Source organism: Streptomyces sp. NBC_00019, assembly GCF_045041015.1.
Classification (GTDB): Bacteria; Actinomycetota; Actinomycetes; order Streptomycetales; family Streptomycetaceae; genus Streptomyces.
In genome coordinates this window covers 7,210,217-7,325,559 of sequence record NZ_CP108302.1, presented here as the reverse complement: position 1 = coordinate 7,325,559, position 115,343 = coordinate 7,210,217, and the positions used below count along the sequence as shown (strand labels likewise).

At 70.6% G+C, this 115,343-nt stretch carries 99 protein-coding genes, 2 pseudogenes and 1 riboswitch (1 of these 102 cut by a window edge); of the genes and pseudogenes, 37 read left to right on the top strand and 64 right to left on the bottom strand.

Going from position 1 to position 115,343, the window contains the following annotated elements; all coding sequences use genetic code 11:
- Positions 1–248 precede the first annotated feature (248 nt).
- A complete protein-coding gene (locus OHU89_RS34675; protein ID WP_405648889.1) occupies positions 249–1,292 on the bottom strand; it encodes a 3-isopropylmalate dehydrogenase in 1,044 nt (347 codons plus the stop codon).
- Positions 1,293–1,436: 144 nt separating this feature from the next.
- On the opposite strand from OHU89_RS34675, the gene OHU89_RS34670 reads away from it, so the two are divergent.
- On the top strand, positions 1,437–2,999 hold the full coding sequence (locus OHU89_RS34670; RefSeq protein WP_405648886.1) for a purple acid phosphatase family protein: 1,563 nt from the start codon (positions 1,437–1,439) through the stop codon (positions 2,997–2,999).
- A gap of 52 nt (positions 3,000–3,051) precedes the next feature.
- Here OHU89_RS34670 and OHU89_RS34665 read toward each other — a convergent pair whose 3' ends face one another.
- Both OHU89_RS34665 and OHU89_RS34660 read right to left on the bottom strand, forming a co-directional pair.
- Positions 3,052–3,183 carry a hypothetical protein gene (locus tag OHU89_RS34665; RefSeq protein ID WP_405648884.1) on the bottom strand — a complete coding sequence of 44 codons (132 nt, stop codon included), beginning with the start codon at positions 3,181–3,183 and terminating at the stop codon, positions 3,052–3,054.
- A 220-nt stretch (positions 3,184–3,403) separates the two neighbouring features.
- The gene (locus tag OHU89_RS34660; protein ID WP_405648882.1) at positions 3,404–4,300 is read right to left on the bottom strand and encodes a LysR family transcriptional regulator; all 897 of its coding nucleotides are present in this window, start codon (positions 4,298–4,300) and stop codon (positions 3,404–3,406) included.
- A 104-nt stretch (positions 4,301–4,404) separates the two neighbouring features.
- Between OHU89_RS34660 and OHU89_RS34655 the strand changes: the two genes are divergently transcribed.
- Together OHU89_RS34655 and OHU89_RS34650 are read left to right on the top strand one after the other, a co-directional pair.
- Entirely contained in the window at positions 4,405–5,439 is a 1,035-nt protein-coding gene (locus tag OHU89_RS34655) for an NADP-dependent oxidoreductase (protein WP_405648878.1), read from the top strand.
- A gap of 75 nt (positions 5,440–5,514) precedes the next feature.
- Positions 5,515–6,381 (top strand): alpha/beta fold hydrolase, encoded by an 867-nt coding sequence (locus OHU89_RS34650; RefSeq protein ID WP_405648877.1) that lies wholly within the window; start codon positions 5,515–5,517, stop codon positions 6,379–6,381.
- Here the strand turns inward: OHU89_RS34650 and OHU89_RS34645 are convergent.
- From OHU89_RS34645 to OHU89_RS34635, 3 genes are all read right to left on the bottom strand, one after another.
- On the bottom strand, positions 6,365–7,201 hold the full coding sequence (locus tag OHU89_RS34645; protein WP_405648875.1) for an alpha/beta fold hydrolase: 837 nt from the start codon (positions 7,199–7,201) through the stop codon (positions 6,365–6,367). The genes OHU89_RS34650 and OHU89_RS34645 overlap by 17 nt on opposite strands.
- A gap of 84 nt (positions 7,202–7,285) precedes the next feature.
- A complete protein-coding gene (gene pruA / locus OHU89_RS34640) occupies positions 7,286–8,917 on the bottom strand; it encodes an L-glutamate gamma-semialdehyde dehydrogenase (RefSeq protein WP_405648873.1) in 1,632 nt (543 codons plus the stop codon).
- 51 nt (positions 8,918–8,968) lie between these two features.
- Positions 8,969–9,895, bottom strand: coding sequence for a proline dehydrogenase family protein (locus OHU89_RS34635; protein WP_405648871.1), 927 nt, complete (start codon positions 9,893–9,895; stop codon positions 8,969–8,971).
- 127 nt (positions 9,896–10,022) lie between these two features.
- On the opposite strand from OHU89_RS34635, the gene OHU89_RS34630 reads away from it, so the two are divergent.
- Positions 10,023–11,219 carry a PucR family transcriptional regulator gene (locus OHU89_RS34630; protein ID WP_405648869.1) on the top strand — a complete coding sequence of 399 codons (1,197 nt, stop codon included), beginning with the start codon at positions 10,023–10,025 and terminating at the stop codon, positions 11,217–11,219.
- Between the two features lie 78 nt (positions 11,220–11,297).
- On the top strand, positions 11,298–11,939 hold the full coding sequence (locus OHU89_RS34625; RefSeq protein WP_405648867.1) for a LysE family translocator: 642 nt from the start codon (positions 11,298–11,300) through the stop codon (positions 11,937–11,939).
- A 463-nt stretch (positions 11,940–12,402) separates the two neighbouring features.
- On the opposite strand, the gene OHU89_RS34620 is transcribed toward OHU89_RS34625, so the two are convergent.
- Positions 12,403–13,812, bottom strand: coding sequence for a PLP-dependent aminotransferase family protein (locus tag OHU89_RS34620; protein ID WP_405648865.1), 1,410 nt, complete (start codon positions 13,810–13,812; stop codon positions 12,403–12,405).
- A gap of 47 nt (positions 13,813–13,859) precedes the next feature.
- Between OHU89_RS34620 and OHU89_RS34615 the strand changes: the two genes are divergently transcribed.
- From OHU89_RS34615 to OHU89_RS34595, 5 genes are all read left to right on the top strand, one after another.
- The gene (locus tag OHU89_RS34615; RefSeq protein WP_405648863.1) at positions 13,860–15,038 is read left to right on the top strand and encodes an MFS transporter; all 1,179 of its coding nucleotides are present in this window, start codon (positions 13,860–13,862) and stop codon (positions 15,036–15,038) included.
- A gap of 66 nt (positions 15,039–15,104) precedes the next feature.
- The gene (locus OHU89_RS34610; RefSeq protein ID WP_405648860.1) at positions 15,105–16,598 is read left to right on the top strand and encodes an ABC transporter substrate-binding protein; all 1,494 of its coding nucleotides are present in this window, start codon (positions 15,105–15,107) and stop codon (positions 16,596–16,598) included.
- Positions 16,595–18,334, top strand: a complete 1,740-nt coding sequence (locus OHU89_RS34605) for an ABC transporter permease subunit (RefSeq protein WP_405648858.1) — start codon at positions 16,595–16,597, stop codon at positions 18,332–18,334. Before OHU89_RS34610 ends, OHU89_RS34605 begins: the two co-directional genes overlap by 4 nt.
- A complete protein-coding gene (locus tag OHU89_RS34600; protein ID WP_405648856.1) occupies positions 18,324–19,244 on the top strand; it encodes an ABC transporter ATP-binding protein in 921 nt (306 codons plus the stop codon). Before OHU89_RS34605 ends, OHU89_RS34600 begins: the two co-directional genes overlap by 11 nt.
- The gene (locus OHU89_RS34595; protein ID WP_405648853.1) at positions 19,241–19,921 is read left to right on the top strand and encodes an ATP-binding cassette domain-containing protein; all 681 of its coding nucleotides are present in this window, start codon (positions 19,241–19,243) and stop codon (positions 19,919–19,921) included. The genes OHU89_RS34600 and OHU89_RS34595 overlap by 4 nt, the downstream gene beginning before the upstream one ends.
- Here OHU89_RS34595 and OHU89_RS34590 read toward each other — a convergent pair.
- On the bottom strand, positions 19,908–20,489 hold the full coding sequence (locus tag OHU89_RS34590) for a TetR/AcrR family transcriptional regulator (RefSeq protein ID WP_405648851.1): 582 nt from the start codon (positions 20,487–20,489) through the stop codon (positions 19,908–19,910). The genes OHU89_RS34595 and OHU89_RS34590 overlap by 14 nt on opposite strands.
- A 77-nt stretch (positions 20,490–20,566) precedes the next feature.
- Here OHU89_RS34590 and OHU89_RS34585 point away from each other — a divergent pair, with 77 nt between their 5' ends.
- Positions 20,567–22,096 carry an MFS transporter gene (locus OHU89_RS34585; protein ID WP_405648849.1) on the top strand — a complete coding sequence of 510 codons (1,530 nt, stop codon included), beginning with the start codon at positions 20,567–20,569 and terminating at the stop codon, positions 22,094–22,096.
- Positions 22,097–22,155: 59 nt separating this feature from the next.
- On the opposite strand, the gene serA is transcribed toward OHU89_RS34585, so the two are convergent.
- From serA to OHU89_RS34555, 6 genes are all read right to left on the bottom strand, one after another.
- Entirely contained in the window at positions 22,156–23,745 is a 1,590-nt protein-coding gene (serA, locus tag OHU89_RS34580; protein ID WP_405648847.1) for a phosphoglycerate dehydrogenase, read from the bottom strand.
- Positions 23,746–23,980: 235 nt separating this feature from the next.
- Positions 23,981–24,979, bottom strand: a complete 999-nt coding sequence (gene ilvC / locus OHU89_RS34575; RefSeq protein WP_405648845.1) for a ketol-acid reductoisomerase — start codon at positions 24,977–24,979, stop codon at positions 23,981–23,983.
- Positions 24,980–25,096: 117 nt separating this feature from the next.
- Positions 25,097–25,621 (bottom strand): acetolactate synthase small subunit, encoded by a 525-nt coding sequence (gene ilvN, locus OHU89_RS34570; protein ID WP_266887700.1) that lies wholly within the window; start codon positions 25,619–25,621, stop codon positions 25,097–25,099.
- 21 nt (positions 25,622–25,642) lie between these two features.
- Complete coding sequence (locus OHU89_RS34565; RefSeq protein ID WP_405648842.1) at positions 25,643–27,493, bottom strand: acetolactate synthase large subunit; 1,851 nt, start codon at positions 27,491–27,493, stop codon at positions 25,643–25,645.
- Positions 27,494–27,728: 235 nt separating this feature from the next.
- Complete coding sequence (locus tag OHU89_RS34560; RefSeq protein ID WP_405648840.1) at positions 27,729–30,722, bottom strand: putative bifunctional diguanylate cyclase/phosphodiesterase; 2,994 nt, start codon at positions 30,720–30,722, stop codon at positions 27,729–27,731.
- Positions 30,723–31,115: 393 nt separating this feature from the next.
- Positions 31,116–32,102 carry a 2-hydroxyacid dehydrogenase gene (locus tag OHU89_RS34555; protein WP_405648837.1) on the bottom strand — a complete coding sequence of 329 codons (987 nt, stop codon included), beginning with the start codon at positions 32,100–32,102 and terminating at the stop codon, positions 31,116–31,118.
- A 77-nt stretch (positions 32,103–32,179) separates the two neighbouring features.
- Between OHU89_RS34555 and OHU89_RS34550 the strand changes: the two genes are divergently transcribed.
- A complete protein-coding gene (locus OHU89_RS34550) occupies positions 32,180–33,178 on the top strand; it encodes an aldo/keto reductase (protein WP_405648835.1) in 999 nt (332 codons plus the stop codon).
- A gap of 113 nt (positions 33,179–33,291) precedes the next feature.
- Positions 33,292–34,458 (top strand): PQQ-dependent sugar dehydrogenase, encoded by a 1,167-nt coding sequence (locus tag OHU89_RS34545; protein ID WP_405648833.1) that lies wholly within the window; start codon positions 33,292–33,294, stop codon positions 34,456–34,458.
- Between the two features lie 8 nt (positions 34,459–34,466).
- On the opposite strand, the gene OHU89_RS34540 is transcribed toward OHU89_RS34545, so the two are convergent.
- From OHU89_RS34540 to OHU89_RS34510, 7 genes are all read right to left on the bottom strand, one after another.
- The gene (locus tag OHU89_RS34540; protein WP_405648831.1) at positions 34,467–34,655 is read right to left on the bottom strand and encodes a DUF6191 domain-containing protein; all 189 of its coding nucleotides are present in this window, start codon (positions 34,653–34,655) and stop codon (positions 34,467–34,469) included.
- Positions 34,656–34,744: 89 nt separating this feature from the next.
- The gene (locus tag OHU89_RS34535; RefSeq protein ID WP_405654782.1) at positions 34,745–37,783 is read right to left on the bottom strand and encodes an AAA family ATPase; all 3,039 of its coding nucleotides are present in this window, start codon (positions 37,781–37,783) and stop codon (positions 34,745–34,747) included.
- 140 nt (positions 37,784–37,923) lie between these two features.
- On the bottom strand, positions 37,924–38,109 hold the full coding sequence (locus OHU89_RS34530; protein WP_046261676.1) for a hypothetical protein: 186 nt from the start codon (positions 38,107–38,109) through the stop codon (positions 37,924–37,926).
- 196 nt (positions 38,110–38,305) lie between these two features.
- Positions 38,306–38,899 carry a hypothetical protein gene (locus tag OHU89_RS34525; protein ID WP_405648829.1) on the bottom strand — a complete coding sequence of 198 codons (594 nt, stop codon included), beginning with the start codon at positions 38,897–38,899 and terminating at the stop codon, positions 38,306–38,308.
- Positions 38,900–38,934: 35 nt separating this feature from the next.
- Positions 38,935–39,507: a GNAT family N-acetyltransferase gene (locus OHU89_RS34520; protein ID WP_405648827.1), complete on the bottom strand. Its 573-nt coding sequence runs from the start codon at positions 39,505–39,507 to the stop codon at positions 38,935–38,937.
- A complete protein-coding gene (locus OHU89_RS34515; protein ID WP_405648824.1) occupies positions 39,485–41,713 on the bottom strand; it encodes an MMPL family transporter in 2,229 nt (742 codons plus the stop codon). Before OHU89_RS34515 ends, OHU89_RS34520 begins: the two co-directional genes overlap by 23 nt.
- Positions 41,714–41,904: 191 nt before the next feature.
- On the bottom strand, positions 41,905–42,201 hold the full coding sequence (locus OHU89_RS34510; RefSeq protein WP_266887722.1) for a hypothetical protein: 297 nt from the start codon (positions 42,199–42,201) through the stop codon (positions 41,905–41,907).
- Between the two features lie 186 nt (positions 42,202–42,387).
- Here OHU89_RS34510 and OHU89_RS34505 point away from each other — a divergent pair, with 186 nt between their 5' ends.
- Positions 42,388–43,197, top strand: a complete 810-nt coding sequence (locus OHU89_RS34505; protein ID WP_405648821.1) for a methyltransferase domain-containing protein — start codon at positions 42,388–42,390, stop codon at positions 43,195–43,197.
- A gap of 48 nt (positions 43,198–43,245) precedes the next feature.
- Here OHU89_RS34505 and gatB read toward each other — a convergent pair whose 3' ends face one another.
- The 10 genes from gatB to OHU89_RS34455 form a co-directional block, all read right to left on the bottom strand.
- Entirely contained in the window at positions 43,246–44,760 is a 1,515-nt protein-coding gene (gene gatB, locus OHU89_RS34500; RefSeq protein ID WP_405648819.1) for an Asp-tRNA(Asn)/Glu-tRNA(Gln) amidotransferase subunit GatB, read from the bottom strand.
- Between the two features lie 15 nt (positions 44,761–44,775).
- Entirely contained in the window at positions 44,776–45,015 is a 240-nt protein-coding gene (locus OHU89_RS34495; protein ID WP_059198130.1) for a hypothetical protein, read from the bottom strand.
- Positions 45,012–46,514 carry an Asp-tRNA(Asn)/Glu-tRNA(Gln) amidotransferase subunit GatA gene (gatA, locus tag OHU89_RS34490; protein WP_405648817.1) on the bottom strand — a complete coding sequence of 501 codons (1,503 nt, stop codon included), beginning with the start codon at positions 46,512–46,514 and terminating at the stop codon, positions 45,012–45,014. The genes OHU89_RS34495 and gatA overlap by 4 nt, the downstream gene beginning before the upstream one ends.
- 5 nt (positions 46,515–46,519) lie before the next feature.
- A complete protein-coding gene (gene gatC / locus OHU89_RS34485; RefSeq protein WP_007384860.1) occupies positions 46,520–46,816 on the bottom strand; it encodes an Asp-tRNA(Asn)/Glu-tRNA(Gln) amidotransferase subunit GatC in 297 nt (98 codons plus the stop codon).
- Positions 46,817–47,084: 268 nt separating this feature from the next.
- Positions 47,085–49,325, bottom strand: a complete 2,241-nt coding sequence (locus OHU89_RS34480; RefSeq protein WP_405648815.1) for a putative bifunctional diguanylate cyclase/phosphodiesterase — start codon at positions 49,323–49,325, stop codon at positions 47,085–47,087.
- Positions 49,326–49,617: 292 nt separating this feature from the next.
- The gene (gene ligA, locus OHU89_RS34475; RefSeq protein WP_405648813.1) at positions 49,618–51,810 is read right to left on the bottom strand and encodes an NAD-dependent DNA ligase LigA; all 2,193 of its coding nucleotides are present in this window, start codon (positions 51,808–51,810) and stop codon (positions 49,618–49,620) included.
- Between the two features lie 15 nt (positions 51,811–51,825).
- Entirely contained in the window at positions 51,826–52,824 is a 999-nt protein-coding gene (locus tag OHU89_RS34470; protein ID WP_405648811.1) for a methionine synthase, read from the bottom strand.
- Positions 52,821–53,510, bottom strand: a complete 690-nt coding sequence (locus OHU89_RS34465) for an SDR family oxidoreductase (protein WP_405648809.1) — start codon at positions 53,508–53,510, stop codon at positions 52,821–52,823. Before OHU89_RS34465 ends, OHU89_RS34470 begins: the two co-directional genes overlap by 4 nt.
- Before the next feature lie 26 nt (positions 53,511–53,536).
- Positions 53,537–54,076, bottom strand: coding sequence for a TIGR00730 family Rossman fold protein (locus tag OHU89_RS34460; protein WP_405648807.1), 540 nt, complete (start codon positions 54,074–54,076; stop codon positions 53,537–53,539).
- On the bottom strand, positions 54,073–54,876 hold the full coding sequence (locus tag OHU89_RS34455; protein ID WP_405648805.1) for a class I SAM-dependent methyltransferase: 804 nt from the start codon (positions 54,874–54,876) through the stop codon (positions 54,073–54,075). The genes OHU89_RS34460 and OHU89_RS34455 overlap by 4 nt, the downstream gene beginning before the upstream one ends.
- A gap of 76 nt (positions 54,877–54,952) precedes the next feature.
- Here OHU89_RS34455 and OHU89_RS34450 point away from each other — a divergent pair, with 76 nt between their 5' ends.
- Positions 54,953–55,279, top strand: a complete 327-nt coding sequence (locus tag OHU89_RS34450; RefSeq protein ID WP_405648804.1) for a DUF427 domain-containing protein — start codon at positions 54,953–54,955, stop codon at positions 55,277–55,279.
- A gap of 29 nt (positions 55,280–55,308) precedes the next feature.
- Entirely contained in the window at positions 55,309–56,091 is a 783-nt protein-coding gene (locus tag OHU89_RS34445; RefSeq protein ID WP_405648802.1) for an alpha/beta fold hydrolase, read from the top strand.
- Here the strand turns inward: OHU89_RS34445 and mnmA are convergent.
- Positions 56,081–57,208 (bottom strand): tRNA 2-thiouridine(34) synthase MnmA, encoded by a 1,128-nt coding sequence (mnmA, locus tag OHU89_RS34440; RefSeq protein WP_405648800.1) that lies wholly within the window; start codon positions 57,206–57,208, stop codon positions 56,081–56,083. The two genes, OHU89_RS34445 and mnmA, sit on opposite strands and share 11 nt — an antisense overlap.
- A 60-nt stretch (positions 57,209–57,268) precedes the next feature.
- On the opposite strand from mnmA, the gene OHU89_RS34435 reads away from it, so the two are divergent.
- Positions 57,269–57,931 (top strand): N-acetylmuramoyl-L-alanine amidase, encoded by a 663-nt coding sequence (locus OHU89_RS34435; protein WP_266887752.1) that lies wholly within the window; start codon positions 57,269–57,271, stop codon positions 57,929–57,931.
- Positions 57,932–57,989: 58 nt separating this feature from the next.
- Here the strand turns inward: OHU89_RS34435 and OHU89_RS34430 are convergent, their stop codons facing one another.
- The 3 genes from OHU89_RS34430 to OHU89_RS34420 are packed head-to-tail and all read right to left on the bottom strand — an operon-like array spanning position 57,990 to position 59,691.
- On the bottom strand, positions 57,990–59,159 hold the full coding sequence (locus tag OHU89_RS34430; RefSeq protein ID WP_405648798.1) for a cysteine desulfurase family protein: 1,170 nt from the start codon (positions 59,157–59,159) through the stop codon (positions 57,990–57,992).
- Between the two features lie 52 nt (positions 59,160–59,211).
- A complete protein-coding gene (locus tag OHU89_RS34425) occupies positions 59,212–59,490 on the bottom strand; it encodes a DUF4190 domain-containing protein (RefSeq protein ID WP_266887759.1) in 279 nt (92 codons plus the stop codon).
- 36 nt (positions 59,491–59,526) lie between these two features.
- The gene (locus tag OHU89_RS34420; RefSeq protein ID WP_405648795.1) at positions 59,527–59,691 is read right to left on the bottom strand and encodes a hypothetical protein; all 165 of its coding nucleotides are present in this window, start codon (positions 59,689–59,691) and stop codon (positions 59,527–59,529) included.
- Positions 59,692–59,834: 143 nt separating this feature from the next.
- On the opposite strand from OHU89_RS34420, the gene OHU89_RS34415 reads away from it, so the two are divergent.
- Positions 59,835–60,461: a TetR family transcriptional regulator gene (locus OHU89_RS34415; RefSeq protein WP_405648793.1), complete on the top strand. Its 627-nt coding sequence runs from the start codon at positions 59,835–59,837 to the stop codon at positions 60,459–60,461.
- A 76-nt stretch (positions 60,462–60,537) separates the two neighbouring features.
- On the opposite strand, the gene OHU89_RS34410 is transcribed toward OHU89_RS34415, so the two are convergent.
- The 3 genes from OHU89_RS34410 to OHU89_RS34400 form a co-directional block, all read right to left on the bottom strand.
- Positions 60,538–60,936 carry a hypothetical protein gene (locus OHU89_RS34410; RefSeq protein WP_405648792.1) on the bottom strand — a complete coding sequence of 133 codons (399 nt, stop codon included), beginning with the start codon at positions 60,934–60,936 and terminating at the stop codon, positions 60,538–60,540.
- 114 nt (positions 60,937–61,050) lie between these two features.
- Positions 61,051–62,067 carry a helix-turn-helix transcriptional regulator gene (locus tag OHU89_RS34405; RefSeq protein ID WP_405648790.1) on the bottom strand — a complete coding sequence of 339 codons (1,017 nt, stop codon included), beginning with the start codon at positions 62,065–62,067 and terminating at the stop codon, positions 61,051–61,053.
- 57 nt (positions 62,068–62,124) lie between these two features.
- A complete protein-coding gene (locus tag OHU89_RS34400; RefSeq protein WP_266887765.1) occupies positions 62,125–62,979 on the bottom strand; it encodes a thioesterase family protein in 855 nt (284 codons plus the stop codon).
- A 136-nt stretch (positions 62,980–63,115) separates the two neighbouring features.
- Between OHU89_RS34400 and OHU89_RS34395 the strand changes: the two genes are divergently transcribed.
- A complete protein-coding gene (locus OHU89_RS34395; protein WP_405648787.1) occupies positions 63,116–64,336 on the top strand; it encodes an alpha/beta hydrolase in 1,221 nt (406 codons plus the stop codon).
- Here the strand turns inward: OHU89_RS34395 and OHU89_RS34390 are convergent.
- The 9 genes from OHU89_RS34390 to OHU89_RS34350 form a co-directional block, all read right to left on the bottom strand.
- Positions 64,245–64,901 carry a trimeric intracellular cation channel family protein gene (locus tag OHU89_RS34390; RefSeq protein ID WP_405648785.1) on the bottom strand — a complete coding sequence of 219 codons (657 nt, stop codon included), beginning with the start codon at positions 64,899–64,901 and terminating at the stop codon, positions 64,245–64,247. The two genes, OHU89_RS34395 and OHU89_RS34390, sit on opposite strands and share 92 nt — an antisense overlap.
- A gap of 66 nt (positions 64,902–64,967) precedes the next feature.
- A complete protein-coding gene (locus tag OHU89_RS34385) occupies positions 64,968–66,200 on the bottom strand; it encodes an ABC transporter ATP-binding protein (protein WP_405648783.1) in 1,233 nt (410 codons plus the stop codon).
- A gap of 11 nt (positions 66,201–66,211) precedes the next feature.
- Complete coding sequence (locus OHU89_RS34380; protein WP_266821713.1) at positions 66,212–67,309, bottom strand: ABC transporter ATP-binding protein; 1,098 nt, start codon at positions 67,307–67,309, stop codon at positions 66,212–66,214.
- On the bottom strand, positions 67,306–68,304 hold the full coding sequence (locus OHU89_RS34375; RefSeq protein WP_266887773.1) for an ABC transporter permease: 999 nt from the start codon (positions 68,302–68,304) through the stop codon (positions 67,306–67,308). Before OHU89_RS34375 ends, OHU89_RS34380 begins: the two co-directional genes overlap by 4 nt.
- A gap of 110 nt (positions 68,305–68,414) precedes the next feature.
- Positions 68,415–70,211, bottom strand: coding sequence for an ABC transporter substrate-binding protein (locus OHU89_RS34370; RefSeq protein ID WP_405648778.1), 1,797 nt, complete (start codon positions 70,209–70,211; stop codon positions 68,415–68,417).
- Positions 70,212–70,280: 69 nt separating this feature from the next.
- A complete protein-coding gene (locus OHU89_RS34365) occupies positions 70,281–71,291 on the bottom strand; it encodes an ABC transporter permease (protein WP_266887777.1) in 1,011 nt (336 codons plus the stop codon).
- A gap of 313 nt (positions 71,292–71,604) precedes the next feature.
- A complete protein-coding gene (locus OHU89_RS34360) occupies positions 71,605–72,405 on the bottom strand; it encodes an enhanced serine sensitivity protein SseB C-terminal domain-containing protein (RefSeq protein WP_405648775.1) in 801 nt (266 codons plus the stop codon).
- A gap of 134 nt (positions 72,406–72,539) precedes the next feature.
- Positions 72,540–73,310, bottom strand: coding sequence for an enhanced serine sensitivity protein SseB (locus OHU89_RS34355; RefSeq protein ID WP_405648772.1), 771 nt, complete (start codon positions 73,308–73,310; stop codon positions 72,540–72,542).
- 80 nt (positions 73,311–73,390) lie between these two features.
- Positions 73,391–74,053, bottom strand: coding sequence for an AAA family ATPase (locus OHU89_RS34350; RefSeq protein WP_405648769.1), 663 nt, complete (start codon positions 74,051–74,053; stop codon positions 73,391–73,393).
- Positions 74,054–74,274: 221 nt separating this feature from the next.
- Positions 74,275–74,384, top strand: a riboswitch (glycine riboswitch).
- Between the two features lie 144 nt (positions 74,385–74,528).
- On the opposite strand from OHU89_RS34350, the gene gcvT reads away from it, so the two are divergent.
- From gcvT to OHU89_RS34320, 6 genes are all read left to right on the top strand, one after another.
- Positions 74,529–75,644, top strand: a complete 1,116-nt coding sequence (gene gcvT / locus OHU89_RS34345) for a glycine cleavage system aminomethyltransferase GcvT (protein ID WP_405648767.1) — start codon at positions 74,529–74,531, stop codon at positions 75,642–75,644.
- 118 nt (positions 75,645–75,762) lie between these two features.
- Positions 75,763–76,140, top strand: a complete 378-nt coding sequence (gene gcvH / locus OHU89_RS34340) for a glycine cleavage system protein GcvH (RefSeq protein ID WP_266887787.1) — start codon at positions 75,763–75,765, stop codon at positions 76,138–76,140.
- 16 nt (positions 76,141–76,156) lie between these two features.
- Positions 76,157–77,443 carry a serine hydroxymethyltransferase gene (gene glyA, locus OHU89_RS34335; protein WP_405648763.1) on the top strand — a complete coding sequence of 429 codons (1,287 nt, stop codon included), beginning with the start codon at positions 76,157–76,159 and terminating at the stop codon, positions 77,441–77,443.
- A gap of 56 nt (positions 77,444–77,499) precedes the next feature.
- On the top strand, positions 77,500–78,867 hold the full coding sequence (locus tag OHU89_RS34330) for an L-serine ammonia-lyase (RefSeq protein ID WP_266887791.1): 1,368 nt from the start codon (positions 77,500–77,502) through the stop codon (positions 78,865–78,867).
- 69 nt (positions 78,868–78,936) lie between these two features.
- Entirely contained in the window at positions 78,937–79,494 is a 558-nt protein-coding gene (locus OHU89_RS34325) for a glycoside hydrolase family 25 protein (RefSeq protein WP_405648761.1), read from the top strand.
- 20 nt (positions 79,495–79,514) lie between these two features.
- Positions 79,515–80,057, top strand: a complete 543-nt coding sequence (locus OHU89_RS34320; protein ID WP_405648759.1) for an MOSC domain-containing protein — start codon at positions 79,515–79,517, stop codon at positions 80,055–80,057.
- 80 nt (positions 80,058–80,137) lie between these two features.
- On the opposite strand, the gene OHU89_RS34315 is transcribed toward OHU89_RS34320, so the two are convergent.
- Complete coding sequence (locus tag OHU89_RS34315) at positions 80,138–80,821, bottom strand: NADPH-dependent F420 reductase (RefSeq protein ID WP_405654780.1); 684 nt, start codon at positions 80,819–80,821, stop codon at positions 80,138–80,140.
- A gap of 59 nt (positions 80,822–80,880) precedes the next feature.
- Complete coding sequence (locus OHU89_RS34310; protein ID WP_405648758.1) at positions 80,881–81,879, bottom strand: zinc-dependent alcohol dehydrogenase family protein; 999 nt, start codon at positions 81,877–81,879, stop codon at positions 80,881–80,883.
- 102 nt (positions 81,880–81,981) lie between these two features.
- Between OHU89_RS34310 and OHU89_RS34305 the strand changes: the two genes are divergently transcribed.
- A complete protein-coding gene (locus OHU89_RS34305; RefSeq protein ID WP_405648755.1) occupies positions 81,982–82,908 on the top strand; it encodes an AraC family transcriptional regulator in 927 nt (308 codons plus the stop codon).
- Here OHU89_RS34305 and OHU89_RS34300 read toward each other — a convergent pair.
- Positions 82,856–83,593: a FadR/GntR family transcriptional regulator gene (locus OHU89_RS34300; protein ID WP_405648753.1), complete on the bottom strand. Its 738-nt coding sequence runs from the start codon at positions 83,591–83,593 to the stop codon at positions 82,856–82,858. The two genes, OHU89_RS34305 and OHU89_RS34300, sit on opposite strands and share 53 nt — an antisense overlap.
- A gap of 210 nt (positions 83,594–83,803) precedes the next feature.
- Here OHU89_RS34300 and OHU89_RS34295 point away from each other — a divergent pair, with 210 nt between their 5' ends.
- Positions 83,804–85,453, top strand: coding sequence for a 2-isopropylmalate synthase (locus OHU89_RS34295; RefSeq protein ID WP_405648751.1), 1,650 nt, complete (start codon positions 83,804–83,806; stop codon positions 85,451–85,453).
- A gap of 156 nt (positions 85,454–85,609) precedes the next feature.
- Here the strand turns inward: OHU89_RS34295 and OHU89_RS34290 are convergent, their stop codons facing one another.
- Together OHU89_RS34290 and OHU89_RS34285 are read right to left on the bottom strand one after the other, a co-directional pair.
- On the bottom strand, positions 85,610–85,822 hold the full coding sequence (locus tag OHU89_RS34290) for an EF-hand domain-containing protein (protein ID WP_046262585.1): 213 nt from the start codon (positions 85,820–85,822) through the stop codon (positions 85,610–85,612).
- A 51-nt stretch (positions 85,823–85,873) separates the two neighbouring features.
- The gene (locus tag OHU89_RS34285) at positions 85,874–86,791 is read right to left on the bottom strand and encodes a MerR family transcriptional regulator (RefSeq protein WP_405648749.1); all 918 of its coding nucleotides are present in this window, start codon (positions 86,789–86,791) and stop codon (positions 85,874–85,876) included.
- Between the two features lie 50 nt (positions 86,792–86,841).
- Here OHU89_RS34285 and OHU89_RS34280 point away from each other — a divergent pair, with 50 nt between their 5' ends.
- The gene (locus OHU89_RS34280; RefSeq protein ID WP_405648747.1) at positions 86,842–87,510 is read left to right on the top strand and encodes a GNAT family N-acetyltransferase; all 669 of its coding nucleotides are present in this window, start codon (positions 86,842–86,844) and stop codon (positions 87,508–87,510) included.
- On the opposite strand, the gene OHU89_RS34275 is transcribed toward OHU89_RS34280, so the two are convergent.
- From OHU89_RS34275 to OHU89_RS34245, 7 genes are all read right to left on the bottom strand, one after another.
- Positions 87,464–88,057 carry an ADP-ribosyltransferase gene (locus OHU89_RS34275; RefSeq protein WP_405648744.1) on the bottom strand — a complete coding sequence of 198 codons (594 nt, stop codon included), beginning with the start codon at positions 88,055–88,057 and terminating at the stop codon, positions 87,464–87,466. The two genes, OHU89_RS34280 and OHU89_RS34275, sit on opposite strands and share 47 nt — an antisense overlap.
- Before the next feature lie 76 nt (positions 88,058–88,133).
- Entirely contained in the window at positions 88,134–89,324 is a 1,191-nt protein-coding gene (locus OHU89_RS34270) for a YncE family protein (RefSeq protein WP_405648741.1), read from the bottom strand.
- The gene (locus OHU89_RS34265) at positions 89,324–90,079 is read right to left on the bottom strand and encodes a polysaccharide deacetylase family protein (RefSeq protein WP_405648738.1); all 756 of its coding nucleotides are present in this window, start codon (positions 90,077–90,079) and stop codon (positions 89,324–89,326) included. The genes OHU89_RS34270 and OHU89_RS34265 overlap by 1 nt, the downstream gene beginning before the upstream one ends.
- 92 nt (positions 90,080–90,171) lie before the next feature.
- A complete protein-coding gene (locus tag OHU89_RS34260; protein ID WP_323185127.1) occupies positions 90,172–90,675 on the bottom strand; it encodes an ATP-binding protein in 504 nt (167 codons plus the stop codon).
- 287 nt (positions 90,676–90,962) lie between these two features.
- The gene (locus tag OHU89_RS34255) at positions 90,963–91,730 is read right to left on the bottom strand and encodes an enoyl-CoA hydratase/isomerase family protein (RefSeq protein ID WP_405648735.1); all 768 of its coding nucleotides are present in this window, start codon (positions 91,728–91,730) and stop codon (positions 90,963–90,965) included.
- A gap of 77 nt (positions 91,731–91,807) precedes the next feature.
- Entirely contained in the window at positions 91,808–93,052 is a 1,245-nt protein-coding gene (locus tag OHU89_RS34250) for an Ig-like domain-containing protein (protein WP_405648732.1), read from the bottom strand.
- A 167-nt stretch (positions 93,053–93,219) separates the two neighbouring features.
- Positions 93,220–94,440, bottom strand: coding sequence for an Ig-like domain-containing protein (locus tag OHU89_RS34245; RefSeq protein WP_405648730.1), 1,221 nt, complete (start codon positions 94,438–94,440; stop codon positions 93,220–93,222).
- Between the two features lie 274 nt (positions 94,441–94,714).
- Between OHU89_RS34245 and glgX the strand changes: the two genes are divergently transcribed.
- Together glgX and OHU89_RS34235 are read left to right on the top strand one after the other, a co-directional pair.
- Positions 94,715–96,958 carry a glycogen debranching protein GlgX gene (gene glgX / locus OHU89_RS34240; RefSeq protein WP_405648727.1) on the top strand — a complete coding sequence of 748 codons (2,244 nt, stop codon included), beginning with the start codon at positions 94,715–94,717 and terminating at the stop codon, positions 96,956–96,958.
- Positions 96,959–97,036: 78 nt separating this feature from the next.
- A pseudogene (locus tag OHU89_RS34235) lies at positions 97,037–97,825 on the top strand (sulfatase-like hydrolase/transferase); the annotation flags it as partial.
- On the opposite strand, the pseudogene OHU89_RS34230 reads toward OHU89_RS34235, so the two are convergent.
- The 4 genes and pseudogenes from OHU89_RS34230 to OHU89_RS34215 all read right to left on the bottom strand — a co-directional run.
- Positions 97,826–98,392, bottom strand: a pseudogene (locus tag OHU89_RS34230) (response regulator); the annotation flags it as partial. It lies immediately after the preceding pseudogene.
- Complete coding sequence (locus tag OHU89_RS34225) at positions 98,382–99,635, bottom strand: sensor histidine kinase (protein WP_405648725.1); 1,254 nt, start codon at positions 99,633–99,635, stop codon at positions 98,382–98,384. The pseudogene OHU89_RS34230 and the gene OHU89_RS34225, both read right to left, overlap by 11 nt.
- A gap of 25 nt (positions 99,636–99,660) precedes the next feature.
- Positions 99,661–100,395, bottom strand: coding sequence for an ABC transporter permease (locus tag OHU89_RS34220; RefSeq protein ID WP_405648722.1), 735 nt, complete (start codon positions 100,393–100,395; stop codon positions 99,661–99,663).
- Positions 100,392–101,303, bottom strand: a complete 912-nt coding sequence (locus OHU89_RS34215) for an ABC transporter ATP-binding protein (RefSeq protein ID WP_405648719.1) — start codon at positions 101,301–101,303, stop codon at positions 100,392–100,394. The genes OHU89_RS34220 and OHU89_RS34215 overlap by 4 nt, the downstream gene beginning before the upstream one ends.
- Before the next feature lie 196 nt (positions 101,304–101,499).
- Here OHU89_RS34215 and OHU89_RS34210 point away from each other — a divergent pair, with 196 nt between their 5' ends.
- From OHU89_RS34210 to OHU89_RS34180, 7 genes are all read left to right on the top strand, one after another.
- Positions 101,500–103,332 carry an ABC transporter ATP-binding protein gene (locus OHU89_RS34210; protein ID WP_405648716.1) on the top strand — a complete coding sequence of 611 codons (1,833 nt, stop codon included), beginning with the start codon at positions 101,500–101,502 and terminating at the stop codon, positions 103,330–103,332.
- On the top strand, positions 103,329–105,191 hold the full coding sequence (locus tag OHU89_RS34205) for an ABC transporter ATP-binding protein (protein ID WP_405648715.1): 1,863 nt from the start codon (positions 103,329–103,331) through the stop codon (positions 105,189–105,191). The genes OHU89_RS34210 and OHU89_RS34205 overlap by 4 nt, the downstream gene beginning before the upstream one ends.
- 19 nt (positions 105,192–105,210) lie before the next feature.
- Positions 105,211–106,995: an ABC transporter ATP-binding protein gene (locus OHU89_RS34200; RefSeq protein ID WP_405648712.1), complete on the top strand. Its 1,785-nt coding sequence runs from the start codon at positions 105,211–105,213 to the stop codon at positions 106,993–106,995.
- A complete protein-coding gene (locus OHU89_RS34195) occupies positions 106,992–108,743 on the top strand; it encodes an ABC transporter ATP-binding protein (RefSeq protein WP_405648709.1) in 1,752 nt (583 codons plus the stop codon). Before OHU89_RS34200 ends, OHU89_RS34195 begins: the two co-directional genes overlap by 4 nt.
- 304 nt (positions 108,744–109,047) lie before the next feature.
- A complete protein-coding gene (locus tag OHU89_RS34190) occupies positions 109,048–111,057 on the top strand; it encodes a M4 family metallopeptidase (protein WP_405648706.1) in 2,010 nt (669 codons plus the stop codon).
- A gap of 297 nt (positions 111,058–111,354) precedes the next feature.
- Complete coding sequence (locus OHU89_RS34185) at positions 111,355–113,022, top strand: M4 family metallopeptidase (RefSeq protein WP_405648704.1); 1,668 nt, start codon at positions 111,355–111,357, stop codon at positions 113,020–113,022.
- Positions 113,023–113,092: 70 nt separating this feature from the next.
- A complete protein-coding gene (locus OHU89_RS34180; RefSeq protein ID WP_405648701.1) occupies positions 113,093–113,599 on the top strand; it encodes a DUF1990 domain-containing protein in 507 nt (168 codons plus the stop codon).
- Between the two features lie 45 nt (positions 113,600–113,644).
- Here OHU89_RS34180 and OHU89_RS34175 read toward each other — a convergent pair whose 3' ends face one another.
- On the bottom strand, positions 113,645–115,343 hold the 3' portion of the coding sequence (locus tag OHU89_RS34175; RefSeq protein WP_405648698.1) for a glycosyltransferase family 1 protein. Its footprint extends 920 nt past the window's final position; the window shows 1,699 of its 2,619 coding nt (coding positions 921–2,619); its start codon lies beyond the right edge, outside the window; it ends in the stop codon at positions 113,645–113,647.

Sequence of the window (115,343 nt, the reverse complement as noted above, 5' to 3'; positions counted from 1 at the left end):
CGCGCTCACGCCCTTTACTGTCAGTTGCCAGTGCTAGGACGTCCGAGCATTCCCTCATTCCGCGGCTCCGCGTTCGATTATCGCGCTACGGAGGCCGTGGACGAAAACAGCGTGAATGCGACCCAGGGGATGATGGTGGCACCCGGCGGGGACATAAGGAAAGCCGCCGGGTACGGATGCGACCCGGCGGCTTCGTGTGGTTCTGGGAGCTGGGGGTCCCCCCACGCCCTTCAGGCAGTGGGGGAGGGTCAGCCGGCTACTCGTACGGCGAGCGCGTCGCCGATCTCGGACGTGCTGCGCGCGGGCTTGCCGGTGCGCTCGGCGAGGTCGACCGAGACCGCCTCGTCGATCCGGGCGGCCTCGCCCTCGTAGCCGAGGTGACGCAGGAGCAGCGCGACGGACAGGACCGTGGCGGTGGGGTCGGCCTTGCCCTGGCCTGCGATGTCGGGGGCCGAGCCATGGACGGGCTCGAACATCGACGGGAACTCGCCGCTGGGGTTGATGTTGCCGCTCGCCGCGACGCCGATGCCGCCGGAGACGGCCGCGGCGAGGTCGGTGATGATGTCGCCGAAGAGGTTGTCGGTGACGATCACGTCGAACCGGGCCGGGTCGGTGACCAGGTAGATCGTGGCCGCGTCGACGTGGATGTAGTCGGTGGTGACCTCGGGGAACTCCTCGGCCACCTTGTTGAAGACGTTCGTCCACAGGTGGCCCGCGAAGGAGAGCACGTTGTTCTTGTGGACCAGCGTGAGCTTCTTGCGGGGGCGGGCCTGGGCGCGGGCGAAGGCGTCGCGGACGACACGCTCGACACCGAAGGCCGTGTTCACGGAGACCTCGGTGGCGACCTCGTGCGGGGTGCCCTTGCGGATGGTGCCGCCGTTGCCGGTGTACGGGCCCTCGGTGCCCTCGCGGACCACGACGAAGTCGATGGCCGGCTCGCCCTTCAGCGGTGTCTCCACACCCGGCAGCAGCTTCGACGGCCGCAGGTTGACGTGGTGGTCGAAGAGGAAGCGGAGCTTGAGCAGGAAGCCGCGCTCCAGGACGCCGGAGGGGACGCTGGGGTCGCCGATGGCACCGAGGAGGATCGCGTCGTGCTGCTTCAGCGCGTCCACGTCGGCGTCGGTGAGGGTCTCACCGGTGGCGTGGTAGCGCTTGGCGCCGAAGTCGTACTCCTTGGTCTCCAGCTTCACATCCTGCGGAAGGACGGCGGAGAGGACCTTCAGGCCTTCGGCCACGACCTCCTGGCCGATGCCGTCACCCGGAATCACTGCGAGATTGATGCTGCGAGACATGCACAGCACCCTACTCCCGCGTCCCATGGGATGACACGACATGTCCGCCATACGGACAGCCACGTACACCTGGGCGTCAGCCCTTCGACTGGCGTTCACCCGTACGTATGGCGGGTGTTGGGATCCGCTGGGAACTTCAGCAGCATGGACCTTCCCGACGTCGGCATCCCGCCGCAGCTCGCGCGCCGGATGAGCATGGCCGAGCAGTACGAGTATCTGCGCACGAAGCTGACCCGGCGCCGCACCCTGGTGACGGCCGGCGCGATGGCGGGCGGCCTGCTGACCGGCGGCTGCGCGGGAGACACGCCCTCACCCTCCTCCCGCAGGACCGCTTCCCCGTCCCCCACCTCCAAGGTGCACGGCTCGGTCGTCGCCCCCTTCGGCCGCCACCTCGCCTTCGGCGCCGACCCGAGGACGCAGATGCGGATCTCCTGGCAGGTCCCGCTCCCGGTGAAGAAGCCGTACGTCCGGATCGGCACCCGCCCCGACGATCTGAGCCGCCGGATCGAGGCCGAGGTCCGCGATCTGCACACCCCGGGCGTCGCGGGCGTCCGCGCGGCCCTCGACCAGTACTACCTGCACGCCGCCCTGGACGGCCTGCGCCCCGGCACCACGTACTACTACGGCGTCGGCCACGACGGACTGGACCCGGCCGCCGCCGCACACCGCTCCACCATCGCGTCCTTCCGCACGGCTCCGGCGAGCCCGGAGAAGTTCGTCTTCACGGCCTTCGGCGACCAGGGCGTCAGCAAGGCCGCGGCCGCGGGCGGCCACGTCCTGCTGCGCCAGAACCCTGCGTTCCATCTCCACGCGGGCGACATCTGCTACGCGAACGTCAACGGCCGGGGCGAGAAGTCGGACGGCTACGACCCCTCGTACTGGGACCTGTTCCTCAAACAGAACGAGGAGGTCACGCGGTCGGTGCCGTGGATGGTGACGACCGGCAACCACGACATGGAGGCCTGGTACTCCCCCGACGGCTACGGCGGCCAGCTCGCTCGCTGGTCCCTGCCGGACAGCGGCTTCGATCCGCGCGCGGCGCCGGGCGTGTACGCGTTCACGTACGGCAACGTCGGCTTCGTGGCGCTGGACGCCAACGACGTGTCGTACGAGATCCCCGCCAACCTCGGCTACACGGGCGGCAAGCAGACGGCGTGGCTGGACGAGAAGCTGGGCGCGCTGCGGGGAACGGTGGACTTCGTCGTCGTCTTCTTCCACCACTGCGCCTACTCGACCTCCTCGCACGCCTCCGACGGCGGGGTGCGCGAGGAGTGGCTGCCGCTGTTCGCGAAGCACCAGGTGGACCTGGTGATCAACGGGCACAACCACGTCTACGAGCGCACCGACGCCATCAAGGGCGACGCGGTCGGCAGGCGGGTGCCGATCGGCGCGTCGACCGACCCGACGCGGGACGGGACCGTGTACGTCACCGCGGGCGGTGGCGGCAAGGACCTGTACGGCTTCCCGGCGGGCGTGAAGGAGAGCTACGAGGGGCACGTGAGCGACCGCGAGTCCGTGGACACCTTCCGGTGGACGAAGTCACGGGCCGCGGACAAGGAGACCGTGGAGTGGTCGCGGGTGCGCTACCGGGGCTTCTCCTTCCTCCAGGTGGAGGCGGAGAGCGGTACGGCGCCGAGGCTCAAGGTGTCGGCGCTGGCGCAGAACGGCGACCGGATCGACCATTTCGAGGTGCGGCGCGGGACGTGAGCCCGCGCCGCACCCCGGCGGGTGCGGCTCCCGGTACTGGGGGTGTGCGGCCTCAGTGGCCGGTCGAGCCGCCGTTGTCACGGCGGTCGAGGGCGCGCTGGAGGGCGGCCGCGGCGTTCTTGCGGTCGGACTCGGTCGTGCGGACGGTGTGACGGACTCGACGGCGGGCGGTCGTCTCGGCCATGAGAAATCGACTCCTTCGAATTCATGGAGTGCAGAAGGGGGTTGCGAGACGCCGGAAGGGGCGGGGAGCGGTGCCGCAGGGGTTGCCTGCATGGGGCCCGGCTCACGACCGCCATTCGCTTGATCGAGCGAGACGTTCGGCTTCTACAAAGCTAAGGGAGGACGCTCGGTCTGTCTCCACAATTACTCGGACTTCCTACTATCTGAGACAGTGCAGTGGGTCACACGGTGCTGACCTGCGGTTTCGCATGGCTGCGCAGCTCGCGGACCAGGGCTCGCACGACGGTGGTGGTGGCGAGTTCGGGTGTGGTGACGTACCCGATCCGACGGGTGGGGCGGTCCGGTCCGAGATCGGTGATCTCCAGGCCGAGCGGTGCCTTGGCGAGGGAGAGCGCGGGCATGATCGCCATGCCGAGACCGCTGCCCACCATCGAGAGCACCGCCCCGTCGTCCTCGGCGCGGACAGTCGCGGTGGGGATCCAGTCCTGGGCCGCCCACCAGGTGCGGGTGTAGGAGGAGCAGTTCTCCCGCCAGTCGACGAGCGGCAGGGTGCGCGGGGCGGGGTGGCCGGCCGGATGGACGAGCGCGTACGGCTCCTCCAGCAGCACGTCCCCGACCAGGTGCGGCGGGATCGGGGAACTGGTGCCGAAGGTGGCGATGCCGAGGTCGGCCCGTCCCTCGGCGACCTCCCCTGCCGTGCCGGGACCGACCTCCCGTACGACGGTGACGGTCGGCTCGATCGCGGGGTGCCGTGCGGTGAGGCGTTCGAGGACGGGGGGCAGGAGGTGGAGGGCGGCGCTGCGGAAGGCGGCGATACGCAGGGGGCCGGCGACGTCCTGGGGCACCGCGGCCCGCGTCTCCCGTACGAGCAGGTCCAGCATCCGCAGGACACGGCGGCCGTGGGCGACGGCCCGCGCACCGGCTGCCGTGGGCCGGGCCCCGTACCGTCCGCGCTCGAACAGCACGACGCCCAGCTTGCGTTCGATGCCGCGTACGGCGTGCGAGACGGCGGACTGACCGGTCCCGAGCCGGACGGCGGCGGCCGAGAAGCCGCCCTCCTCGGCGACCGCGACGAGGGTACGGAGTTCCTGCGGCGCGAGATCGACGGTACTGCTCATTGCGGGTCCCCCACCTGCTGCTATGAGCGAAAGCTCATGGATGTGTCCGTTCCATGAGAGCAACCCTCTGCTGCGGTTCGGCATTCCTCCGTACGGTCCCGTCCATGACCGACACAGCGATCACCGTGCACCAGACCGCCCGCCCGAAGGGCTTCCCCACCCCCGACGACTTCGCCTTCGTGGAGTCCTCCCTGCCCTCCCCCGCCCCCGGCACGGCGCTGGTGGAGAACCTCTACTGGTCGGTCGACCCCTACCACCGCGAAATGATGGACGGCGACTTCGAGTTGAACGCGCCACTGGAGGGCCGCGCCCTGGGCCGGGTCGTGGCCTCGCGGGACCCGGGGCTGCCCGAGGGCGAGATCGTCTTCCACCGGCAGGGCTGGCGCACCCACGCCCTGGTGACCCCGCGGGAGGTCAGACGCCTGCCGCGGTACGAAGGGGTCCCGCTCTCCGCGTACTTGAGCGTGCTGGGCGGCACGGGCCTGACGGCGTACGTCGGTCTCACGCGGATCGCGCGGCTCCGCGAGGGCGACGACGTGTTCGTCTCCGCGGCGGCGGGCGGGGTCGGCACGGCGACGGGCCGCTTCGCGCGGCTGCTGGGCGCGGGCCGGCTGGTGGGCAGCGCGGGCTCGCCGGAGAAGGTCCGCCACCTGACCGAACAGGTCGGCTACGACACGGCGTTCGACTACCACCAGGGCCCGGTCTCGGACCTCCTGGCGAAATCCGCCCCCACCGGCATCGACGTCTTCGTCGACAACGTCGGCGGCGACCACCTGGGCGCGGCGATCGGCGCCCTGCGCGACCACGGCCGCGTGGTCCGCATCGGCACAGTGAGCCAGTACAACACCCCGGACGCGCCCCCGGTCGTCTTCAACCACGCCGACGTGGTGGAGAAGAGCCTGCGCGTCGAGGGCTTCCTGGTCAGCAACTACCGCGACCTCCAGGACGAGCTCTACGACTTCGCCGTACCGCACCTGCTCAGCGGTGCGCTCGCGCTGGACGAGACGGTGGTGGAGGGCTTCGAACGGATCGTGGAGGCGTTCTTGTTGATGCTGGGGGGCGGGAACGTGGGGAAGATCCTGGTGCGTTCCGCATCTCTCAGACCGTCCGGCGCTTGTCAGCGCTCAGCTAACTCCTAAAACATACTTGACCGGTTACAGCGACTCATGGTGAACTTACCTAACCATCAAATAGATATTTAGAGGTTAGAAGCCATGGCGACCGCCCACCGCATCACCACCGTCCGCGGCCTCGACATCCACTACCGCGAGGCCGGTCCCGCCGACGCCCCGGTTCTCCTGCTCCTGCACGGCTTCCCGAGCAGCTCGCACATGTTCCGCGACCTCATCCCGCTCCTCGCCGACCGCTACCGCCTCATCGCCCCGGACCACATCGGCTTCGGCCGCTCGTCGGCTCCGGAGGCCTCCGAGTTCACGTACACGTTCGCCGAACTCGCCGAGATCACCGCCGAGTTCACCGAGCGGCTGGGGCTGAAGGAGTACGCCCTGTACATCCAGGACTACGGCGCCCCGATCGGTCTGCGGCTCGCTCTCGCGCACCCCGAGCGCGTGACGGCGATCGTCACGCAGAACGGCAACGCCTACGAGGAGGGGCTGGGGAAGGAGGCCTGGACTCCCGTGCTCGCGCTCATCGCCGAGAGGACGCCGGAGACCGAGGCACCGGTGCGGGAGATCTCCTCGCCGGACGGCATCAAGTGGCAGTACCTGCACGGGGTTCCGGAGGACCTGCGGCACCTCGTCAGCCCGGACGCGTACGAGCACGACGCAGCCCTCATCGCCCGCCCCGGCCAGTCGGAGATCCAGCTCGACCTGATCTCCGACTACGGCTCCAACTTCGCCCTCTACCCCGCCTTCCACGACTACTTCCGCACCAGCCAGGTCCCCCTGCTGGCCGTCTGGGGCGCCCACGACGAGATCTTCGTCCCGGCCGGCGCCCTCGCCTACCAGCGCGACCTCCCGAAGGCCGAGATCCACCTCCTGCCCACGGGCCACTTCGCCCTGGAGACGCACGCACCCCAGATCGGCGCGCTGATACGGGACTTCCTCAGCCGGACCCTCTGAGCGCCGCCCCCACCGCCTCCCGGAAGCCGTCCGGATCCTCCACCCACGGCGAGTGCCCGGCGCCGGGGAGCACCACCCGCCGCACCCGGGGCAGCGCCCGCTCCAGCGAGTCGACCGCCCAGCGCGGCCGGACGTCCCGCTCACCGTCGACGATCAGCACGGGCACCTCCAGCCCCTGGCAGGCGGCGTACAGTTCCGGGCCGCCCCAGGTCTGTTTCGTCTCCGTGCCCAGCGCCGCGTTGCACTCGAAGTTGATCTCGAACCAGGGGTCCGCCATCCGACCGGCATGCTCCAGCGCCCGCTCCCGGTCCTCGAAGTCGACCGACCACTGCAGCACCGCCCGCTCACGGTCGCCGTCCGTCAACTCCTGCCACCGGGCGAACCGTTCGGGCACCTCACCCAGCCTCGCGCGGAAGTTCTCCTGGAAGGGCCCGCGCCAGGTGGACACCGGGTCGATGCCCGTGCCGCCCACGTACACGAGGCCCCCGACGCGCTCGGGGTGGGCCAGCGCATAGCTCAGCGCCAGCTGGGCGCCCCAGGAGTGGCCGAGCAGCACGGGCCGATCGAGCGCGAAGTGCTGTCGTACGGCGTCCAGATCCGCCACGAACCGGTCGGTCGTCCACGGCCCCGCGCCCCGCTCGGAACGCCCGCACCCGCGCTGGTCCCAGCGGACCACGGTCGCCCGGTCCTCCAGCATGGCGGCCACGTCCTCGAACATGTCCCACAGTCCGGGGCCGCCGTGACACAGCACCAGGGCCTCGGCGCCCTGCCCCTGCCGCGAGGCCCACAGCCGCACACCGTCGTCAGTCGTCACCGTCATGACCCCGAGTCTGCGCCACGAGTCCACCCACAGACGGCGAAGGGCCGGGCAACAGCCCGGCCCTTCAAGCTCTCTGACCTACCGTCAGCCCATGTGCGGGTACGGGTAGTCGGTCGGCGGGACCAGCGTCTCCTTGATGGCGCGGGTCAGGGTCCAGCGCATCAGGTTCTGCGGGGCGCCGGCCTTGTCGTTGGTGCCGGAGGCACGGCCGCCGCCGAAGGGCTGCTGGCCGACGACGGCGCCGGTGGACTTGTCGTTGATGTAGAAGTTGCCGGCCGCGTAGCGCAGCTTGTCCATCGTGTACGCCGCCGCCGCGCGGTCGCCCGCGATGACCGAGCCGGTCAGGGCGTAGTCGGAGACCGACTCCATCTGGGCCAGCATCTCGTCGTACCGGTCGTCCTCGTAGACGTGCACGGCGAGGAAGGGGCCGAAGTACTCGGTGGTGAAGACCTCGTTCTCGGGGTCCGAACACTCGACGACGGTCGGGCGGACGAAGTAGCCGACCGAGTCGTCGTAGGAACCGCCCGCGACGATCGTGCAGTCGGGGTCGGACTTCGCGCGGTCGATGGCGGCCTTGTTCTTGGCGAAGGCGCGCTCGTCGATGACGGCGCCGATGAAGTTGGAGAGGTCGGTGACATCACCCATGGTGAGGTAGTCGACCTCGGCCGCGAACTCCTCCTTGAAGCCGCTGTTCCAGATCGACGCCGGGATGTAGGCCCGGGAGGTCGCGCTGCACTTCTGGCCCTGGTACTCGAAGGCACCGCGGGTCAGTGCGGTCTTGAGGATCGCCTTGTCGGCGCTCGGGTGGGCGACGACGAAGTCCTTGCCGCCGGTCTCGCCGACCAGACGCGGGTAGGTGCGGTACTTCTCGATGTTGGCGCCGACCGTCTTCCACAGGTGCTGGAAGGTCTTGGTGGAACCGGTGAAGTGGATGCCGGCGAGGTCGCGGTGCTCGAGGGCGACCTTGGAGACCTCGATGCCGTCGCCGGTGACGAGGTTGATGACGCCCTTGGGCAGCCCGGCCTCCTCGAGGAGCTGCATGAGCAGCACGGCGGCGTGGGTCTGGGTCGGGGACGGCTTCCAGACGACGACGTTGCCCATGAGCGCCGGGGCCGTCGGCAGGTTGCCCGCGATCGCCGTGAAGTTGAAGGGCGTGATCGCGTAGACGAAGCCTTCGAGCGGGCGGTGGTCGAGGCGGTTCCAGACGCCCGGGGAGTTGGCCGGGGGCTGCTCGGCGAGCAGGTCGCGGGCGTACTTGACGTTGAAGCGCCAGAAGTCGACGAGCTCGCAGGGGGTGTCGATCTCGGCCTGCTGGGCGGTCTTCGACTGGCCGAGCATGGTGGAGGCGGCGAGGGTCTCGCGCCAGGGGCCGGCGAGGAGTTCGGCGGCGCGCAGGATGATCGCGGCGCGGTCGTCGAAGGCCATCGCACGCCAGGCGGGCGCGGCGGCGAGGGCCGCGTCGATCGCGTCCTGCGCGTCCTGCTGGGTGGCGTTGCGGTACGTGCCCAGAACGGCCTTGTGGTTGTGCGGCTGCACGACCTGGAAGGCGTCGCCGCCGCCGAGCCGCTTCTCGCCGCCGATGGTCATCGGCAGGTCGATCGGGTTCTCGGCCAGCTCCTTCAGCTTGACCTCGAGACGGGCGCGCTCGGGCGAGCCGGGGGCGTAGCCGTGCACCGGCTCGTTGACGGGGGTGGGGACCTGGGTCACAGCGTCCATGAGATCCGTAACTCCTTGTTCTGAGCGGGTGTTGCGAGCGGGTGTGCGGGCTCAGCCCTTGCTGATCATGCTGCGGACGAAGAAGCGCAGGTTCGCCGGCTTCTCCGCGAGGCGGCGCATGAAGTAGCCGTACCAGTCGGTGCCGTAGGCCGTGTAGACGCGCATGCGGTGGCCCTCGGCGGCGAGGCGCAGATGTTCGTCGCCGCGGATGCCGTAGAGCATCTGGAACTCGTACTCGTCGAGCTTGCGGCCGGCCTGGTGGGCCAGCTCCTGTGCGATGGAGATCAGGCGCGGGTCGTGGGACCCGATCATCGGGTACCCCTCGCCCTCCATCAGGACCTTGAGGATGCGGACGTACGCCTTGTCGATCTCGTGCTTCTGCTGGTACGCGACCTCGGCGGGCTCCTTGTAGGCGCCCTTCACGAGCCGCACCCGGCTGCCGCTCTCGGCGAGGCGGCGGGCGTCGTTCTCGGTGCGGAAGAGGTAGGCCTGGATGACACAGCCCGTCTGCGGGAAGTCCTTCCGCAGCTCCTCGTGGATGGCGAACATCGAGTCGAGGGTGGTGTGGTCCTCGGCGTCCAGCGTCACGGTCGTGCCGATGGCGCCGGCGGCCTCGACGACCGGTCGGACATTGGCGAGGGCCAGCTCGTGGCCGCCCGGCAGCGCCTGTCCGAACATCGACAGCTTCACGGACATCTCGGCGCGGGTGCCGAGGTCCAGCTCCTTGAGCCGGTCGACGAGCCGGAGGTACGCGTCCCGGGCGGCTTCGGCCTGCCCGGGGGTGGTGATGTCCTCGCCGACGACGTCCATCGTCAGCTCCAGGCCCCGGTCCGTGAGGTCCCTGATGATCGGCACGATCTCGTCGACCGTCTCGCCGGGGATGAAGCGGTCGACGACCTGCTTGGTCACCGGCGCCGCCGAGATCAGGCGTCGCATCCGGTCGCTGCGCGACGCGGCAAGAATCACGGGACCCAGCACGGGGCACCTCCACAAACCAGCAGATAGAACCACCGTGAAACCTAAGGATCCCTCCGATCGTCGGCCATCGACAGCTGTCACGCATCCGTGCCGCAGATCTCAGACAGATGTATGAAGGGCCGGGATTGTGCGGGAGAATGCCCGAGTGACAGCCGATGCCGCGTCGTCCAGCCGTGCCGGTGACTACCAGGAGCTGGTCGACGAGATCTCCGAGCTTCTCGGGGTGCCCGCGACCCTGGAGAGCCGCGACTTCGAGCTGATCGCCTTCGGGGCGTACGACAGTGAGGGCGACCTCGATCCGTCGGCGCTGGACCCGGTGCGTGCCCGCTCGATCCTGACCCGCCGCTCGACGGCCACGGTCCGGACCTGGTTCGAGGGCTTCGGCATCACGCGCGCGACCGGTCCCGTCCGGATCCCGCCGACGCCCGAGGCGGGGGTGTACCGCGGACGGATCTGTCTTCCCGTGCGCCATCGGGGTGTCGTCCTGGGATACGTCTGGCTGCTGGAGTCCGACCCGGGGCCCACCGAGGCCCAGCTGGCCGCCGCCATGGACGTGACGGCCCGGATCGGCGCGCTGCTCGCGGACGAGGCGCAGCACGGGGCGGATCTCAGCCGGGAGCTGCGGGCGGCGCTGACCGCCGAGCGGGGCTGGCAGGGGGACATGGCGGTGGCGGCGCTCCGTACGGCGCTCGGCCCACGCGGCGACGGTCCGCACGCGGTGGTGTGTGTCGCGCCGTGGCCGTCCGCCGACCCGGACGACGCGCCGTCCGCGCGTACGGTGCCGCACACGACGGCCCTGTGCACGGTTCCGTGGGGCACGACCGCGCAGAGCCTCGCGATCCTCGTCCGGCTGCGGTCGCCCGAGGTGCGGACGCCGGCGCTCGCGGCGGCGCAGAGGCTGCTGGGGGAAGGCGCCCGGGCGGCCGGCGTGGGCGAGCCCCGGACCGGTCTCGGCGACCTGGCGACGTCCTGGCAGGAGGCCTCGTCGGCGGCTCGGGCGGCCCTCGCGGAGCCGGCGCTCGGCCCGGTCGCGGAGTGGTCGCGCATCGGCCCGTACCGGCTGCTGACCTCGCTCCCCGCGGAGACGGCCCACGACCCCGCCGTACGGCCCCTGCTCTCCCCCGCCCACCGTGAACTCGCGCGCACCGCCGAGATCTACCTCGACTGCGCGGGCCAGGCGGGTCGCACGGCCGCCGAACTGGGCATCCACCGCCAGACCCTGTACTACCGCCTGTCCCGGGTGGAACAGCTGACGGGCCTGGACCTGGACGACGGCGAGGACCGGCTGCTGCTGCACATGGCACTGAAGGGCGCACGACTCTAGAGCTCTTTTGACGTCCCCCTGCCCGGATCCGGGCAGAAAGAAGGGGAAGTCGACACCTTCCGCCTCTACAGTGCTCGCATGATCGCTGCCTCCGCGCTGGGCTCCTTCGCACTGATCGTGGGCCTGTTGACCCTCACTCCGGGTATCGACACCGCCCTCGTACTCCGCACCGCCGTCACCGGGCGCCGCACGCGCGCGTGGGGCGTCGTCCTCGGCATCCAGACCGGCACCCTCGTCTGGGGCGTGCTCGGCGCGCTCGGCGTCACCGCCGTCCTGACCGCGTCCCACCTCGCCTACACGGCCCTGCGCTGGGCTGGTGCCGCGTACCTGGTCTGGATGGGCGCCCGCATGGTGTGGGCGACGCTGCGGCGGCGGGGCGGGGACGCCGGGCCCGCGGAGGAGGCGGACACCGCGGGCGGCTTCTGGAGCGGCTGGCGCAAGGGCGCCCTGACGAACCTGCTCAACCCGAAGGTGGGCGCCTTCTACATGGCGGTCCTGCCGCAGTTCGTCCCGGAGGGCGGCGCGACGGCGCACCTGGTGGTCGGCACCCTGCTGGCGGGCGTGCACATCGGGCTCGGGGTGATCTGGTCGGGTGTCCTGATCCTCTTCGCCCGCACCCTGCGCGACACGCTCCGCCGCCCGTCCGCCCGCCGCGTCCTGGACCGCGTCACCGGCACGGTCATCGCTGCCTTCGGGGCACGCCTCGCCTTCGGGGAGTGACCCCGCGCCCCTGCCGCTGATCGGGTTTACGCCCCCGCCGCCCTTACCCGTTCCCATTCCCAGGGGCTGCCGCCCCTTCGACCCCGCCCCAGGGGGGCTCCGCCCCCTGGACCCCCATCGGCCCGAAGGGCCTCGTCCTCAAACGCCGGACGGGCTGAAGGATCCGGGCCGGCATCGAGAGGCGAGGCCGCCTGCGGGTGGGTGGGGGATCGGGGCGGCCAACCCACGTCCCCGAACGCCGAACGGGCTGGAAGACACGGGCCGGCATCGAGAGCCGCGGCCACAAGAAACGCCCACCAGAGACCTTCGAGGCGGCGGCCGCGGCCGGAGCCCCGCTGCGCCGACGCGCGCAGTGTGTGGGTGTCGGGAGGGCGATTGTGGGGCGAGGCGGGGTACCGGCCCACCCGTGTCGCAGCGGACGCCGCCGCCGCGATCCGAGTCGGCATCCGCAAGGAGCGGTGACTCAGCCAGCGCCGAGAAGATCCGCCACCGCCGCCACCCCCTCCGCGATCGCACGTTCCGTCACATTGCCGAACCCCAGGACGAGTTGAGGTGGCTCGACGTCCTCCGACGTGCGGCACGCGCTCATGCCGTACAGGCCGACCCCGCGGGTGCGGGCCGCGCCGACGAGGGTGTGTTCGTCCGCCGTCGCGGGCAGATGGGCCACCGCGTGGAACCCCGCCGCCAGTCCGGACAGCCGCACCGCCGGGGCGTGCGCGGCCAGGGTGTCGACCAGGGTGGTTCGGCGGGTGGCGTACCTCGTGCGCATGCGGCGCAGATGGCGGTCGTAGCGGCCGGACTCGATCAGGCGGGCGAGGGCGAGTTGGTCGAGGGTGGGTGAGCCGCGGTCGGTGACGCGTTTGAGGTCGGTGACCAGGTCGACCAGGGCCGGCGGGCACAGCAGCCAGCCCAGCCGCAGGGCGGGGGCCAGTGACTTGCTGACCGTACCGATGGAGATCACCCTGTCGGCCGCCAACCCCTGGAGTGCACCGACCGGTTCGCGGTCGTAGCGGAACTCGGCGTCGTAGTCGTCCTCGATGACGTACCCGTCCTGGCGCACGGCCCAGTCGATCAGCGCATGGCGGCGGTCGGGCGCCAGCACGACTCCCGTCGGCCACTGGTGGGCCGGGGTGACGATCACGGCCCAGGCGCCGGTGGCCGCCAACTCCCCTACGTCCAGACCCTCTTCGTCGACCGGAACCGGTACGGCCGTCAGTCCCGCCGCCTCGGCGGCCGCCCGCGCGGTGGCCGGGCCCCCCGGGTCCTCGTACGCCACGACCCGCACACCCCTGCGGGCGAGGGCGCCCAGGGCGAGGCTCAGCCCCTGTGCGTAACCCGAGCAGACCACGGTCCGGGCGGGTTCGGCGGCGGCGCCGCGCACCCGGCGCAGATATCCGGCGACGACCTCGCGCAGGGCCGAACTCCCGCGCGGATCGCCGTAGTCGAGGTCGGCGGTGGGCATGTGCCGGGCCGCTTCCCTGGTGGCCCAGAGCCAGTCGGCGAGCGGGAAGGAGGTCAGGTCCGGCACCCCGTGGCGGAAGTCGGCGATCAGCCGGAGGTGGGGGCCGGGCGGGGGTGCCGGGGCGGGTTCCGACGACTGGGCGCAGGCCGCCACGCGGGTGGCCGAGCCGACGCGGGTCACGAGGTAGCCCTCGGCCTGGAGTTGGGCGTAGCAGTCCTGGACGAGGCCACGGGACAGACCGAGCTTGCGCGCGAGTTCCCGGGAGGACGGGAGGCGTTCACCGGCCTGGAGCCGCCCGGTGCGGATCGCGTCCCGCAGCTGCCCCTCCACCTGCGCGGACAGCCGCTGCGCACTGCCCCGGTCGACGGTCAGAAGCAGCTCTGGCGACAGACCGGCCCACTGCACTGGCATGGAATTGGAGCTTAGCGGAGGGCCGGTGCGAACCTACCGTCTTCGGTATGACGACTTCGGCCAAGCACCCTGCGCGGACGACGGGTTCGCGTCCGCCCCTGCTCACCCGGCCTCTGCTGCTGCGCTTCGTGAGCCTGATCGGGGCGACCGTCAGCTTCTTCCTGCTGCTGTCGGTCGTACCCGCCTACGCGGCCGAGTCGGGCGGCGGGGGTGCGGCGGGCCTCGCCACCGGTGCCCTCATGCTCTCCACGGTCCTCGGTGAACTGGTCACTCCCCGGCTGGTCGCACGTTTCGGCTACCGGGTGGTCCTGATCGCCGGGCTGTTCCTGCTCGGCGCCCCGGCCCTGGTGCTGACGGCCTCCCGGGACATCGTGTGGATCGTGGCCGTGTGTCTGGTGCGCGGACTGGGCTTCGCGCTCACCATCGTCGCGGGCGGCGCCCTGACCGCGACGCTGATCCCGGCCGAGCGCCGGGGCGAGGGCCTCGCCGTGGTGGGCGTGGTGTCCGGTGTGCCGTCGCTGGTCGCGCTGCCGCTCGGGCTGTGGCTGGCGGAGCACGCGGGATACGGGACCGTCGCGGCCGTCGGCGGCGGTGCCGCACTCGCCGCGATCGTCTCGGTGTTCGGCCTGCCGGACCCTGGCGCGAGCGCCGAGCGGCCGGTCGGTGTGGTCCGCGGGCTGCGCACCGGCGCCCTGCTGCGCCCCGTCCTCATCTTCGGCGCCACCGCGACGGCCGCCGGAATCCTGGTCACCTTCCTGCCGTTGGCGGCCGGTTCGATGTCCTCCGCGGTGATCGCGGCGGCCCTGTTCGCCCAGCCCGCGGCCGCGACCGTCACCCGCTGGCTGGCGGGACGGCACGGCGACCGGCACGGCAGCGCCGGGCTCGTCCTGCCCGGCCTGCTCCTGTCGGCGGCGGGCGTGCTGGTCACCGCCGCGACCGGCAGCCCGGTCGCCGTCGTCGCGGGCTCGGCGCTGTTCGGGGCCGGCTTCGGCATCGCCCAGAACGCCACCCTGACCCTCATGTACGCCCGGGTCTCCGCCTCTTCGTACGGGACGGTCAGCGCGCTGTGGAATCTCGCCTACGACGGTGGCATGGGCGTCGGCGCGGCGTGCTTCGGTGTCCTCGCCGGACTGACCGGCTATCCGTGGGCGTTCGCGGCGACGGCCGCACTGATGCTGATCGCGCTGGTCCCGGCGCTGCGCGATCTCCGTCACACCGATTACTGAAAACGATTGTCATCGTGCTAGCGTCGGCGCACTCACCCTTGACCACCCCTTTACCCGGAGGGTTCCGTGCGCCTGCCCGCCCGTCACCTGTTCTCGGCCGCCGTGGCGTCCACCCTGCTCACCGGCTGTTTCTCCGGTGCCTCCGCCGAGGGTGAGGGCGACAGTGACGGCGACGGCAAGCGCGTCCGGGTCGCGATGATGCTGCCCCCGCGCTCGGCCCTCTCCCCGCTCTCCGACGACGCGTTCAAGCTGTCCCGCTGGTCGACGGCCGAGACCCTCGTGAAGCTCGACACCGACGGGGACGCCGAGCCCTCGCTCGCCACCGAGTGGCAGCAGTCCGGCAGGACCTGGACGTTCGAGATACGCGACGGCGTCACCTTCCACGACGGCACGAAGCTCGACGCCGAGGCCGTCGTACGCTCGCTCACCACCGCCGCCACCGCCTCCCCCAAGCCCCGCATCCTCGACGGCGTCGAACTGACCGCGAAGGCGCAGGACTCGGACACCGTCACCGTCACCACCGCCGACGAGGACCCCCTGGTCCCGCAGCGGCTCAGCTCGCCCCAGCTGTCGATCCTCGCCGCGAAGGCCTACAGCGGGAAGACGGTGAACCCCGTCGGAGCCGGCACCGGCCCCTTCGAGCTCACCGAGGTCGACGGCACCTCCTCCGCCACCCTCGACCGCTACGACGCCTACTGGGGCGGCAAGGCCAAGTCCCCCGGTATCGACGTGAAGTTCGTGCCCGACGGCACCGCCCGGGCCGCCGCCCTTCGCAGCGGTGAGGCCGACATCGTCGAGGCGGTCCCCGTCTCCCAGGCCGCGCTCCTCGACGAGGACCTGATCACCGAGGTCCCGATGCCGCGCACCAACACCCTCTACCTCAACACCGAGAAGGGCGTCTTCAAGGACGCCGCCCTGCGTGCCGCCGCCCGCGAGGCGATCGACGCCGAGTCGATCGTGAAGGGCGTGTACGAGGGGCGGGCGGATGTCGCCGAGGGGCTGCTCGGTCCGGCGCTGCCGTGGGCCGCCGAACTGCGGTCGGACCTGCGGCGCACCGCCGCCGCCGAGCCGAACGGCCGGACCGTCACCATCGGCACCTTCACCGACCGCGCCGAACTCCCCGAGGTCGCCGCCACCCTGCAACAGCAGCTCCAGAAGGCCGGGTTCAAGGTCAAGCTCGACGTCCGCGAGTACGCCAACATCGAGTCCGACGCCCTCGCCGGTGAGTTCGACGCCTTCATCCTCTCCCGCGCGACCGTGCTCGACTCCGGCGACCCGGCCGCCTACCTCTACAGCGACTTCGCCTCCGACGGCTCCTTCAACCTCTCCCAGCTCGCCGACGCCCGGGTGGACGCCGCCCTGAAGAAGGCCGGCGGGACGGAGACCGGCGAGGCCCGGCGCAAGGCCGTCATCGCGGCCGAGGCCGCCGTGCTCGGCACCGACGCGGCCGTCCCGATGCTGCACGAGCGCGTGATCCAGGGCGACGCCGCCGACGTCGTGGGCGCCGCGCACGACCCGCGCGAGCGTGAGCTGGTCACGGCCGCCACGTACGTCAAGTGAGGCCGACCGCGGCCGGGGTGACCCGGGTCCTGTGTCTGCTCGGGGTCGTGACCGCCGTCGGTCTGCTCCCCTGGCTCTCCGGCAGGGACCCGGCGCTCACCGTCCTGCGCGCCCGTTCCGCCGAGCAGGAACCGACGAAGGAGGCCCTGGACTCCGTACGACAGGATCTCGGCCTCGACGCGGGTCCCCTTTCCCTGCTGGGGAGTTGGGCGTCCGATCTGCTGCGCGGGGATCTCGGGACCTCGTGGGTGTCGGGTACCGACGTGCTGCCGTCCGTCGTGTCCGGGCTCCAGGTGTCGCTGGCGCTGATGGGCGCGGCCTTCGCCGTCGCGGTGCTGCTCGCGGGTGCGCTGGTCGCGCCCGTGCTGGTACGGGGGCGCAGGTCGGCCGGGGCCTTCGCGGCGATGCTCGCCGCCGTGCCCGAATTCCTGCTGGCCACCGTCGCGTTGCTGGTCTGCGGGGTGTGGCTGGGATGGCTGCCCACCTCCGGCTGGCAGGGTCCGGCGTACATGGTCCTGCCCGCCCTCGCCCTCGGCGTCCCCGCGGGCGGGCTGCTCGGGCGGCTGGTCGCGGACGCGCTGCCCGCCGTGCTCGACGAGCGGTGGGTGGAGCTGTGGCGCGGGGCCGGGGTCGGCAGGGCCCGGGTCTCCGCCGCCGCCCTCCGGCGCGTACTGCCGCCTCTCGTCCCGCAGTTCGGGATGGCCGCCGTCGGTCTCACCGGGGGCGCGGTCGCCGTGGAGACGGTGTTCGCGGTGCCGGGGATCGGGCGTACGGCGCTGGGGGCCGCCAAGTCGCAGGACCTGCCGCTGCTCCAGGGTGCGGTGCTCGCCCTGTTGCTGCTCGGTCTGGCCGTGGGGGCGTTGTCCGCGCTCACCCGGCGCCGGCTGCTGGGTCCGGCCCTGCGGGACGCCTCGCTCACCCTGCCGCCGGCCCGGCCGGTCCGTACCCACCCGGCGATCCCCTCGGCCCTGTTCGCCGTCCTCGCCGTGACGATCGGATGGGGTCTGCTGCGCGACCCGTACGCGATCGACACCGCGAACCGGCTGGCCTCTCCCACCTGGTCGCACCCGCTCGGCACCGACGGCCTCGGCCGTGACGTCCTGGCCCGGCTCGGACACGGCGCCGCCTCCACCGTCGGCACGGCCGCCGCCGTCTGTCTGCTGAGCCTGCTGGTCGCGCTGGCGCTCGGCTTCCTGCCCGGCGTCGCGGCGGGCGCGGCGGACATCGCCAACGCCCTGCCCCCGGTGATCGTCGGCATCCTGGTCGCCGCGGCGGCCGGACCCGGCACGGGTGGTGCGGCCCTCGCGGTCGCCCTGATCTCGTGGCCGCCGCTGGCCGCGCATGCGGCGGCGCTGGTGCAGGAGGTACGGGCGTCCTCCTTCCTGATGGCCCAACGCGCCATCGGCGCACCGCCCTTGTGGATCCTGACCCGGCACGTCCTGCCCTCGGTGGCCGCGCCCGTCGCCCGGCACGCCCTGCTGCGGCTGCCCGGCATCGCGCTCGCCCTGGCCTCGCTGGGCTTCCTGGGCCTGGGCGCCCAGCCGCCCGCCCCGGAGTGGGGCCTGCTGCTCGACGAGTCCCGCGCCTATGTCGAACGCGCCCCCTGGGCCGCCCTCGCCCCGGCGGTGGCGCTGGCCCTGCTGGCGGGGCTTGCGGTGTCGGGGGCGTCGTACGCGCAGGGCCGGAACGTCACGAAAGGCCGGCAAGCCGTGAAGGAGGCCCCCGTTGGAGTCTGAGGCGCTGCTGTCGGTACGCGATCTGCGGGTCGCCTTCGACGGCGTCGAGGTCGTGCGCGGACTGTCCTTCGACATCCGTCCACGTGAAGTGCTGGCGATCGTCGGCGAGTCGGGCGCGGGCAAGTCCCTGACCGCCCGGGCGCTGCTGGGAATGCTGCCGAAGGACGCGACGGCGACCGGGACCGTCCGGCCGGACCTCTCGGGCGAGCGCGGGAGCCGCATCGCCCTGGTCCCCCAGGACGCCCTGTCCGCCCTCTCCCCCGTGCACCCGGTGGGCGACCAACTCGCGGCCGCCGTACGGTCGGTGGCCCGCGTCTCCCGCAAGGAGGCCAGGGCGCGTGCGGTCGCGGCACTCGACCGGGTGGGCATCCCGGACGCCGCGCGCCGGGCACGGTCGTATCCGCACGAGTTCTCCGGCGGTATGCGCCAGCGTGCGGTCGTCGCGATGGCCACGATCAACGAACCCGACATCCTGGTCGCCGACGAACCCACCACCGCCCTCGACGAGGAACGCCGCGAGCAGGTGCTCCGGGTCCTCGCCGAGCAGCGGGAGGCGGTCGGCGCCGCGCTCGTCCTGGTCACGCACGACCTGGACGTCGTACGGCGGCACGCGGACCGCGCGCTGGTCATGTACGCCGGTCGGCTGACCGAACTCGGCCCGGCGCAGGAGGTGCTGGCCCGTCCTCGGGCCCCGTACACAGCGGGCCTGCTGGCGTCCCTTCCGCAGAACGCCCGGGGCCGCCACCTCCCCGCCCTCCCCGGCACACCCCCGGCCCCGGGCATGCTTCCGCCGGGCTGCGCCTTCGCCCCGCGCTGTCCGCTCGCGACCGACTCCTGCCGCCGCGAGGAGCCTGAACCGCGGCCGGTGGACGGGCGGTTGGTCTCCTGCCACCACTGGGAGAGAGTGTGAGCACACCCCTTCTCGACGTCCGCGCCCTCGTCGTCCGCCACGGTGCCGTGACCGCGGTGGACCGTGTCGGCTTCTCCCTGGAGGCCGGCGAGACCCTCGCCCTCAACGGCCCCTCCGGCTGCGGAAAGTCCTCCACCGCGCTGGCGGTGCTTCAGCTGCGCCGCCCGGCCTCCGGCGAAGTGCGCTTCGAGGGCCGGGAGTTGACAACCCTGACGGAGCGCGAACTCCGCCTCCTCCGCCCGCGTATGCAGCCCGTCTTCCAGGACCCCTACGGCTCCCTCAGCCCCCGCCACCGCATCCGGGACGCGGTCGCCGAACCGCTGAAGGTCCAGGGCCGCTGGACCGCCACGGCAGGCCCTGCCCGGGTGGCCGAACTCCTCGACCGGGTCGGCCTCGACCCGTCGTACGGCGACCGGTATCCGCACGAGCTCTCCGGCGGCCAGTGCCAACGCGCCGGGATCGCCCGGGCGTTGGCCTCCGAGCCGCGCCTTCTGGTGCTGGACGAGCCGGTGTCGGCGCTGGACCCGTCGGTGCGGGCCGGGGTGCTGAACCTGCTGGCCGACCTCCAGGACGAGCTGGGGCTCGGCTATCTGTTCATCTGCCACGACCGAGCCGTCGTACGGCATTTCGCGGACCGCGTCCTGGAGATGCGGGAGGGACGGATCAGCTCTTGTTGACCCCGGCGATCACCTGGCGCAGCCCCTCGGCGAGCTGTTCCGCGCTGGGCGCGGTCTTCGGATCAAAGTGCCACTGGGCGATGAGCCCCGTCATGAGCGTCACGTAGAACATGCCGAGGGTGTCCGCGATGTCGTCCGAGACGTCCTCCTCACGCCCGCCCATGAGCATCGGCACGAACCCCCGCCCGGCCTCCCGCTGGGCCCGCGCCAAGTAGTCGCGCACCTCGGGCAGTTGGTCGCCCATGACCACGATCTCCATGCTGAGATGCCAGATCGAGCCGGGCTCCCGCATGGTGGCGATGACGTTCGACCACACCTCCTGGAAGCGTTCGAGGGAACCGGGCTCGGCGTTCATGGCCGTTCCGTCCCCCTCGAAGGCATCGCCCATCCCCTCGGCCAGCGAAACATACGCCTCCGCCAGCAGCGCGTCCTTCGAGCCGTAGTGGTAGCCGATCGAGGCGAGGTTGGTCCCCGACTCCTTGACGATGTCGCGCGCCGTGGTGCGCGCGAAGCCCTTCTCCAGCAGGCACCGTTTGGCGCCTTCGAGCAGATCCTCACGGTGTCCCATGCGCCCAACTCTATCTAGACAAGCGATTTATACAAGCGTCATAGACAATCGTTTAAGACATCCGTATAGTCGCCGCCGTGACGAACCCGACGAGCACTCCCGCCGGCACCCTCGCCGGACGCCGTGAATGGACCGCCCTCACCGTCCTGATGCTTCCGCTGCTCCTGGTGTCGATGGACGTCTCCGTCCTCTACTTCGCGATCCCGTCGATCAGCGCGGACCTGGAGCCGAGCGGCACCCAGCAGCTGTGGATCTTCGACATCTACGCGTTCGTGCTGGCCGGCCTGCTGATGACGATGGGCTCGCTCGGTGACCGCGTCGGCCACCGCAGGCTCCTGGTGATAGGCGCCGCCGCCTTCGGCGCCGCCTCGCTGGTGGCGGCGTACGCGAACAGCGCCGAGACGCTGATCGCGGCGCGCGCGGTCCTCGGCATCGGCGGCGCGACCCTGATGCCGTCGACGATGGCCCTGCTGCGCACGATGTTCACCGACCCCGGCCAGCGCGCGAAGGCGATCGGCATCTGGTCCGGCGTGATGACGGCCGGGATCGCGCTCGGCTCCGTGATGAGCGGGGTACTGGTCGAGCACTTCTGGTGGGGCTCGGTCTTCCTGGTCAACCTGCCCGCGATGGCCCTGCTCCTGCTCCTCGGCCCGATGCTGCTCCCGGAGTCGAGGAACCCCTCCCCCGGCCGCTTCGACTGGCTGAGCGTCCCGCTGTCGATGGCCGCCGTGCTCCCCGTTGTCTACGGCCTCAAGGAGATCCCCTCGGAGGGCTGGAACGTCCTCTACGTCGTCTCGATCACCGTCGGTCTGCTCTTCGCTGCCCTCTTCGTCCACCGCCAGCGCACCACGGCCTCACCGATGATCGACCCGGCCCTGTTCCGCGGCCGCGGCTTCGCACCCTCCGTCGCCCTGAACCTCGTCTCGGCGTTCGGAATCATGGGGTCGGCCTACTTCACCACGCAGTACCTGCAGTCGGTGCTCGGCAAGAGTGCCCTGGAGTCGGCCCTGTGGGCACTGCTGCCGTCGGTGCCGATCGGGGCCGCGGCGCCGATCGCGACCGCTCTGGTCCAGAAGGGCGTCAACCGCGCCCACGTCGTCACCGCGGGCTTCGCGATCTCGGCGTGCGGCTTCGCACTGCTGGCTTTCGCCGGTACGGACTCGATGTGGCTGGTGCTGACCTCCTGCGGTGTCCTCGCGGTCGGTGGCGTCACCGTGATGTCCCAGATCATGGACCTCGCGATGGGCACCGCCCCTGCGGAGCGGGCGGGCACCGCGTCCTCCCTGATGGAGACCGGCGCGGAGTTCGGCGGCGCGCTGGGCATGGCGATCCTCGGCTCCATCGGTACGGCGGTCTACCGCCACGAGATGCCTGATGCGGCGCCGGACGTGGCCCGCGAGACCCTCGGCGGGGCGCTGGCGGTCGCCGATCAGGTACCGGGACTCGCGACCGTGGCCCGGGAGGCGTTCACCAACGGGATGCAGGGAGCGGCGATCGCGGGAGCGGTGCTGCTGGCGGGCGCGGCGGTGCTGGCGGCGGTGACACTGCGCCGGGTCGAGCTGCGCGAGCCCCAGGAAGCGCCGGAGCCGGAGACTGTGCTCGCGTAATGGAAAGCGCCGGGCGGGCCGAGGATCTCCTCGGCCCGCCCGGCGTTCGTCGTGAAGCGTCAGACCAGGTTCACCGCACGGGCGGACGTCGCCCCGATCTCCGCGGCCACCTCGGTCAGCACGTTCGCCGGCACGGTGTCGTCGACGGTCAGCACGGCCAGCGCCTCGCCGCCTGCGACCGAACGGGACACCTGCATGCCGGCGATGTTGATGCCGGCCTCGCCGAAGACGCGGCCCACGGTGCCGACGACGCCCGGGCGGTCCTCGTACTTGAGGACGACCATGTGGTCGGCGAGGGCCAGGTCGACGTCGTACTCGCCGACGGCGACGATCTTCTGGAGGTGCTTGGGGCCGGCCAGCGTGCCGGAGACCGCGACCTCCTCGCCGTTGCTCAGCGTGCCGCGCACGGTGACGACGTTGCGGTGGTCGGCCGACTCCGAGCTGGTCGTCAGGCGCACCTCGACGCCGCGCTCCTGCGCGAACAGCGGGGCGTTGACGTACGACACGGTCTCGTCGACGACGTCCTCGAAGACACCCTTGAGGGCGCTGAGCTCCAGCACCTTCACGTCGTGCTGGGTGATCTCGCCGTAGACCTCGACGTCGAGGCGGACCGCGACCTCACCGGCGAGCGCGGTGAAGATCCGGCCGAGGCGCTCGGCGAGCGGCAGGCCCGGCTTGACGTCCTCGGCGATGACGCCGCCCTGGACGTTGACCGCGTCCGGGACCAGCTCACCGGCGAGCGCGAGGCGCACGGAGCGGGCGACGGCGATGCCGGCCTTCTCCTGGGCCTCGTCGGTGGAGGCACCGAGGTGCGGGGTGCAGACGACCTCGTCGAGCTCGAAGAGCGGGGAGTCCGTGCAGGGCTCCTTCGCGTACACGTCGAGGCCGGCGCCGGCGACGCGGCCCTCCTTCAGCGCCGAGAACAGCGCCGTCTCGTCGACGATCCCGCCGCGCGCGGCGTTGACGATGCGCACGCTCGGCTTGACCTTGTGCAGGGCCTCGTCGCCGATGAGACCGAGGGTCTCGGGGGTCTTCGGCAGGTGCACGGTGATGAAGTCGGACACCTCGAGCAGCTCGTCGAGGGAGAGGACCTTCACGCCCATCTGCGCGGCCCGGGCGGGCTGCACGTAGGGGTCGTAGGCCACGACCTTCATACCGAAGGCCGACATGCGCTGGGCGACGAGCGCGCCGATGCGGCCGAGGCCGACGACACCGAGGGTCTTCTCCGCCAGCTCGACACCGGTGTACTTGCTGCGCTTCCACTCGCCGTTCTTCAGGGCGGTGTTGGCCTGCGGGATGTGGCGCGCGGTGGCCAGCAGCAGACCGCAGGCCAGCTCGGCGGCGGTGACGATGTTGGAGGTGGGGGCGTTGACGACCATCACGCCGGCCTTGGTGGCGGCGGAGACGTCGACGTTGTCCAGGCCGACGCCGGCTCGTGCGACGACCTTCAGCTTCTTCGCGGCGGCGATCGCCTCGGCGTCCACCTTGGTGGCGGAGCGGATCAGGATCGCGTCCACGTCGGCGATGGCGGGCAGCAGCTCGGCCCGGTCGGCGCCGTTGCACTGCCGGATCTCGAAGTCCGGGCCGAGCGCGTCGACGGTCGCAGGCGACAGCTCTTCAGCGATGAGTACGACAGGTTTCGAGCTCACGTGAGTCCTCACAAGTCCAATGCGTGCGGACGGCCGTCCCGACGGCCGCAGGCGGTGGAGGGTGCTAGCCGCGTGGAAGACGCACGACGCTGTGGGCCTGACGCGTATGTAGTACGGCAGTGTAGTGGCGCGGCCAAGAGCGTCTTACGCCTCTACGGAAGGATCACCCGTCCGTGGCCGGACAGGTTGGACAACGGGGCCGGAGCTGTCCGCTCCGGCCCCGCCGTCCGAGGCTTTACGCCTCCTCGTCGACCCAGCTCATCAGCTTGCGCAGCTGCTTGCCGGTGGTCTCCAGGAGGTGCTCGGAGTCCTGCTTCTTGTACTCGTTGTACTTCTTCAGACCGCCGTGGTACTCGGCCATCCACTCACGCGCGAAGGTGCCGTCCTGGATCTCGGCGAGGACCTTCTTCATCTCGGCCTTGGTGGCGTCCGTGATGATGCGGGGACCGGTGACGTAGTCGCCCCACTCGGCGGTCTCCGAGACCGACCAGCGCATCTTCTCCAGGCCGCCCTCGTACATGAGGTCGACGATCAGCTTCAGCTCGTGCAGGCACTCGAAGTACGCGATCTCGGGCTGGTAGCCCGCCTCGGTCAGCGTCTCGAAACCGGCCTTCACCAGCGCGGCCGTACCACCGCAGAGAACGGCCTGCTCACCGAAGAGGTCGGTCTCGGTCTCCTCGGTGAAGGTCGTCTTGATGACGCCCGCGCGGGTGCCACCGATGCCCTTGGCGTACGACAGGGCCAGCGCGAAGGCGTTGCCCGTGGCGTCCTGCTCGACGGCCGCGATACACGGAACGCCGCGACCCTCCTCGTACTGACGACGGACGAGGTGGCCCGGGCCCTTCGGGGCGACCATGCAGACGTCGATGCCGGCCGGGGGCTTGATGAAGTCGAAGCGGATGTTCAGACCGTGGCCGAAGAACAGCGCATCGCCGTCGTTGAGGTTGTCCTTGATGGACTCCTCGTAGACCTGGGCCTGGATCGGGTCCGGCACCAGGATCATGATGACGTCGGCCTCGGCGGCGGCCTCCGACGGCGTCACCACGCGCAGGCCCTGCTCCTCGGCCTTGGCCTTGGACTTCGAGCCCTCGTGCAGACCCACCCGGACGTCGACACCCGAGTCACGCAGCGACAGCGCGTGGGCGTGGCCCTGGCTGCCGTAACCGATGACCGCGACCTTGCGGCCCTGGATGATGGACAGGTCGGCGTCGGCGTCGTAGAACAGCTCGGCCACTTTGGGTTCTCTCCTTGAGTGCAGGTGTTGCGTCCCACCGTATGACGGCGGGGTGACGTGAAGTTTCGGGGTCTCGCTATACGGGCGGCCGACGACCGCGGCCGCCCGTGTCAAGCGTCACGCAGATCGGTCGAGGGCGCGCAGTGAGCGGTCCGTGATCGAACGGGCGCCGCGGCCGATGGCGATCGTGCCGGACTGGACGAGCTCCTTGATGCCGAACGGCTCCAGCATCTTGAGCATGGCCTCCAGCTTGTCGCTGCCGCCGGTGGCCTCGATGGTGACGGCCTCCGGGGAGACGTCGACGGTCTTGGCGCGGAACAGCTGGACGATCTCGACGATCTGCGAGCGCGTCTCGTTGTCGGCACGCACCTTCACCAGAACGAGTTCACGCTGAACGGCGCTCGCCGGCTCGAGCTCGACGATCTTGAGCACCTCGACGAGCTTGTTGAGCTGCTTGGTGACCTGCTCGAGGGGCAGGGCCTCGACGCTCACCACGATCGTGATGCGGGAGATGTCGGCGTGCTCGGTGACACCGACGGCGAGCGAGTCGATGTTGAAGCCGCGGCGGGAGAAGAGCGCGGCGATGCGGGCGAGGATGCCCGGCTTGTTCTCCACCAGGACGGAGAGCGTGTGCTTGGACATGATCTTTTACGTCTCTCTCGCTCAGTCGTCTTCGTTGTCGCCGAAGTCGGGGCGGACGTCCCGGGCGGCCAGGATCTCGTCGTTGGAGGTGCCGGCGGCGACCATCGGCCACACCATCGCGTCCTCGTGGACGATGAAGTCGACGACGACCGGGCGGTCGTTGATGGAGTTCGCCTCTTCGATGACCTTGTCGAGGTCGGCCGGGGACTCGCAGCGGATCGCGTAGCAGCCCATGGCCTCCGACAGCTTCACGAAGTCGGGGACGCGGGTGCCCCTGGCCTCCGGGTTGACGTCGTCGGGGCCGGAGTGCAGCACGGTGTTGGAGTACCGCTGGTTGTAGAAGAGGGTCTGCCACTGGCGGACCATCCCGAGGGCGCCGTTGTTGATGATGGCGACCTTGATCGGGATGTTGTTCAGGGCGCAGGTGGTGAGCTCCTGATTGGTCATCTGGAAGCAGCCGTCGCCGTCGATCGCCCAGACCGCCTGGTCCGGGGCCCCGGCCTTGGCGCCCATCGCGGCCGGGACCGCGTAGCCCATCGTTCCGGCGCCGCCGGAGTTCAGCCAGGTCGCGGGCTTCTCGTACTGGATGTAGTGCGCGGCCCACATCTGGTGCTGGCCGACGCCCGCGGCGAAGATCGTGCCCTCCGGCGCGAGCTGGCCGATGCGCTCGATGACCTGCTGCGGGGACAGCGTGCCGTTGCTGGGCTGGTCGTAGCCGAGCGGATAGGTGTCGCGCCAGCGGTTGAGGTCCTTCCACCAGGCGGTGTAGTCGCCCTGGTGGCCCTCGCTGTGCTCCTTCTGCACCGCCTGGACCAGGTCGGCGATGACCTCACGGGCATCCCCGACGATCGGCACGTCCGCGGCGCGGTTCTTGCCGATCTCGGCCGGGTCGATGTCGGCGTGGACGATCTTGGCGTACGGGGCGAAGCTGTCCAGCTTGCCGGTGACGCGGTCGTCGAAGCGGGCTCCGAGGGCGACGATCAGGTCGGCCTTCTGCAGCGCGGTGACGGCGGTGACCGCACCGTGCATGCCCGGCATTCCCACGTGCAGCGGGTGGCTGTCGGGGAATGCGCCGAGCGCCATCAGTGTGGTGGTGACGGGCGCTCCGGTGAGCTCGGCGAGAACCTTGAGCTCTGCGGTGGCGTGTGCCTTGATGACACCGCCGCCGACGTAGAGGACGGGCCGCTTGGCGTTGGTGATGAGCTTCGCGGCCTCGCGGATCTGCTTGGCGTGCGGCTTGGTGACGGGCCGGTAGCCGGGCAGGTCCATGATGGGCGGCCAGGAGAACGTGGTCCGCGCCTGGAGGGCGTCCTTGGCGATGTCGACCAGGACCGGGCCGGGGCGGCCGGTGGAGGCGATGTGGAACGCCTGCGCGATCACCCGCGGGATGTCCTCGGCCTTGGTGACGAGGAAGTTGTGCTTGGTGATCGGCATCGTGATGCCGACGATGTCCGCCTCCTGGAAGGCGTCCGTGCCGATCGCCTTGGACGCGACCTGCCCGGTGATCGCCACGAGCGGCACCGAGTCCATGTGTGCGTCCGCGATCGGGGTCACCAGGTTGGTGGCACCGGGTCCGGAGGTCGCCATGCAGACGCCGACCTTGCCGGTGGCCTGCGCGTAACCGGTGGCCGCGTGGCCGGCGCCCTGCTCGTGGCGCACCAGGACGTGGCGCACCCGCCGGGAGTCCATCAGCGGGTCGTACGCGGGCAGGATCGCACCGCCGGGGATGCCGAATACCGTCTCGGCGCCGACCTCCTCGAGAGAGCGGATGAGGGACTGCGCGCCCGTGACGTGCTCGGGGGCGGACTGCTGTCCTCCGGATCGGGGCCGCGGCTGCGGATGGGCCCCGGTGGCCTGCTCGGTCATCGTCATTCTCTTCTCGATGCTGAGGGTTTTTGCGAGGTTTGTACGGTGTGACGCTTTTTACGCCTGGTGTCTGTGCAACAAAAAACCCCTCGTGCCAAGAGGCAAGCGAGGGGAGCGCGCCGGGTGTGGTCGCTGGGAGTTCCGGGTCGATCCGGACGTCACCAGCTCAGCCGACGCGCTTTCCAAGTACGAGAATTCGGGTGCGCATGGCACTGACCCTCCCCCCGGCGCACACCCAGTGTCAAGCGGGTGGGACGGGAGTCTCATTATGTGAGCGAAGGGCACTTCCGCCTCCGAGAACAGCGGGCACACCACTTGTGTACACCCCCGCACCGCCCCCCGCGAACGCGGGCTCCGCCGGTCCGTGCGGTACCGGATAATGACCGGAACCGAGCGCCCGGCGCAGCCGGTACTCGTCCAACGGACCGGAAAACGCCATTCCCTGTCCGTGTGTGCACCCCATCGCCCGCAGCGCCACGACCTGCTCGGGCAGATCCACGCCGTCGGCCACGGACTGCAGCCCGAGATCCCCGGCGATCCTGAGCAGCCCACTGGTGATCTTGTGCAGCCGCGCGGACTCCACGACCCCCTCGACCAGACTGCGGTCGAGTTTGAGCACGTCGACGGGGAGTCTGCGCAGTGCCGTGATCGCCGCGTATCCGCTCCCGAAGCCGTCCAGGGCGATCCGGACACCGAGCCTGCGCAGGGCGCCGAGACGGCGTTCCAGCTCGTCGAGGGAGACCCGGGGGTCGGTCTCGGACAGCTCGATCACCAGGGACCCGGAGGGAAGCCCGTGCCGGGTCAGCAGGGCCTCGATCGAGCCGAGCGGCAGGGAGCGGTCCAGCAGCCGGCGGGCGTTCATCCGCACGGCCACCGGCATGGTCAGCCCGGTCGCGGCACGCTCGGCGGCCTGCTCGACGGCCTCCTCCAGCATCCAGCGGCCCAGCTCGGCGGTCTTGTCGCTGTCCTCGGCGACCCTGAGGAACTCGGCCGGCGTGAAGAGCACCCCCTGCGAGGAGCGCCAGCGCGCCTGGGCGGCGACCGATGTGATCCGGCCGTCCTCCAGGCAGACCACGGGCTGGTGCAGCAGCGCGAACTCGCCGTCGTGCAGCGCGGCGCGCAGGCGCGTGGCCAGCTCCGCCTTGCGTACGACGTCCTGCTGCATCTGGGGCGCGTACAGCTCGACGCGTCCCTTTCCTGCCGACTTGGCGCGGTACATGGCCAGGTCGGCGTTGCGCAGGATCTCGCCCGCGCCGAGGCCCGGCTCCGAGAACGCGACGCCGATGGAGGCGGCGACGCGGACATCGTTGCCGTCGATGAGGTAGGGCTGGGAGAGCGTGATCCTGAGGCGGTCGGCGAGCTCCAGGATGTGCCGTTCACGGGCGCTGCGGTCACGGGTGCCGTCCCCGACGATCAGGGCCGCGAACTCGTCGCCGCCGAGCCTGGACGCGGTGTCGCCGTGCCGGACCGCGTCCTGGAGTCTGCGGGCGGCCTGGACGAGCAGCTCGTCCCCGGCCTGGTGCCCGATCGTGTCGTTGACGGCCTTGAAGCCGTCGAGGTCGATGAAGAGGACGGCGGTGCCGCGGTCGGAGGCGCGGCGGCCGGAGAGCGCGTGCTGGACGCGCTTGGTGAACAGGGCGCGGTTGGGCAGGTCGGTGAGCGGGTCGTGCTCGGCGTTGTGCTGGAGCTGCGCCTGCAGGCGCACTCTTTCGGTCACGTCCCGGCTGTTGAAGATGAGGCCGCCGTGGTGGCGGTTGACGGTGGACTCGACATTGAGCCAGCCTCCGTCGCCGGACCGGAAGCGGCACTCGATGCGCGTAGTGGGTTCATCGAGAGGGTTGGCGGCGAGGAAGCGGCGCACCTCGTGCACCACGCAGCCCAAATCCTCCGGGTGGATGAGATTGGCCAGTTCGGTGCCCACGAGGTCCTCCGCGGGGCAGCCATAGACACCGGCGGCGGCCGGGGAGACGTATCGGAGGATCCCGTTGGGTGCGGCGATCATGATGACGTCGCTGGAGCCCTGCACCAGGGAGCGGAAGTGGTTCTCCTTCTGTGCCAGTTCCTGGGTGAGGGTGATGTTGTCGAGCAGCATGATGCCCTGGCGCACCACGAGGGCGAGCACGACGGTCCCGCCGGTGAGGAGCACCACGCGGTCGACGCTGTGGCCGTTGAGGACGTTGTAGAGGATGCCCAGCGTGCAGACGGCGGCGGCGAGATACGGCGTGAGCGCGGACAGGGAGCCGACGATGGGTCCCGCGGCCGGATACCGGCTGAGATCGCCTCCCTGCGGGGGTGCGTGGTGGTGGATGCCGCCGCGCTGTCCCGGCACATGCTCGTGGACCACGCGCGTGTGCCCCGCGCCGTCCTGCCCTTCGGTGCCCGGCTGCCCCTGGCGAGGTGCGGCCCAGGGCGCGTAGGCGAGCAGGAGCGAGCCCGCGAACCAGCCCGCGTCCAGCAACTGGCCGGAGCGGTAGGCGTTCTGGACCAGCGGCGAGGTGAACAGGGCGTCGCACATGACGGTCAGGGCGAGTGCGCCGATCGCGGTGTTCACCGCCGTACGGTTCATCGCCGAGCGCCGGAAGTGCAGCGCGAGCACCATGCTGACCAGCGCGATGTCCAGCAGCGGGTAGGCGAGCGACAGCGCGGTCTGCGACACGCTCGACCCGTCGGACCGCGCCGCCTGGGCGAGGGCCAGGCTCCACGCGAGCGTGAGCAGCGAGCCGCCGATCAGCCAGGCGTCCAGACCGAGGCAGACCCAACCGGCCTTCGTCACCGGCCGTTTGGCGAGGACCAGCAGGCCCACGATGGCGGGCGGTGCGAAGCACAGGAAGAACCCGTCGGCGTAACTGGGGGTGGGCACGGGCCGTTGCAGAACGACCTCGTACCACCCCCAGACCAGGTTGCCCAGGGACGCCATGGCCGAGGAGAGGGCGAACAGTATCCAGGCGAGTCGAAAGCGGACGCGCCGGTTACGGGCGCAGAGGAAGCAGGAGACGGCGGCGATGCCCGCCGCGGCGCTCAGCCCGAAGTCGCCCATGATCAGCGCGACTTCCTGGGAGCCCCAGCCGAGCGCGGAACCGAAGGCGTATCCCGCGCACACCAGGGCCAGTACGAGTTGATGGACCAGGCTCGCCCGGCTGCCGGAGGCCGGCGGCCGGGGTGGCAGCACCCCTGGCGAAGGCTGTGCCCGCAGCGCTCCGTTGAGGGTGGTGGTGGGAGGCGGCGGCGAACTCACCGGGCCCTCCTGGTCTGCGCCGCTCCAGGGTCCCGGGAGTCCGGGGTCGCTGGATGCGCATGCCTCCTGCGGCTGTTGTGCCTGCGGTGGTGATGGCTGTGACGGCAGTTGTGGCTGCCGTGGTGACCGCGTCTGCGCGCGGCCGTGTGCCAGGGTCGCCGTCGGCGGCTTCGCCGCGTCGGATCGTTCGTCCATAGGCCGTGCATCGCCCGTCGCCCCCCTCACAGTCTGCAATGTCCATCCCCGGCGCCGAACGGTGCGCGGCGCAGCCCCTGTCGGGACGATACACCAGTCTCGTCACTCAGGGACATAGTTCCTCTACGCTCCGTGACGACCAGCGGCGATGCGAGCACGGACCGCGTCCGGGAGGTTGCGGAGGGTACCGGAAACGGATTACGCGCTTGTTGCTCCGCGGATCTCAGCGCTTGTGGGGCCCGTCGTAAGGATCACGTTGCGCAGCGGCTCCTGGTTCACGAATCGTCCCAACTGGTCCACCAACAGCCGCTTGGCACGCGGCAGGAACGCGGACGTCGGTCCGCCCACGTGGGGACTGATGAGCACGCCGGGCGCCTGCCACAACGGGTGCCCCGCGGGCAGCGGTTCGGGGTCGACGACGTCCAGGGCCGCGGTGATCCGACCGCTCTCGAGTTCGGCGAGCAGGTCCTTGGTATTGACGACGCCACCGCGCGCGACGTTCACCAGGAGGGCGCCGTCCTTCATCCGGGCCAGGAACCCGGAGTTCACCAGACCTCGGGTGGTGTCGTTCAGCGGCGTGGAGAGGATGACGACGTCCGCCTCCGGCAGCAGGGCGGGCAGTTCGGTGAGGGGGTGCACGGGTCCGCGCTCCGTGGTGCGCGCGGAGCGCGCGACGCGCGCCACCCGCGCGACCTCGAACGGTACGAGCCGGTCCTCGATGGCGGCGCCGATGGAGCCGTAGCCGACGATGAGCACCGACTTGTCGGCGAGCGCCGGGTGGAAGCCGCCCTGCCAGCGCTCCTGTTGCTGGGCGCGGACGAAGCCGGGGATGCCGCGCAGCGAGGCCAGCGTGAGAGTCAGGGCGAGCTCGGCGGTGCTCGCCTCGTGCACACCGCGCGCGTTGCAGAGATCCACGCCGGGCACGATGTCGTCCAGTTGCGCCAGGACGTCGTCGACGCCTGCCGTGAGCGTCTGGACGAGCCGCAGGTTGCGCATCTCCTTCAGCGGGCGGACCTTCACGGGCTGCCGCTTCATGTACGGCACGACGTACACGACGCAGTCGGCCGGGTCCCCGGGGAACTCCTGCCTGCCGTCCTCACCCCCGTCCCAGAAAAGGTAGTCGGGCCCTTGCGGGAGGCCCGCGATCTCTTCCGGCGGGATGGGGAGCCACACGTCAGCGGTCATGGTCAGAGGCTATGTCAGGTGCGTGAGGGCGCAGAGGTTAGGTTGTGGGGTGCCGGAAGAGGGAGGGTCACGAGCAGGTGGAGCGCAGGACGATCGGGGCGGCGGCGCTCGCGGTGGGGGATGTCGGACTCGGTTGCATGCCGATGAGCTGGGCCTACAGCGGGTCGCGGCAGCGGGGCGAGGAGTCGTTCAGGGCCGTGCACCGGGCGCTGGACCTGGGCTCGACGCTGCTGGACACGGCCGACATGTACGGCCCGTTCACCAATGAGCTGTTGGTGGGGCGGGTGTTGAAGGAGCGGCGCGGGGAGGCCTTCGTCTCGACGAAGGTGGGGCTGCTGGTCGGCGAGCAGCACATCGTGGCCAACGGCCGGCCCGGTTATGTGAAGCGGGCGTGCGACGCGTCGCTGCGGCGGCTGCAGACGGACGTGATCGACCTGTACCAGCTGCATCGGGCCGACCCCGAGGTCCCGGTCGAGGAGACCTGGGGCGCGATGGCGGAGCTGGTCCAGGCCGGGAAGGTGCGGTCGCTGGGGCTGTGCGCGGTGGGCGCGCGCGGCGGCCGTCGGTCCGGGGCCCGTCTGCACGACGCGACGATCCGCCAGCTGCAGCGCGTCCAGCAGGTCTTCCCGGTGAGCGCGGTGGAGGCGGAGCTGTCGGTGTGGTCGCCGGAGGCCCTGGAGTCGCTGCTGCCGTGGTGCGAGGCCCGCGGGGTCGGCTTCCTGGCGGCGATGCCGCTGGGCAACGGCTTCCTCACCGGCACCCTGACCCCTGGCGAGGGCTTCGAACCGGACGACGTCCGCGCCCGCCACCCCCGCTTCACGGCGGAGATGATGGCCGCCAACCAGCCGATCGTCGTCGGCCTGCGCCGCATCGCCGCCCGCCACGGCGACGCCGTCACACCCGCCCAGGTGGCCTTGGCGTGGGTGCTGTCCCGGGGCCGCCACGTGGTCCCGGTCCCGGGCGCCAAGCAGGAGCGCTGGGTGACGGACAACGCGGCGGCGGCGGGGCTGCGGCTCTCCGCGCAGGACCTGGCGGAGGTGGCGGCACTGCCGGGGGCACGGGGATCCTGGGACTGACGGAATCCTGCGGCTGAGAGGCCCGTCGCGGTTCGGGTCCCGGAGATCGGGAACCTGTGAGGCCCGAGCGGTGTAAGAACAGTAGAAGCCACCGCGTCGAAGGGACCGAGATCGTGCAACGACGAGCAGTGTCGGCCGTGTTGGCCGCAACCGCGCTCCTGGTGACGGCCGGATGTTCCTCGGACGACGACGGCGGCGGGGCGTCGGGCGGTGGTGCGACACCGGGCAGCAGCACGACGTCGGCGGCCTCCCCCACCCAGCAGGCCGCCGAGGAGACACCCCCCGCGAAGGGTTCGGTGAAGGTGCTCCGCACGGCCGCCACCGGGCTGGACACCCCCTGGGGCCTGGCCCCGCTGCCCGAGGGCGATCTGCTGGTCTCCTCCCGGGACGAGGCGACGATCACCCGGGTCGACGGGGAGACCGGCAAGAAGACCGAGCTGGGCGCGGTGCCGGGGGTCTCCCCCGCCGGTGAGGGCGGGCTCATGGGCCTGGCGCTGTCACCGGACTACGCCTCGGACCACATGGTCTACGCCTACTTCACCTCGGCCTCGGACAACCGCATCGTCCGCATGCTGTACGAGGAGGGGAAGCCGTCCGGCGAGCAGCTGGGCGCGCCGGACACCGTCTTCAAGGGCATCCCCAAGGGCTATATCCACAACGGCGGCCGGATCGCCTTCGGCCCGGACAAGATGCTGTACGCGGGCACGGGCGAGAGCGGCAACACCGGTCTGTCCCAGGACAAGAAGTCCCTGGGCGGCAAGATCCTGCGGCTGACGCCGGAGGGGGAGCCGGCCCCGGGCAACCCGTTCCCCGACTCGCCGGTGTACTCGTTCGGCCACCGCAATGTGCAGGGCCTGGCCTGGGACGCCAAGCAGCGTCTGTTCGCCTCGGAGTTCGGCCAGGACACCTGGGACGAGCTGAACGCGATCGAGCCGGGCGGCAACTACGGCTGGCCGGAGGCCGAGGGCAAGTCCGACGACGGCAACTTCCGCGACCCGATAGCCCAGTGGGCCACGGATGACGCCTCCCCCAGCGGTATCGCCTACGCCGAGGGCTCGATATGGATGGCGGGGCTGAAGGGCCAGCGCCTGTGGCGCATCCCTCTGAAGGGCACGGAGGCCTCGGCAGACCCGCAGGCGTTCCTGGAGACTGAGTACGGCCGGCTGCGCACGGTGGTGTCGGCGGGCGGCGACAAGCTGTGGCTGGTCACCAGCAACACGGACGGGAGGGGCGACCCGAAGGAGGGGGACGACCGGGTCCTGCAGGTACAGGTGAGCTGACCGGGCCGTCAGTCCTGGGCGGACCCGTCCTCGGCCGCCGTCGGCCGCCGTACGACGACCTTGCCGGACGCGAGGTCTATCGGCCCGCGTCCGGGGTCGTTGTCACCGATGTCCTCCCGTGTCAGTGCCAGCCGGTTCTCTTCGTCCTGGGTGTGTTTTCGACCGGGTGCGAACAGTTCCTCGAAGGCGTTGAACACGGGACCTCCCTGGGCCGACGTCCTTTACAGCGTAAGCCTGACGCCGTTCGTCCGAATGGTGGGCCTGTGTCCCCCGCTCCCTCGGGGCCTCACCCCGCCGTCCGGCCGGTGAGCGGCTCCGCCGGGAACAGCCCCAGCCGGTGTGCCACGGCCGCGGCCTCGCCCCGGCCCGAGACGCCGAGCTTGGCCAGGATGTTCGAGACATGGACGCTGGCCGTCTTCGGGGAGATGAACAGCTCCTCGGCTATCTGACGGTTGCTGCGGCCGGCGGAGACCAGGCGCAGGACGTCGCGCTCCCTGCCGGTGAGGCCGAGGGAATCGGCTGAGGGGGCCTGGGACCGCTTCGGGGCGCGGGCCATGGGGAGGCGGGCGCGCTGGGCGAGCTGGGTGACGGCGTCGGTCAGGGGACGGGCACCGAGGTGGCGGGCGACGGCGTGGGCGAGGCGGAGCAGCTCCGTGGCGCGGTCGCGTTCGTCCTCGCCGCCGGTGGTCAGGAGGGCCTCGGCGAGGCGGTGGCGGACGCGAGCGAGGTCGTAGGGGCGCTCCAGGCGCTCGAAGGCGGAGGTCACCTCCGACCAGTCGTCGGGGTCGCTCGTGCCCTCGGCGCGCAGGAGCTCCGCGCGGACCCAGCGTTCGTAGGCCTGCCAGACGGGGACGTTGGTGGCCAGGGGTCTGGCGGCCGTGCGGATGCGTTCGAGGAGTTCGGCGCGGCCGGGGTCGGCGGCGGGCAGGCCGAGGGCGTCGGCCTCCATGGCGGCGGCGGTCCGGAGGAGGGGCCAGGCGTAGCGCTGGGTGTCGGGCGGGAAGCCCGTGTCCATGGCGCGTTCGAGTTCGGCGCGGGCGTCCAGGAGGCGGCCCTCGCCGGCGGCGACGCCGATGGCGATGCGGGCGAGGGGGATCTCGTTCTGGGGCGGCCGGTCGTGGCTGCCGAAGTGGCTTCGGGACGCGGCCAGTTGGTGGCCGGACTCGGCCAGGTCTCCTCGGGCGAGAGCGAGTTCGGCGCGCAGGAGGGCATGGAAGCCGCGGGGCTTGGCGCTCTGCCCGACGCGCCCGGCATTGACGGAGGCTTCGGCGGCCTCGTCCCAGCGGCCCAGGCTGCAGAGGGATTCGGCGAGGTTGCCCCAGGCCCAGGCCTCGCTGTCCGGGAGGCCGAACCGCCGGGTGTAGGCAAGCCCTTCCTCCAGGATGGGCACGGCGTCGGCGGAGCGTCCGACGGCTTCGAGGGCGTCCGGCAGGTTCACATAGACGCGGGCCGCGACGGCGGAGAGGCCGTGCTCGACCGTCTCCCGCTTGACCTCCAGCATCTCGCCGAGTCCCGTGTCGATGTCTCCGGCGTGGACCTTGAGGCTGCCGAGGGTGAGCCGGGCGTTCATCTCGATCTCGTGGACGCCGAGCATGCGCGCGTACTCCACGGCGCGCTCGGCTGCGGAGAAGGCGTCGGGGCCGGGGACGTGCACCATGGACCAGTTGGCGACGCTGGCGAGGACCTCGGCGTGCACCTCGGAGGGCGGCAGGCCGCGTACCAGCTCCTGGGCGGTGGCCAGTTCCTGCCAGCCGTCGCCCCGTGACAGCGCCGAGATCAGCCGGGAGCGCTGTACCCAGAACCAGGCGCTGCGCAGCGGATCGCCCTCCTCCTCCAGGAGGTGCAGCGCCCGCTTGGTGATCTTCAGGGCGCGTTCCCGTTCCCCGCAGAGCCGGCCGGCCACGGCGGCCTCGGCCATCAGGTCGAGGTAGCGCAGCGGGGTGGTGGCCGGGTCGCAGCCGCAGGCGGGGTAGACCTCGGCGTAGTCGACGGGGCGCAGGCCGGCCCGTACGTCCTCGGGTGCGGTGTCCCAGAGCTCCATCGCGCGTTCCAGGAGCCGCAGTTGTTCGGAGTAGGCGTGCCGGCGGCGGGCGGTGACGGAGGCGTCCAGGACGGCGGGCAGGGCCTTGGCGGCGTCGTGGGCGTGGTACCAGTAGCTGGCCAGGCGCATGACGCGGCCGTCGGCCGGCACGAGCGCCGGGTCGGTCTCCAGGGCCTCGGCGTAGCGGCGGTTGAGGCGGGAGCGCTCGCCGGGCAGCAGGTCGTCGCTGACGGCCTCGCGGACCAGGGAGTGGCGGAAGCGGTAGCCGTCGCCGTCGGGTGCGGCGCTGAGGATGTTGGCGTTCACGGCGGCCCGCAGCGCCTCGATGAGGTCGTCCTCGGCGAGCCCGGCGACGGCGGCGAGCAGCCGGTACTCGACGGTGGAGCCGCCCTCGGCGACGACCCGGGCGACCCGCTGGGTGCTCTCGGGCAGTCCCTCGACGCGGACCAGGAGCAGGTCGCGCAGTGAGTCTGTGAGGCCGGCACAGCAGCCCTCGTGGGCGGCGACGGCGAGTTCCTCGACGAAGAAGGCGTTGCCGTCGGAGCGTTCGAAGATGTCGTCGACGGTGGCCGGGTCGGGTTCGGAGGCGAGGATGCCGGCGATCTGACGGCCGACCTCGGTGCGGTTGAAGCGGCCGAGTTCGAGGCGGCGGACGGTGCGCAGCCGGTCGAGTTCTGCGAGCAGGGGGCGCAGCGGGTGGCGGCGGTGGATGTCGTCGGCGCGGTAGGTGGCGAGGACGACGAGGCGGCCGGTGCGCAGGGTGCGGAAGAGGTAGGCGAGGAGGTGGCGGGTGGAGGCGTCGGCCCAGTGCAGGTCTTCGAGGGCGACGACGACCGTGCGGTCGGCGGCGACGCGCTCCAGTACGCGGGCGGTGAGTTCGAAGAGGCGGGCCATGCTCTGCTCGTCGTGGCGTCCCGGGGGCGCCTCGCCCAGTTCGGGCAGGAGCCGGGCCAGTTCCTCCTCCTGGCCCGCGGCCGCGACGGTCATCTCGTCCGGCAGTTCGCGGCGCAGGGCGCGCAGCGCGGTGGAGAACGGGGCGAAGGGCAGTCCGTCGGCGCCGATCTCGACGCAGCCGCCGAGCGCGACGACCGCGCCCTGTCCGCCGGCCGCGGTGGCGAACTCCTCGACGAGTCGGGTCTTGCCGACGCCGGCCTCGCCGCCGATCAGCAACGCCTGCGGCTCGCCCGCGGCGGCACGGGCGAGCGCCTCGTTCAAGTTGGTCAGCTCATCGGCACGACCTACGAACACGGGACTGACGGACCTGGTCTCCACGGGCCCGAGCATCGCACGGGGGTCCGACAGCGCGGCACCGGTTTTCGCGGGGAGCGTGTCCGCCTCCAACGTCATGGTGCCCACTGCCACCAACCGGACGTTCAGGGGGACGGCCGCCTCGGTCGGCGGGCGGCCGTCCCCCTCCCCCGCGGTCACGCGGCGCGCAGGAAGCGGAGCCTGCGGCTGAGCCCGGTATGCACCTCGCCCTCGGTGTCGTGGCCGGCTGCCTCGCGGCGGGCGGCGCGGCGGCTGCGGACCGCCTCGCGGGCCAGACGCTCCTGCTGGGCCTGACGGAGCAGGTCGGCGGAACGAAGCTGGGAGAGCTCGTACTCGTACATGGTGTCCCCTTGGGAGAGTCGGTTTCGTGCTTCGCTTTCTGCGATGCCTTTACCTTCGTCTCCAAGGCGGGTCCGCCACATCGGGAGAGTTCCGCATCTTCGGCCGCCGTGGGGGCCTTAGACATGCCTAAGGGGCCTCAGGCGCCGCGTAAGGTGCTTACGCTCGGCCTAAGACCCCTCGGTGACCTGCGGTGATTCAGCTCGTGGACGGCAGTCCGAGCAGGACGTCGGTGTACTTGAGGACGGCCAGGAGCAGGCCGATGACCCCGAGCGAGACGCCCGCCCAGCCGACCGACTTGATCCACGGGGCCTGCGGCTTGCCGGGCGCCCCGAAGGCGGGCCGGGCCAGCACGAAGACGCCCACGATCAGCGCGGCCAGCGCGAAGAAGCCGGCCCACAGGGCGGAGGTCTGCCAGGCGTCGCCGTAGATCTCCTTGACCTGCGTGGCGACGGTCGCGGTCGATGCCGTCTCCAGCTGACCCACGAGTGTCTCGCGGGCGGCGGCGACCGTACCGATCCAGCCACCGGTGAGGGAGACAAGACCGAGCCCGGCGGACACGACGGCGGCCGCACCCTGGCCGACGCCGGACGGGCCCTCCTTCTCGTCCTCGCCGAGGCCCTCGAGGACCTCGGCCTCGTCGCCGTCCTCGGCGTCGTCGGCCTCGACCTGGGCCTCGGTCACCTCGTCGGCGCCCACGGCGTCGCTCTTCGTGACGTCCACCTTCTCCTCGTCGGTCTTGGGCTCGGGGCCCGTCTCGGCCCCGGTCTCGTCAACAGTCTTGGTTCCCATACCTCGCACCGTACGGACGCAGTCTGAGAGGTCTCTTAATGATCGCTGTGAGCGGCACGCGCGCGTGCCTCACGCCACTCGGGCGCCAGCACCGACCAAACCTCGAGATCGTGCCGCGTCCCACCATAGAGGTGCGCCTGACGGTGGACGCCGTCGCGGGTCATCCCCAGCCGCCGGGCGACATTGAGGCTGTTGGTGTTGCCGGCGGCGGCGATCCATTCGACGCGGTGGATGCCTCGCTCCTCGATCACCCAGTCGATGAGCACCCGCATCGCCCGGGTGATCAGCCCGCGCCCGGTGGCGGCGGGCTCCAGCCAGCAGCCGACCTCGGCGTTGCCCTGAGCGGCATCGAAGTTGAGGGTGAGCACTCCGCCCACGAGCTTTCCGTCCAGCCAGATGCCGTGGTAGCCGCCGGTGTCGTCGGCGCGCATCCGGGCGTAGCGCTGGAGCGTCTCGCGCGCGGACTCCACGTCCACCGCCTTGGAACCGAAGGGGATGAACTCCCCGATGAACTCCCTGCCGCGGTCCAGGTTCGCCAGGAACTCCTCCGCGTGCCACGGCTCCAGTGGACGCAGTTCGGCGTCGTCACCCAGCGATATCGCGTACATCGATGTCCCGCTCCTTCTCCAGCTCCGCCACAACGCCGTCCAGCCTCGCATGGGCGGCCCGGCACTCGGGCGGCTCGATGCTGATGCGGGGCATCCGGCGGTCCAGCCAGCCCGGCAGCCACCAGTTGGCGCCGCCGAGCAGGTGCATGAGGGCGGGGACGAGCAGCGTACGCAGGACGAAGGCGTCGAGGGCGACGGCGGCGGCGAGGGCGATGCCGAACATGGCGATCACGCGGTCGCCGCTGAGGACGAAGGCGAGGAAGACCGAGATCATGATGACCGCGGCGGAGTTGATCACCCGGCTGGTCTCGGCGAGTCCGACGCGGACGGCCCGCCGGTTGTCGCCGGTCTCCAGCCACTCCTCGTACATCCGGCTGACCAGGAAGACCTGGTAGTCCATGGAGAGTCCGAAGAGCACGGACACCATGATCACCGGCAGGAAGGGCTCGATCGGTCCCGCCCGGCCGAGGCCCAGGAACTCGCTCCCCCAGCCCCACTGGAAGATCGCGACGACGATCCCGAAGGCGGCGGCGACCGCGGCGACGTTCATCGCGGCGGCCTTCAGCGGGATACCGACGGACCGGAAGGCGAGCAGGAGCAGCAGACAGCCCAGGCCGATGACGACGCCGACGAACAGGGGCAGCTTGCCGACGATCACGTCGGCGAAGTCGTCGTACGACGCCGTCACACCGCCGACCTGGATGTCGAGCGAGGTGCCGGTCTCGGCGCGCGGCAGCACCTCGGTGCGCAGCCGGTCGACGAGGTCGCTGGTCCTCTGGGACTGCGGGGACGACTCCGGGACGATCGTGAAGTACCCGGTGTCCCCGTCCGCGTCGTAGGTCACCGGTGTCACCGAGGCGACGCCCTCGGTGGTGCGGATGGTGGCGTCGAGGTTGTCGAGGAGGAGCTTGTCCTCGGCGCCGTCGATGTGGGTCACCAGGGTCAGCGGGCCGTTGACGCCGGGGCCGAAGCCGGTGGCGAGCAGGTCGTAGGCCTGGCGGGTGGTGGACGCCTGCGGGTTGTTGCCCTGGTCGGAGGTGCCGAGGTGCAGCCCCAGCGTGGGCAGGGCCAGGACGGTCATGACGGCCAGGGCGACCGCGCCGAGCAGCTTGGGGTGGCGTTCCACGAACGCCGACCAGCGCGCGGCGAGTCCGGTCGGCAGTTCGGGCTGGGGTCCGTGCTCGTCCAGGTGCCGTCGCTCGCGCCGGCTCAGGGCGCGCATGCCGATGAAGGAGAGCAGGGCGGGCAGCAGAGTGACGGAGGCCGCGACGGTGAGGACGACGGTGAGCGAGGCGGCTATCGCGACGCCGTTGAGGAAGCTCAGCCGGAGGATCAGCATGCCCAGCAGGGCGATGCAAACCGTGGCACCCGCGAAGACGACGGCCCGTCCGGTGGTCGCGACGGCGTTGGATATGGACTCGGAGACACCCAGCCCGCGTTTCAGTCCGCGCCGGTGCCGGGTCACGATGAACAGGGCGTAGTCGATGCCGACGCCGAGCCCGATCAGCATGCCGAGCATCGGCGCGAAGTCGGCGACGGTCATGGCGTGCCCGAGCAGCACGATCCCGGCGTACGCCGTGCCGACGCTCACCAGCGCGGTGGCGATGGGCAGCAGCGAGGCGGCGAGCGAGCCGAAGGCGAGGAACAGCACGACCGCGGCGACGAGTACGCCGACGGCCTCGGCGAGATGTCCGCCCGAGGACTCGGTGAGTGCGATGGCACTGCCGCCCAGCTCCACCTGGAGCCCGTCACTGTCGGCCTCCTTCGCGGTGTCGACGACGGCCTGCGCCTGGCCCTTGTCGATGTCCTCGGCCCGGTCGTCGAAGGTGACCGTGGCGTACGCGGTGCGGCCGTTCTCGCTGATCTGGGTGGCGCCCTGCTCGTCGTACGGACTGACGACGGTGGCCACTCCGGGCAGATCCGCGATCTCGTCGAGGGTCCGGTTCATGGTCTGTTCGACGGCGGAGGCACGGACCGTGCCGGACGTGGTGTGCCAGACGACGGTGTCGCTGTCACCGCCGAGCTCCGAGAAGCCTTCTTGCAGCAGCTGGGTGGCGCGGCCGGACTCGGTGCCGGGGACCTCGTAGTCGTTTGAGTACGCCGAGCCGGTGGCCACGGCGGCCGCGGTCACCCCGCCGAAGGCGAGGAGCCACAGCAGAACGGCGACGAGGCGGCGCTGGACACACCAGCGTGCGAGGGCTGCCACGAAACGTGCTCCCGGGTGGATTTATGGATCTTTGACCGGGAACAGTCGCCCATAAGATGAACGGCCCGCAAAGAACGCATGAGCAATGCGGAGACCACTCTTGCAGCCAGAAATGATCGTTTACCGCATTCGTGCGTTTATTCACAGGAGTGGGAGACAGATCACAGGACAGTAACGTCCTCTCTGTCACCTCAGTCGAACTGGTCGCCCAGCGCCATCACCATCACACCGACGATCAGCAGCCACAGCGCCCTGCGGGTGCGTCCCCGGGAGCCGAGCACCGACGCGAGGGCACAGACCGCGGCCCCGGTGGCGTAGGCGGCCGGGACGAGCGTCGGGCCGGATCCCGTGAGGCGGAGGGCCGAGGCCGCGATGCCCGCGAGCGTCAGCACCGCCCCGGTGGCCAGGGCCGTCCAGCGGGCCCGGCGCGCGTCCTCGGCCGGGTCCGCGTACTCCTCCGGTATCTCGGAATCACCTCGTCCGTTCATGGCGGGCGAGCGTAGCGCGTCACCCTGAGAAACCAGGTGCCGGACGGCCTCGCCCCCTGCTACGGTCCCGCCGTCCGCCGTCTCCGGCTTCCCGCCGCCGACCGAAGCAGGTTGATTTTTTGAAGGTCCGACCGAGCTCCTACGCATCTCTCTTCCCTACGAAGGACTCAAGGAGCCCGTTCACCGATGTCAGACATCACCCCGAGTGCCTCGAGTGAGGACCTCGTCCGGCGGCTGACCCAGAGCCGCTATCCGCGCAGCAACGGCTACGACGTCCGCTGGGTCATCGAGAACCAGATGGGCCCGAACGCGCTGTGGCTGCTGGAGTGGCTGGCGCCCGCGCTGGGCCTCGACCAGCTGCGCCCCGGCGCCCGCGTCCTCGACCTGGGCTGCGGCCGCGCGATGACCTCCGTGTTCCTCGCCAAGGAGTACGACGTCCAGGTCACCGCCGCCGATCTGTGGGTCAAGGCCGACGAGAACGCCGTACGCATCGCCGAGGCGGGTGTCGGCGACCGTGTGCTGCCGGTGTACGCCGAGGCGCACGACCTGCCGTTCGGCGAGGGCACGTTCGACGCGATCGTCTCCGTCGACGCGTATCAGTACTTCGGCACGAACGACCTGTATCTGCCCACGCTGGCACGGCTGTTGAAGCCGGGCGGACGGATCGGGATCGTCGTACCGGCACTTCGGGAGGAACTGGAGGGCGACGACCCTCCGGCGCATCTGAAGGAGTACTGGGAGAAGGACCCCGGTTTCTGGTCGTTCCACTCCCCCGCCTGGTGGCGGCGGCTGTGGACGCGCAGCGGGGCCGTGACGGTCGAGACGGCCGACTGGCTGGAGGACGGCTGGCGCGACTGGCTGCTGTGGAGCGAGGCGTGCGCCGCGGAGAGCCCGAGCGAGTTCATGGCGGACATGGCGCGCTGGTCGGTCGACCTGATGCACGCCGACGTCGAGCATGTCCTCGGTTTCGCGCGGGTCGTGGGACGCCGTAAGTGACAGCAGGGCCCCGGAGGTCACACCTCCGGGGCCCTGCCCACGACTGCCTCAGCCCTCGCTGACGCCCAGCTTCTCCAGGATCAGCTCCTTGACGCGGGCCGCGTCGGCCTGACCGCGGGTCGCCTTCATGACCGCGCCGACCAGGGCGCCGGCGGCGGCGACCTTGCCGCCGCGGATCTTGTCGGCGATGCCCGGGTTGCCGGCGATGGCCTCCTCGACGGCGGTGGTCAGCGCACCCTCGTCGGAGACGACCTTCAGACCGCGCTTGTCGACGACCTCGTCCGGGGTGCCTTCGCCCGCGAGGACGCCTTCGATGACCTGACGGGCCAGCTTGTCGTTGAGGTCACCCTTGGAGACGAGCTGGGTGACCCGGGCGACCTGCGCCGGGGTGATGGCCAACTCGTCCAGCGACGTGCCCGACTCGTTGGCGCTGCGGGCGAGTTCGCCCATCCACCACTTGCGGGCGGAGGCCGCGTCGGCACCGGCGTCGATCGTGGCGACGATCGGGTCCAGCGCACCGGCGTTGAGGATCGCCTGCATGTCGAGCGCCGAGATGCCCCACTCCGCGACGAGGCGGTTGCGGCGGGCCAGCGGCAGCTCGGGCAGACCGGCGCGGATCTCCTCGACCCACTCGCGCGAGGGGGCCACCGGAACGAGGTCCGGCTCGGGGAAGTACCGGTAGTCCTCGGCCTCTTCCTTCACGCGGCCCGAGGTCGTCGACCCGGTGTCCTCGTGGAAGTGCCGCGTCTCCTGGATGATCGTCCCGCCGCTGTTGAGTACGGCGGCATGCCGCTGGATCTCGAAGCGGGCGGCGCGCTCCACGGAACGCAGCGAGTTGACGTTCTTGGTCTCGCTCCGGGTGCCGAACTTCTCGCGGCCGTGCGGGCGCAGCGACAGGTTCACGTCGCAGCGCATCTGGCCCTGCTCCATACGGGCCTCGGAGACACCGAGCGCCTTGATGAGCTCGCGCAGCTCGGCGACGTACGCCTTCGCGACCTCGGGAGCACGCTCGCCGGCGCCCTCGATCGGCTTGGTGACGATCTCGATGAGGGGGATGCCGGCCCGGTTGTAGTCGAGCAGCGAGTGGGACGCGCCGTGGATGCGGCCGGTGGCACCGCCGACGTGCAGCGACTTGCCGGTGTCCTCCTCCATGTGGGCGCGCTCGATCTCCACACGGAAGGTCTCGCCGTCCTCCAGCTGTACGTCGAGGTAGCCGTTGAAGGCGATCGGCTCGTCGTACTGGGAGGTCTGGAAGTTCTTCGGCATGTCCGGATAGAAGTAGTTCTTCCGGGCGAAACGGCACCACTCGGCGATCTCGCAGTTCAGTGCGAGACCGATCCTGATCGCCGACTCGACTCCGGTCGCGTTGACGACCGGGAGCGCGCCGGGCAGGCCGAGGCAGACGGGACAGGTCTGCGTGTTGGCGTCCTGACCGAGTTCGGTCGAACAGCCGCAGAACATCTTGGTCTTGGTGCCGAGTTCGACATGGACCTCAAGGCCCATGACGGGGTCGTACGACGCGAGTGCGTCCTCGTACGACTCCAGGTCGGTCGTGGTGGTCACGGTGAAACTTCCCTCTCAGCCCAGCAGGACGTCGTCGTCGCCCAGCCGCTTCAGCTCGCGGTACAGGATGGCGAGGCCGGTGACGATCGCGACCGCGGAGACGGTGGCGTCGATCAGCCGGAGCGTGTCCTGCTCGGTGCGGGCCTTCTTGATCTGCTTGGCGACACCCAACGCGCCGAACGCGGTGGTGGCCATCGACAGGTACGTACCGGACTTGGACTTCTTGAAGTCCTTCGCCTTGGTCAGCTTGCTCACAGCGACGGTGCCTCCTCGAGAAGCGGGTGCCCCCACTTTTCCACGAAGGCGGCCTCGACGGCGGCGCCGACCTTGTAAAGACGGTCGTCCTTCAGCGCCGGCGCGATGATCTGCAGACCGACCGGGAGGTTGTCCTCCGGGGCGAGACCGCAGGGCAGCGACATGGCCGCGTTGCCCGCCAGGTTGGTCGGGATGGTGCAGAGGTCCGCGAGGTACATCGCCATCGGGTCGTCGGCACGCTCGCCGATCGGGAAGGCGGTGGTGGGCGTCGTCGGCGAGACGATGACGTCGACCTGCTCGAAGGCCTTCTCGAAGTCACGCGTGATGAGCGTGCGGACCTTCTGGGCGCTGCCGTAGTACGCGTCGTAGTACCCGCTGGACAGCGCGTACGTGCCGAGCATGATGCGGCGCTTCACCTCGGGGCCGAAGCCCGCCTCACGGGTGAGGGAGGTGACCTCTTCGGCCGAGTGGGTGCCGTCGTCGCCCGTACGGAGGCCGTAGCGCAGGCCGTCGAAGCGGGCGAGGTTGGACGAGCACTCGGAGGGCGCGATCAGGTAGTACGCCGACAGGGCGAGGTCGAAGGACGGGCAGTCCAGCTCGACGATCTCGGCGCCCAGCTCCTTCAGCAGCGCGACGGACTCGTCGAACCGCTGGATGACACCGGCCTGGTAGCCCTCGCCGCGGAACTGCTTGACGACACCGACGCGCATGCCCTCGACGCTGCCGTTGCGGGCGGCCTCGACGACCGGCGGGACCGGGGCGTCGATCGAGGTGGAGTCGAGCGGGTCGTGCCCGGCGATGACCTCGTGCAGCAGCGCCGCGTCCAGGACCGTACGGGCGCAGGGCCCGCCCTGGTCGAGGGAGGACGAGAACGCCACCATGCCGTAGCGGGACACGGCCCCGTACGTGGGCTTCACGCCGACCGTGCCGGTGACGGAGGCCGGCTGGCGGATGGAGCCGCCGGTGTCGGTGCCGATGGCGAGGGGCGCCTGGTAGGAGGCGAGGGCGGCGGAGGAGCCGCCACCGGAGCCGCCGGGGATCCTGGTGAGGTCCCAGGGGTTGCCGGTCGGGCCGTAGGCGCTGTTCTCGGTGGAGGACCCCATGGCGAACTCGTCCATGTTGGTCTTGCCGAGGATGACGACGTCGGCGGCCTTGAGCCGCTTGGTGAGGGTGGCGTCGTACGGCGGGATCCAGCCCTCGAGGATCTTCGAACCGACGGTCGTCGGGATGCCCTCGGTGGTGAAGATGTCCTTCAGCGCGAGCGGGACGCCGGCCAGCGGGCCGAGCTTCTCGCCCTTGGCGCGCTTCTCGTCGACGGCACGGGCCTGGGCCAGCGCGCCCTCGCGGTCGACGTGCAGGAAGGCGTGCACCTTCTCGTCGACGGCCTCGATACGGGCCAGGTGGGCCTCGGTCACCTCGACCGCGGTGAGCTCGCCGGAGGCGATCTTCGCGGCGGTCTCGGCGGCGGTGAGCTTGATGATGTTGACGTTGTCCGTCATGGCGGTTAGTCCTCCCCCAGGATCTGCGGCACCTTGAAACGCTGCTGCTCCTGGGCCGGGGCGCCGGAGAGCGCCTGCTCGGGGGTGAGCGACGGACGGACCTCGTCCGCCCGCATGACGTTCGTCAGCGGGAGCGGGTGCGAGGTCGGCGGTACGTCTTGGTCGGCGACCTCACTGACGCGTGCGACCGCGCCGATGATGTCGTCCAGCTGTCCCGCGAAGTGCTCGAGCTCTTCGGGCTTCAGCTCCAGACGCGCCAGCCGTGCGAGGTGGGCGACCTCCTCGCGCGTGATGCCAGGCATGCAGCGATCCTCTGGGTGAGAGTGTGTGGTTTGGGGCCAATCCTATGGGGCGGCGCCCTGTGCCCGTGAAACGGTTTCCTCGCCCCCGCCGCCCCTGCCCGTTCCCACCCCTGGGGGCTGCGCCCCCAGACCCCCGCTATCGGCCCTGAACGGGCCTCGTCCTCAAACGCCGGACGGGCTGAGTTGTACGGACCGGCGTCAGCAAATCCAGCCCCTCCGGCGTTTGAGGAGCGGGGTCGAAGGGGCGGCGGGGGCGGAAATCGCCCGGCTACTCGTCGGCGGCAGCCGCCGGCAGAGCCGCCCGCGGGCGCTGCCATCCGCGTGAACCCCGGGCCAGCAGCCAGGCCGTGGCCTCCTCGGCCGGCATCGCCGCCGCCACCAGCCAGCCCTGTACGGCGTCGCAGCCCAGGTCCCGCAGCCGCTCCCAGGTCTCGTCGTCCTCGACGCCCTCGGCGACCACGAGGAGGCCCAGCGAGTGAGCCAGATCCACCGTGCACCGCACGATCTCCGCGTCCTCGGTGTCGATCGCCAGCCGGGCCACGAAGGAGCGGTCGATCTTCAGTTCGCTGACCGGCAGCCGACGCAGATGCACCAGCGACGAATAGCCGGTGCCGAAGTCGTCCAGCGACATCTTCACGCCGTGCCCGGTCAGCCCGGCGAGGGTGTCGGCGGCGCGCTGCGGGTCCTCGAGAAGCACGTGTTCGGTTATCTCCAGCTGGAGCGAGCCCGCGGGGACGCCGTGCCGGGCCAGCCGGGCGGCGACGGAGCCGGCGAAGCCGGGGGTGTGGACGTCGCGCGGGGAGACGTTGACCGCGACGGGCACGTACAGGCCCTGGGCGCGCCACCGGGCCACCTGGGCGAGCGCGGTGTCGAGGACGTACTCCGTGAGGTGCGGCATCAGCCCCGACGACTCGGCGATGGCGATGAACTCGTCCGGCGGCACCTTCCCGCGCTCCGGGTGCACCCACCGGACGAGGGCCTCCAGGCCCGCCACCTGTCCGTCGAAGCGGACCTTGGGCTGGTAGTGCAGCTGGACCTCGTGCGCGTCCAGCGCGCGCCTCAGGTCGCCCAGCAGACCGAGGCGGTCGGGGGTGTTGGAGTCCCGCTTGGACTCGTAGACCTCGACGCCCGTACGGTCCCGCTTCGCCTGGTACATCGCCACGTCCGCCCGGCGCAGCAGCCCCTCGGCGTCCAGGGCGTGGTCGGGGAAGACGGCGACGCCGGCGCTGGCCTCCAGGACGAGGGTGAGCCCGTCGAGGTCGAGCGGGGAGCTGAGGGCCGCTACGAGGTTGCGGGCGACCCGGGTCGCGGACGTCGTGGAGTCGGCGACGGGCAGTAAGACGGCGAACTCGTCACCGCCGAGCCGTGCGGCCTCCGCTCCGCGCGGCAGGGCCGCCTGGAGCCGGTCGGCTATCTGCAGGAGCAGCCGGTCACCGGCCAGGTGGCCCAGGGTGTCGTTGACCGACCGGAAGCGGTCGAGGTCGATGAGCATCAGGGCGGCCCGGGCGCCGATGCGTTCGGCGTCGTCCAGGGCGGTCCAGATCCGTTCGAGGAGCCATTGCCGGTTGGGGAGCCCGGTCAGCGGGTCGCGCAGCTGCTCCTCCGCCCGGGCCCGGGCTATCCACAGGGTGGAGTCGAGGGCGATGAGCGGGATCGAGAAGAGCGGCAGCAGCACCGGTTTGGCGACGGCGACGACGCAGACCAGCGGTGCGATGCCGAGCAGCGCGACCGCGACCAGGCCCTGTCTGACGAGGGCGGTGCGGGCCACGGTGGGCAGGCCGCCGGTGCGCGGGGCGTGCAGGTACCACAGCAGGGTGCGGGTGACCGCGAGGTAGGCGGCCGCCACGAGGAGCACCTCGGGGGCGGTGTAGAACGTCCAGGTGTCGGGGTTCCAGGGGGCCTCGACGGACGGGATGCGTCCGAACGCGGCCAGCACCAGGGCGCCGGCGCCGATGCCGAGGATGTCCACCGCGCCGTGCAGGACGCCCTGTCGCCAGCGGTTCCGCCTGGCTATGCCGACCAGGACGACGACGGTGAGACTGACCATCCCGGCGGGCACCCAGCCGTACAGCAGCAACACGGCGAGGGTGAGGGCTGCGCCCGAGCCGGTACCGCCCCACCAGCGGGCGCGGCCGAGCGCGACCAGGTGGCCGACGATGATGCCGGTCAGCACGGCCAGGGACCAGCCGACGGTGCCGGACGGGAAGAGGGCGTGGCCTCCGGTGTAGGCCCGGTAGAAGCCGGCGCCGAGCACGAACCCGGCCGCCGCGACGACCCCGGTGGGCAGTGCGGGCCAGGACAGATGCCGCTCGGACCCGGAGCCCGGCAGCCCGGGGGTGTGTTCGGCGAGCTGTACGGCGTTACGTCCGGCTGCCGCGGAGTACGGTCCGAGGGCGCGCCCCTCCTCGCCCGGACGGTTCGCGGACCGTGCCGACCACCGGCTCCCCCGCCAGGCGCCCGTCAGCCGGCGCAGCCATGAGTCCGGGGCGGCGCTCTCGGTCGGTTCCATTCCCGTCCCTCTCACAGCCGGCGGTGCCCACGCCACGCGGCCCGTTGCCCGACAAACCCTCGACGGCGCCGCGTTGGAAAGCCCTTCCCCCTGCTCTGGAGGAGCAAGGGGATGCCCCAACCGCAGCTGGGCACGGCAGGCGCACCTCTCAACAGTAGGCCGCAGAAGGCTTCCACGGGCAACGGTCGTTGACGGTTGCCCGAATGCGCCCCGGCCACCCGTATGCATCTGGTATGCGCCGATCGGGTGGCCTTCAACCGCTACTCCGCCCTACTCCTCGCCCGCTTCGCGCCTACTCCTCGGTCGGAAGCGCGACTTCGGCGGCCGCCTCGGGACCCTGTTCCAGCAGGACATCGAAGCCGTCCTCGTTCAGGACGGGCACCTTGAGCTGCATCGCCTTGTCGTACTTCGAACCTGGATTGTCCCCCACAACGACGAAAGACGTCTTCTTCGAAACAGAACCGGTCACTTTCGCACCCAGAGTTTGCAATGCCTCCTTGGCACCGTCACGGGTGAAGCGCTCCAGGGTGCCGGTCACGACGACGGTGAGGCCTTCGAGGGGGCGGGGGCCCTCGTCCTCGCCGGAGCCCTCCTCCTCCATGCGGACGCCGGCGGCCCGCCACTTGCGGAGGATCTCCTGATGCCACTCCTCGGCGAACCACTCCTTGAGCGACTTCGCGATGATCCCGCCGACACCGTCGGTGCCGGCCAGCTCCTCTTCCGTCGCCTGCTCGATCCGCTCGATCGAGCGGAACTCACGGGCCAGCGCCTGGGCGGCGACCGGGCCGACGTGGCGGATCGAGAGGCCGTTGAGGAATCGGGCGAACGGACGGCTCTTGGCCTCCTCGATGTTCTTGAGCAGGGCGAGCGTGTTCTTCTTCGGCTCGCCCTGCTGGTTGGCGAAGACCGTGACGACCTTCTCCTCGCCCGTCTTCGGATCACGCTTGGGCAGGCCGCTGTCGTGGTCGAGGACGTACGCCTTGATCGGGAGCAGCTTCTCCACGGTGAGGCCGAAGAGGTCGCCCTCGTCGACGAGCGGCGGGTCGGCCGGCTCCAGGGGGCGGGTGAGCGCGGCCGCCGCCACATCGCCGAAGTGCTCGATGTCCAGGCACTCGCGGCCGGCGAGGTAGGAGACGCGCTCCCTCAACTGCGCGGGGCAGGTGCGCGCGTTGGGGCACCGCAGGTCGATGTCCCCCTCCTTCATGGGCTTCAGCGGCGTCCCGCACTCCGGGCACTCGGCCGGCATCACGAACGCGCGCTCGCTGCCGTCACGCAGATCCACGACCGGCCCGAGGATCTCCGGGATGACGTCACCGGCCTTGCGGATCACCACGGTGTCACCGATGAGGACGCCCTTGGCCTTGACGACGTCCTGGTTGTGCAGGGTGGCGAACTCGACCTCGGAGCCCGCGACCGTGACGGGCTCGACCTGGGCGTAGGGCGTGACCCGACCGGTTCGACCGACGCCGACCTTGACGTCGATCAGCTTGGTGTTCACCTCTTCCGGCGCGTACTTGTAGGCGATCGCCCAGCGGGGCGCGCGAGCCGTGGAGCCGAGGCGCCCCTGGAGACGGATCTCGTCGAGCTTGACGACCGCGCCGTCGATCTCGTGCTCCACGGAGTGCCGGTTCTCGCCGAAGTACGCGATGAACTCCCGTACGCCGTCGAGGCCGTCGACCACCTTGTTGTACTGGGCGGTGGGTAGGCCCCAGGCCTTCAGCAGGTCGTAGCCCTGGGAGAGACGGGTCATGCCGTCGAAGCCCTCCAGGGCGCCGATGCCGTGCACGACCATGTGGAGGGGGCGGGTGGCGGTGACGCGCGGGTCCTTCTGGCGCAGTGAACCGGCCGCCGCGTTGCGCGGGTTGGCGAAGGGCTTGTCACCGGCCTCGTTCAGACGGGCGTTGAGCTCCTCGAACTTCTCCATCGGGAAGTAGACCTCGCCGCGGATCTCCACGAGGTCGGGGACCTTGTCGCCGGTGAGCCGGTCCGGGATCTCCGCGATGGTCCGGACGTTGGGCGTGATGTCCTCGCCGGTGCGGCCGTCACCGCGGGTCGCCGCACGGACGAGACGGCCCTGCTCGTACGTCAGGTTGACGGCGAGACCGTCGACCTTCAGCTCGCACAGGAGGTGGTAGTCGGAGGTGCCGACGTCCTTGGCGACGCGCTCGGCCCAGGCCGCCAACTCCTCGTCGCTGAAGGCGTTGTCGAGGGAGAGCATGCGGGAGCGGTGCTCGACGGAGGTGAACTCCGTCTCGTAGGCCCCCGCGACCTTCTGCGTCGGCGAGTCCGGCGTCCGCAGCTCGCTGTACTCCTCCTCCAGCGCCTCGAGCGACCGCAGGAGCTTGTCGAACTCCGCGTCGCTGACGACCGGAGCGTCCTTCACGTAGTACCGGAAGCGGTGCTCCTCGATCTGCTCAGCGAGCTTCGCGTGCTGCTCCCGCGCCTCGGCGGGCACCGTCGTCTCCGCTTGCTTGTCGCCGGCCACCGTGTTGTCCTCCCGTTACTCTGGGTTGTCCGCGAGGGATCTCGCCGCCTGGACGCAGTGGGCGAGAGCCGAGCGCGCGTAACTCGGGGAGGCTCCCGCGAGTCCGCACGCCGGAGTGACCGTGACCGCCTCCGCGAGAAGCCCCGGATGCAGCCCCAACCTGCGCCATAGCGTCCTGACACCCATGACGCTACCGGCAGGGTCCGACAATGCCGTGTCCGTGCCGGGCACGACACCGGCGAAGAGCCGGGTGCCGTTCTCCACCGCCTCACCGATCGCGTCGTCGTCACGCTCGGTGAGAAGGCTGAAGTCGAAGGAGATCGCCGCCGCACCGGCCCGGCGCAGGAGGGCGAACGGGACGTCCGGTGCGCACGAGTGGACCACGACGGGGCCGCCCCCGTGAACCCCGACGACGTCGCGGAGGGTCGACTCGACGACCTGCCGGTCGACGGCGCGGTGGGTGCGGTAACCGCTGGCGGTCTTGACGTGCCCGCGGAGCACGGCGATGAGGGAGGGCTCGTCGAGCTGGAGGACGAGTTGGGCGCCGGGGATACGGCGCTGCACTTCGGCGAGGTGGTCGCGCAGTCCCTCGGCGAGGGAGCCGGCCAGGTCCCGGCAGGCGCCGGGGTCGCCGAGGGCGGCCTCACCGTTGCTCAGCTCCAGCGCGGCGGCGAGGGTCCAGGGACCGACGGCCTGCACCTTGAGCGGGCCCTCGTACCCCTGGGTGAACTCCTCGAGGGCGTCCAGGTCTTCACCGAGCCAGGACCGGGCGCGCTTGGTGTCCCGGCCCGGCCGGTCCCCGATCCGCCACCCGCTGGGCTCAACGCGCGCGTACACCTCGACGAGCATCCCGGCGGTCCGCCCGATCATGTCCGCGCCGGGTCCGCGCGCGGGGAGCTCGGGCAGGAACGGGAAGTCGTCGAAGGAACCGGTGGCCGTCCTGGCGGCCTCCCTGGCGTCGCCGCCGGGCAGGGAGCCCACGCCGGTGGCGGGACCGAAGGTGAACCCGGTCATCGTCCCGGCCTCACTGTCAGGTCGTTGATCTCCGCGTCCCTGGGCAGGTCGATCGCCGTGAGGATGGTCGTGGCGACCGACTCGGGGTCGATCCACTTCAAGGGGTCGTACTCCTTCCCCTCCTGCTGGTGGACCTTCGCCTGCATGGGGCTGGCGGTGCGGCCGGGGTAGACCGAGGTGACGCGGACACCGTTCGCGTGCTCCTCGTGGCGCAGGGAGTCCGCGAGGGCCTTCAGACCGTGCTTGGAGGCGGCGTACGCGGACCAGTCGGCGTGGGCGTTCAGGCCCGCGCCCGAGTTCACGAACACCACATGGCCACGCGCGACCCGGAGTTGGGGCAGGAGGTGGCGGGTCAGTTCGGCGGGGGCGATCAGGTTCACGTTGAGCTGGTGGTGCCAGGCCTTCGGGGTCAGCTCGCCGACCGGGCCCAGGTCGACCACGCCCGCGATGTGCAGCAGGGAGTCGACCCGGTCGGGCAGCGACTGGTGGGAGAAGGCCCAGGACAGCCTGTCCGGGTCCGCCAGGTCACCGACGAGTGTCCGCGCCCCGGGGAACTCCGCCGCCAGCTCCTTCGCACGGCCCGCGTCGCGCGCGTGGAGCACGAGTTCGTCTCCGCGCGCGTGCAGACGGCGGGCCACCGCCGCGCCGATGCCGGAGCCCGCCCCGGTGATCACATGTGTAGCCATGCCGCCATGCTCGCATCACCCGGGGGTCACCCGATGCCCTGGTTCTCCTCCAGGTACGCCAGCGCCCCCACCGGCTCCTCCGCGAAGAACACCAGGTCGGTCAGTGGACGCGGCAGGAAGCCCTCGTCGTCCATGCGCCGGAACTGCTCCTTGAGGCCGTCGTAGAAGCCCGCGGTGTTCAGCAGGACCACCGGCTTGTCGGTGTGGCCGTGCTTCTTCAGCTCCAGGATCTCCGTCGCCTCGTCGAGCGTGCCCGTGCCGCCCACCATGATCACCACCGCGTCGGCCTTCTCCAGGAGCAGCTTCTTGCGCTCGGCGAGGTCCTTCGCGATCACCATCTCGTCGACCCCGGGACGGACCTTGGCGGCCAGGAACTCGACGGAGACGCCGACGAGCCGGCCGCCGGTCTCCTGCACCCCGTCCGCGACCACCTTCATCAGCCCGACGTCCGAGCCTCCCCACACCAGGGTGTGGCCGCCCTTGCCGAGCAGTTCCGCGAACTCCCGCGCGGGGCGGGTGTAGCGCTCGGCGAGGTCGGCGGCGGAGAGGAAGACGCAGATGTTCATGGGCCCACCGTACGGGCCCGGTCCGACATCAGGGTCAGGCGGATCTTCGACTGCCGGTGCGGCAGCCGCTCCCAGTCGTCCATGAACCGGGCCTTCAGGCCGTGGCGTGCGGCGATGGCGGTCAGGGTCCGCGTCCGGTAGTAGAAGTCCTCGTGCAGCACCTGGTGTTCGCGGCCCTCGGTGCGGTTGAAGGTGAAGTCGAAGAAGCCGCCGGGCGCGAGGACGCGTCCCACATGCGCGAGGCACTGCTCGACGACCTGCCGGGGCGAGTGCGAGAAGACACTGTGCGCGTGGACGACGTCGAAGTACCCCTCGGGCAGGAAACCGAAGGTCAGGTCGCCGACGAGCATCAGATGCGGCAGTTTGGACTGCAGACCCTCGCGTACGAGGGTGCCCTGGGCGGCGAGCAGGATGGCCGGTGAGATGTCGAGGCCGTAGTAGTGGCCGGTGTCCAGGTGGTCGATGAAGAGGCGTCCCGCGCGGAGGTTCCCGCAGCCGATCTCGAGCACGTGGTGCTCCGGGCGCAGGCCGTGGGCCAGCAGGTAGTCGAACTGCATCCGGCCGATCTGTGCCCAGCGTTCGGGCGACGGGTTGTGTCCCACCGCCGCCTCGGGGCTGCGGGCCGTGTCGTCGGCCATCACCGCCCGGTAGTACGCGATGTGCCCGGGGTGTCTCATCCGCAGCCAGGCGTCCCGCGCGGCCCGCCGTGTGTGGGCGGGTACCCGCTCGGGGTGCCGCAGGGCGTAACGGACCCGGTGGACGACGTTCTGGCGGTCTCTGGACGGATCTGCGGCTCCCATGAGGCCTCCTCGGGAAGAACTCGGGGCCGGCGTGCGCTGCACCTTCAACAGACGGCTACCCCAAGGAGGCCCGACCGTGACCCAAGGGCACCGCATCACCGTCGAGAAAGGCACCTCGCACGTCCGCGTCGTCCACGGCGACCAGGTCCTCGCGGAGACCGACCGGCCCCTCGTCCTGCGCGAGACGGGCTCTCCCGTGCGCTACTACATCCCCGCCGAGGACGTACGCCTGGACCTGCTGACCCCGTCCGACACCCACACCGTCTGCCCCTTCAAGGGGACGGCCTCGTACTGGTCGCTGCCGGACGCGGCGGACCTGGTCTGGGCCTACCCCGACCCGAAGCCGGGCGTGGCCGAGATCAAGGACCACCTCTGCTTCTACGAGGTGGAAGTCACCGATTAGTCCGGCGGCCGGTGGGAGTCTCCACCGGCATGGACAAGAAGACTCTTTCCCGCGACGGCACGCCCATCGCCTACGAAAGCACCGGGCAGGGCCCTGCCGTGATCCTCGTGAGCGGGGCGATGTCGACGGGCGGCACGCTGGCTCCGCTGGCCGTGCCGCTGTCGGACCGGTTCCAGGTCCTCGTGTACGACCGCCGGGGCCGCGGCGAGAGCGGTGACACGGCGCCGTACGCGGTGGAGCGTGAGGTCGAGGACCTCGCCGCGCTGATCGACGCGGCGGGCGGTGAGGCGTGTCTGTACGGGATCTCGTCGGGCGGGGCGCTGGTGCTTCAAGCAGCGGCGAGCGGGCTGCCGGTGCGCCGGGCCGCCGTGTACGAGACGCCGTTCGCGGACTTCTCCGAGCACGGTGCGAAGGGGCGGGCCGAGTACACCGAGAACCTGACCGCCGCTCTCGCTCAGGGCCGGCGCGGGGACGCGGTGGAGCTGTTCCTCCGGCTCGTCGAGATGCCCGACGAGATGATCCAGGGCGCCCGCCGGTCCCCCATGTGGCCCGGCATGGAGGCCGTCGCACCGAGTCTGGCCTACGACAATGCCGTCCTGGGCGACGGTCTGGTGCCCCGGGACCGGCTGGCCTCGATCGCCGTCCCCGTCCTGGCGGTCGCGGGAGGTGCGAGCCCCGAGTGGCTCCAGGAGGCCACCCGGGCTGTCGCGGAGGCGGCGCCGAAAGGGTCGTACCGGAAGCTGGAGGGCCAGACCCACATGGTGGATCCGACCGCCCTGGCTCCGGTGCTGGCCGACTACTTCACCCGGTAGCGTCCGCCGTCGCGCGCGTGGTCGTCGCGATCGTCGCCGAGCCGACCACGCGCGTGTCGTCGTACAGCACGATCGCCTGGCCGGGGGCCACGCCGCGGACGGGCTCGGTGAACGACACCCGCAGTTCGCCGTCCACCAGCTCCGCGGTCACCTGCGTCTCGCCGCCGTGGGCGCGGAGCTGGGCGGTGTAGGTGCCGGAGCCGGTCGGGGCGGTGCCGCACCAGCGGGGCTTGATGGCCGTCAGCGCGTCGACGTCCAGGGCGGCGGCCGGGCCGACCGTCACGGTGTTGTTCACCGGGGAGATGTCCAGGACGTAGCGCGGCTTGCCGTCGGCGGCCGGGGTGCCGATGCGCAGGCCCTTGCGCTGGCCGATGGTGAAGCCGTACGCGCCCTCGTGGGTGCCGATCTTCGCGCCCGACTCGTCGACGATGTCGCCCTCCGCCTTGCCGAGGCGATTGGCCAGGAAGCCCTGGGTGTCGCCGTCGGCGATGAAGCAGATGTCGTGGGAGTCGGGCTTCTTGGCGACCGCGAGGCCGCGGCGCTCGGCCTCCGCGCGGATCTCGTCCTTGGTCGTGACCGTGTCGCCGAGCGGGAAGAGCGCGTGGGCGAGCTGCTTCTCGTCGAGGACGCCGAGGACGTACGACTGGTCCTTCGCCATGTCGGAGGCGCGGTGCAGCTCGCGCGAGCCGTCCTGACGGACGATCACCTGGGCGTAGTGGCCCGTGCAGACCGCGTCGAAGCCCAGCGCGAGCGCCTTGTCGAGCAGGGCGGCGAACTTGATCTTCTCGTTGCAGCGCAGGCACGGGTTCGGGGTGCGCCCCGCCTCGTACTCGGCGACGAAGTCCTCGACCACGTCCTCGCGGAAGCGGTCGGCGAGGTCCCAGACGTAGAACGGGATGCCGATGACGTCCGCGGCGCGGCGGGCGTCGCGGGAGTCCTCGATGGTGCAACAGCCACGCGCGCCCGTGCGGAACGATTGGGGATTCGCCGAGAGGGCGAGGTGGACACCGGTCACGTCGTGGCCGGCTTCCGCGGCACGGGCGGCGGCGACGGCGGAGTCCACACCGCCGGACATGGCGGCGAGGACGCGGAGGGGGCGCTGCGTGGAGTGAGTCATAACTCTTCAAGGGTACGGGGGCGCGGGAACCGGAGCCCACGAGTATCCGTTGACGATCACATGGGGGCGAGAGAAGCATCCAAGGACGGCGACCGGCGCATCGGGCGCCGCGCCCTGCTGATCGGCGGGGCGGCGGCCGCGGTGGGCACCGGTGTGCTGGCCCGGGACGAGCTGGCGCGCCTGTGGTGGCGTACGCCCGGCGTGGAGAAGCCGCGCAAGGCGGGCGAGGTCGACTACACCGGCGCACGCTGGGTCGCGGCCTCGGACGCCAACTGGCGGCGCGCGGACCGGCCCGACGACTACGGCATAGACATGGTGGTCGTCCATGTCACCCAGGGCAGCTTCGACAGCGCGGTGAAGGCCTTCCAGGATCCGGGGCACCAGGCGGCCGCGCACTACATAGTCGGCAAGAACGGCCGGGTCACACAGATGATCCGCGAGCTGGACGTGGCGTACCACGCGGGCAACCGCGACTACAACGAGCGCAGTGTCGGCATCGAGCACGAGGGCTTCGTGGACCGGCCCGAGGACTTCACGGACAAGATGTACGAGGCCTCGGCCCGGCTGACGGCCCGGATCTGCGCGCGCTACGACATACCCGTGGACCGCGAGCACATCATCGGGCACGTGGAGGTGCCGGGGACGGACCACACCGACCCCGGTGAGCACTGGGACTGGGACCGGTACATGAAGCTCGTGCGCGAGGCCGCAGTGAAGGTGTGACACAGGTCACGCCTTCACCGGAAGCGGCCTCCGCGTCGCCGGGAAGCGCTCCGGTTCCCTACGTCAGCCCCGCCGCCCGGGCACGTTCCACCGCCGGGCCGATCGCCTTGGCGACCGCCTCCACATCGGCCTCGGTGGAGGTGTGGCCGAGGGAGAAGCGGAGGGTGCCGCGGGCGAGGTCCGGGTCGGTGCCGGTGGCGAGGAGGACGTGGCTGGGCTGGGCGACGCCGGCGGTGCAGGCGGAGCCGGTGGAGCACTCGATGCCCTGGGCGTCCAGGAGCAGGAGCAGGGAGTCGCCCTCGCACCCGGGGAAGGTGAAGTGGGCGTTGGCCGGGAGCCGGCCCTCCGAGGAAGGGTCGCCGCCGAGGATCGCGTCCGGGACCGCCGTACGGACCGCTTCGACCAGGGCGTCGCGCAGGGCGCCGATCTCCCGGGCGAACCACTCGCGCTGCTCGGCGGCGAGCCGGCCCGCGACCGCGAAGGAGGCGACGGCGGGGACGTCGAGGGTGCCGGAGCGGACGTGGCGCTCCTGGCCGCCGCCGTGCAGGACGGGTACGGGGGTGTACTCACGGCCGAGGAGGAGCGCGCCGATGCCGTACGGACCGCCGATCTTGTGGCCGGAGACGGTCATCGCGGCAAGTCCTGAACCGGCGAAGTCGACGGGGACCTGACCGAACGCCTGGACGGCGTCGGCGTGCAGCGGGACGCCGAACTCCTTGGCCACGTCGGCGAGTTCACGGACCGGCATCACGGTGCCGATCTCGTTGTTCGCCCACATCACGGTGGCGAGGGCGACATCGTCGGGGTTGCGCTCGACGGCCTCGCGCAGGGCGTCGGGGTGGACGCGGCCGTACGCGTCGACCGGGAGGTACTCGACCGTGGCGCCCTCGTGTTCGCCGAGCCAGTGCACGGCGTCGAGGACGGCGTGGTGCTCGACGGGGCTGGCCAGGACTCGGGTGCGGGCCGGGTCGGCGTCGCGGCGGGACCAGTACAGGCCCTTGACCGCGAGGTTGTCGGCTTCGGTGCCGCCGGAGGTGAGGACCACCTCGCTGGGGCGGGCGCCCAGTGATTCGGCGAGGGTCTCACGGGCCTCCTCGACGGTGCGCCTCGCGCGGCGGCCGGATGCGTGGAGGGAGGAGGCGTTGCCGGTGACGGCCAGCTGTGCGCTGAGTGCCTCGACTGCCTCGGGAAGCATCGGAGTCGTCGCGGCGTGGTCGAGGTAAGCCATGGTGACCCGATTCTACGGGCCCTGTTGAGAGGACTCGGTGCAAGGGTTGGTGCTAGAAGCTCCAGGACACCGTGCTGTCCATCTGCATGAACGCCACCAGCACCAGGAGGTCGGCGACGCCCAGGCCCAGACCGAGGAAGGCGCGGCCGCGGCGGGCGGTGCCGCGCCACAGGGCGACCGAGGCCAGGGCGATGGCGATCGGACCGAGGAAGACGTTCAGGACCAGGAGGCCGACGAGGCCGAGGATGAAGGCGGCCACGGCCATGCCGTCGGCGTCGCGGACCGCGGTGCGGTGGGTGGTCGGTGCGGTGGTCGGTGCGGTGAGCTGCATGGTGATCAGTCCCCTGAGTGCGTGATGTCGGGTGGGTCAGCGGGTCGAGGCGCGGCGGCGGCCGTGCCGCTCGCGGAGCGCGAAGATGCCGAGCCAGGCGGCGATCACGGCGGCGGCGACGGCGGTGAAGGCGAACGGTGCGTGGGCGACGGTACCCAGGACGGCACCGAAGAGCAGAAGTGCGGCGACGAGGAACAGCATGGGATGGATCCCCCTCCGAGATGCTTGCGTGGTGCTTCTCGTTACATGTCGGTGAACAGTTGTAGTTACAGTTGTTCACTGACTCCAGAGTCTAGCGCGCCCGACGACTTCTCAATTCCAGAGAACAGTTGTTTACTGATGACATGAGTCACACCCTCGGCATCCGGCAGGCCCAGAAGCAGAAAACCCGGCAGGCGCTCCTCGACGCCGCGTTGGGACTGCTGGAGGAGCAGAGCCTGAGCAGTCTGGGCCTGCGCGAGGTCACGCGCGCCGTCGGCGTCGCGCCGACCGCCTTCTACCGGCACTTCCGCTCCACCGCCGACCTCGGTATCGCCCTCGTCGAGGAGGCGCTGGGCAGCCTGCATCCGTTGATCCGCACGACGGTCACCTCGGCCGACAACGCCGAGGAACGCATAGTCCGTGCCATCGAGTTGATCGCCCACCACGTGAGCACGCACCCCGCCCACGTCCGCTTCATCGCCCGTGAGCGGCACGGCGGGGTCCAGCCCGTGCGGGAGGCCATCCGGGGCCAACTGGCCCGGTTCGCCGCGGAGGTGAAGGAGGAGCTCGCCAAGGACGTGGAGTCCGAGGACTGGAGCGACGACGACCTGCTGATGCTGGCGAACCTCTACGTCGACCAGATGCTCATCACCGCCTCGCTGTTCCTGGAGGCACTGGAGGGCTCGGAGCAGGAGCGGGAGCGGGTCCGGCAGGTCGCCACCAGCCAGATGCGGCTCATCAGCATCGGCCGGGACCACTGGCGCGGCTGAGCCGCACCGACCGCAACGCCCAGGGGCGGCACCCCCCTTCATCGGGAGTGCCGCCCCTGTCGTACGACGTGGCAGGTCAGCTCTTCGTGGCCGATGCCGTCGCCTGCTGGCTCGGCGCCCCGCTGGGCGCCGCACCGCCGCCACCACCGGGACCACCGCAGCCGCTGCCCTGGCCGCCGCCGGGACCGCCACCCTGACCGCCCCCACCGGGGCCGCCGCTGGGCGCACCGCTGGGCATGCCCGAGGGCGCGCCGGACGGCTGGGCCGTGCCGTTGGCGGTGGGTGCGCCCGACGGGGCACCGCTGGGCATGCCCGACGGGTTGCCGCTCGGTGCGCCGGAGGGCGCCTGACACGACTGCTGCCCGGAGTTGCCGCTGTCGGAGGAGGACGAAGAGTCGCCCGAGCCGCAGGCCACCAGGGCGAGGGGCGAGAGCGCCAGCAGGGCCACTGCGGGGATGAGACGCACACGCTTCATGAGAAACAACTCCAAGAAGGATGAGGGAGTCCTGAGGGCTGGAACTCAATCAACGCGGCTTAGGGCTTCCTTGAGTGATCGCTGTCCCCGGCCTGTGCGCAAGGCAAAGCCCCTCTAAAGGATCACTTCTGACCTGCGATTTTCTCCGTGCTCGTCTTCTACTCGCTGGTACAAGCCCGTGACAGAGGCGGCCGCCCGGAACAGTTCTTCGCGCACTTCGGGAGGGGAGAGCACCTCGACCCGGTCGGAGAACTGCAGCAGTTGGCGGGCCTCGCCGAGCACGCCGTACGACAGCCGGACCGTCACCCACTCACCCGCACCGTCGTCCTCGCCGTCGTCCTCGGGGAGTTCGGTCAGCCAGGGTCCGTTGAGCCGCAGGAACAGGTCGAGGCGATCGCGCCGGACCCGGACGACGACGTCGATGCCGCCGGGGCGCTTCTCGACCTCACGGCGCAACACCTCCCACACGTCGGCGAGTTCGACGCCCGGGCGCCGTTTCACCGGGTCGTCGAGCACGGTCGCCGCCCGCACCCGGTCGGCACGGAACAGCCGCGGACTCCCCCGCCGGTCGGCGACGAGATACCAGACGCCGGCCTTGGAGACGAGGCCGTACGGGTCGACGGTGTACGTCCGCGGTTCCGGCTGCCCGCTGTGCCGGTAGCGCAGCCGGAGTCGGCGGTCGGCGAAGACCGCGTCCTGGAGCACGTCCAGGTCGACGGCGGCCCGCGGTCCGCCCTTCCAGCGGGTGGCGTCGACGAGGACGCGCCGGGCGGTCGCCTCGGCGGCGGGCCGATGGGGTGCGGGCAGCGCCGCCATCACCTTGCGCAGCGCCGAGCCGAGCGCCGCGTCCAGGCCGAGCGCGGCATGCGCGCCCTGGGCGGCCAGGATGAACAGGGCGCGGGACTCGTCGGCGGTCAGCCCGGTGACGTCCGTACGGAATCCCGCGAGCAGTTCGATGCCCCCGTGCCGCCCTCGTTCGGCGTAGACGGGGACGCCCGAGGCGGACAGGGCCTCGATGTCCCGGTAGATCGTGCGTACGGACACCTCGAGGCGTTCCGCGAGTTCGTGCGCGGGGACGCGGCCGCGGGTCTGCAGGAGCAGCAGGATCGACAGGAGGCGGTCGGATTTCACCCCTCCAGGATCCCTCGTGCGGGGAAGGCAGCCGGAGTTGCCCGGTACCGCCTCGGATCAGCCGAGCCTGACGCGGGCGAGCTGGCGGGACTGGGCGACCAGGCGGTCCGCGCTGTCCCAGACCTCGGCGTCCTCCTCCAGGAAGCCGCCGGCGAGATTGCGGGTGGTGATCGAGACGCGGAGGGGGCCCGGGGCCGGGCGGCAGCGGACGTGGACCGTCAGCTCGACCGTCGGGACCCAGCCCTTGAGGCCGATCTCGAAGGCGGTGGGCGGCAGCGCGTCCACCGCGAGGAGCAGCGAGAAGGGGTCGGCGTCGCGACCGTCGGCGAGACCGAACCAGGCCCGCATCTCGCCCTTGCCGGACGGCGCGCCGAGGGCCCAGCCCAGGGTCGACGGGTCCAGCTTGAGCATCAGCCGGTCGGTGATGGCGGAGCTGCCGTCGACCGGGGCCGGCCCGTCCTCGGGGCCGAAGCACTGGTCCATGGGCGGGAACGCGGGCGGCTTCGCCGTCGTACGGACGTCGTCGGGCAGGGAGCCCAGGTCGCCGTAGGAGGCGAGGACGCGGATGCGCTCGATCTCGTTGCCCTGCTCGTCGTACTGGAAGAGCGAGGCCTGGCCGGTGGAGAGGGTGCGGCCGGTGCGGACGATGTCCGTGCGGACGACCGCGGGGCCGGGCTGGGAGGCGGTCAGATAGTGCGCGGAGATCGTGAACGGGTCGGCGTGCGGCAGGGCGTCCGCGAGGGCGCGGCCCAGGACGGCCAGAAGATAGCCGCCGTTGACGGCGCTGATGATCGTCCAGCCGGCGGAGAGGTCGATGTCGTAGACGCCGGGTTCGCGGAGGGTGAGCGCGGTGTCCCGGTCGAACTCGCTGTCGCCGATCGTGGCCTGCGTGGCGGTAGCTGCTTCTGGCATGACTGAACGGTACAACAAGTAATTACTAAGCGGTAGCTTTTCGCTCGACCAAGGGAGGGTGAGAGCGGGGCAATTTCCTGGTAAGTGTCCGCACTCGTCCGTAAACCCGATGCCCCAACGCCCCCTCTGTAGGGGCATGAGCCTCACCGGGACCACGTTCCTCTTCACACTGATCGTGCTGTCCGTCGTCGCCGTCGTCCTTCCGCTCGTCCTGTGGTCGCGGCTGCCGGGACCCCGCGCCCTGCGCGCCGCGGGCCGACTGCTGATGGTGGTGTTCGCCCAGGGGACCGCCGTCGCCCTCGTCTTCGTCCTGGTCAACAACCAGAACAACCTGTACGACGACTGGGCCGACCTGCTCGGCACCGGGGACCACGTCCAGCAGGCCGCGGACCTGGGCGCCGACGGCACCGGCGGTATCGCGCTGAAACGGCTCCCGAGGGTCCGGCAGCACTTCACCGGCGTCTCCGGACCCGGGATGCATGGGGTCCGGGAGACCCAGCTCGAGGGCCGGGTGTCCGGTGTGAACGCCGAGGTCTACGTCTGGCTGCCCCCGCAGTACGGCCGACCCGCCTACCGGCACCACAGGTTCCCCGTGGTCGAGCTGCTGTCGGGCTACCCGGGCTCGGCGAAGGCCTGGTTCGGATCGCTGCACGCGGTGGACCAGCTGCGGCCGCTGATGCGTGACGGCCGGGTGGCGCCGTTCATCATGGTCGCCCCACGCATGAACCTGCTCGCGGGGGTGGACACCGGGTGCGCCAACATCACGGGCACCGTGAACGCCGACTCCTGGCTCAGCGTCGACGTGCCGAAGATGGTCACGGACAACTTCCGCGCCCAGGCCGGTCCGGCGGGCTGGGCGGTGGCCGGATACTCGGCGGGCGGGCACTGCGCGACGAAGCTCGCCGTCGCCCATCCCGACCGCTACCGGGCCGCGGTGAGCATGTCCGGCTACAACGACCCGATCGGCGAACGCAACTCGCTGGCCGCCGAGACCTCCGCGCTGCGCCGCGCCAACAACCCCTACGTGCTGCTGCGCGACGCCCGCACCCCGCCCGCGATCGCGCTCTACCAGTCCGGCCAGACCGGCGACGGCTACGAGGCGGCCACCGGCCTCGCACAGGTCGCGAAGGCGCCGACGACCGTGCACGTCGTCTACGTCCCGAAGAGTGCGGGCGGCCACAACATGGCGCTGTGGCGGCCGCAGGTGGTCCCGGCGTTCCGCTGGCTGACCGAGGAGATGGGCCTGCTGCACGGCCGGGCGGGAGCTACTCCTCGCGCACGGTCGAGCGCCGGTTCCAGGCCCGCGGAGCTCGCCAGTGGAACCGCATCGCCAGCAGCCGCAGCACGAAGGCCGTGACGGCCGCGAGCCCGCTGGTGAACGGCGTGAGGGCGTCGTAGCGGATGCACAGGGCGACCATGGCGGCGCCGACGATCGCCGGGACCGCGTACAGGTCGCGGTCCCAGCGCAGCAGCGAGGGCACCTCGTTGGCGAGCACGTCCCTGAGGACACCGCCGCCGACGGCGGTGGCGAGGCCGAGGGTCACCGACTGGGTGAGGCCGAGCCCGTACTCGTACGCCTTGGTCGTCCCGGCGACGCAGAACAGGCCGAGGCCGGCCGCGTCGAAGACGTTCACGCCGGCCTGGATGCGCTCCACGTGCGGGTGCAGGAAGAAGACCAGCAGGGCGGCGAGCAGCGGGGTGACGAAGTACCCCAGGTCCGTGAAGGCCGCCGGCGGTACCGCGCCGATGATCAGGTCCCGGAACAGTCCACCGCCCAGCGCCGTGACCTCGGCGAGGACGGCGATGCCGAAGACGTCGAAGTTCTTGCGGACGGCCAGCAGCGCGCCGGAGATGGCGAAGACGAAGATGCCGACCAGATCGAGCGTGTGCTGTACGGAGGGGCTGAACAGATTCTGGAACACCCCCATATTCTCACCCAGCAGTAAGCCCCCGCCTTACAAATGAAGGCGGGGGCTCGCTGACAGGACTTACTTCTCCTTGGAAGGAGCTTCAGGCTCTTCGGCAGGAGCTTCAGGCTCTTCCGTCTCCTCGGCGGCGATCTCGGCGACCTCCGCCGCCACCGCGGCCGACGTCTCCGCCGACTCCGCGAGCACCTCGTCGGCGACCAGCTCGGCCGCCTCCTTGGCGACCGTCAGCAGGACGGTGTCCTGCGGGGCCTGGTCCTCGAAGTTCTCCGGGTGGTGGCAGGCGACCTGCTGACCGGGCTTGAGCTCGATGAGCTTCGGCTCGGTCGTCTTGCAGATCTCCGTCGCCTTCCAGCACCGGGTGTGGAAGCGGCAGCCGCTCGGCGGGGAGATCGGCGAGGGCACGTCACCCTTGAGCAGGATGCGCTCGCTCTTGGCGTTCTTGCGCCGCGGGTCCGGGATCGGCACCGCCGACATGAGCGCCTTGGTGTACGGGTGCATCGGCGCCCGGTACAGCGACTCACGGTCCGCCAGCTCGACGATCTTGCCGAGGTACATCACCGCGATCCGGTCCGAGACGTGCCGGACGACCGAGAGGTCGTGCGCGATGATCACGTACGTCAGACCGAGTTCCTGCTGAAGGTCGTCCAGCAGGTTCACGACCTGGGCCTGGATCGACACGTCCAGCGCGGAGACCGGCTCGTCGGCCACCACGAGCTTCGGGTTGAGCGCGAGCGCGCGGGCGATGCCGATGCGCTGACGCTGACCGCCGGAGAACTCGTGCGGGTAGCGGTTGTAGTGCTCGGGGTTGAGACCGACCACCGACAGCAGCCGCTGGACCTCCGCCTTGATGCCGCCCTCGGGCGTGACGCCCTGGAGCTTGAAGGGGGCGCCGATGATCGTGCCGATGGTGTGGCGCGGGTTCAGCGACGAATACGGGTCCTGGAAGATCATCTGCACATCGCGGCGCAGCGGACGCATACCGCTCACCCCGAGGTGGGTGATGTCCTTGCCCTCGAACTCGACCGTGCCGGCGGTCGGTTCGAGCAGCCGGGTGATCAGCCGGCCCATCGTCGACTTGCCGCAGCCCGACTCGCCCACGACACCGAGGGTCTCGCCGGACTTGACCTCGAAGTCGATGCCGTCGACCGCGCGCACCGCGCCGACCTGCCGCTGGAGCAGGCCCTTCTTGATCGGGAAGTGTTTCTGGAGCCCGGTCACCTTCAGCAGGGTCTCGCCAGGGGCGGCGTCGCCCTTGGTGATCACCGTGCCTTCGCTCTGCGCAGGGATGCTCACTTTGTCCTCGCTCACAGCTTCGGCGCAATCTCTTCGATCCAGATACGCTCCCGCTGCTCCTGCGACATGTGGCAGGCGGCCCAGTGCTGGCTGCCCACCTCTGACAGCTCGGGGCGGACCGTGCGGGTGACGTCGTCCTTCGGGATGTCCGCGTACGGGCAGCGCGGGTTGAAGGCGCAGCCGGACGGGATGTTGATCAGCGAGGGCGGGGAGCCCTTCACCGGGATCAGGCGCTCCTGCTGGTCACGGTCCAGGCGCGGCATCGAGCCGAGCAGACCCCAGGTGTAGGGGTGGCGGGGCTCGTAGAACACCTTCTCCGCCGGACCGCGCTCGACGCACCGGCCGCCGTACATCACCAGAATGTCGTCGGCGAGCTCGGCGACGACGCCCAGGTCGTGGGTGATGATGATGACCGCGGAGCCGAACTCCTTCTGCAGATCCCGGATCAGGTCGAGGATCTGCGCCTGGACGGTCACGTCCAGGGCGGTCGTCGGCTCGTCCGCGATGAGCAGTTCGGGGTTGTTGACCAGCGACATCGCGATCATCGCGCGCTGGCGCATACCGCCGGAGAACTCGTGCGGGTAGCTGTCCACCCGCTTGTCCGGCTGCGGGATGCCGACACGGTCGAGCATCTCCACGGCACGGCGCTTGGCGGTCTTCTTGTCCACCTTGTGGTGGATGCGGTACGCCTCCACGATCTGCTGGCCGATCGTGTAGTACGGGTGCAGCGCGGACAGCGGGTCCTGGAAGATCATCGCCATGTCACGGCCGCGCAGCTTGCGCACGTGGTCGGGGTCGGCGGTGAGCAGCTCGGTGCCGTCCAGCCAGATCTCGCCGGAGATCTGCGCCTTGCGCTTGCCGTACTGGCCGGCGGTGTGCAGGCCCATGATGCCGAGCGAGGTCACCGACTTGCCGGAGCCGGACTCGCCCACGATGCCGAGGGTCTTGCCCTTCTCCAGCTGGAAGCTGAGCCCGTCGACGGACTTGACCAGACCGTCGTCGGTCGGGAAGTGCACCTTCAGGTCGCGCACTTCCAGGAAGGCGGTCGGCGCGGGCGAAGCGGGGGTGGGCTCGCCCACGGCTGCTCCGCTCTTGCTGAGTTCGGTCATGCGAGCCTCACTCGGGGGTCGATCACGGCGTACATGACGTCCACCACGAGGTTGGCGATCAGCACGGCTACGGAAGTGATCAGGGTGACGCCCAGAATGATGGGCAGGTCCTGGTTCTTGATGCCGTTCAGCACCGCCTGGCCGAGGCCGGGGAGGCTGAACGTGGTCTCGGTCAGGATCGCGCCGCCGATGAGGGCGCCGAGGTCCATACCGAGCATGGTCAGGATGGGCGTCATCGTGGAGCGCATGGCGTGCTTGCCGATGACGACCTGTTCCTTGAGGCCCTTGGCGCGCGCGGTTCTGATGTAGTCCTCGCCGAGGATCTCCAGCATGGTGGCGCGCGTGATCCGGGCGTACATCGCGGCGTAGAGGAAAGCCAGGGTGATCCAGGGCAGGATCATGCCGCCGAGCCAGCCGGTGAAGCTGTCCTCGAGGGGCACGTACTCGCCCTCGATCCAGCCCAGGCTGTAGGAGAAGATCGCCAGGCTCAGCAGACCGGTGAAGTAGATCGGGAGGGAGACACCCGCGAGCGCGACGACCATCGCACCGCGGTCCCAGAGGCTGCCCCGCTTGAGCGCGGAGAGCACACCCGCCGAGACGCCGAGGATCAGCCAGAGTACGGCGGCACCGAGCGCGAGCCCCAGGGTCACCGGGAAGCGGTCGGTCAGCACCGGCCAGACGGCCTGCTCGCTGCGGAAGGAGTAGCCGAAGCACGGCGCGGAGCAGTGGATGACGTCGCCGCCGCCCACATAGGTGCGGCCCGCGAAGATGCCCTTGAAGAACTCCCAGACCTGAGCGTAGATCGGGTCGCCCAGTCCCAGCTTCTGCCGCACGCCCTCGACAGCGGCGGGGTCGGCCTGCTTGCCCACGAAGCTCAGGGCGACGTCGACACCCGCCCACTTGGGGACGAGGAAGAAGATGCCGAAGACCACCATGATGATGACCACGAGCATCACTGCGGCGGCAAACAGCCGCCTGATGAGGTAAGCGAGCACAGCTCTCGGCCCGCCGCGGACCGCGGGCCACCGGAGGTCGTCCGATGACCCGCGATCTCACGTCGCCGGCCTTCACCTGCCTTTCGTGCCGTTCGGCGGGTGTGCCGGGATTACTTCGAGGACTTCAGACCGAGGTTGACGAAGTCGTACATGCCGCTGTAGTTGTCCGACGTGTAGACGTTGGCCAGGCGGTCACCGCGCCAGTTCACGAACTTCTCGAAGACGAACGGCAGGTAGTAGCCACCGTCCATCACCGCGTGGTTGATGTCCTTGGCGAGCTGCAGCTTCTCCGCGTCACCCTGCGTCTTCACGTAGGTGTCGAACAGACCGTTGATCTTCTTGTCGTCGATCATCGCGAAGTTGTTGTTACCGCTCTCCAGGATGTACTTGCCATCCCACAGCGGCAGACCGAAGCCCTGGACGGACGGGAAGTCCGCGCCCCAGCCCATGATGATGATGCCGAAGCCCTTCTTCTTCACGTTCGAGGGGCTGCCGATGATGCCGGAGGTCTGCGAGCCGTCGTACTGCTCGATGTCGACGGTGATGCCGACCTTCTTCAGCGAGGCCTGGAGGGACTCGGCGGTGGCCACCTCGACCGGCTTGTTGTTACGCACGGCGATGGTGGTCTTGAAGCCGTTCGGCTGACCGCAGGCCTTCAGCTCTTCCTTGGCCTTGGCGACGTTGCCGTTCTTGTTGGCACCCGAGAGCTCGTACGGGTCGTAGGACTGGCCCTCGGAACCCGGAACGGTCGGCGGGAGCATGTTGGTACCGATGTCACCACCGGCGACCGGGCCACCGCGCGCGGTCTGCAGCGAGACGTGGTCGGCACCGTAGATGACGGCCTTGCGGCAGTGCTCGTTGTCGAACGGCTTCACCGTCTGCGGGAAGACCGCGTAGCGGATGTAGCCGGAGACCGGGTTGTCCAGGTTGCCCTTGTGCTCCTGGAGGGCGCTGGTGCGGCCCTGCGGGGACAGACCGGTCTGGTTGATGTCCAGGTCGTAGTCACCGGCGAGCAGACGGGCGTCCAGGTCGTTGGCGTTCGAGAAGAACTTGACCGAGATCTTGTCCGGGTACGCCTTGCGGATCGGGTCCGAGGCCTGGTCCCACTTGTCGTTGCGGACCAGGACCAGGTCCTTGCCCGGGCTGTACGACTGGAACTTGTACGGGCCGGAGGAGAACGGGTGCAGACCGTACTTGGACTTGGTGTCCTTGTCCTGGCGGACCGGGGAGGCCGAGACCAGGGCGAGGATCTCCTGGAAGTCGGCGTTGGCCTCGGGCAGCTTGAAGACGACGGTCTTGTCGTCCGGCGTCTCGATGGCCTTCAGACCCAGCTTGTCCGCGGAGGTGTCCTTGTACGGGCCCTTGTACTCGCCCTTGGGGTCGAGGACGTCCTTCAGGTACACCGGACCGCCGGACAGCACGTCCTGCGCCCAGACGCGCTCGATGCCGTACTTGACGTCCTTGGACGTGATCGGCTTGCCGTCCTCCCACGTGATGCCGTCACGCAGGGTGTACGTGTAGGTCTTGCCGTCGTCGGAGACCTTGGCGAGACCGCTGGCGAGGTCCGGCGTGAGCTCGGTGCCCTTCTCGCCCGGCGCGGGGGCACCCGTCACGAGCTGACGGCTGTAGTAGCGCGCGAAGTTCCACATGAAGCCGTAGTAGCCACGCGTGGTGTCCCACGAGTCGGCGTCCTGGGCACCGGCGAACTTCAGCTCGCCGCCCTTCTTGGCCAGCGAGGCCTGGGCGACCTTGTTGTTCGCGGCGTTGAAGCCGGCCGCGCCCGAGCTGTTGTTGTTGCTGTCGCCGTCATCACCGCCGCCGCACGCCGCCGTGGTCAGCAGCGCGGCGACCGCGGCGACAGCGGCAAACGCCTGCTTCCGCCGCCCTGAGGTGCGTTGGGTAGTCACGATCTCGGATCCTCCGGTTTTGATGAGAGACCCCGTGTTGGTGCCACGGGACGCTTTGTGTACGGCAGTTCAGCGGGAACCCTTCGGGTCCAGCGCGTCACGCACGCCGTCGCCGAAGAGGTTGAAGGCCAGAACGGTGATGAAGATCGCTACACCGGGGACCACCATGTACGTGGGGTCCGACTTGTAGTAGTCGATCGCGTTCGAGAGCATCTGCCCCCAGGAGGCCGTGGGCGGCTTGACGCCCACGCCCAGGAAGCTGAGCGCCGCCTCGGTGAGGATGTTGGTGGGGATCATCATCGTCGTGTAGACGATGATCGGCGCGACCAGGTTGGGCAGCAGTTCCTTGAACAGGATGTAGAACCGCCCGGCGCCGAGCGAGCGGGCCGCCTCGACGTATTCGCGCTCGCGCAGCGAGAGCGTCTGGCCGCGCACCACGCGTCCGATGTAGGGCCACCCGAAGAAGCCGATGACCAGGATCATCACGAACAGGCGCACGTCGGTGCCGGTCAGTCCCAGCATCTGGTTCGGCATGACGGAGACCAGCGCGATGATGAAGAGCAGCTGCGGGAAGGCCAGCAGACCGTCCATGACCCGGCTGATGGCCGAGTCGATCCAGCCGCCGAAGAAGCCGGCCAGGATGCCCAGGACCGTGCCGATGACGACGGCGACGATCGCGGACAGGAAGCCGACGAGCAGGGAGATGCGGGCGCCGTAGAGGACCCGGGCGAAGATGTCCCGGCCGTTGACCGGCTCGACACCCAGCCAGTGGTCGCCGCTGACACCACCGAAGGACCCCTTGGGGGTGCCGAACAGCGGGTCGATCAGGTCTTTGTCGTTGTACGTGTTCGGGTCCTGCCCGTACAGGCTGGTGATCACCGGCGCGAGCAGAGCGACGACGATGAGGAAGAGCACGACAATGCCGCCCGCGAGCGCGAGTTTGTCCCGCTTCAGGCGCTCCCAGGCGATCCGTCCCAGGGAACGCCCCTGTACGGCCTTGGCGTCGGCGCTGATAACCGCCGCTTCTTCGGCCGCGCTCGGGGCCGCTTCCGCGGTCGGCTCGTGCAATGGTGCCGTCATCTGGCAGGGGCCCCTCTCAACCGGCGGTAGCCGGCCTTCACTTGCCGCTGTGGCGGCGTGATCAGTCCGTCGTACACAGGGGCGAACCCACCCCTGCTGCGGGAGTCTTCAACGCTTTGGCGATCTGTTGCCAGACTTGGCGGTGAAAGGATGCATAAACGTGATGCGGCTAGGAGGGTTCCGTTATCCGGACGCCGGGTAACGGCCGCCGGACGGGGACCAGTTGGGACAATGAGGGCCTCATAGGGGTCTTCTGCCCTCATCTACGCGCGCAGATACACTCCCGTAACAGAAGAGCCTGTGCCGGTCTGGATCAGTAGCCGCCGGGTGCCGGAGGGTAGCCGTACCCGGCCGCCGGGGCCTGGGCCGGAGCCGCGGCATGTGCCTCGCGGTCGTAGAAGGGGCGGGCGCTTCCGCGCATCCACATCGCGACCGGGTCGTACTCGTCGGACATGGCGACGGTCGACACCGGCAGCCCGTCCGGGACCGCTCCGATGGACTGCTGCATCATCGCGCGCACCGAGTCCACGGCGGGCGGACTGGTGTCGTACACATCCAGACCGATGGCGAGATACGGCGCCCCGAGCGCGGGCTGCACCCAGGCGCGGCGCAGCGAGCGGATGGCCGGGGTGCGGTGGGCGTTCTGCGCGATCAGGCCGTAGAACTGCGGAATCTCGATCCCGGGCTCCGACAGTCGCAGCGGGCCGGCGGGCTGGCGCTCCAGGCCGGTGGCGATCCGGCGCAGGTCGAGCCAGGGGATGCCGACGCCGCCGCCGGGGGCGTGCGGGTTGAGCCAGAGGCCGAAGTGGTCGGGGTAGAGGGTGCGGGCGACGTCGACCCCGTCGACGACCTCGTAGGAGCGGTTCCACCCACTGGCGCTCAGCTCCTGGGCGGAGGTCACGCACGGGGCGTATCCGTACCCGCCCACCTCCATGTTTCCGTACTGGGCGTCGGGCGAGCCCGACTGGCCATGCCAGAGGAGCATCCAGATCTGGCCGGAGGAGGGGGTGGCGAGGGCGCGAAGGAGTGCCTCGTAGGCGTCGTATCGCCCCGGCGTCACCTGGCGCAGCATGTGCTCGACCTGGCCGGTCGCGGCGGTGCCGCTCGCGCTCACCTTCTACCGCCCCTTCGGGAAAGTTGCGTGTGTCTGCCGACAGCTTAAGCGGTGACGGCTCGGGGCTTGCGGTGGTCTGCGGGGTGCCGGTACGTCGTGGCTTGTCGCGCAGTTCCCCGCGCCCCTGGGTGGGTCTAGTGACCCTGTGTGTAGAACGGACGTACCTTTTCTCGCATCCAGTGGCCCACCGGGTCATCCGCTACGTCGAGAAGGACCAGATTCACCGGCCATCTCACCGGGGTCCGGGTCAGGGCGCGGCCCAGTGCGTCCATCGGGAGGGTACGCAGGTCGCCCTCCCATTGGGAGAGTTCGACGCCCACGAACATCACGGGCTCGGCCGTCTCGATCGAGGCCAGACAGCGGCGGGCCGTGAGGACCACGCCGGTCGCGGCGAACTCGGCGGAGGCGGTGGCGAGGAAGTCGACCGGGTCCTCCTGCCAGTCCGGCTCGTAGAGCTTGACGCGGCCGCCGGTGTTGGGGCCGTCCAGCGGGGTGCGGCCGATGCGGCAGAGCTCGGCGACGGCCGGCGGCGGGAGCGGGATGCCGACCACACCGTCCGGGTTCACGGCGATCCCGATGTGCGGGGGCAGACCGCGCGCGAACTCGACCGCGGGCGCGATCGTGTACGCCATGTGCCCGCCCGCGACCTGCCGGAACTGCTCCTCGGAGCTGAAGACCGGGACGTACGCCTGGCCCTCGATCTCCATGCTGGGCAGGTCCAGGGGGCCGCTGTGCGGGCCGCCGCCGTTCGGCAGCGGGATCCAGACGAAGCTCCGGCCCAGGACCTCGATGATCCGGCCGCCGGCCGCGGGCATGCCGAGGGAGGCCGAGAGCACCTCCTCCAGCTCGTTGCCGGGCCATCCGCCGCCGTGCGGATGGGGGTGTGCCTGTGCCGGGAATGCCATCTGTCCGTCCGCCTGCCGAGTGCTGCCGCTTGTGGCTTGTCTGTGGCTGAAAAGGCTAGCGGGTACGGAGGCGGCTGAGGTCAGCCCGTGAAACCGACCCGGCGCAGGGTGTCCGCCGCGTCCCGGTCGAGCAGCACCGCCGAGCCGACGCCCTGCGGCAGGTCGCCCTTGGCCACGGAGCGGATCAGCCGGGCGGCCGCCGTGCGGTGCCGCAGGAAGGCGTACTTCGAGACGCCGCGGCCGCGCTCGCGCTGACCGGCCAGCGCGGTGTCCGGCGCGACGTCGAGCAGCAGCAGATGCAGGCTGCCGCCACGGCGGCGGGCCTCGCGGGCCAGCCAGCCGCGCACCCAGGACTGGGTGCCGCAGTCGTGCACGACGACACCCTTGCCGGAGCGCAGGGCACGGAACAGACCGAAGTAGTGGGCGACGCGGACGAGGGGACGGTAGATCGCGTACGGCAGGAAGCGCGGCGCCCGCTCGTCCCAGCGGTCGCGGGTGTCCTGGGAGTCGATCCGTATGCCCTTGACCGCCCGCCGCATCAGAGTGGACTTGCCGCTGCCGGGCAGACCGGTGATCACGACCAGGTCCTCCGGGGCGAAGAGCAGGGCGTGCGGGCTGTGGCCGGCGCGGTCGCGCAGGTCGCGGACGACCGGTTGCTCCGCGCACGTCTCCCGGGCCGGAGCGGCCGGCTGTGCGGGCAGCGCGACGGCCGAGGTGGTGGCGTACGCAGTGGTCCTGTTCACCGTGATCGTCCTCCCCTGGGGCGGGTCACGAGTTCCCATCCCCGTCGAGTGTAAAGAGAAGGTAATCCGCGGCGCCTCCTGTTTCCGTCCGTTTCTCGCAACAGGCCTGCTACAGGGTGCGGCGAGTGACGGTGGAGGCTGTGCGACCTCTGTGGGAGCCACCCCTGCCCCGCCGGACGGATGCGTGCAATGATGTCCGCGCCAACTGCATACCGGCCGTTTGAATCCGCGCGGGAGAGTTCCGGGCCGTACGTTCTCGTACGAGTGCCCGGGCGCCGAAGGAGCAAGTCCCTCCCTTGAATCTCTCAGGCCCCGTTACCGCGCGGGCGAGGCACATCTGAAAAGCGAGCCGCCCTCCGGCGGCTCCACCCAAGGTGCAAGTCATGTCCCCTGCGGTCATGGCGAACCTCTCAGGTTCCGATGACAGATGGGGAGGAACGACCTCGCCCGTCATGCCTTGGGAGACAACCGTCCGATGAGCAATGAACCCCGCCTTACCGCGCTCGATGCCCTGCATCGCTCGCTCGGCGCGACGATGACCGACTTCGCCGGCTGGGACATGCCCCTGCGCTACGGCTCCGAGCGCGACGAGCACAACGCCGTACGCACGAAGGCCGGGCTCTTCGACCTCTCGCACATGGGCGAGATCACGGTGAGCGGACCGCAGGCGGCCGCCCTCCTGAACCACGCCCTGGTCGGCAACATCGCCTCCGTCGGCGTGGGCCGCGCCCGCTACACCATGATCTGCCGCGAGGACGGCGGCATCCTCGACGACCTGATCGTCTACCGGCTCCAAGAGACCGAGTACATGGTCGTCGCGAACGCCTCCAACGCCCAGGTCGTCCTGGACGCGCTCGTGGAGCGTGCGGCCGGCTTCGACGCCGAGGTGCGGGACGACCGCGACGCGTACGCGCTGCTCGCCGTCCAGGGCCCGGAGTCGCCGGGGATCCTCGCCTCGCTCACCGACGCCGACCTCGACGGACTGAAGTACTACGCCGGGCTGCCCGGCACGGTCGCCGGCGTCCCGGCGCTCATCGCGCGCACCGGTTACACGGGCGAGGACGGCTTCGAGCTGTTCGTGAAGCCCGAGCACGCGGTCGAGCTGTGGCAGGCCCTGACCAAGGCGGGCGAAGGCGTCGGCCTGGTCCCCTGCGGTCTGTCCTGCCGGGACACGCTGCGCCTGGAGGCGGGCATGCCGCTGTACGGGCATGAGCTGTCGACCGAGCTGACCCCCTTCGACGCGGGCCTCGGGCGCGTGGTGAAGTTCGAGAAGGAGGGCGACTTCGTCGGGCGCGAGGCGCTCACCGTGGCCGCCGCCCGAGCTCAGGACAGCCCCCCGCGCGTCCTCGTCGGCCTGATCGCCGAAGGCCGCCGGGTCCCCCGCGCCGGGTACGCCGTGGTCGCCGACGGCCAGGTGATCGGCGAGGTCACCTCCGGCGCCCCCTCGCCCACGCTGGGCAAGCCGATCGCGATGGCCTACGTCGACGCCGCGCACGCCGCGCCGGGCACCACCGGAGTCGGTGTGGACATCCGGGGCAGCCACGAGCCCTACGAGGTCGTGGCTCTGCCGTTCTATAAGCGCCAGAAGTAGACACTGGACGCGAGGTCGCGCGCCCGCGCGTGACCCTGCGCACATTTCCGCTGCTCACGCACGTTTCCAGCAGTCCCCCATCCACCAGCACTCCCCCGCGTACAGGAGAATTCAGGCCATGAGCAACCCCCAGCAGCTGCGCTACAGCAAGGAGCACGAGTGGCTGTCGGGCGCCGAGGACGGCGTCTCGACGGTCGGCATCACGGAGCACGCGGCCAACGCCCTCGGCGATGTCGTCTTCGTGCAGCTCCCGGAGGTCGGTGACACGGTGACCGCGGGCGAGACCTGCGGCGAGCTGGAGTCGACCAAGTCGGTCTCCGACCTGTACTCCCCGGTCTCCGGTGAGGTCACCGGGGTCAACGAGGACGTCGTCAACGACCCGTCGCTGGTGAACTCCGCCCCCTTCGAGGGCGGCTGGCTGTTCAAGGTACGCATCGCGGACGAGCCGGCCGACCTGCTCTCCGCCGACGAGTACACCGCCTTTTCCGCCGGCTGAGAGGTCGTAGCACCACATGTCCGAGAAGTCGCTTCTCAACCAGTCCCTGCACGAGCTGGACCCGGATGTCGCCGCCGCGGTCGACGCCGAGCTGGACCGCCAGCAGTCCACCCTGGAGATGATCGCCTCCGAGAACTTCGCGCCGGTCGCGGTCATGGAGGCCCAGGGCTCGGTCCTGACCAACAAGTACGCCGAGGGCTACCCGGGCCGCCGCTACTACGGCGGCTGCGAGCACGTCGACGTCGCCGAGCAGATCGCCATCGACCGGGTCAAGGCCCTGTTCGGCGCCGAATACGCCAACGTCCAGCCGCACTCGGGCGCCTCCGCCAACCAGGCAGCGCTGTTCGCGCTGGCCTCCCCCGGCGACACCATCCTGGGCCTGGACCTGGCCCACGGCGGCCACCTCACCCACGGCATGCGGCTGAACTTCTCCGGCAAGCAGTTCAACGTGGTCGCCTACCACGTGGACGACGCCGGCCTGGTCGACATGGCCGAGGTCGAACGCCTCGCCAAGGAACACCGCCCCAAGGTGATCATCGCCGGCTGGTCCGCCTACCCGCGCCGGCTGGACTTCGCCGAGTTCCGCCGGATCGCCGACGAGGTCGAGGCGTACCTGTGGGTCGACATGGCGCACTTCGCCGGCCTGGTCGCCGCCGGACTGCACCCCAACCCGGTCGAGCACGCCGACGTCGTCACCTCCACCACGCACAAGACCCTCGGCGGTCCGCGCGGCGGGATCATCCTGGCGAAGAAGGCCTTCGCGAAGAAGCTCAACTCGTCCGTCTTCCCGGGCTTCCAGGGCGGTCCGCTGGAGCATGTGATCGCGGCCAAGGCGGTCTCCTTCAAGGTCGCCGCCTCGCAGGAGTTCAAGGAGCGCCAGGCGCGTACGGTGGAAGGCGCGCGGATCCTCGCGGAGCGGCTGACGGCCGCGGATGCCCGTGAGGCCGGCGTGAACGTGCTGTCCGGCGGCACCGACGTCCACCTGATCCTGGTCGACCTGCGCGAGTCCGAGCTGGACGGCCAGCAGGCCGAGGACCGTCTCCACGAGGTCGGCATCACCGTCAACCGCAACGCCGTCCCCAACGACCCGCGCCCCCCGATGGTGACCTCGGGCCTGCGGATCGGCACCCCGGCGCTGGCCACCCGCGGCTTCACCGCCGAGGACTTCACCGAGGTCGCGGACGTCATCGCCTCCGCACTGAAGGCGCCCTCTCCCTTCCAGGGAGCCGACGTCGAAAGCCTGAAGGCCCGGGTCAAGGCCCTCGCCGACAAGCACCCGCTGTACCCCGGCCTGAACAAGTAGTTCCCTGGTGGGGGCACCCGATGACGTGTGCCCCCACCCTTTCGCAAGGAGTTCCCGTGGCCATCTCGGTCTTCGACCTGTTCTCGATCGGCATCGGCCCGTCGAGCTCGCACACGGTCGGCCCGATGCGTGCGGCCCGTATGTTCGCCCGCCGTCTGCGCAACGAGGGCCTGCTGCCCGACGTCGCCTCGGTCCGCTCGGAGCTCTACGGCTCCCTGGGCGCGACCGGCCATGGCCACGGCACCCCCAAGGCGGTGCTGCTGGGACTCGAAGGAGCGTCTCCGCGCACGGTCGACGTGGAGGGGGCGGACGAGCGGGTGTCGGCGATCAAGGACACGGGGGTCCTGAAGCTCCTCGGGGAGCGCGAGATCCCGTTCTCCTTCGACGACGACCTCGTCCTGCACCGGCGTAAGGCACTGCCGTACCACGCGAACGGCATGACGCTGTGGGCGTACGACGCGGCGGGTGCGGAGCTGTTGTCCAAGACGTACTACTCGGTCGGCGGTGGCTTCGTCGTCGACGAGGACGCGGTGGGCGAGGACCGGATCAAGCTGGACGACACCGTCCTGAAGTACTCCTTCCGCACGGGCGACGAACTGCTGCGCGTGACCCGGGAGACGGGGCTGTCGATCTCCGCGCTGATGCTGGAGAACGAGCGTGCCTGGCGCACCGAGGAGGAGATCCGCGCGGGCCTGCTGGAGATCTGGCGGGTGATGCAGGCCTGCGTCTCACGGGGCATGTCGCGGGAGGGCATCCTGCCGGGCGGGCTGCGGGTCAAGCGCCGCGCCGCCGTCACGGCACGCCAACTGCGGGCGGAGGGCGATCCGTTGGCGCACGCGATGGAGTGGATCACGCTCTACGCGATGGCGGTGAACGAGGAGAACGCGGCGGGCGGCCGGGTCGTCACGGCCCCGACGAACGGCGCCGCCGGCATCATCCCGGCCGTCCTCCACTACTACATCAACTTCGTGCCGGGCGCCGACGAGGACGGGGTCGTGCGGTTCCTGCTGGCCGCGGGCGCGATCGGCATGCTCTTCAAGGAGAACGCCTCCATCTCCGGCGCCGAGGTCGGCTGCCAGGGCGAGGTCGGCTCCGCCTGCTCGATGGCCGCGGGCGCGCTCGCGGAGGTCCTCGGCGGCTCCCCGGAACAGGTCGAGAACGCCGCGGAGATCGGCATGGAACACAACCTCGGCCTGACCTGCGACCCCGTCGGCGGCCTCGTCCAGATCCCCTGCATCGAACGCAACGGCATGGCCGCGGTCAAGGCGGTCACCGCGGCGCGGATGGCGATGCGCGGGGACGGCTCGCACAAGGTGTCCCTGGACAAGGTCATCAAGACCATGAAGGAGACCGGGGCGGACATGTCGGTGAAGTACAAGGAGACCGCGCGGGGCGGGTTGGCGGTCAACATCATCGAGTGCTGAACTCCCCTTCGCCTTAAGGTGTGGGGTACTCCAACTCCTGTCCCCCTACGGCATTTCGAGGAGTCCCCCATGCTGCGCGGCATCGACGTCAGCTCGTACCAGTCCTCCTCCTACGACACGGACGGCTTCTCCTTCGTCTTCATCAAAGCGACGGAGGGCCGCACGTACACCAACCCCAAACTGGCGGCCCAGACGAAGACGGCCCGCGACGCCGGCCTGGTCGTCGGCTACTACCACTTCCTCTGGCCGGGCAACCTCACCGCCCAGGCGGAACACTTCGTCAGCAAGGCCCCGGAGCGGGCCGGCGAGATCCTCGCGGTGGACTGGGAGACGACCGGGGACGGGACGCACGCGACCAACGCGGAGAAGGACCGGTTCATCCGGAAGCTGAAGGAGCTGCGGCCGGACAACAGGGTCGTCCTCTACTGCAACCGCAACTTTTGGTTGGGCATCGACAAGACTTCCTATGCCGGCGACGCCCTCTGGATCGCCGACTACGTGACCGCGGGCAAGCCCCGTATCAAGGCGAAGTGGCTCTTCCACCAGTACACCGACGATCCGGTGGACAAGAACGTCGCGGACTTCGCGAGCAAGGCCGCTCTGCGGGCGTGGGCGGAGAACGCCTGACCGCATTTATGCTGCTCGGCATGGGTGGGACAGTCGCTGCCGTCAGCAGCAATGGGACGTATTCGTTCACCAAGCCGAACCGGGAGAGCATCACGCTGCTCGCCGGGATCGGGGTGGAGGGGGATGTGCATGCCGGGGAGACGGTGAAGCATCGGTTTCGGATGGAGAAGGATGCTTCGCAGCCGAATCTGCGGCAGGTGCACCTCATCCATGAGGAGTTGTTCGAGGAGGTGCGGGAGGCCGGGTTCGAGGTGGGTGCCGGGGAGCTCGGGGAGAACGTCACCACTCGGGGGATCGATCTGCTGGGGCTGCCGTTCGGGGCTCGGCTGCATCTTGGGGCGCAGGCCGTCGTCGAGGTGACCGGGCTGCGGAATCCCTGTGCGCAGATCGACAACTTCCAGAAGGGGCTCATGAAGCAGGTCGTCGGGCGGGACGAGAGCGGCGTGGTGCGGTTCAAGTCCGGGATCATGAGCGTCGTTCTCGAAGGCGGCGTCGTGCGGCCCGGGGATGCCATCAAGGTCGAGCTTCCCGACGGACCGCACGTGCCGCTGGAGATCGTCTGACGCCGGTCGGGAACCGCGCGACCAGCCACGACGGCGCCGCTGACGAGCGACTGCACATCGCGGCTGGTCCAGCGGAGCGCTCAGCCGCGGAAGTCCGCCGGGCGCTCCGGGCTCGCCTCCGCCAGCGCCTTCGAGACCGCCTCGACGCCCTCCCGCAGTCCGTACACCGGCGTGTCCGGTTGCTGGCGCCAGGACTCGTCGAGGCCGCCCGAGTCGACCGTGTCGAAGCCGAGTTCGTCGATCAGGGCGCGGACCTTCGACTTGGCCGCCGCGTCGTCGCCCGCGACCGGGAGTGCCTGGCGGTCGGGGGTGCCGGCCGGGCGGTGGCGGTCCAGGATGTCCTGGGCGTAGGTGCCGTTGAACGCCTTGATCACGGGATGGCCGAGGTGCTGTTCCGTCCAGCGGCTCTCCGTGAGGCCCCCGTCCTCGATCGCGGCGATCCGGCCGTCGCGCTGCCGGGGGTAGTAGTTGCCGGTGTCGATGACCGCGACCCCGTCCGCCGCCTCGGCGAAGAGGCCCGAAGGCAGGTCGGGGATCGCCTTCAGCGGGATCGTGACGACGACCACCTCCGCGCCACGCGCAGCCTCCTCGACCGGGACGGGCGTCGCACCCGTCTCCTTCGCCAGCTCGGTGAGCGTGTGCGGGCCGCGGGAGTTCGCGACGGACACCTCGTGACCGAGAGCGGTGAGCCTCCGGGTCAGGTTGCCGCCGATCTGTCCCGCGCCGATGATGCCGATCTTCATGACAGCCCTCTCAAGGTCGATGCATGTGCATGCGTCTGAGCAGGGCAACCCGGGAGGGCCGGGGGGTATTCCGGGCGGCCTCAGATCCGTACGACGATCTTCCCCGTGTGCCGGTTCGACTCCATCAGCCGATGAGCGTCCTGGATACGGTCCAGCCCGTCGAAGACCTCGGCCACCACCGGCCGGAACCCCCCGTCCGCCAGCCCCGCGTTCAGGAACGCCGTGGAGCGGCGGCGGCCCCCCGGTGTCGCGGTGAGGGTCATGTTGGCGTACGTGTGGATCGTGAACGGCCAGTTCCAGGGGATCTCGGCGGGACGGCGGTCCAGCCAGCCGTAGACCAGGACCGTGCCGCCCTCCGCGAGCGCTTCGGCCAGCGGGCGGAACCCGGGACCGCCGATCGCGTCGAAGATCACCTCGGCGCCCCGGCCGCCGGTGAGCCGTCTGACCTCCTTGGCCACCGTCTCGGCGTCGCCCCCGGAGACGATCACCTCCGCCGCCCCCGCGTCCAGCAGACCTTGCCGCTTCGCCTCCGTACGAGTCGTCGCCAGCGGAATCGCGCCGATGCGCCGCGCGACCTGGATCGCGGCGGTGCCGACCCCGCTGGAGGCGCCCGTGATCAGGACGTGGTCGCCGGGCCGCAGGCCGGCCGTCTCCAGGAGGCCGCCGTACGCCGTCGTGTAGGTCAGCCAGGACGCCGCCCCCGTGACGGCGTCCACGGAGGCGGGGCGGGGCAGTACCGCGCTCTCGGGCAGCACGACCCGCTCCGCGTACACACCCTGTGCGCTCATCTCGATGCCGGGTCCGGTCGTCACCGGGTCGCCGACGGCGAGTTCGGTGACGCCCTCGCCGATCGCCTCGACGACGCCGGAGGCCTCGTAGCCGAGGCGGGAGGCGGGGAGGGCGGGCTGGTAGTAGTAGGTGCCCGAGCGGAAGAGGGCCTCGGCGCGGTTGAGGCCCAACGCCTCGATACGTACGGCGACTTGACCGGGGCCCGGCGCGGGCACGGTCACGTCCTCGATCCTGAGGACATCAGGTCCGCCGATTTCATGAAAGAGCACGGTACGTGCGGTAGTTGACATGGCGTCCACGCTAGGAGTCCGGGGCGAGACGATCCATGTCCGCCGGTCTCCCTTACCTGTCCGTACGTCTCCCTCCCCCAACTCCCCGCTACCGTTGCGGACATGGACGTACTCAGCGACGCGATCGCCGCGATGCGCGCCGGCCGGCCGCACTCGGGGCGCCGGGACAAGTACGCGCCCTGGGGGATGCGGATCGAGGACTCGGAGGGTGCCGGGTTCCATGTGGTGCTGCGGGGGTCGGCCTGGCTGATCCCCACGGTGGGCGAGCCGGTGGCGCTCGGACCGGGGGACGTGGTGTTCCTGGCACACGGGCGGGGGTACGCGCTGGCGAGCGGACTGGACGTGGAGCCGGAGGTCGTACGGCTGAACCCGGACGGGAGTCTCCCCGAACTCCCCTCCCCCGCGAGGGAGTCCACGACGACCCCCGACACCGTCATGCTGTGCGGTGCCTACTGGCTGGACCGCAGCCGGGCCCACCCCCTGCTGTCCGAGCTGCCGGAGGTGGTGCATCTGCCCGCCAGAGTCGGCACCCACCGGTCACTGCGGGCGGCGGTGGAGCTGCTGGGCACGGAACTGGTGGAGCCGCAGCCGGGGTCGGACACCATCGTCTCCTCGCTCCTGGACACCCTGCTGCTCTACATCCTGCGCGCCTGGTGGCAGGGCGAGGCGCACACCGGCGGGCACCCGACCGGCTGGGCCGCCGCGCTCGCCGACCCCGCGGTGGCGGCGGCGCTCCAGGCCATCCACGCCGCCCCGGACCGCCCCTGGACGGTGGAGGAACTCGGCGCCCACGGCGGCCTGTCCCGGGCGGCCTTCTCCCGACGGTTCACCGCGCTCGTGGGGCGCCCGCCGCTGACGTATCTGACGTGGTGGCGCATGACGACCGCCGGCCGGCTGCTCCGCGAGGACGACCTGCCCCTGCGTCTGGTCGCCCGACGCACCGGCTACACCTCGGAGTTCGCCTTCGCCAAGGCTTTCAAGAGGGAGTACGGGGTGGCGCCGGGGCAGTACCGGAGGAAGGCGTCCTAGCCCTGTCCTGGCCCGCGAAGGGATCCTCCAACTCCTCGCGCACCACCTCGGCCGCCGCCTCCGCGTCCCCGTCCGCGATCGCCCGGACCATCGCCTCGTGCGCCTCGTCCGCCGTGTTGGGGTCGTGCGTGCGCAGGCCGGTCAGGGACAGGAGGTCGATGAGGCCCTGCCGCAGGACCGGTGTGAACTCCGCGAACAGGTCGTCGAGCACGGGGTTGTGCGCGGCCGCCACCACGGCCGCGTGGAAGGCGATGTCCGCGTCGACGAACGCCGTGTCGTCCGCGCCCGAAGCCTCCCGGCGCCCCTCCAGCGCCGCCTCCATCGCCGCCACGTCCTCGGGCGTACGCCGACGTGCGGCGAGGCGGGCCGCGTGGACCTCGACCGCCATGCGGACCTCGTAGACGTCGGTGACCGCGGCGCGCCGCAGCCGGGTGGGCCAGTCCCGCGTCGGCTCGGTCGTGAGGACGAAGACGCCGGCGCCCTGGCGGGGCTGCACCAGACCCGCGCCGGCCAGCGCGCGGAGCGCCTCGCGGACCGTCGAGCGGCCCACGCCGAGGTCCCTGGCGAGCGTCGTCTCGCCGGGCAGCTTGCTGCCGACCGCCCAGTGACCGGAGGCGATCTGCTCGCGCAGACGCTCGGCGGCCTGTTCCACCAAGGGGCTGGGGCGGAGGGGACCTGGCGACATCGTCCGTTCACCAACTTGTCTGAGGAGTTTTCCGTACCTCAGTCATTTTCACTTGTCTGAGGAGCTGAGGAGTGGTTAGCGTAGCCCTTATGACGTTCCGCGGTCTTCTTCTCGGCTGCCGCGGCGGGGCCTGACGCGACCGGCACCCCGCCGCGGGTCGCCGTGCTGCCGGTCACCGTCCGACCGAGCCGACGAAGGCAGCAGCAGACGATGACCCTCACCTGGAATCCGCAGCGGCCCAGTGCCATGCCGTTCCACCGCTACCGCCCCTACGACCAGCGCGTCGACGTCCCCGTCACCGACCGCGGCTGGCCCTCCGCCCGTGTCGAGCGTGCCCCGCTCTGGGTCCCCGTCGACCTGCGCGACGGCAACCAGGCGCTGGCCGAGCCGATGGACACCCCGCGCAAGCGCCGCTTCTTCGACCTGCTGGTCTCCATGGGCTTCAAGGAGATCGAGGTCGGCTATCCGTCCGCGAGCCGGACCGACTTCGACTTCGTACGGCATCTGGTGTCCGACGGCGCCGTACCGGACGACGTCACCCCCGTCGTCTTCACCCCGGCCCGGCGCGAGCTGATCGACCGGACCTTCGACTCGATCGAAGGCCTCCCCCGTGCCGTCGTCCACCTGTACATCGCGACCTCGCCGGTGTGGCGGGACGTCGTCCTGGGCCGGGACCGGGACGAGGTGTGGCGGACGGTGAAGGAGGCGGCCGAGCACATGGTCCGGCGGGCAGCGCCCGGAGTCCGCTTCCAGTTCTCGCCCGAGACCTTCAACCTCACCGAGCCGGACTTCGTCCTGGAGCTGTGCGACCGGCTGACCGAGCTGTGGGACGCGAGCCCGGACCGTCCGGTCACGCACAACCTCCCGGCGACAGTGGAGATCGCGACCCCCAACGTCTACGCCGACCAGATCGAATACTTCCACCGCCAACTGTCCCGCCGCGACTCGGTCATCCTCTCCGTCCACCCCCACAACGACCGCGGCACCGGCGTCGCCTGCGCCGAGCTCTCCGTGCTGGCCGGGGCGCAGCGGGTCGAGGGCTGTCTGTTCGGCAACGGGGAGCGGACGGGCAACGTCGACCTGGTCACCCTGGCGCTGAACCTGTACGCCCAGGGTGTGGACCCGATGATCGACTTCAGCGACATCGACGCGGTGAAGGAGACGGTCGAGCACTGCAACCGGCTGCCGGTGCATCCCCGCCACCCCTACGCCGGGGACCTCGTCCACACCGCCTTCTCGGGGACGCACCAGGACGCCATCAGCAAGGGCTTCGCCCGCCGGGCCGAGCACCCGGACGCGCCCTGGGACGTCCCGTACCTGCCGATCGACCCGGCCGACATCGGCCGTTCCTACGAGGCGGTGATCCGTGTGAACTCCCAGTCGGGCAAGGGCGGAATGGCGTACCTGCTCAAGGCCCACCACGGCATCGACCTGCCGGCCCGCATGCGGCCCGACTTCTCGCGGGTCGTCCAGGAGGCCACGGACGACAGCGGGCGGGAGATGACGCCGAAGGAGCTGTACGACCTGTTCCGTTCCACGTACGTCGTGACGGACGGAGAGGTCGCCCTGGAGGCCTGGTCGGTCCACCGGGACGAGTCCGGCGCGCACCGCTTCGTCTGCACCCTGCGCACGGGGGATCGTACGGGCGACTACGAGGGCACCGGCGCCGGCCCGGTGACCGCGTTCGTCGATGCGCTGGCCGGCGCCGGATTCACGGTCCGCGTCCGGGACTTCGCCGAGGACGGCACGGCGGCCTACGCCGAGTGCGAGACGGACGACGTCCCGGCCTGGGGCGCCGGCGAGGGCCGGGGCGCCTCCGTCCAGGCGGTGCTGTCGGCGGTGAACCGGGCGCTGCGGTGAGGGAGGTAACTGCGTGCCGAGGGGGTGGATGTCGTACGGGACGGGCGGCCGCCGAGATCGGCATCGACATGCTGGCGACCTTCCTCCGCGACGCGCGCACGACATGACGAAGGGGGGCGCCCGAAGCCGAAGCCGGGCGTCCCCCTTTCGTGCGCGTCACTTGCTGAGGTATGCCCAGAACTCGTCGAAGGACAGCACCTTGTCGCCGTTCAGGTCACGTGCCTTGATGATCACCTCGGCGACCGAGTCGGTGACGTTCCAGTCGCCGGCCTGGGCGAGGGCGGTCTTGAACTCGGCGGCGGTGATGAAGCCGTCACCGTCCGTGTCGATCCGTTCGAAATGCTTGCGTGCCTCGTCGATGTCCGCCACCGAGCCGCCCCTTTTTCGTCGTTCCTTGCCGTCTTGCTGACGGAGGCCAGATTATCCGGCGCTCCGAGCGCGCAGAGCGGCGACCACCCACGCGAACTCTTCCTCGTACGACGGCTGGGGCTCGAGCCCGTTCACGACGGCCGACAGCTCGCGGTACCGGGCGAGCCGCAGGTTCGTTCCCGCCTCGAGACGCTTGAGCACCTCGGCCCGGTCGGCGTCCCCGAGGAGACCGGCCAGCAGCTCGTCCGCCTCCGGCGCCTCGGGGGCGATCCCGCGCCGACGCGCCTCCCCTGCCAGCTGGACGAGCCGGCTCATGAACCACAGGGACGTCCCGGCGGGGACATCGGGCCCCCGGTCCGCCGCGTTGAACTCGACGGCCCTGCGCATCAGCGCCCGGAACTCCGGGTCCTGGATGAGTTCGGCCAGCTCCACCCACGCGTCCACCTGCTCGGGGCTGGGCTCGTCCGGCAGGTTGGCGGCGCCGGCGAACCGCAGCCGGGTGCGGATGTCGGGATCCGCCGTGTCGAGCCCCTCGAAGATCTCCGCCATGAAGTCCTCGATGATCCTGCGCCGCTCTGCGGCGGACAGTCGTGCCAGCTTGTTCATCAGTGTCATCTCCTCCGCGGTCGACCCGCGTCGCGAAACGGTCGACAGCACCGCCCGGGTCACCTTCAGCGAGCGGATCTGCGCGTCCAGCGCCACCACATGTGCCGCCGCGACCTCCGCCACCGTCCGCTCCCCGTCCAGCACCGTGCGCACGTCCACCAGGCCGAGGCCCAGCTCGCGCAGCGTGCGGATCAGTTCGAGGCGGGCGACGGACTCCGTGTCGTAGAGGCGGTAGCCGCCGTCCGAGCGGGTCACCGGCGTGAGCACGCCCTCGTCGGACCAGTAGCGGATGGTCCGGACGGTCAGGCCGGTGGCCCTCGCCAGCTCGCCGATGGTGAAAAGCCCGGTGCCGTCGTCGATCATGTCTGCGAGTCTGGGCCTTCCAGTGGGTGGAGACTCAAGGAGCGGGTGCGGTGGAGACTCTTCGGGACATTCTCGACGCGGCCGCCCTCGGTGTCTTCCCGCCGCCGGACGGCCGTACGACCGTCGTGCCGCAGGCCTGCGCCCGGGACGCGGGCGTGCTCGCCTTCACCGCGCACTCCGTCGTCTTCACGGACGAGGACCCGCGGTGGGTGTACGACACGCTGGCGGCCCTGGAGTGCGATCCGCTGGCCGCGACCATGAACCCGGGTTTCCTGGCGGCCTTCATGGCGCGGACGGGGCGGACGGCCGAGACCATCGACGCGATGTTCGTCGGCTCGCCCCTGCCCGGGGAACCTCCGCTCGCGCTGGCGGAGATCACGGACGCCGCTCATCCGCGCATCGCGTACGCCCGCGGGCGCCGCGACGACGTACGGGCCTGGACGACCGACGGCGGGGTGCTGGTGGCGGGGCGCGGGATCGGTGGCCGGCTGGAGGTCTCGCTGGAGGTGGACGAGGACGTACGGCACCGGGGGCTGGGGCGACTGCTCCTGACCGCCGCCCGGCAGCTCGTCGAGGAGCCGCTGTGGGCCCAGGTCGCCCCCGGGAACGCCCGCAGCACACGGGCGTTCCAGGCGGCGGGTTACCGTCCCGTCGGCGCGGAGGCGCTGCTGCTCAGTGCCAGGCCTCGAAGTGCGGGTTGCTCTGACAGCCGCTCATGATCTCGGTCTTGGTCGTCTTGTTCACCGGGCAGACCCCGACGATGTACTTCCGCTCGATCCCGCCGGGGAAGGCGACCTCGACCTGGTCGGCCCACTTGTGGGTGTCGCCGATGGTCTTGTTCACGTCCACGCCGCCGGGGGCGTCGATGTAGTAGTTGTAGCCCGACTTCCACCACGTCTTGTACAGGTCGTGGTCGTACGTCGTGGAGACGTACGGGGAGGGCTGGTTGACCAGGACGTACTTCTCGATGTCGTACTGGCCGTCGATGACGTCCCTGGGCTTGAAGCCCTCCGCGAAGACGATCTCGGGGCCGCGGCCGTCGCTGCGGTAGAGCGTGCCGCAGGTCTTGCGCCAGACCGGGTCCGGGGTGATGCGGTCGACCTCGACGCGCTTGTCGACGGCCGCCTTGATCGGGTCGTCGAACTGGACGGGGCAGTCGCGGGGGACGGGGGCCTGCGCGGGAGCGGCGGCCGCCGTGGTCGCGAAGACGGCGGCGAGGGACAGGACGGCGGCAGCGGCCCGCCGCCGCAGCTGAGTTGTGATCATGGGGAGCACAATTCCGGTTCCGCGGCGGCGGGTTGTGGATCATCACTCGTACGGCGGCGTGTCAACTGAACCGGCGTCAGCGGAAGATGCCGGTGTGGCCGAGCGAGTACCGCCCCGGCTGCGGGTACACCGCAAGCCCGTGCGGGCCGCTGCCCACCGGGATCCGGGCGAGCTGCTCGCCGGTGCGGGTGTCGATGGCGTACACCTCGGCGTCGTAACGCCCCGACAGCCACAGCACCTTGCCGTCCGCCGAGACGCCGCCCATGTCGGGGCTGGCGCCGTCGGACAGGTGCCACTTCCTGGTGACCTTGTTCTGCGCGAAGTCCCAGACGGAGACGGTGCCTTCGCCGCGGTTGGAGACGTACATCTCGCGGGAGTCGCGGCTGACGTACAGCCCGTGGGTGCCCTTGCCCGTGGGCAGGAGCTTCGGCTTGCCGAACGTGTCGCCGTCGAGGACCCACATGCCGTCGGCCATCATGTCGGCGACGTAGAACCGCTTCCCGTCGGGCGAGATCTTCACGTCCTGCGGCATGGCTCCCTCGAAGGGGAGTTTCTGCTGCCCGACGACCTTCATCTTCTCGGTGTCGACCTTGAGCAGTTCGCCGCTGAACTCGCAGGAGACGATGAAGTACCGCCCGTCGAGGGAGAAGTCGGCGTGGTTGACGCCGTAGCAGCTGACCGGTTCGGTCTTGACCTGCTTCATGGTGTGCGGGTCGCGGAAGACGAGTTCGCGGTCGAGGGAGGCCATCACGACGGCGTACTTGCCGTTGGGCGTGAAGTAGAGGTTGTAGGGGTCGTGCACCTCGACCGGCTTGCCCGCCTTCCCCGTCTTCGGGTCGATGGGGGTGAGCGTGTGGCCGCGGTTGTTGTTGACCCAGAGGGTCTTCATGTCCCAGGAGGGGACGACGTGTTGGGGCTGACGGCCGACGCGGATGGTCTCGGTGATCCGGTACGTCTTCGGGTCGATGACGGAGACCGTGTCGGACTCGGTGTTGGGTACGTAGACCCGGGACGGGAAGTCCTTGACCACCGGGGAGAGCTTGTTGGGGCGATCGGCGGCGTACACGTCCTGCGGGTCGAGGACCGGCGGCATGCCGGGCAGGCCCTGGACGGGCTTCTTCTTCGGCGGGGCGGGGACGGCGGCGGCCTTGGTGGTGCGGTGTTCTTCCGAGGGGGCTTTGTCGCGGGTCTCGGTGCCACAGGCGGCGAGGGCGGCGAGTACGGCGCCCGCGACAAGGGTGTGCTTGACGAGGTGGGTGCGGTGCATCAGCTGAACAGCTCCGTGGTGGTCACGGCGGCCAGGCCGCGGCGGTCGAGTTCTTCAAGTACGGCGGGGAGGGCGGCGACCGTGTCGACGTACCCGAAGTGCAGGCTCACCACGGACCCGTTGCGGATCTCGCCGAGGACCTTGCGGGTGACGGCGGGGGCGCCGGGCGAGGTGAAGTCGAGGGCGTCGACGTCGTACGACAGGACGTGCGGATAGCCGGCGTCACGGGCCAGCCGCTCGACGAGCGGTGAGGCACGCGCGGCGCGCGAGGGCCGGAACCAGCTGCCGATCGAGCCGGTGAGCCGCCTCAGCCGCTCGGCACAGCCGTCGATCTCGGCCCGGGCGTCGGCCTCGGACATGTCGTTGACGCCGAGGTGGTGGAGGGTGTGGTTGCCGAGGTCGTGGCCGCCGTCGAGGATGCGGCGAGCGATCTCGGGGTGCTCGTCGAGCCAGGTGCCGACGGCGAGGACGGTGATGCGGGCCCCTGCCTGTTCTGCCTCGCGGAGCAGGGCGCGGGCGGTGGCGGGGTCACCGTTGCCGTGGAAGGTGAGGGCTACGCGGGGGTGGGTGCGGGGGCCGTGGGTGAGTTGGGCGGGGAGGCCGGGGAAGCGGCGGGGGGCGGGTGGTGGCGTGGCCGGTGCGCGGGAGTGGGCGGGGTGGGCGACGGCACCGCTGGTGGCACACCCGGTGGCGAGGACGAGCCCGGCGCTGGCACGCAGCACGGTCCGACGATCGGTCGTGGTCACCCGGACCATTTAAGGGGCTTGCATGGCGATATCAGCCGATTCACCCACCCAGGGGCGCGGGGAACTGCGCGATTGGCCCTCACACAGCCGCGGTCGAGCAACTACCGATCGGCCACCCGCATCTCGAACCACGTCGTCTTCCCACGAGGCAGCAGATCGACGCCCCACCGATCGGACAGCTTGTCCACGAGGAAAAGCCCCCGCCCGCTGATGTCCATCTCCTGCACCGGCATCAGACAGGGCAACCCACGGGAGGGATCACGCACCTCGACCCGGATCCACCCACGACGACGCCGCATCCGGAGCCCGAAAACCCGGGCCCCCGTATGACGCACCGCATTGCCCACCAGCTCGGAGACGAGTAAAACCGCGTCCTCGGTCATCTTCGGGGTGAGCCCCCACTGGCGAAGGACCACGACCTGGGTCAACCGGCGGGCCGCGGCGGCGGACTCGGGACGCGAGGGGAGCGGAACCTCCGCCTCGGTCGGGTTGCCGAACAACTCCAGCGCCTTGAGCGCGTGTTCATCCTCGACCGTGGGCGACCAGCGCGCCGCGGTCGCACGGCCGTGTCCCCGCGGCTGTTCGATACCCTCCAGCCCCGCCATGCCTCCATCATGGCCGCACCGGACGCCCCCCGGGGCCGTCTCTCCGGAATACGCCCCCTGGAACCCGCCATTCCGCTGGTTCCGATCGGCATATGTCAAAGGCATTTCAGGGCTCGACGCAACCTCTCCGACCTGCGACGGAGGCTCGACTCGCGGCAATCGACAGCTCCCTCGACAAGGCAGGCTTAAGGTTGCCTTAAGGCTCCCATAAACCGCCCCATCGAGGGACCCGGATCAGACGTCCCGTCAACAGCAAGTGGTTCAGGCGAGTTTCCTCACGACATTCCTCACAGGAACTTCGCCTTGCCAGGGCCTTCCTCGACGAAGCTGCGCATACCCGTCTCGCGGTCGGCGGTGGCGAACAGGCCCGCGAACCAGTTCCGTTCGACGGCCAGTCCGGTGTCGATGTCGGTCTCCAGTCCGGTGTCGATGGACTCCTTCGCGGCGCGCAGCGCGATCGCCGGACCCTGTGCGAGCCGCGCCGCCCAGGCGTGCGCCTCGGTGTACACGTCGGCGGCCGGGACGACCCGGTCCACCAGGCCCAGCTTCTCGGCCTCGTCGGCCTTGACCATCCGGCCGGTGAAGATGAGGTCCTTCGCCTTGGACGGGCCGATGAGCCGGGCGAGCCGCTGGGTGCCGCCGGCGCCCGGGATCAGGCCGAGCAGGATCTCGGGCTGGCCCAGCTTGGCGTTGTCGCCGGCGATACGGAAGTCCGCGCACAGCGCCAGTTCGCAGCCGCCGCCCAGGGCGTAGCCGGTGACGGCCGCGACGACCGGCTTGGGGATACGGGCGACCGCCGTGAAGGAGCCCTGGAGCGCACGGGCGCGCAGGATCATCGCCGTGTGGTCCATGGCCTGCATCTCCTTGATGTCCGCGCCCGCCGCGAACACCTTCTCCCCGCCGTAGATCACCACGGCACGCACATCCGCGCGGCGCGTGGCCTCCTCGGCGAGCTCCTTGAGCCGGTCCTGGACGGCGATGTCCAGCGCGTTCATGGGCGGGCGGTCGAGACGGATCGTGCCGACGCCGTCGGCCACTTCGAGAGTCACGGTCATGAGGGAAGGTTAACGGCCACTAACGACAGCGGCCCCGGTGCGATGTCTCACACCGGGGCCCCTCGCCGTCGTACGACCTACGCCTTCCACTTCTCCCAGGAGAGGTTCCAGCCGTTGAGGCCGTTGGCCGGGTCGACCGTCGGGTCGGTGGAGTTCTTCACCGTCACCACGTCACCGGCCATCGAGTTGTTGAAGAACCACGCGGCCGGCACCGAGCTGTCGTAGCCACCGCGGACATCGCGCAGACCGATGCAGCCGTGGCTGGCGTTGTAGTTGCCGAAGGCGCCGCCGCCCCAGTAGTTGCCGTGCACGAAGGTGCCGGAGTCGGTCAGCCGCATGGCGTGCGGGACGTCCTTGATGTCGTACTCGCCGTCGTAGCCGACGGTGTCGCCGTTCATCCGGGTCACCGTGAACTTCTCACTGATGACCATCTGGCCGTTCCAGGTGGCGTAGCCGGGCTTGCCGGTCGTGACCGGGATGGTCTTGTAGAGCTTGCCGTCCCGCATGACCTTCATCGTGTGCTTCTTGGCGTCCACGATGGAGACCTGGCTGCGGCCGACGGTGAAGGACACGGTCTTGGACTGCTTGCCGTAGACGCCGTTGCGGCCCTCGACGCCGTCCAGGTTCAGCTCGACGGTGACCTTGGTGCCGGCCTTCCAGTATTCCTCGGGGCGGAAGTCCAGCCGGTCGTTGCCGAACCAGTGACCCGCGACCTCGACGGCCGGCTCGGTCTTGATGGTGATGGCCTTCTCGACGTCCTCGGGCTTGGTGATGCCCCGGGTGAAGCGGATGGAGAAAGGCATTCCGACGCCGACCTTGGAGCCGTCCTCGGGCGTGAAGGTGCCGATGAAGGTGTTCTGCGGCGTCAGGGTGGTGAAGCTGGAGTCCTCGGCGGCCTCACGGCCCTCGGAGTCCTTCGCGACCGCGTGCACCGTGTACTTGGTGGCGGCGGCCAGATGGCTGGACGGCGTCCAGGAGGCGCCATCGGCGGATATCTCGCCGTCGATCTTCTCGCCCTTGGAGCCCTTGACCTCGACCGTGGTCAGCTTGCCCTTGTCGGCGCCGATCTTCAGGGCCCCGCTGGTCTCGACGGACTTGGCGCCGTCCTTGGGGGCGATGGAGACGACGGCCACCGACTGCTTGCTCTGCGCGCTGTCCGCGTCCTTGCCCTTGCCGGCACCCGTCCCGGAGTCCGAGCCCCCGCCGCCTCCTCCGCACGCGGTGACGGCGGTCAGCACGACCCCCAGCAGAAGTGCCGCCGCCCGCTTACGGCCACGCCCCCGCGCGTCAACCGACGCCCCCGATATCGGTCGCACGTTCAAGATCTTTTCTCCCCTCGCCGGGCCCGGTCCCAGGCCCGCAACCCCTGCGCGTCCCGCGCGTCCGGTGATATTAACCGCAAGATCAGGCCCGTCGGCGGGGTGCGATTGTCACCGTTCGGTCCCAACTGCCCCCGCTTCACCGGGGCCCGATCCCGCCCCCCACCTGGTTACTTCACCGCGCTGCCCGCCTTCCACTCCTTCCAGCCCATATTCCACCCTCCGAGGCCGTTGTCAGGAGCGACCTCTTTGTCATTGCTGTGGACGACCTCCACGACGTCCCCGATGAGGCTGCGGTCGAAGAACCAGCCCGCCGGGGTGTCCGAACCGCCCCCCTTCACGTCCCTCAGGCCCACACAGCCGTGGCTGACATTGACCTTGCCGGGGGCGTCCGGCGCCCAGTAGTTGCCGTGCAGGAAGGTGCCGGAGTCGGTCAGGCGCATGGCGTGCGGGACGTCGGGGATGTCGTACTCGCCGCCGAAGCCGACCGTGCGGCTGTTCATCCGGGTGACCTCGAGCATCTCGGAGACGACCATCCTGCCGTTGTACGTGGTCGTCCTGGGGGCTCCCGCCGTGATCGGCACGGTCGCGAGCAGCTCGCCGTCGCGGCGCACCTGCATGGTGTGCTTCGCCGCGTCGACCAGGGAGACCTGGCTGCGGCCGACGGTGAAGGAGAACGTCTTGTACTGCAACCCGTAGACGCCGGACGCCCCTTCGACGTCCCGCAGCCGCAGCCCGACGGTGACCTGGGTGCCGGGCTTCCAGTAGCGCTCGGGACGGAAGTCGAGGCGGCCCTTGCCGAACCAGTGCGGGCGGATCTCGACGGGCGGCTTGGACGTGACGTGGACGGCGCGTTCGACGGCGGTCCGGTTCTCGATCTCCCGGTTGAACTCCAGGGAGACGATCATTCCGGTGCCGACCGTGGAGCGGTTCTCCGGGCTGACGTATCCGATGAAGCGCTCGTCGGGGACGTACGTGGTGAAGGTGGTGTGCCGGGCGGAGCGGCGCCCGTGGCCGTCCAGGGCCACCACGTCGACGGTGTACTTGGCGGCGAGCGCGAGCCGCGCCTCGTCGGGTTCCCAGCGCAGGCCGTCGTCGGAGATGTGCCCGGACACCGGGGTGTCCTGCGCGTCCTGCGACTTGACGACCTTGACCGACTCCAGCCGCCCGCTGGGTACGCGGACGCGGAATCTGCTGTCCTGTCGGACGCCTTTGCTGTTGTCGTCGGGCAGGACGCGGATGACGTCCTCGGGTGCGGGGGGCTTGCCCAGCCCGCCGAGATCGATCCCTCCCGTGGATCCGGAAGTGCAGCCGGCCAGCAGTCCGGCCCATGTCAGTACGGCGGCCAGTGCGGCCCCTGCGCGCCGAGCGCGCCCTTGTACGTGCCTCACATCGCACCCAACGACGCGGCCCGCCCTGGGGAAACGTGAGTGCGAGGCAAGCGCTGGGCAGAACACTGGGGAGGACGACGCGACGGGGAGCCGCGGCCGCGACGAGCCGTAGGGGCGCGGCGCCGTCGAGAGGCCGAGCGCGCGGAGGCCCTAAGGGCTGAGCACGGTCGGTCGCTCGACGGCGCCACAAAGCGCCCCGGAGGTGAAGGAGCCGAAAAGAGTCGCCGCCGTGCGCCCTTTTTGACGTCGTTCCATGAGCCGTGGGAGGCCCCAGGTGTCCAGCGCAGCCGAGCAGAAGGCGGTGGCCGAGGAGCAACTGCCGGCTGCCGTCGTCAATGGCACACGGCATGCCGCGCCGCCGCCGGTCCCCGTGTGGCCGGGTGCGCCGACGCCGCTCGGGTCGCGGTTCCGGGTGGGTCCCGACGGGGTCGCGGGCACCAACTTCGCGCTGTGGGCGGGCGGGGCCGAGGGGGTCGAGCTGTGCCTCTTCGACGAGCGGGGCAAGGAGACGCGGGCGCGGCTGACCGAGCTGACGCACGAGATCTGGCACGGCTTCGTGCCGGGCGTGATGCCCGGGCAGCGGTACGGCTATCGGGTGCACGGCCGCTGGGACCCGTGGACCGGCGGTCGCTGGAACCCGGCGAAGCTGCTTCTCGACCCGTACGCCCGCGCGGTGGACGGCGACTTCAGTCTGCCGCCCGAGGTGTACGGACATGTCCGCGACTGGCCGCAGCAGCAGGTCGCCGACACGGTGCGCGACGAGCGGGACTCGGCGCCGTACGTCCCCAAGGGTGTCGTCGTCCACGATGACTCACCCGACGACGAGTGGGAGGACGACCGCCGTCCGAAGACACCGTGGGCGGACTCCGTCATCTACGAGCTGCACGTACGGGGCTTCACGAAGCTGCACCCGGGGATACCCGAGGAACTCCGCGGCACCTACGCCGGCTTGGCGCATCCGGCGGCCATAGAACACCTGGTGAAGCTGGGTGTCACGGCGGTGGAGCTGCTCCCCGTGCACCAGTTCGCCCACGAGGACCACCTGCTGCGGCGAGGCCTCAAGAACTACTGGGGCTACAACTCCATCGGCTACTTCGCCCCGCACGCCACCTACGCCGCCTCCGGTACGACCGGCCAGCAGGTCGGCGAGTTCAAGCGCATGGTGCGCGCCCTGCACGCGGCCGGGATCGAGGTCATCCTCGACGTGGTCTACAACCACACGGCGGAGGCGGGCGAGCTGGGCCCGACGCTGTCGCTGAAGGGCATCGACAACCGGGGCTACTACAGGTTGCAGTCGGACGCGCGGAGGTACGCCGACTACACGGGCTGCGGCAACACACTGCATGTGGTGCAGCCGCATGTCCTGCGTCTCATCACCGACTCCCTGCGCTACTGGGTGACGGAGATGGGCGTCGACGGCTTCCGCTTCGACCTGGCCGCCGCGCTGGCCCGGTCCATGCACGACGTCGACATGCTGTCCCCGTTCCTGGCGGTGATCGCCCAGGACCCGGTGCTGCGGCGCGTGAAGCTGATCGCCGAACCGTGGGACGTGGGGTCCGGCGGGTACCAGGTCGGCGCCTTCCCTCCGCTGTGGACGGAGTGGAACGACCGGTACCGCAACGCCGTACGGGACTTCTGGCGGGGCGCGCTGCCGGACGTGCGGGATCTCGGCTACCGCCTGTCGGGATCCAGCGATCTCTACGCCTGGGGCGGCCGACGCCCGTACGCCTCGGTCAACTTCGTGACCGCGCACGACGGTTTCACGCTGCGGGACATGGTGTCGTACGAGCGCAAGCACAACGAGGCGAACGGCGAGGGCAACCGGGACGGTACGGACGACAACCGGTCGTGGAACTGCGGGGCGGAGGGCGAGACCGACGACGAGCGGGTACGGGGGCTCAGGCGCCGCCAGTTGCGGAACCTGCTGACGACACTGCTGCTGTCGACGGGGGTGCCGATGCTGGTCGCGGGCGACGAGCTGGGACGCACCCAGCGCGGCAACAACAACGCGTACTGCCAGGACAACGAGATCAGCTGGCTGGACTGGGAACTGCTGGAACAGCCGGACTGGAAGGCCCTGTTCGACCTGACGTCGAGGCTCATCGCACTACGGCACCGGCACCCGGTCCTGCGCCGCCGGGCCTTCTTCTCCGGACGGGCGCACTCCGCGGACGGGCTGCGGGACCTGGCCTGGTTCACGGCACGGGGCTCGGAGATGACGGAACGGGACTGGTACGCCCCGGCGCCCACGCTCGGCATGTATCTGTCCGGCCGCGACATCCCCGGACGCGACGAACGGGGCGCCCCGATCGTCGACGACAGCTTCCTCGCCGTACTCCACGCCGGGGACCGCCCGGCGAGCTTCGTCCTGCCGGGACCGCCGTGGGCGGAACGGTACGAGGTGGTGGTCGACACGGCCCGGGAGGCACAGGCGGCGGAGCCGGGGGTGGTGCATCGGGCGGGGACGGCGATCACGGTGCCGGCTCGGGCGGTGCTGCTGCTGAAGGTGGCGGGGTAGATCCTGTTCGCGACGCGCCCGGTTGGCTCAGGCAACGTTTCCCGCCGCGCCTTCGGTGGCCTCGTCGGTGGCGGTGCCGTGACCGCTGTCGCCGGTACGGCCGCCACCGCCGGGGCCGCTGAGAACGCCGCCCCCGCCGAGCGCCCCTTCCAGGCCCGTCACGCCGCCTCCTCCGGCAGGCGTCCCAACATCCTGGTCATCCTCGGTGACGACCTCGGCTGGGCCGACCTGTCGTCCTACGGCGCCCCGCACATCAGGACGCCGCACCTGGACCGGCTGGCCCGGCAGGGTGTGCGGTTCACCGAGGCGTACTCGGGGTCGGCCACCTGCTCGGCGACCCGGTTCAGCCTGTACACGGGGCGCTATCCGGGACGTACCCCGGGCGGGCTCGCCGAGCCGATCGGGAACCGGACGCAGGGGCTGGACCCGAACCACCCCACGCTCGCCTCCCTGCTGAAGAAGGCCGGTTACGCCACCGCCCTGATCGGCAAGTGGCACTGCGGGTGGCTGCCGGACTACAGCCCCACCAAGTCCGGCTGGGACGAGTTCTTCGGCAACCACGGCGGCGTGCTGGAGTACTTCTCCAAGCTCGGCCAGCTCGGCGACTACGACCTGTACGAGGGCGACGCCACCTACAAGGACCTGCGCTACTACACCGAGGTCCTGACCGAGCGGGCCGTCGAGTACGTCGGCCGGGACCACGACAGGCCCTGGCTGCTGAACCTCAACTTCACCACCCCGCACTGGCCGTGGCTCGCGGAGGGCGACGAGGAGACGGGCGGCGCCGAGATCGAGGCGAAGATCCGCGCCGCCAAGACGCAGGCCGAGGTCGTCGCCGCGCTCAACCACTTCGACGGCGGCTCGGTACTTGGCGTACAGATGGGTGAGATGGGTCTTCACGGTCGCCTCGCTGATGAACAGTTCACGGGCGATCTCACGGTTGGACGTGCCCCTGGCGACCAGGGCCAGCACCTCGCGCTCGCGCGCGGAGAGCGGCTCGTTGCCGGGGGCGCGCACGGCCGAGACCAGACGGGAGGCGACGGCCGGGGAGAGGACCGTACGGCCGTCCGCCGCCGCCCGGACGGCCGTGAACAGCTCGTCGCGCGGGGCGTCCTTGAGCAGATAGCCCGTCGCGCCCGCCTCGATCGCGGGCAGGGTGTCCGAGTCCGTGTCGTACGTGGTGAGGACGAGGACTTTCGCGCGGGCGGCCCGGCGGGTCAGTTCCCGGATGGCGTCGACTCCCCCGCCGCCCGGCATGCGCAGATCCATCAGGATCACGTCGGGGTCGAGCGCGGCGGCCCGCGCCAGTGCCTCGACACCGTTCGACGCCTCGCCGAGGACGGTGAATCCGGGGGCGTTCTCGAACATGCCGCGCAGACCGTCCCGTACGACGGGATGGTCGTCGACGATCAGCAGCGAGATGTCACGGGTCATGGCGGACCAACGGTACGCGAGCCGACAGTGCCGTGCCGTGGCCCGGCTCGGACTCCACCGTGAGGGAGCCGGCGATGCGTTCGGCGCGGGCGCGCATCCCGTCGAGGCCGAAGCCGCCGGTGCGGGTGCGTGCGGGGACGGCGAGGGGGTCGAAGCCCTGGCCGTCGTCGCGGATGTCGAGGATCACCTCGTCGCCCAGGAAGCTGAGGGTCACCCCGCCGCGGGTGGCCCGCGCATGGCGGGCGGCGTTCGACAGGGCCTCCTGGACGATCCTCAGCAGGGTGGCCGCGACCTCCTCGTGCAGCTGCTCCGCCCGCCCGGTCACGGTGAACTCGGCCCGTACGCCGGTCCGTTCGCCCCATTCGGCGACCGTCTTCTTCAGCGCCTCCGGCAGCCCGGCGTCCTCCAGCGCCACCGGGGCGAGGTTGTGCACCGAGCGGCGGGCCTCGCCGAGGCTGTGCCGGGCCAGGTCGGAGGCGCGGGCGAGATGGGTGCGGGCGACGTCCAGGTCGGGGGCGTTCGCGACGACCTGGAGCTGGGCGATGATGCCGGTCAGGCCCTGGGCGATGGTGTCGTGGATCTCGGCGGCGAGCCGCCGGCGCTCGTCGGCGACGCCCGCTTCCCTTGCCTGGACGAGGAGTTGGGCGTGAAGGGCGGCGTTCTCGTCGAGCGCCTGCTGCAACGCCGTGTTGGTGCGTTCGAGTTCGGTGATGGTGACGGCCCGGTCGCGGGAGCGCTGTTCCTCCTGCCGGGCGAAATGGCCGACCATCATCAGCAGGGTGGTGTTCGCGATCAGCATCACGCCGAACAGCACCCACTGGATCCAGCTGTGGAACGGCATCCCGCCGGCCTGCGAGCCCGCGATCACGACGGCGTGGGCGAAGAGGCCGAGCCGCTGCCTGCGCTTGCCGGGGATCAGTTCGTCGGTGTCGAAGTAGCCGGTGGACGCGTAGAACGCGAAGAACGGGTTGATCCACGTCAGCGCGAAGGCGACAGCCCAGCGCAGAGCGTAGATGACGGCTCCGCGGCGGGACGGGGTCCGGCAGCCGTGACGCGGGCCGAGCCAGAGCTGGAGCGCCACCGCGGCGACGACGAGGGCCCCGCCCGCATACCACTCGGCAGGGCCCGCGATCAGGGTGCCGGCGGCGAGCGAGAGGACGGTGGAGACGAGGAGCAGCCCGTAGGGCCCCCAGTTGTGGAACTGGTCCTGGCGCCGCTCGAATTTAGCGTACGACGCCGTCATCTCCCCAGTCTGCACGGCCACTTCCCTACTCCCAGCGGAACCAGCGCGACGCGGCGGCCGTGAGCAGCACGGTCCAGGCCACCAGCACGCCGAGGTGGGTCCAGCCCGGCCAGTCGCCCGCCGCGGCCCGGTTGAGGGCCTCGGCGGCCGCGCCGAACGGGGTCCAGCCGACGATCCGGGCCAGCACGTCCGGCATGGCCTGCACCGGCAGCCACACGCCCGCGCAGAACATCGCCGGGAAGAACACCGCTGACCCGATCGCTGCCGCGATCTTCGTCGTACGGGACAGCGCGCAGATCACGGCACCCAGGGCGAGGGCGGCCAGCACGGCCAGGACGAGGGCGAGGACGTATCCGAAGGGCTGCTCGGGCAGTCGTACGTCGAAGGCCAGACGCCCCACGAGAAGGACGGTCAGCGCCGATGCCAGGGCGGCTGCGGCGTAGACCACCATCTGCGCGGACAGCAGCGCTGCGGGTCGGACCGGAGTGGTGGACATGCGGCGCAGTATGCCCTGCTCGCGATAGCCGGTGAGGGTCTGCGGCATCGCCTGGACACCACCCACGATCAGGCCGAGCAGCACGGTCACGGGGACATAGACATCGATGGTCCGCAGGCCCCCGAGGCCGGCCTCGTGCTCGTGGAAGGCCGGGATCGAGCCGAGGATCACCAGCAGCAGGGTCGGGAACGCGAGCATCCAGAACAGGGCGCCGGGTTCGCGGCGGAGGAGTCGCAGCTCGGTCCTCAGGACGGCGGTGTTCATGCCGCTGCCTCCTTGGTCTCGGTGAGGTCGAGGAACGCGTCGTCCAACGTGGCGTCGGTGACGCGGAGTTGATGAGCCGTGACGTGGGTGCGGGCCAGCAGCGTGATCACGGCGTTGACCGTCTCGTCGGTGCCGGCGAGCGTGACGCGACTGTCCCGGTGCTGGACCGACGCGAGCCCGGGCAGGGCGTTCAGGTCACGGTCGTCGAGGGGGACGGACGGCGTGAAGCTGATGACGGTGGCGCCCGCCGAGCGGCGGATCAGTCCGGCCGGGGTGTCCAGGGCGGCGATCCGGCCCTTGTCGATCACCGCGATCCGGTCGCACAGCCGCTGCGCCTCCTCCATGAAGTGCGTGACCAGCAGGACAGTGACACCACTCGCGCGGACCTCCTCGATCAGCTCCCAGGTGTCGCGGCGGGCGCGGGGATCGAGGCCCGTGGTCAGCTCGTCGAGGACGACGACCCTGGGGTTGCCGATGAGGGCGAGCGCGATGAACAGGCGCTGCTTCTGGCCGCCGGACAGCTTGCCGAACCGGGTGGTCAACTTGCCGGTCAGGCCGAGGCGCTCGGCGAGCGGGCGCCAGTCGGCGGGCTTCTCGTGGAACGCGGCGTACAGCTCCAGGGCCTCGCGCACGGTCAGCTTGGGCTGGAGCTCGCTCTGCTGGAGCTGGGCGCCGAGGACGGGGGCGACCCGCTCGTGGTCGGCGATCGGGTCGAGGCCGGTGACGCGGACACGGCCGGCGTCGGGGACGCGCAGGCCTTCGACGCACTCGACGGTGGTGGTCTTGCCAGCTCCGTTCGGGCCGAGGACGCCGAAGATCTCGCCTTCCTCGACGGCGAAGGAGACACCGTCCACAGCGGGCCGGCCGCCGTAGGACTTGCGCAGTTCGGTGACTTCGATGACGGACATGGCATCAGCGTCGCGGTGGGCGGGCGGTGCGCACATCGGCCGTCGCGCTCGAAGGGGCATCAGCCGATCGGTTGATGCGGGGGTACGACCGTGCCGTGCGGTCGGTCGAACGCGCAGGTCGTAGGTCCAGCGGCCGATTCGGGTCCGGCCAAAACTCGGTGGGCGTTGTCAGTGCCGATTTGTAGGCTCACTGCTGATGCCCTCGACACGTGCCACCACCAAGGAACACTCCGCCGTCCGTACCCTGCTGCGCCTGTGGCCGTACGTCAGGCCCGTCCGGGCGCGGCTGCTCAGTGCCGCGTCGGTGGCGATCCTCGCGTCCTGTACGGGGCTGGTGATCCCGCTCGTCCTGAAGTGGATGGTGGACGGACCGGTCGCCGACCAGGATCCGGCGGGCGTGTGGCTCGGCGCGCTGTTCCTGCTGCTGCTCGGGCTCGGGGAGGCGTTGCTGTTCGGGCTGCGGCGGTGGCTGGTGGCGCGGCCGCTGTCCCATGTCGAGGCCGAGATGCGGGCGGATCTGTACGGGCATCTGCAGCGGCTTCCGGTGTCGTTCCACGACCGGTGGGCATCGGGACAGCTGCTGTCGCGCGGCACCACCGACCTGATGCTGGTGCGGATGTTCCTGGCGTTCCCGCTGACGTTCCTGCTGGTCAACGGGGTGACGATCCTCATCGGCGTGATCATCATGCTGCTCCAGGACTGGACGCTCGGGCTGGTGATCCTCGGGCCCGCCGTACCCGTGATCGTCACGTGCGTACTCTTCGAGCGGCGGTACTTCCATGTGGCGCGGCTCGCCCAGGACCAGGTCGGCGATCTGACGACGGTCGTCGAGGAGAGCGTGCTCGGCATCCGCATCATCAAGGGCTTCGGGCGGCACCGCAGCCAGGCGCGGGCGTTCCGTGAACTGTCGCGGACCCTGCGCGGGACGGAGCTGCGCAAGGCCCGGCTGCTCGCGTCGATCTGGGGTGTCATCGTGACGCTGCCGGAGATCGCCATCGGGGCCGCGCTGGTGCTGGGGTCGATACAGGTGGCCGACGGGGACCTGTCGGCGGGGACCCTGGTCGCCTTTCTGTCCACGGCTCTGGCGCTGCGGTGGCCCATCGACTCGATCGGCTTCCTGCTGGCGATCAGCCAGGACGCGGCGAGCGCGACGGAGCGGTACTTCGAGGTGATGGACGAAACGCCGGAGCACGAGACGCCCGGAAAGGGCGCGGGGCCGCATCCACATGCGGCTCCGCCGCGGGGCGCGAACAACCCCCAGCGGCCCGCAGCCGACAATGACGGCCTCCGTTTCCACCACGTCCGGTTCCGCTACCCGGACGCCGCACCCGACTCACCCGCCGTCCTCGACCGCATAGACCTCCACATACGCCCCGGCGAGTCCATGGCCCTGGTGGGCGCCACCGGCAGCGGCAAAACCACTCTCACCGCACTCGTCCCCCGGCTCCATGAGATGACATCCGGCCGCATCACCCTCGACGGCCAGGACATCACCGCCATACCCAGGGAATCGCTGCGCGAACTCGTGGCCGTCGCCTTCGAGGAGCCCACCCTCTTCTCGGCCGGCGTCGGCGAGAACGTGCTGATGGGCGCCGAGGGCACCGCAGGGGACACGGAGTTGGAGCGCGCCCTCTCCGTCGCCCAGGCCGACTTCGTGCACGCCCTCCCCCAAGGCACCGACACCCAGGTCGGAGAACAGGGCCTCAGCCTCTCCGGCGGCCAGCGCCAGCGCCTCGCTCTCGCGAGGGCGGTGGTCGGGCAGCCCCGGTTCCTCGTGCTCGACGACCCCCTGTCCGCACTGGACGTGCACACCGAGGCCGCCGTGGAAGCCGCGCTGCGGGAGGTGCTCGCCGAGACCACCGCGCTCATCGTGGCGCACCGGCCCTCGACCGTGCTGCTCGCCGACCGGGTCGCCCTGCTGTCGGAGGGCCGTATCACCGCCGTGGGCACCCACCACGAACTGCTGCGCACGAACGCCGAGTACGCCCACCTCATGTCGGGGTCCGGGGCGACGGGGGAGGACCGATGACGGCGCCGACGAAGGCCGCGCCCACCACCGCCGACGAGGAACCGGACGGCCCCAAGGCCGCCGGCGGCGGTGATCCCTTCGACCGTGACGTCCTGCCCACCCCGCCCCGCGCGACCTCCGACCTCCTGCGCTCCCTGCTCACGCCGATGAAGGCCCGCGCCCTCGGCGCCGCGCTTCTGCTGCTGCTCCAGCAGGCGGCGGTGCAGGCGGGCCCGCTGCTGGTGGCGTACGCGATCGACAGCGCCGTACCGGCGTTCCGCGAGGACCGCCACGGCCCGCTGATCGCCGTGGGCGTCGGCTATCTGCTGTGTGCGCTGGCCGCGGGTGGGCTGCAGTACGTGTTCATCCTCGCCTCGGCGCGGGTCAACCAGGATGTGCTCCTCGACCTGCGCGGCCGTATCTTCCGCCATGCGCAGGCCCTCAGCGTCGACTTCCACGAGCGCTACACCTCGGGCCGGCTCATCTCCCGCTCCACGGCGGACGTCGAGTCGCTGCGTGAGCTCCTGAGCGAGGGGCTCCAGGAGCTGGTGACGGTCGTCCTGTCCTTCGTCTACATCTCGGCGCTGCTGCTCTGGCTGGACCTGGGCCTCGGCGCGGTGGCGGTGGCGTCGTTCGTGCCGCTCTATCTCCTCATACGGATCTACCAGCGGCGCGCGGGAGAGGTGTACACCCGGCGGTCCACCGCGATCGCCGCCGTGATCGTGAAGTTCGTCGAGACGATGAACGGCATCCGCCCGGTGCGCGCGTTCCGCCGAGAGGCGGCCAACGACGCCGACTTCGCCGTGCTCAACAAGCGGCACGAGCGCACCAACGGCGACGCGCTCATCGAGATGGCCCGCTATGTGGTCGGCTCCCGGCTGGTCGCCAACACGGCCGTCGCGCTGATCGTGCTGTGGGGCGCCTACCGGGTGGCGGGCGGCACGCTGGAGCTCGGTGTGCTGGCCGCGGCGGTGCTGTATCTGCGGCGGCTGTACGACCCGATCGACCGGCTCGGCATGTTCCTCAACTCGTACCAGTCGGCGGCGGCCTCCCTGGAGAAGATCGCGGGCCTGCTCGCGCAGACACCGTCGGTGCCGGAACCGTCCGAGCCCCGGCAGCTTCCGCCCCTGGAGTCCGAGCACCCCGGCCGCGAGGTCGTCTTCGACGGCGTCCGCTTCGCCTACCGCACCGGCGGCGAGATCCTGCCCCGCTTCGACCTCACCCTCCCCGCCGGACAGACGGTCGCGGTGGTCGGCTCGACCGGTGCCGGCAAGTCCACGCTGGCCAAGCTCCTCGCCCGCTTCTACGACCCCTCCGAGGGCCGCGTCCTGCTCGACGGGGTCGATCTGCGCGAGCTGGCCGTGCCCGAACTGCGGCGCGGGGTCGTCATGGTGACGCAGGAGGCCTTCCTGTTCTCCGGCACGGTCGCCGACAACATCGCCATCGGCCGCCCGGACGCCACCCGCGAGGACATCGAGCGGGCCGCGAAGGCGATCGGCGCCCATGAGTTCATCAGCGCCCTGCCCGACGGCTACGACACGGACGTACGCAAGCGGGGCGGCCGTATCTCCGCCGGCCAGCGCCAACTCGTCGCGTTCGCGCGGGCGTTGCTCGCCGACCCGGCGGTGCTCATCCTGGACGAGGCGACCAGCTCACTGGACATCCCGGGCGAACGGGCCGTGCAGCGGGCGATGTCGACGGTCCTGCACGGCCGTACGGCGGTGGTGATCGCCCACCGTCTCTCCACGGTCGAGATCGCGGACCGGGTGCTGGTGATGGAGCACGGCCGGATCGTCGAGGACGGCCCGCCGGACGAACTCATCGCGGGGACAGGCAGGTTCGCGGATCTGCACCGGGCGTGGCGGGACAGTCTGGCGTAGGGAATCGGGGGAACGACAGGTGATCGACGCGTACGAGGATCCCGGCACGCCCGACGCGCGGGGCGGCTGGTGGTACCTGTGGTGGCTCGTGCGGTGCCAGACGGGCCGCTGTGCCCTCGGGGCGGTGATCGCCAGCACCTGGATGGTGCTGCTGGCCGCGACGCCGTACCTGATGGCCAAGGCGATCGACGAGGGTCTGGAACCGGGCGACTTCGGCGCGCTGACCGGCTGGTCCGCGGCCCTCTTCGTGGTGGGGTCGTTCAACGCGTGGCTGAGCATCATGCGGCATCGGACGATGACCCGGGTGCGGATGGACGCCAACTTCCGCACGGTGAAGGTCGTCGTCGGCCACGCGGTCCGGCTCGGCGCCGCGCTGTCGCGCCGGGCGGGCGCCGGGGAGGTCGTCACGATCGGGGTGGGCGACGTACAGACGATCGCCCAGGCCCTGACCGTGGTCGGTCCGGGCGTCGGGGCCGTCATCGCCTATCTGACGATCGCCGGACTGCTGGTCTCGGTCTCACCGCTGATCGCGGCCGTGGTGCTGCTGGGCATCCCCGCGATCGTCGTCCTCGTCGGCCCTCTCCTCACCCGCCTCCAGGGCACGGAGACCGAGTACCGCGAGCGCCAGGGCGTCCTCACCGCCCGCATCGCCGACCTCGCGAGCGGCCTCCGCGTCCTCAACGGCCTCGGCGGCAAGGGCCTGGTCGCGGACGCCTTCCACCGCGACTCCCAGCATCTGCGCGCCCAGGGCTACCGCGTCGGCGCGGTCACCAGCTGGGTCCAGGCCCTCGGCGTGGGCCTCCCGACGATCTTCCTGTCCGTGGTGACCTGGCTGGCCGCCCGCCTCGCCGCCCAGGGCGACATCACCGTGGGCGAGCTCGTCTCGGTCTACGGCTATGTCGCGGTCCTGGTGGGCCCGGTGGCCTTCTGGGTCGAGTGCGGCTACATGCTGAGCCGGGGCGTGGTGGCGGCCCGCCGTGTCGTACGTTTCCTGCGCCTGCAGCCCATGGAGGACGCGGGCACCAGGCCGGCCCCCGCGGAACCGTCGGTACTCCACGACCCCGAGTCGGGCGTGAGGGTCCGACCGGGCCACCTGACGGCACTGGCGAGCGCACATCCGGCGGACACGGCAACGGTGATCGACCGCCTGGGCAGATACACCCCGTCGCGAACGACCTGGGGTGAAATCCCCCTGGACGAGATCCCGTTGCCGGAAATCCGCGCCCGCATCCTGGTGGCGGACCACGAGGCAGACGTGTTCGCAGACACGCTGCGCAATGTAATAAAGGGCGCCGACAAGTCTTTCAGGGGCGCGGGGAACTGCGCGACCAGCCACAACGCACCCGCAGACGCCATGCGACATTCCGCGGCACCCCCTGAAGCGCACATCACCCAAGCCCTCCACGCAGCGGTAGCCGACGACATAGTCCAAGCCCTCCCAGACGGCCTGGACTCACAGATCGACGCCCAGGCCCGCAACCTCTCCGGCGGCCAACGCCAACGCATCCGCCTCGCACGAGCCCTCGCGGCAAACCCCGAGATCCTCCTCGCCATAGAACCCACCTCAGCCCTGGACGCCCACACAGAGGCCCGCGTGGCCGACCGCCTCAAGGGCGCCCGCAACGGTCGTACCACCGTCGTCGCCACCACATCCCCCCTCGTCCTGGACCGGACGGACACCGTCCTCTACCTGGTGGACGGCAAGGTCGCAGCCACCGGCACCCACCGCCAACTCCTCGACACCTCCCCCGGCTACCGCGAACTCGTCGCCAGGGACACCGACTCCGAGGAGGCCGTACGGTGACGTCCGGACACCTGCCCGTCGCCGAACCCGCGGACGTCCGCAAGGCCTCGCTCCGCCTGATCCGGGCCGACGGCCGGGCCTTCACCGCCGCCCTCTCCCTCAACGCGCTGGCCGCGATCGCCGGCCTCGGCGGCCCCTGGCTGCTCGGCAGAATCATCGACGAGGTGCGCGGAGGCAGCGGAGTGGGCGCCGTGGACCGACTTGCCCTCGCCCTGCTGGTGTGCTCCGTCGCGGAGTTGCTGCTCGCCCGCTGGGCCCGTTACGTGGGCCACCGCTTCGGCGAACGCACCCTCGCCCGCGTCCGCGAGGAGTTCGTGGACCGCGCCCTCGCCCTGCCCGCGTCCGTGGTGGAACGCGCGGGAACAGGCGACCTCACCGCCCGCGGGACGGCGGACGTGGCCACGGTCGGCACGACACTGCGCGACGCCGGGCCCGACCTGTTCATCAACTCCGTACGGTTCCTGTTCGCGCTCGTCGCCATCTTCCTGATCGATCCCGTCCTCGGCGCCGTCGGCGTACTCGGCCTCACCCCGATCTGGTTCGCCCTGCGCTGGTATCTGCGCCGGGCCCGGGAGGGCTATCTCGCCGAGGGCGCGGCGACCTCGGACGTCGCCGAGATCGTCGCGGCGACGGCGACGGGCGCCCGTACGGTGGAGGCGCTCCGGCTGGAGGAACGGCGTGTCCGGGCCGGCCGGGACACCCTCGAGACCGCCCGGCGCACCCGCTTCTACACCCTCTACCTGCGCAGCGTGTTCTTCCCTTCGGTGGAGGTGGCGTACATCCTCCCCATCGCCGGGATCCTGATCATCGGCGGACTCCTGCATACGCACGGGGCGATGAGCCTGGGCTCGGTCGTGGCGGCCGCCCTCTACCTCAACCAGCTGATCAACCCGCTCGACCAGATCCTGGTGCGGGTCGAGCAACTGCAGAGCGCCAGTGCCTCGTTCGCCCGGGTGGAGGGGCTGGCGCGCGCTCCGCGGGCCGGCGAGGCCAAGGCGCTGTCTCCGGCCGGTGACCGGATCGACGTGAGGGGCGTGCGGTATTCGTACGGCCGGGGCGGCGAGGTGCTGCACGGGGTCGACCTGACGGTACGGCCCGGGGAGCGGCTCGCGGTCGTGGGGCCGTCCGGCGCCGGGAAGACCACGCTCAGCCGTCTCGTCGCGGGCGTCGACGCGCCCAGCGAGGGCACCGTGACGGTCGGCGGGGTGCCTGTCGTCGAGCTCGGCCCCGAGCAGCTGCGCCGCCAGGTCGTCCTGGTCACGCAGGAGCACCATGTGTTCCTGGGCTCGGTCCGGGACAACCTGCGGATCGCCGAACCGTCCGCAGGGGACGAGGAGCTGTGGTCCGCGCTGGCCGCGGTCGGCGCCGACGCCTGGGTGCGGGAGCTGCCCGACGGCCTCGACACCGCGCTGGGCGACGGCGGTCACCCCACCGACGGCTCGCAGGCCCAGCAACTGGCCCTGGCCCGGGTGGTCCTGGCCGACCCGCACACCCTGATCCTCGACGAGGCCACGGCGTTGCTCGACCCGACCACCGCCCGGCACACCGAGCGCGCCCTGGCCGCCGTACTGGAGGGACGTACCGTCATCGCGATCGCGCACCGGCTGCACACCGCGCACGACGCGGACCGGGTGGCGGTGATGGAGGACGGAATGCTCACCGAACTCGGCTCGCACGAGGAGCTGGTGGCGGCGGACGGGGCGTACGCGGCGCTGTGGCACTCGTGGCACGGGGATCGGCCATCCTGACGATCAGGCAAATTGCCCGTATAACGAACATGACCATCCGGGCAACGGACGATTTCCAGCCAACTTCCTGACGCGCTCCTGACAGAAACCGCGAACTGCTGCCACTCTTCCCACGGCCCCGTCACAGCAACCCCACAGCACCTGCACGGCGCTGTGCCGCGGCCGAACTCCCGCACGCGCAATTCCCGTTCTGCCCGGCCGGCCCACCCGCCGCCCGGTCTCCCCCGGCCGCGCGACCCGCGGCCCGCAGACGCAGGAGTCAGTGTTGAGAGCGAGTTCCTCCCACAGACGCACCTCCCACAGCATGCACCGCCGGGCCGCCGCAGTAGCGCTGGTCGGCGTGTCCGCCCTGATCGCCGCGGCCGTCCAGTCGGGCGCCGCGTCCGCAGCCCCGGAGAAGGCACCGTCGGCCGCGGGCAAGGTCATACCGGGCGCCGAGTCCGTCAAGCTCACCCCCGCCCAGCGCGCCCAGCTGATCCGCACGGCCAACGCCGCCAAGGCGGACACCGCCAAGGAACTGGGCCTGGGCGCCAAGGAGAAGCTGGTCGTCCGTGACGTCCTCAAGGACGGCAACGGCACCGTGCACACCCGCTACGAGCGCACCTACGACGGTCTGCCCGTCCTCGGCGGCGACCTCGTCGTGGAGTCCACGAAGGCCGACGCGACCGAGGCCGTCGTGAAGGCGACCCGCGCCGCCATCAAGCCGGCCACCACCACGGCCGCCGTGTCCGCCGCCAAGGCCAAGAGCCAGGCCCTCGGCGCCGCGAAGGCGGAGGACGCCAAGAGCCCCGCCGTCAACCGCGCCCCGCGCAAGGTGATCTGGGCCGGCGACGGCAAGCCGACCCTGGCGTACGAGACGGTCGTGGGCGGCTTCCAGCACGACGGCACCCCGCAGGAGCTGCACGTCGTCACCGACGCCGCCACGGGCGAGAAGCTGTACGAGTGGGAGGCCATCGAGACCGGCACCGGCAACACGGTGTACTCGGGCTCGGTCACCCTCGGCACCACGCAGTCCGGGTCGACGTACAACCTCACGGACGGCGCGCGCGGCGGTCACAAGACGTACAACCTCAACCGCGGCACCTCCGGCACCGGCACCCTCTTCTCCGGTCCGGACGACATCTGGGGCAACGGCAGCCCGTCCAACCTGGAGTCGGCCGGCGCGGACGCGCACTACGGTGCCGCGCTGACGTGGGACTACTACAAGAACGTGCACGGACGCAGCGGTATCCGCGGTGACGGCGTCGGGGCGTACTCCCGCGTCCACTACGGCAACAACTACGTCAACGCGTTCTGGTCCGACAGCTGCTTCTGCATGACGTACGGCGACGGCTCGGGCAACACCAACCCGCTGACGTCGATCGACGTGGCCGCGCACGAGATGACCCACGGGCTCACCTCGAACACGGCCGGGCTCAACTACAGCGGTGAGTCCGGCGGTCTGAACGAGGCGACGTCCGACATCTTCGGCACGACCGTCGAGTTCTACGCCAACAACTCCTCCGACGTCGGTGACTACCTCATCGGCGAGGAGATCAACATCAACGGCGACGGCACGCCGCTGCGTTACATGGACCAGCCGAGCAAGGACGGCTCGTCGTACAACAACTGGACGTCCAGCATCGGCAACGCCGACGTGCACTACTCGTCCGGCCCGGCGAACCACTTCTTCTACCTCCTGTCCGAGGGCAGCGGCGCCAAGACCATCAACGGCGTCAGCTACAACTCGCCCACCGCGGATGGTCTTCCGGTCACCGGCATCGGCCGCGACAAGGCGGAGAAGATCTGGTTCCGCGCGCTGACCACGAAGTTCACCTCCACGACCAACTACGCGGCGGCCCGCACCGGCACCCTCGCGGCGACGGGCGAGCTGTACGGCACGACGAGCGCGGAGTACACGGCGGTCCAGAACGCCTGGGCGGGCGTGGCGGTCGGCTCGCGTCCCGGCGGTGGCGGTGGCGGCGGCACCTCCTTCGAGAGCACGACCGACGTATCGATTCCGGACAACGGGGCCGCGGTGACGTCCTCGGTCGCCGTGACCGGGCGTACGGGCAACGCGCCGTCGAACCTCGCGGTCGCGGTCGACATCGTGCACACCTACATCGGTGACCTCCAGGTCCAGCTGGTCGCCCCCGACGGCACGGCGTACACGCTGAAGGCGTACGGCACCGGTGGGAGCACGGACAACCTCAACACCACCTACACGGTGAACGCGTCCTCCGAAGTCGCCAACGGGACCTGGCAGTTGAGGGTTCAGGACAACGCGGCCGTCGACACCGGCTACATCAACAGCTGGAAGCTCACCTTCCCGTAGACCGGGTGGTACTGAGCGACTGAAGAACAGGGCGCCGCCCCGGTGGTTCGACTCCCCGGGGCGGCGCCCTCTTTTTGCCAGCGCCTTACCGAGGGCTTGTTGGGCCTTTGCCGAGGTCAAGTCGCTTTACATTGCGGCAATGTTCACTCAGTCGCTGGTTTTCGGCCAACATCACGACGGGGTCATGACATTTATGCGGCCCTGATGCCACTCTTCCTCACACCCGCCGCACAACTTCACAATCACCCCGGGCCGGTTGCCCCACAGCCGTCCGGGCTCCCCCACTAAGGAGCTTGTGTGACCCCCGTCTACGCGCGTCACAAGCGCACCACTCTGGCCATCGCCACCGCTGTCGCGGCCGGAGCCCTCCTGGCCACCGGTCTGACCACCGGCAGCGCCGCGGCGCAGAGCCCGGCGGAAGCCACGGGCGCGGCCACCCTCGCCGCCGCCCCCCTTCAGCTGTCTCCTGCCGCGCGCACCACGCTCATCAAGCAGCAGCAGGCCGGCGCCTCCGACACGGCCCAGGAGATAGGCCTCGGCGCCAAGGAGAAGCTGGTCGTCAAGGACGTCGTGAAGGACGCCGACGGCACCGTCCACACGCGTTACGAGCGCACCTACGCCGGTCTGCCGGTCCTCGGTGGCGACCTGGTCGTCCACGAGTCGAAGTCCGGTGCGGCCAAGGGCGTCTCCAAGGCGACGACCAAGACCATCAAGGTCGCCTCGCTGACCCCGAAGCTCACCGCCGCCAAGGCCGAGAAGCAGGCGCTGACCGCCGCCAAGGCCGCGGGCTCGGAGAAGACCGCCGCCGACGGCGCGCGCAAGGTCGTCTGGGCCGGCTCGGGCACCCCCGTCCTCGCCTACGAGACGATCGTCGGCGGCTTCCAGGACGACGGCACCCCGAACCAGCTGCACGTCATCACCGACGCCGCCACCGGCAAGAAGCTCTTCGAGTACCAGGGCATCGAGAACGCGACCGGCACCGGCAAGAGCCTGTACTCGGGCACGGTCAGCCTGGAGACCACCCTGTCGGGCTCGACGTACCAGCTGACCGACGGCACGCGCGGCGGCCACAAGACGTACAACAAGTCCCACGGCACCAGTTCCTCCGCCGGCACCCTGTTCACGGACGCCGACAACACGTGGGGCACCGGGGCCGCCTCCAGCTCCACCACCGACCAGACGGCGGCCGTCGACGCCGCCTACGGCGCGGCGACGACCTGGGACTTCTACAAGTCCACCTTCGGTCGCTCCGGCATCAAGAACAACGGTGTCGCGGCCTACTCGCGCGTCCACTACGGCAACGCGTACGTCAACGCGTTCTGGGACGACAGCTGCTTCTGCATGACGTACGGCGACGGCGAGTCCAACACGCACCCGCTGACCTCGCTGGACGTGGCCGGCCACGAGATGAGCCACGGCGTCACCTCGAACACGGCGGGCCTGAACTACAGCGGCGAGTCCGGTGGCCTCAACGAGGCGACCTCGGACATCTTCGGCACGGGTGTCGAGTTCTACGCGGCCAACTCCAACGACGTCGGTGACTACCTCATCGGCGAGGAGATCGACATCAACGGCGACGGCTCCCCGCTGCGCTACATGGACAAGCCCAGCAAGGACGGCGGCTCGGCGGACTCCTGGTCCTCGTCGGTCGGCAACCTGGACGTCCACTACTCGTCCGGCGTCGCCAACCACTTCTTCTACCTCCTCTCGGAGGGCAGCGGTTCGAAGACGATCAACGGCGTCAGCTACAACTCGCCGACGTCCAACAGCTCCACGGTCACCGGCATCGGCCGCGCGAAGGCGCTCCAGATCTGGTACAAGGCGCTGACGACGTACTTCACGTCGACGACCAACTACAAGGCGGCACGTACGGGCACGCTCTCGGCGGCCTCCGCCCTGTACGGCTCCACCAGCACCGAGTACAAGGCGGTCGCCGCGGCCTGGTCCGCGGTCAACGTGAGCTAGCCCGAGGGGGACTCGCTGGGCGGCACCCGGGACGAAGGCATTCCGGGGTGCCGCCCTACCCTTGTCTCCCATGTCCTTCACGTACGACGACGTAGGCGCGACCCAGCGGAACGGTTTCTGCCCGCCCGGCTTCCGCCCCCTCCACGTCCGCACCCGCATCGGCGAGGGCGAACAGGTCTTCCGCCGCGCCTCGGAAGCGGTCCTGACCTGGGAGATGCACCGCGCGATGGGCGTGGGCATCGACGCCTCCGCGGACCGCGCGGCGCCCGACGTCGACGTCACGGTGACGCTGGCCGGCCTCATAAAGGCGCCCTGCCGCGTGGTCTGGACGGTGGAGGAACGCCGCCGCGCGGGCTGGGCCTACGGAACGCTTTCCGGCCACCCCGAGTGCGGCGAGGAGTCCTTCGTCGTGGACCGGACGGGGGACGGCACGGTCTGGCTCACCATCTCCGCGTTCAGCCGGGCCGCGAAGTGGTACTCCCGGGCGGGCGGGCCCGCGACACGGGGGTTGCAGCATGCCTTTGCGCGCAGGTGCGGGGTGGTGTTGCGGCGGCTGAGCGGCGGGGACGAGGACTGAGTCCTGCCCGGCCCGCATCAGCCGCCTGGCCGGCACCTGCGGGTGTCACCTCATCAGCACACCCGCCGCCTCCACCACGTCCTCGGACGGCACCGCCACCAGCCCCAGCTCCGCCCCGGACGCCAGCAGCCGATGCGAGGGAAGGATGCGGACGGTGTATCCGAAGGGCCCCGTCCGGTCCAGTGACAGCGGCCCCTCGTACACCCACCGCCCCTCCGGGTCCGGCCCGCCCACGGGCTTCAGTGGGACCGTCATCGCGTCCGCGATCCGGTCCTCCTCGTCCACGCGCCCGGACACGGCCTGGACCTCGACGTCCTCGGGGCTCAACTCACCGAGCCCCACCCGCACCCGCAGCCCGAGCGTGGACCCGAGTTCCGCCGTGGTCGTCGCGACCGACGTCTCGACGTGGTCGACGGTGACCGAGGACCAGGCGCCGCGCACCCGCGCCTTCCAGACCGCGAGCTCCCGCGCCAGCTCCGGCGTCATCGCGCGATGCGCATGCGCGGCCGGGGTGTAGAGCCGCTCCACGTAGTCGCGGACCATGCGACCGGCCAGCACCTTCGGACCGAGCAAGGTCAGGGTCTGACGGACCATCTCGATCCAGCGGTCCGGCAACCCGCCCTGCCCCCGCTCGTAGAACCGCGGCGTCACCCGCTGCTCCAGCAGGTCGTACAGCGCCGCCGCCTCCACGTCGTCCCGGTGGTCGGGATCCGTCCCCGTGCCGTCCGCCGTCGGGATGGACCAGCCGAAGTCGGGCTGGAACCACTCGTCCCACCAGCCGTCCAGCACCGACAGGTTGAGGCAGCCGTTGAGCGCCGCCTTCATACCCGAAGTCCCGCACGCCTCCAGCGGACGCAGCGGGTTGTTCAGCCAGATGTCGCAGCCCGGGTACAGCTTCTGCGCCATCGCCATGCCGTAGTCCGGCAGGAACACGATCCGGTGCCGCACCCTCGGGTCGTCCGCAAAGCGAACCAGCTCCTGGACCAGGCGTTTCCCGCCGTCGTCCGCCGGGTGTGCCTTCCCCGCGACCACGATCTGGATCGGGCGCTCGGGGTGCAGCAACAGGTCCATCAGACGGTCCCGGTCGCGGAGCATCAGCGTCAGGCGTTTGTACGACGGGACGCGCCGCGCGAACCCGATCGTCAGGACGTCGGGGTCCAGCACCCCGTCGATCCACCCCAGCTCCGCCGTCCCCGCGCCTCGTTGGCGCCACGACACGCGCAGTCGCTCCCGCACCTCCGTCACCAGCTGTTCGCGCAGCACCCGGCGCAGTTCCCAGATGTCCTGGTCGGGGATCTCCCCCACGGCGTCCCACCGGTCCGAGCCGCCGACCGTCAGCGCGTCCTCTGTGCGCTGGGCGCCGATCTGCCGGGCGCCGAGCCGGAAGACCTCCGGGGCGACCCAGGTCGGGGCGTGCACGCCGTTCGTCACGGAGGTGATCGGCACCTCGTCGGGGTCGAATCCCGGCCAGAGTCCGGAGAACATCTCGCGGCTGACGTGACCATGGAGCAGCGAGACACCGTTCGCGCGTTGCCCCAGCCGCAGGCCCATCACCGCCATGTTGAACAGGTTGGGCTCGCCTCCCGGATACGTCTCCATGCCCAGCCGCAGGATCCGTTCGACGTCGATGCGGGGCAACTCGGCGTCCGCCCCGAAGTGCCGGGCGACCAGTTCGCGGTCGAAGCGGTCGATGCCGGCGGGGACGGGGGTGTGGGTGGTGAAGACCGTCCCGGCCCGGACCGCC

Bases quoted from the DNA above. Each gene is read 5' to 3' on its own strand.
- OHU89_RS34625 (WP_405648867.1), top strand. From the start codon at position 11,298: ATGATCGCTGCCTCCGCGCTGGGCTCCTTCGCACTGATCGTGGGCCTG.
- ilvN (WP_266887700.1), bottom strand. From the start codon at position 25,621: ATGTCCAAGCACACGCTCTCCGTCCTGGTGGAGAACAAGCCGGGCATC.
- OHU89_RS34320 (WP_405648759.1), top strand. From the start codon at position 79,515: ATGGGTGGGACAGTCGCTGCCGTCAGCAGCAATGGGACGTATTCGTTC.
- OHU89_RS34520 (WP_405648827.1), bottom strand. From the start codon at position 39,507: ATGTACGCGATATCGCTGGGTGACGACGCCGAACTGCGTCCACTGGAG.
- OHU89_RS34525 (WP_405648829.1), bottom strand. From the start codon at position 38,899: ATGGGAACCAAGACTGTTGACGAGACCGGGGCCGAGACGGGCCCCGAG.
- OHU89_RS34615 (WP_405648863.1), top strand. From the start codon at position 13,860: ATGACGACTTCGGCCAAGCACCCTGCGCGGACGACGGGTTCGCGTCCG.
- OHU89_RS34455 (WP_405648805.1), bottom strand. From the start codon at position 54,876: ATGGGAGCCGCAGATCCGTCCAGAGACCGCCAGAACGTCGTCCACCGG.
- OHU89_RS34435 (WP_266887752.1), top strand. From the start codon at position 57,269: ATGGGGGCGAGAGAAGCATCCAAGGACGGCGACCGGCGCATCGGGCGC.
- OHU89_RS34305 (WP_405648755.1), top strand. From the start codon at position 81,982: ATGGACGTACTCAGCGACGCGATCGCCGCGATGCGCGCCGGCCGGCCG.
- OHU89_RS34480 (WP_405648815.1), bottom strand. From the start codon at position 49,325: ATGGAACCGACCGAGAGCGCCGCCCCGGACTCATGGCTGCGCCGGCTG.
- OHU89_RS34670 (WP_405648886.1), top strand. From the start codon at position 1,437: ATGGACCTTCCCGACGTCGGCATCCCGCCGCAGCTCGCGCGCCGGATG.
- OHU89_RS34285 (WP_405648749.1), bottom strand. From the start codon at position 86,791: ATGATCGACGACGGCACCGGGCTTTTCACCATCGGCGAGCTGGCGAGG.
- OHU89_RS34325 (WP_405648761.1), top strand. From the start codon at position 78,937: ATGCTGCGCGGCATCGACGTCAGCTCGTACCAGTCCTCCTCCTACGAC.
- OHU89_RS34675 (WP_405648889.1), bottom strand. From the start codon at position 1,292: ATGTCTCGCAGCATCAATCTCGCAGTGATTCCGGGTGACGGCATCGGC.
- OHU89_RS34445 (WP_405648802.1), top strand. From the start codon at position 55,309: ATGGACAAGAAGACTCTTTCCCGCGACGGCACGCCCATCGCCTACGAA.
- OHU89_RS34665 (WP_405648884.1), bottom strand. From the start codon at position 3,183: ATGGCCGAGACGACCGCCCGCCGTCGAGTCCGTCACACCGTCCGCACG.
- OHU89_RS34205 (WP_405648715.1), top strand. From the start codon at position 103,329: ATGACGGCGCCGACGAAGGCCGCGCCCACCACCGCCGACGAGGAACCG.
- OHU89_RS34655 (WP_405648878.1), top strand. From the start codon at position 4,405: ATGACCGACACAGCGATCACCGTGCACCAGACCGCCCGCCCGAAGGGC.
- OHU89_RS34225 (WP_405648725.1), bottom strand. From the start codon at position 99,635: ATGACGGCGTCGTACGCTAAATTCGAGCGGCGCCAGGACCAGTTCCAC.
- OHU89_RS34265 (WP_405648738.1), bottom strand. From the start codon at position 90,079: ATGGTCCGGGTGACCACGACCGATCGTCGGACCGTGCTGCGTGCCAGC.
- OHU89_RS34420 (WP_405648795.1), bottom strand. From the start codon at position 59,691: ATGCTGTTCCTCGTCGCCGCACTTCTGCTCTTCGGTGCCGTCCTGGGT.
- OHU89_RS34430 (WP_405648798.1), bottom strand. From the start codon at position 59,159: ATGGCTTACCTCGACCACGCCGCGACGACTCCGATGCTTCCCGAGGCA.
- gcvT (WP_405648767.1), top strand. From the start codon at position 74,529: ATGAGCAATGAACCCCGCCTTACCGCGCTCGATGCCCTGCATCGCTCG.
- OHU89_RS34465 (WP_405648809.1), bottom strand. From the start codon at position 53,510: ATGGCTACACATGTGATCACCGGGGCGGGCTCCGGCATCGGCGCGGCG.
- OHU89_RS34215 (WP_405648719.1), bottom strand. From the start codon at position 101,303: ATGTCCGTCATCGAAGTCACCGAACTGCGCAAGTCCTACGGCGGCCGG.
- OHU89_RS34620 (WP_405648865.1), bottom strand. From the start codon at position 13,812: ATGCCAGTGCAGTGGGCCGGTCTGTCGCCAGAGCTGCTTCTGACCGTC.
- OHU89_RS34410 (WP_405648792.1), bottom strand. From the start codon at position 60,936: ATGAAGCGTGTGCGTCTCATCCCCGCAGTGGCCCTGCTGGCGCTCTCG.
- OHU89_RS34270 (WP_405648741.1), bottom strand. From the start codon at position 89,324: ATGCACCGCACCCACCTCGTCAAGCACACCCTTGTCGCGGGCGCCGTA.
- OHU89_RS34310 (WP_405648758.1), bottom strand. From the start codon at position 81,879: ATGTCAACTACCGCACGTACCGTGCTCTTTCATGAAATCGGCGGACCT.
- OHU89_RS34530 (WP_046261676.1), bottom strand. From the start codon at position 38,109: ATGTACGAGTACGAGCTCTCCCAGCTTCGTTCCGCCGACCTGCTCCGT.
- OHU89_RS34380 (WP_266821713.1), bottom strand. From the start codon at position 67,309: ATGACCGAACTCAGCAAGAGCGGAGCAGCCGTGGGCGAGCCCACCCCC.
- OHU89_RS34415 (WP_405648793.1), top strand. From the start codon at position 59,835: ATGAGTCACACCCTCGGCATCCGGCAGGCCCAGAAGCAGAAAACCCGG.
- OHU89_RS34295 (WP_405648751.1), top strand. From the start codon at position 83,804: ATGACCCTCACCTGGAATCCGCAGCGGCCCAGTGCCATGCCGTTCCAC.
- OHU89_RS34180 (WP_405648701.1), top strand. From the start codon at position 113,093: ATGTCCTTCACGTACGACGACGTAGGCGCGACCCAGCGGAACGGTTTC.
- OHU89_RS34645 (WP_405648875.1), bottom strand. From the start codon at position 7,201: ATGACGGTGACGACTGACGACGGTGTGCGGCTGTGGGCCTCGCGGCAG.
- OHU89_RS34460 (WP_405648807.1), bottom strand. From the start codon at position 54,076: ATGAACATCTGCGTCTTCCTCTCCGCCGCCGACCTCGCCGAGCGCTAC.
- mnmA (WP_405648800.1), bottom strand. From the start codon at position 57,208: ATGACTCACTCCACGCAGCGCCCCCTCCGCGTCCTCGCCGCCATGTCC.
- OHU89_RS34220 (WP_405648722.1), bottom strand. From the start codon at position 100,395: ATGAACACCGCCGTCCTGAGGACCGAGCTGCGACTCCTCCGCCGCGAA.
- gcvH (WP_266887787.1), top strand. From the start codon at position 75,763: ATGAGCAACCCCCAGCAGCTGCGCTACAGCAAGGAGCACGAGTGGCTG.
- OHU89_RS34400 (WP_266887765.1), bottom strand. From the start codon at position 62,979: ATGCCAGAAGCAGCTACCGCCACGCAGGCCACGATCGGCGACAGCGAG.
- OHU89_RS34660 (WP_405648882.1), bottom strand. From the start codon at position 4,300: ATGAGCAGTACCGTCGATCTCGCGCCGCAGGAACTCCGTACCCTCGTC.
- OHU89_RS34470 (WP_405648811.1), bottom strand. From the start codon at position 52,824: ATGACCGGGTTCACCTTCGGTCCCGCCACCGGCGTGGGCTCCCTGCCC.
- OHU89_RS34590 (WP_405648851.1), bottom strand. From the start codon at position 20,489: ATGGGACACCGTGAGGATCTGCTCGAAGGCGCCAAACGGTGCCTGCTG.
- gatA (WP_405648817.1), bottom strand. From the start codon at position 46,514: ATGACGGACAACGTCAACATCATCAAGCTCACCGCCGCCGAGACCGCC.
- gatC (WP_007384860.1), bottom strand. From the start codon at position 46,816: ATGCCTGGCATCACGCGCGAGGAGGTCGCCCACCTCGCACGGCTGGCG.
- OHU89_RS34275 (WP_405648744.1), bottom strand. From the start codon at position 88,057: ATGATCACAACTCAGCTGCGGCGGCGGGCCGCTGCCGCCGTCCTGTCC.
- OHU89_RS34355 (WP_405648772.1), bottom strand. From the start codon at position 73,310: ATGGCATTCCCGGCACAGGCACACCCCCATCCGCACGGCGGCGGATGG.
- OHU89_RS34555 (WP_405648837.1), bottom strand. From the start codon at position 32,102: ATGACCGCTGACGTGTGGCTCCCCATCCCGCCGGAAGAGATCGCGGGC.
- OHU89_RS34300 (WP_405648753.1), bottom strand. From the start codon at position 83,593: ATGTCGCCAGGTCCCCTCCGCCCCAGCCCCTTGGTGGAACAGGCCGCC.
- OHU89_RS34395 (WP_405648787.1), top strand. From the start codon at position 63,116: ATGAGCCTCACCGGGACCACGTTCCTCTTCACACTGATCGTGCTGTCC.
- OHU89_RS34565 (WP_405648842.1), bottom strand. From the start codon at position 27,493: ATGACGATGACCGAGCAGGCCACCGGGGCCCATCCGCAGCCGCGGCCC.
- OHU89_RS34510 (WP_266887722.1), bottom strand. From the start codon at position 42,201: ATGAACGGACGAGGTGATTCCGAGATACCGGAGGAGTACGCGGACCCG.
- OHU89_RS34260 (WP_323185127.1), bottom strand. From the start codon at position 90,675: ATGGCGGGGCTGGAGGGTATCGAACAGCCGCGGGGACACGGCCGTGCG.
- OHU89_RS34505 (WP_405648821.1), top strand. From the start codon at position 42,388: ATGTCAGACATCACCCCGAGTGCCTCGAGTGAGGACCTCGTCCGGCGG.
- OHU89_RS34255 (WP_405648735.1), bottom strand. From the start codon at position 91,730: ATGACCGTGACTCTCGAAGTGGCCGACGGCGTCGGCACGATCCGTCTC.
- glyA (WP_405648763.1), top strand. From the start codon at position 76,157: ATGTCCGAGAAGTCGCTTCTCAACCAGTCCCTGCACGAGCTGGACCCG.
- OHU89_RS34425 (WP_266887759.1), bottom strand. From the start codon at position 59,490: ATGCAGCTCACCGCACCGACCACCGCACCGACCACCCACCGCACCGCG.
- OHU89_RS34365 (WP_266887777.1), bottom strand. From the start codon at position 71,291: ATGACGGCACCATTGCACGAGCCGACCGCGGAAGCGGCCCCGAGCGCG.
- OHU89_RS34650 (WP_405648877.1), top strand. From the start codon at position 5,515: ATGGCGACCGCCCACCGCATCACCACCGTCCGCGGCCTCGACATCCAC.
- OHU89_RS34535 (WP_405654782.1), bottom strand. From the start codon at position 37,783: ATGCTCGGGCCCGTGGAGACCAGGTCCGTCAGTCCCGTGTTCGTAGGT.
- OHU89_RS34190 (WP_405648706.1), top strand. From the start codon at position 109,048: ATGCACCGCCGGGCCGCCGCAGTAGCGCTGGTCGGCGTGTCCGCCCTG.
- OHU89_RS34210 (WP_405648716.1), top strand. From the start codon at position 101,500: ATGCCCTCGACACGTGCCACCACCAAGGAACACTCCGCCGTCCGTACC.
- pruA (WP_405648873.1), bottom strand. From the start codon at position 8,917: ATGGACGCTGTGACCCAGGTCCCCACCCCCGTCAACGAGCCGGTGCAC.